The organism is Halomonas sp. EF61, assembly GCF_040147045.1.
Classification (GTDB): Bacteria; Pseudomonadota; Gammaproteobacteria; order Pseudomonadales; family Halomonadaceae; genus Halomonas; species Halomonas litopenaei.
In genome coordinates, this window is sequence record NZ_JAMSHM010000004.1 from 57,672 (window position 1) to 171,344 (window position 113,673).

Annotated in this window: 100 protein-coding genes, 6 tRNA genes, 2 pseudogenes and 1 riboswitch (2 of these 109 running past the window's edge); of the genes and pseudogenes, 33 read left to right on the forward strand and 75 right to left on the reverse strand. The window is 63.5% G+C overall.

Features of this window, described 5'->3' with window-relative positions; genetic code table 11:
• Positions 1-1,103, reverse strand: partial view of a sodium/proton antiporter NhaB gene (gene nhaB, locus NFI08_RS19815; RefSeq protein ID WP_349591328.1) — the 5' portion only. Its footprint begins 439 nt before the window's first position; 1,103 of the gene's 1,542 nt are visible here — the first part of the coding sequence; the start codon lies at positions 1,101-1,103; its stop codon lies off the left edge, out of view.
• A gap of 167 nt (positions 1,104-1,270) precedes the next feature.
• Between nhaB and NFI08_RS19820 the strand changes: the two genes are divergently transcribed.
• Positions 1,271-1,744 (forward strand): phosphate-starvation-inducible protein PsiE, encoded by a 474-nt coding sequence (locus NFI08_RS19820; protein ID WP_197037120.1) that lies wholly within the window; start codon positions 1,271-1,273, stop codon positions 1,742-1,744.
• A 242-nt stretch (positions 1,745-1,986) separates the two neighbouring features.
• Here NFI08_RS19820 and NFI08_RS19825 read toward each other — a convergent pair whose 3' ends face one another.
• From NFI08_RS19825 to hemA, 28 genes are all read right to left on the reverse strand, one after another.
• Positions 1,987-2,547, reverse strand: coding sequence for a glycine zipper 2TM domain-containing protein (locus tag NFI08_RS19825; protein ID WP_045995242.1), 561 nt, complete (start codon positions 2,545-2,547; stop codon positions 1,987-1,989).
• Between the two features lie 375 nt (positions 2,548-2,922).
• Entirely contained in the window at positions 2,923-4,245 is a 1,323-nt protein-coding gene (locus NFI08_RS19830; RefSeq protein ID WP_349591329.1) for an NAD(P)/FAD-dependent oxidoreductase, read from the reverse strand.
• Positions 4,246-4,539: 294 nt separating this feature from the next.
• Entirely contained in the window at positions 4,540-5,907 is a 1,368-nt protein-coding gene (locus tag NFI08_RS19835) for a glutamine synthetase family protein (protein WP_045995153.1), read from the reverse strand.
• A 111-nt stretch (positions 5,908-6,018) separates the two neighbouring features.
• Positions 6,019-7,086 carry an ABC transporter substrate-binding protein gene (locus NFI08_RS19840; RefSeq protein WP_349591330.1) on the reverse strand — a complete coding sequence of 356 codons (1,068 nt, stop codon included), beginning with the start codon at positions 7,084-7,086 and terminating at the stop codon, positions 6,019-6,021.
• A gap of 98 nt (positions 7,087-7,184) precedes the next feature.
• Complete coding sequence (locus tag NFI08_RS19845) at positions 7,185-7,979, reverse strand: ABC transporter permease (protein WP_108132908.1); 795 nt, start codon at positions 7,977-7,979, stop codon at positions 7,185-7,187.
• Positions 7,976-8,893, reverse strand: a complete 918-nt coding sequence (locus NFI08_RS19850) for an ABC transporter permease (protein ID WP_052704560.1) — start codon at positions 8,891-8,893, stop codon at positions 7,976-7,978. The genes NFI08_RS19845 and NFI08_RS19850 overlap by 4 nt, the downstream gene beginning before the upstream one ends.
• A gap of 11 nt (positions 8,894-8,904) precedes the next feature.
• The gene (locus tag NFI08_RS19855) at positions 8,905-10,062 is read right to left on the reverse strand and encodes an ABC transporter ATP-binding protein (protein WP_213229703.1); all 1,158 of its coding nucleotides are present in this window, start codon (positions 10,060-10,062) and stop codon (positions 8,905-8,907) included.
• Between the two features lie 28 nt (positions 10,063-10,090).
• Positions 10,091-11,380, reverse strand: a complete 1,290-nt coding sequence (locus NFI08_RS19860; RefSeq protein ID WP_349591331.1) for an NAD(P)/FAD-dependent oxidoreductase — start codon at positions 11,378-11,380, stop codon at positions 10,091-10,093.
• Positions 11,381-11,822: 442 nt separating this feature from the next.
• Positions 11,823-12,884 (reverse strand): ester cyclase, encoded by a 1,062-nt coding sequence (locus tag NFI08_RS19865; protein WP_349591332.1) that lies wholly within the window; start codon positions 12,882-12,884, stop codon positions 11,823-11,825.
• The gene (locus NFI08_RS19870) at positions 12,881-13,450 is read right to left on the reverse strand and encodes an ester cyclase (protein ID WP_108448957.1); all 570 of its coding nucleotides are present in this window, start codon (positions 13,448-13,450) and stop codon (positions 12,881-12,883) included. Before NFI08_RS19870 ends, NFI08_RS19865 begins: the two co-directional genes overlap by 4 nt.
• A gap of 13 nt (positions 13,451-13,463) precedes the next feature.
• Positions 13,464-14,480 (reverse strand): nuclear transport factor 2 family protein, encoded by a 1,017-nt coding sequence (locus NFI08_RS19875; RefSeq protein ID WP_108448956.1) that lies wholly within the window; start codon positions 14,478-14,480, stop codon positions 13,464-13,466.
• 141 nt (positions 14,481-14,621) lie between these two features.
• On the reverse strand, positions 14,622-16,139 hold the full coding sequence (locus NFI08_RS19880; RefSeq protein WP_108448955.1) for a sodium/pantothenate symporter: 1,518 nt from the start codon (positions 16,137-16,139) through the stop codon (positions 14,622-14,624).
• 48 nt (positions 16,140-16,187) lie between these two features.
• Complete coding sequence (locus tag NFI08_RS19885) at positions 16,188-16,451, reverse strand: DUF997 family protein (protein WP_108448954.1); 264 nt, start codon at positions 16,449-16,451, stop codon at positions 16,188-16,190.
• 167 nt (positions 16,452-16,618) lie between these two features.
• Entirely contained in the window at positions 16,619-17,599 is a 981-nt protein-coding gene (locus NFI08_RS19890) for a nuclear transport factor 2 family protein (RefSeq protein WP_349591333.1), read from the reverse strand.
• Between the two features lie 153 nt (positions 17,600-17,752).
• Positions 17,753-18,454, reverse strand: a complete 702-nt coding sequence (locus NFI08_RS19895; RefSeq protein WP_108448952.1) for an RraA family protein — start codon at positions 18,452-18,454, stop codon at positions 17,753-17,755.
• A 17-nt stretch (positions 18,455-18,471) separates the two neighbouring features.
• Positions 18,472-19,236: an alpha/beta fold hydrolase gene (locus NFI08_RS19900; RefSeq protein WP_108449023.1), complete on the reverse strand. Its 765-nt coding sequence runs from the start codon at positions 19,234-19,236 to the stop codon at positions 18,472-18,474.
• Between the two features lie 8 nt (positions 19,237-19,244).
• Positions 19,245-20,258: a cupin domain-containing protein gene (locus NFI08_RS19905; protein ID WP_108448951.1), complete on the reverse strand. Its 1,014-nt coding sequence runs from the start codon at positions 20,256-20,258 to the stop codon at positions 19,245-19,247.
• Between the two features lie 9 nt (positions 20,259-20,267).
• Positions 20,268-21,227: an ester cyclase gene (locus NFI08_RS19910; RefSeq protein WP_349591334.1), complete on the reverse strand. Its 960-nt coding sequence runs from the start codon at positions 21,225-21,227 to the stop codon at positions 20,268-20,270.
• Between the two features lie 65 nt (positions 21,228-21,292).
• Positions 21,293-22,054: an SDR family NAD(P)-dependent oxidoreductase gene (locus NFI08_RS19915; RefSeq protein WP_108448949.1), complete on the reverse strand. Its 762-nt coding sequence runs from the start codon at positions 22,052-22,054 to the stop codon at positions 21,293-21,295.
• Entirely contained in the window at positions 22,051-23,361 is a 1,311-nt protein-coding gene (hisD, locus tag NFI08_RS19920; protein ID WP_349591335.1) for a histidinol dehydrogenase, read from the reverse strand. The genes NFI08_RS19915 and hisD overlap by 4 nt, the downstream gene beginning before the upstream one ends.
• Positions 23,362-23,627: 266 nt before the next feature.
• Positions 23,628-25,229 (reverse strand): sodium:solute symporter family transporter, encoded by a 1,602-nt coding sequence (locus NFI08_RS19925; protein ID WP_349591336.1) that lies wholly within the window; start codon positions 25,227-25,229, stop codon positions 23,628-23,630.
• A 426-nt stretch (positions 25,230-25,655) separates the two neighbouring features.
• Positions 25,656-26,669, reverse strand: a complete 1,014-nt coding sequence (locus tag NFI08_RS19930; protein ID WP_349591337.1) for a LacI family DNA-binding transcriptional regulator — start codon at positions 26,667-26,669, stop codon at positions 25,656-25,658.
• A gap of 66 nt (positions 26,670-26,735) precedes the next feature.
• Positions 26,736-27,650, reverse strand: a complete 915-nt coding sequence (locus NFI08_RS19935; protein WP_222516634.1) for a LysR family transcriptional regulator — start codon at positions 27,648-27,650, stop codon at positions 26,736-26,738.
• Positions 27,647-28,420 carry a HesA/MoeB/ThiF family protein gene (locus NFI08_RS19940; protein ID WP_349591338.1) on the reverse strand — a complete coding sequence of 258 codons (774 nt, stop codon included), beginning with the start codon at positions 28,418-28,420 and terminating at the stop codon, positions 27,647-27,649. Before NFI08_RS19940 ends, NFI08_RS19935 begins: the two co-directional genes overlap by 4 nt.
• A gap of 6 nt (positions 28,421-28,426) precedes the next feature.
• Complete coding sequence (locus tag NFI08_RS19945) at positions 28,427-28,927, reverse strand: Lrp/AsnC ligand binding domain-containing protein (protein ID WP_045995158.1); 501 nt, start codon at positions 28,925-28,927, stop codon at positions 28,427-28,429.
• Positions 28,928-29,096: 169 nt separating this feature from the next.
• Positions 29,097-29,939, reverse strand: coding sequence for a peptide chain release factor N(5)-glutamine methyltransferase (prmC, locus tag NFI08_RS19950; protein ID WP_108448943.1), 843 nt, complete (start codon positions 29,937-29,939; stop codon positions 29,097-29,099).
• Entirely contained in the window at positions 29,939-31,030 is a 1,092-nt protein-coding gene (prfA, locus tag NFI08_RS19955) for a peptide chain release factor 1 (RefSeq protein ID WP_108448942.1), read from the reverse strand. Before prfA ends, prmC begins: the two co-directional genes overlap by 1 nt.
• A gap of 54 nt (positions 31,031-31,084) precedes the next feature.
• Positions 31,085-32,350 carry a glutamyl-tRNA reductase gene (hemA, locus tag NFI08_RS19960; RefSeq protein ID WP_108448941.1) on the reverse strand — a complete coding sequence of 422 codons (1,266 nt, stop codon included), beginning with the start codon at positions 32,348-32,350 and terminating at the stop codon, positions 31,085-31,087.
• Positions 32,351-32,518: 168 nt separating this feature from the next.
• Between hemA and NFI08_RS19965 the strand changes: the two genes are divergently transcribed.
• The 9 genes from NFI08_RS19965 (at position 32,519) to NFI08_RS20005 (ending at position 40,779) form a co-directional block, all read left to right on the forward strand.
• The gene (locus NFI08_RS19965) at positions 32,519-34,288 is read left to right on the forward strand and encodes a tetratricopeptide repeat protein (RefSeq protein ID WP_240184237.1); all 1,770 of its coding nucleotides are present in this window, start codon (positions 32,519-32,521) and stop codon (positions 34,286-34,288) included.
• Between the two features lie 40 nt (positions 34,289-34,328).
• Entirely contained in the window at positions 34,329-34,943 is a 615-nt protein-coding gene (gene lolB, locus NFI08_RS19970) for a lipoprotein insertase outer membrane protein LolB (protein WP_108448940.1), read from the forward strand.
• A 227-nt stretch (positions 34,944-35,170) separates the two neighbouring features.
• A complete protein-coding gene (ispE, locus tag NFI08_RS19975; protein WP_108448939.1) occupies positions 35,171-36,064 on the forward strand; it encodes a 4-(cytidine 5'-diphospho)-2-C-methyl-D-erythritol kinase in 894 nt (297 codons plus the stop codon).
• A 14-nt stretch (positions 36,065-36,078) separates the two neighbouring features.
• Positions 36,079-36,153 (forward strand) — tRNA-Gln (locus NFI08_RS19980).
• A gap of 72 nt (positions 36,154-36,225) precedes the next feature.
• Entirely contained in the window at positions 36,226-37,167 is a 942-nt protein-coding gene (locus tag NFI08_RS19985; RefSeq protein ID WP_181248623.1) for a ribose-phosphate pyrophosphokinase, read from the forward strand.
• Between the two features lie 106 nt (positions 37,168-37,273).
• Positions 37,274-37,975 (forward strand): 50S ribosomal protein L25/general stress protein Ctc, encoded by a 702-nt coding sequence (locus NFI08_RS19990; protein WP_045995166.1) that lies wholly within the window; start codon positions 37,274-37,276, stop codon positions 37,973-37,975.
• A 126-nt stretch (positions 37,976-38,101) separates the two neighbouring features.
• The gene (pth, locus tag NFI08_RS19995) at positions 38,102-38,686 is read left to right on the forward strand and encodes an aminoacyl-tRNA hydrolase (RefSeq protein ID WP_108132918.1); all 585 of its coding nucleotides are present in this window, start codon (positions 38,102-38,104) and stop codon (positions 38,684-38,686) included.
• Between the two features lie 116 nt (positions 38,687-38,802).
• Positions 38,803-39,894, forward strand: coding sequence for a redox-regulated ATPase YchF (ychF, locus tag NFI08_RS20000; protein WP_045995168.1), 1,092 nt, complete (start codon positions 38,803-38,805; stop codon positions 39,892-39,894).
• A 150-nt stretch (positions 39,895-40,044) separates the two neighbouring features.
• Positions 40,045-40,779, forward strand: coding sequence for a DUF4336 domain-containing protein (locus NFI08_RS20005; protein ID WP_205254672.1), 735 nt, complete (start codon positions 40,045-40,047; stop codon positions 40,777-40,779).
• Between the two features lie 70 nt (positions 40,780-40,849).
• On the opposite strand, the gene NFI08_RS20010 is transcribed toward NFI08_RS20005, so the two are convergent.
• From NFI08_RS20010 to imuA, 3 genes are read right to left on the reverse strand one after another with little or no spacing between them, the layout of a single operon-like run.
• On the reverse strand, positions 40,850-44,092 hold the full coding sequence (locus NFI08_RS20010; protein WP_108448936.1) for an error-prone DNA polymerase: 3,243 nt from the start codon (positions 44,090-44,092) through the stop codon (positions 40,850-40,852).
• Positions 44,076-45,506: a Y-family DNA polymerase gene (locus tag NFI08_RS20015; RefSeq protein WP_108448935.1), complete on the reverse strand. Its 1,431-nt coding sequence runs from the start codon at positions 45,504-45,506 to the stop codon at positions 44,076-44,078. The genes NFI08_RS20010 and NFI08_RS20015 overlap by 17 nt, the downstream gene beginning before the upstream one ends.
• Positions 45,503-46,306: a translesion DNA synthesis-associated protein ImuA gene (gene imuA / locus NFI08_RS20020; RefSeq protein WP_108448934.1), complete on the reverse strand. Its 804-nt coding sequence runs from the start codon at positions 46,304-46,306 to the stop codon at positions 45,503-45,505. Before imuA ends, NFI08_RS20015 begins: the two co-directional genes overlap by 4 nt.
• 482 nt (positions 46,307-46,788) lie before the next feature.
• Here imuA and hypF point away from each other — a divergent pair, with 482 nt between their 5' ends.
• From hypF to hypE, 4 genes are read left to right on the forward strand one after another with little or no spacing between them, the layout of a single operon-like run.
• Positions 46,789-49,515 (forward strand): carbamoyltransferase HypF, encoded by a 2,727-nt coding sequence (hypF, locus tag NFI08_RS20025; protein ID WP_349591339.1) that lies wholly within the window; start codon positions 46,789-46,791, stop codon positions 49,513-49,515.
• A complete protein-coding gene (locus tag NFI08_RS20030; protein ID WP_045994052.1) occupies positions 49,475-49,765 on the forward strand; it encodes a HypC/HybG/HupF family hydrogenase formation chaperone in 291 nt (96 codons plus the stop codon). Before hypF ends, NFI08_RS20030 begins: the two co-directional genes overlap by 41 nt.
• Complete coding sequence (hypD, locus tag NFI08_RS20035; RefSeq protein WP_349591340.1) at positions 49,762-50,913, forward strand: hydrogenase formation protein HypD; 1,152 nt, start codon at positions 49,762-49,764, stop codon at positions 50,911-50,913. The genes NFI08_RS20030 and hypD overlap by 4 nt, the downstream gene beginning before the upstream one ends.
• Positions 50,910-51,965, forward strand: a complete 1,056-nt coding sequence (hypE, locus tag NFI08_RS20040; RefSeq protein WP_349591341.1) for a hydrogenase expression/formation protein HypE — start codon at positions 50,910-50,912, stop codon at positions 51,963-51,965. Before hypD ends, hypE begins: the two co-directional genes overlap by 4 nt.
• A 53-nt stretch (positions 51,966-52,018) precedes the next feature.
• Here hypE and NFI08_RS20045 read toward each other — a convergent pair whose 3' ends face one another.
• From NFI08_RS20045 to NFI08_RS20085, 9 genes are all read right to left on the reverse strand, one after another.
• The gene (locus NFI08_RS20045) at positions 52,019-53,584 is read right to left on the reverse strand and encodes a sigma-54 interaction domain-containing protein (RefSeq protein ID WP_349591342.1); all 1,566 of its coding nucleotides are present in this window, start codon (positions 53,582-53,584) and stop codon (positions 52,019-52,021) included.
• Between the two features lie 8 nt (positions 53,585-53,592).
• The gene (gene hypB / locus NFI08_RS20050; protein ID WP_502881143.1) at positions 53,593-54,591 is read right to left on the reverse strand and encodes a hydrogenase nickel incorporation protein HypB; all 999 of its coding nucleotides are present in this window, start codon (positions 54,589-54,591) and stop codon (positions 53,593-53,595) included.
• The gene (hypA, locus tag NFI08_RS20055; protein ID WP_349591344.1) at positions 54,591-54,932 is read right to left on the reverse strand and encodes a hydrogenase maturation nickel metallochaperone HypA; all 342 of its coding nucleotides are present in this window, start codon (positions 54,930-54,932) and stop codon (positions 54,591-54,593) included. Before hypA ends, hypB begins: the two co-directional genes overlap by 1 nt.
• Positions 54,920-56,005 (reverse strand): hypothetical protein, encoded by a 1,086-nt coding sequence (locus NFI08_RS20060; RefSeq protein WP_349591345.1) that lies wholly within the window; start codon positions 56,003-56,005, stop codon positions 54,920-54,922. The genes hypA and NFI08_RS20060 overlap by 13 nt, the downstream gene beginning before the upstream one ends.
• Positions 56,002-56,988: a [NiFe]-hydrogenase assembly chaperone HybE gene (locus tag NFI08_RS20065; protein WP_349591346.1), complete on the reverse strand. Its 987-nt coding sequence runs from the start codon at positions 56,986-56,988 to the stop codon at positions 56,002-56,004. The genes NFI08_RS20060 and NFI08_RS20065 overlap by 4 nt, the downstream gene beginning before the upstream one ends.
• Entirely contained in the window at positions 56,985-57,857 is an 873-nt protein-coding gene (locus tag NFI08_RS20070) for a hydrogenase expression/formation protein (protein WP_349591347.1), read from the reverse strand. The genes NFI08_RS20065 and NFI08_RS20070 overlap by 4 nt, the downstream gene beginning before the upstream one ends.
• On the reverse strand, positions 57,854-58,264 hold the full coding sequence (locus NFI08_RS20075; RefSeq protein WP_045994046.1) for a thioredoxin domain-containing protein: 411 nt from the start codon (positions 58,262-58,264) through the stop codon (positions 57,854-57,856). The genes NFI08_RS20070 and NFI08_RS20075 overlap by 4 nt, the downstream gene beginning before the upstream one ends.
• 82 nt (positions 58,265-58,346) lie before the next feature.
• Entirely contained in the window at positions 58,347-58,676 is a 330-nt protein-coding gene (locus NFI08_RS20080) for a HypC/HybG/HupF family hydrogenase formation chaperone (protein WP_213229664.1), read from the reverse strand.
• Positions 58,677-58,683: 7 nt separating this feature from the next.
• Positions 58,684-59,442: a HyaD/HybD family hydrogenase maturation endopeptidase gene (locus NFI08_RS20085; RefSeq protein ID WP_349591348.1), complete on the reverse strand. Its 759-nt coding sequence runs from the start codon at positions 59,440-59,442 to the stop codon at positions 58,684-58,686.
• Between the two features lie 80 nt (positions 59,443-59,522).
• Here NFI08_RS20085 and NFI08_RS20090 point away from each other — a divergent pair, with 80 nt between their 5' ends.
• Positions 59,523-59,846, forward strand: coding sequence for a hypothetical protein (locus tag NFI08_RS20090; RefSeq protein WP_349591349.1), 324 nt, complete (start codon positions 59,523-59,525; stop codon positions 59,844-59,846).
• A gap of 349 nt (positions 59,847-60,195) precedes the next feature.
• On the opposite strand, the gene cybH is transcribed toward NFI08_RS20090, so the two are convergent.
• From cybH to NFI08_RS20105, 3 genes are read right to left on the reverse strand one after another with little or no spacing between them, the layout of a single operon-like run.
• Positions 60,196-60,972 (reverse strand): Ni/Fe-hydrogenase, b-type cytochrome subunit, encoded by a 777-nt coding sequence (cybH, locus tag NFI08_RS20095; RefSeq protein WP_349591350.1) that lies wholly within the window; start codon positions 60,970-60,972, stop codon positions 60,196-60,198.
• Positions 60,973-60,989: 17 nt separating this feature from the next.
• The gene (locus NFI08_RS20100; RefSeq protein ID WP_349591351.1) at positions 60,990-62,804 is read right to left on the reverse strand and encodes a nickel-dependent hydrogenase large subunit; all 1,815 of its coding nucleotides are present in this window, start codon (positions 62,802-62,804) and stop codon (positions 60,990-60,992) included.
• Positions 62,804-63,898: a hydrogenase small subunit gene (locus tag NFI08_RS20105; RefSeq protein WP_253029420.1), complete on the reverse strand. Its 1,095-nt coding sequence runs from the start codon at positions 63,896-63,898 to the stop codon at positions 62,804-62,806. The genes NFI08_RS20100 and NFI08_RS20105 overlap by 1 nt, the downstream gene beginning before the upstream one ends.
• Positions 63,899-64,353: 455 nt before the next feature.
• On the opposite strand from NFI08_RS20105, the gene NFI08_RS20110 reads away from it, so the two are divergent.
• A tRNA-Met gene (locus tag NFI08_RS20110) sits at positions 64,354-64,430 on the forward strand.
• Positions 64,431-64,594: 164 nt separating this feature from the next.
• On the opposite strand, the gene NFI08_RS20115 is transcribed toward NFI08_RS20110, so the two are convergent.
• Entirely contained in the window at positions 64,595-65,926 is a 1,332-nt protein-coding gene (locus NFI08_RS20115; RefSeq protein ID WP_108448921.1) for a M18 family aminopeptidase, read from the reverse strand.
• A 173-nt stretch (positions 65,927-66,099) separates the two neighbouring features.
• On the opposite strand from NFI08_RS20115, the gene NFI08_RS20120 reads away from it, so the two are divergent.
• Positions 66,100-68,175 carry a carboxy terminal-processing peptidase gene (locus NFI08_RS20120; RefSeq protein ID WP_108448920.1) on the forward strand — a complete coding sequence of 692 codons (2,076 nt, stop codon included), beginning with the start codon at positions 66,100-66,102 and terminating at the stop codon, positions 68,173-68,175.
• Positions 68,176-68,298: 123 nt separating this feature from the next.
• Here the strand turns inward: NFI08_RS20120 and NFI08_RS20125 are convergent, their stop codons facing one another.
• Positions 68,299-68,496 (reverse strand): hypothetical protein, encoded by a 198-nt coding sequence (locus NFI08_RS20125; RefSeq protein ID WP_349591352.1) that lies wholly within the window; start codon positions 68,494-68,496, stop codon positions 68,299-68,301.
• Between the two features lie 162 nt (positions 68,497-68,658).
• Between NFI08_RS20125 and NFI08_RS20130 the strand changes: the two genes are divergently transcribed.
• Positions 68,659-68,904: a type II toxin-antitoxin system CcdA family antitoxin gene (locus tag NFI08_RS20130; protein WP_349591353.1), complete on the forward strand. Its 246-nt coding sequence runs from the start codon at positions 68,659-68,661 to the stop codon at positions 68,902-68,904.
• A pseudogene (locus NFI08_RS22920) lies at positions 68,904-69,221 on the forward strand (CcdB family protein). The gene NFI08_RS20130 and the pseudogene NFI08_RS22920 overlap by 1 nt, the downstream one beginning before the upstream one ends.
• Before the next feature lie 56 nt (positions 69,222-69,277).
• Here NFI08_RS22920 and NFI08_RS20135 read toward each other — a convergent pair.
• The 6 genes from NFI08_RS20135 to NFI08_RS20160 form a co-directional block, all read right to left on the reverse strand.
• The gene (locus tag NFI08_RS20135; RefSeq protein ID WP_349591354.1) at positions 69,278-70,798 is read right to left on the reverse strand and encodes an SIR2 family protein; all 1,521 of its coding nucleotides are present in this window, start codon (positions 70,796-70,798) and stop codon (positions 69,278-69,280) included.
• 104 nt (positions 70,799-70,902) lie between these two features.
• Complete coding sequence (locus NFI08_RS20140; RefSeq protein ID WP_349591355.1) at positions 70,903-72,213, reverse strand: AAA family ATPase; 1,311 nt, start codon at positions 72,211-72,213, stop codon at positions 70,903-70,905.
• Positions 72,214-72,435: 222 nt separating this feature from the next.
• The gene (locus NFI08_RS20145) at positions 72,436-73,815 is read right to left on the reverse strand and encodes an IS1380 family transposase (protein ID WP_349587653.1); all 1,380 of its coding nucleotides are present in this window, start codon (positions 73,813-73,815) and stop codon (positions 72,436-72,438) included.
• A 78-nt stretch (positions 73,816-73,893) separates the two neighbouring features.
• A complete protein-coding gene (locus NFI08_RS20150; protein WP_349591356.1) occupies positions 73,894-74,916 on the reverse strand; it encodes an AAA family ATPase in 1,023 nt (340 codons plus the stop codon).
• Between the two features lie 75 nt (positions 74,917-74,991).
• Positions 74,992-75,234: a hypothetical protein gene (locus tag NFI08_RS20155; RefSeq protein WP_349591357.1), complete on the reverse strand. Its 243-nt coding sequence runs from the start codon at positions 75,232-75,234 to the stop codon at positions 74,992-74,994.
• Positions 75,235-75,339: 105 nt separating this feature from the next.
• A complete protein-coding gene (locus NFI08_RS20160) occupies positions 75,340-76,353 on the reverse strand; it encodes a restriction endonuclease (protein ID WP_349591358.1) in 1,014 nt (337 codons plus the stop codon).
• Between the two features lie 1,131 nt (positions 76,354-77,484).
• Between NFI08_RS20160 and NFI08_RS20165 the strand changes: the two genes are divergently transcribed.
• Both NFI08_RS20165 and NFI08_RS20170 read left to right on the forward strand, forming a co-directional pair.
• Positions 77,485-77,592, forward strand: a complete 108-nt coding sequence (locus tag NFI08_RS20165; protein ID WP_349591641.1) for a hypothetical protein — start codon at positions 77,485-77,487, stop codon at positions 77,590-77,592.
• 164 nt (positions 77,593-77,756) lie between these two features.
• Positions 77,757-78,014 carry a type II toxin-antitoxin system RelE/ParE family toxin gene (locus tag NFI08_RS20170; RefSeq protein ID WP_349591642.1) on the forward strand — a complete coding sequence of 86 codons (258 nt, stop codon included), beginning with the start codon at positions 77,757-77,759 and terminating at the stop codon, positions 78,012-78,014.
• Positions 78,015-78,211: 197 nt separating this feature from the next.
• On the opposite strand, the gene NFI08_RS20175 is transcribed toward NFI08_RS20170, so the two are convergent.
• Positions 78,212-78,925: a GntR family transcriptional regulator gene (locus tag NFI08_RS20175; RefSeq protein WP_349591359.1), complete on the reverse strand. Its 714-nt coding sequence runs from the start codon at positions 78,923-78,925 to the stop codon at positions 78,212-78,214.
• Between the two features lie 287 nt (positions 78,926-79,212).
• Between NFI08_RS20175 and NFI08_RS20180 the strand changes: the two genes are divergently transcribed.
• From NFI08_RS20180 to NFI08_RS20195, 4 genes are all read left to right on the forward strand, one after another.
• Positions 79,213-80,622 (forward strand): NAD(P)H-dependent oxidoreductase, encoded by a 1,410-nt coding sequence (locus tag NFI08_RS20180; protein WP_349591360.1) that lies wholly within the window; start codon positions 79,213-79,215, stop codon positions 80,620-80,622.
• Between the two features lie 76 nt (positions 80,623-80,698).
• Positions 80,699-81,667, forward strand: a complete 969-nt coding sequence (locus tag NFI08_RS20185; RefSeq protein ID WP_045994607.1) for a Bug family tripartite tricarboxylate transporter substrate binding protein — start codon at positions 80,699-80,701, stop codon at positions 81,665-81,667.
• A gap of 92 nt (positions 81,668-81,759) precedes the next feature.
• Complete coding sequence (locus NFI08_RS20190) at positions 81,760-82,329, forward strand: tripartite tricarboxylate transporter TctB family protein (protein WP_349591361.1); 570 nt, start codon at positions 81,760-81,762, stop codon at positions 82,327-82,329.
• A gap of 46 nt (positions 82,330-82,375) precedes the next feature.
• Positions 82,376-83,869 (forward strand): tripartite tricarboxylate transporter permease, encoded by a 1,494-nt coding sequence (locus NFI08_RS20195; protein WP_045994605.1) that lies wholly within the window; start codon positions 82,376-82,378, stop codon positions 83,867-83,869.
• Between the two features lie 206 nt (positions 83,870-84,075).
• Here NFI08_RS20195 and NFI08_RS20200 read toward each other — a convergent pair whose 3' ends face one another.
• The 6 genes from NFI08_RS20200 to NFI08_RS20225 form a co-directional block, all read right to left on the reverse strand.
• Positions 84,076-84,390, reverse strand: a complete 315-nt coding sequence (locus tag NFI08_RS20200) for a YrhK family protein (RefSeq protein WP_213229624.1) — start codon at positions 84,388-84,390, stop codon at positions 84,076-84,078.
• Between the two features lie 504 nt (positions 84,391-84,894).
• Positions 84,895-84,970 (reverse strand) — tRNA-Asn (locus tag NFI08_RS20205).
• A 58-nt stretch (positions 84,971-85,028) separates the two neighbouring features.
• A tRNA-Asn gene (locus NFI08_RS20210) sits at positions 85,029-85,104 on the reverse strand.
• A 46-nt stretch (positions 85,105-85,150) separates the two neighbouring features.
• A tRNA-Asn gene (locus NFI08_RS20215) sits at positions 85,151-85,226 on the reverse strand.
• Between the two features lie 326 nt (positions 85,227-85,552).
• A tRNA-Met gene (locus NFI08_RS20220) sits at positions 85,553-85,629 on the reverse strand.
• Positions 85,630-85,813: 184 nt separating this feature from the next.
• The gene (locus NFI08_RS20225; RefSeq protein ID WP_249742950.1) at positions 85,814-86,695 is read right to left on the reverse strand and encodes a choline ABC transporter substrate-binding protein; all 882 of its coding nucleotides are present in this window, start codon (positions 86,693-86,695) and stop codon (positions 85,814-85,816) included.
• A gap of 322 nt (positions 86,696-87,017) precedes the next feature.
• Here NFI08_RS20225 and betI point away from each other — a divergent pair, with 322 nt between their 5' ends.
• The 4 genes and pseudogenes from betI to NFI08_RS20245 all read left to right on the forward strand — a co-directional run bounded on the left by betI (position 87,018) and on the right by NFI08_RS20245 (position 93,803).
• Positions 87,018-87,638, forward strand: a complete 621-nt coding sequence (gene betI, locus NFI08_RS20230) for a transcriptional regulator BetI (RefSeq protein ID WP_349591362.1) — start codon at positions 87,018-87,020, stop codon at positions 87,636-87,638.
• A gap of 161 nt (positions 87,639-87,799) precedes the next feature.
• A complete protein-coding gene (gene betB / locus NFI08_RS20235; protein WP_349591363.1) occupies positions 87,800-89,269 on the forward strand; it encodes a betaine-aldehyde dehydrogenase in 1,470 nt (489 codons plus the stop codon).
• A 78-nt stretch (positions 89,270-89,347) separates the two neighbouring features.
• A pseudogene (gene betA, locus NFI08_RS20240) lies at positions 89,348-91,015 on the forward strand (choline dehydrogenase); the annotation flags it as partial.
• Positions 91,016-91,352: 337 nt separating this feature from the next.
• Positions 91,353-93,803 carry an acyl-CoA dehydrogenase gene (locus NFI08_RS20245; protein WP_349591365.1) on the forward strand — a complete coding sequence of 817 codons (2,451 nt, stop codon included), beginning with the start codon at positions 91,353-91,355 and terminating at the stop codon, positions 93,801-93,803.
• Between the two features lie 60 nt (positions 93,804-93,863).
• Here NFI08_RS20245 and NFI08_RS20250 read toward each other — a convergent pair whose 3' ends face one another.
• The 3 genes from NFI08_RS20250 to NFI08_RS20260 form a co-directional block, all read right to left on the reverse strand.
• A complete protein-coding gene (locus tag NFI08_RS20250) occupies positions 93,864-95,918 on the reverse strand; it encodes an SLC13 family permease (RefSeq protein ID WP_349591366.1) in 2,055 nt (684 codons plus the stop codon).
• 138 nt (positions 95,919-96,056) lie between these two features.
• Positions 96,057-96,623: a carboxymuconolactone decarboxylase family protein gene (locus NFI08_RS20255; protein WP_349591367.1), complete on the reverse strand. Its 567-nt coding sequence runs from the start codon at positions 96,621-96,623 to the stop codon at positions 96,057-96,059.
• Positions 96,624-96,721: 98 nt separating this feature from the next.
• On the reverse strand, positions 96,722-98,056 hold the full coding sequence (locus tag NFI08_RS20260) for an aspartate aminotransferase family protein (protein ID WP_349591368.1): 1,335 nt from the start codon (positions 98,054-98,056) through the stop codon (positions 96,722-96,724).
• A 155-nt stretch (positions 98,057-98,211) separates the two neighbouring features.
• Between NFI08_RS20260 and NFI08_RS20265 the strand changes: the two genes are divergently transcribed.
• Complete coding sequence (locus NFI08_RS20265; RefSeq protein ID WP_349591369.1) at positions 98,212-99,177, forward strand: MurR/RpiR family transcriptional regulator; 966 nt, start codon at positions 98,212-98,214, stop codon at positions 99,175-99,177.
• A 161-nt stretch (positions 99,178-99,338) separates the two neighbouring features.
• Here NFI08_RS20265 and NFI08_RS20270 read toward each other — a convergent pair whose 3' ends face one another.
• The gene (locus NFI08_RS20270; protein WP_213229605.1) at positions 99,339-100,316 is read right to left on the reverse strand and encodes an NADPH:quinone reductase; all 978 of its coding nucleotides are present in this window, start codon (positions 100,314-100,316) and stop codon (positions 99,339-99,341) included.
• 285 nt (positions 100,317-100,601) lie between these two features.
• Here NFI08_RS20270 and azu point away from each other — a divergent pair, with 285 nt between their 5' ends.
• Complete coding sequence (gene azu / locus NFI08_RS20275) at positions 100,602-101,096, forward strand: azurin (protein WP_213229603.1); 495 nt, start codon at positions 100,602-100,604, stop codon at positions 101,094-101,096.
• A 242-nt stretch (positions 101,097-101,338) separates the two neighbouring features.
• On the opposite strand, the gene NFI08_RS20280 is transcribed toward azu, so the two are convergent.
• On the reverse strand, positions 101,339-101,992 hold the full coding sequence (locus NFI08_RS20280) for a hypothetical protein (RefSeq protein ID WP_349591370.1): 654 nt from the start codon (positions 101,990-101,992) through the stop codon (positions 101,339-101,341).
• A gap of 246 nt (positions 101,993-102,238) precedes the next feature.
• On the opposite strand from NFI08_RS20280, the gene NFI08_RS20285 reads away from it, so the two are divergent.
• Positions 102,239-102,994, forward strand: a complete 756-nt coding sequence (locus NFI08_RS20285) for a glycerophosphodiester phosphodiesterase family protein (protein ID WP_349591371.1) — start codon at positions 102,239-102,241, stop codon at positions 102,992-102,994.
• 160 nt (positions 102,995-103,154) lie between these two features.
• Positions 103,155-103,979: an alpha/beta fold hydrolase gene (locus NFI08_RS20290; RefSeq protein ID WP_349591372.1), complete on the forward strand. Its 825-nt coding sequence runs from the start codon at positions 103,155-103,157 to the stop codon at positions 103,977-103,979.
• A gap of 63 nt (positions 103,980-104,042) precedes the next feature.
• On the opposite strand, the gene NFI08_RS20295 is transcribed toward NFI08_RS20290, so the two are convergent.
• The 11 genes from NFI08_RS20295 to NFI08_RS20345 all read right to left on the reverse strand — a co-directional run.
• The gene (locus tag NFI08_RS20295) at positions 104,043-104,282 is read right to left on the reverse strand and encodes a DUF2188 domain-containing protein (RefSeq protein ID WP_108133021.1); all 240 of its coding nucleotides are present in this window, start codon (positions 104,280-104,282) and stop codon (positions 104,043-104,045) included.
• 98 nt (positions 104,283-104,380) lie between these two features.
• The gene (locus NFI08_RS20300) at positions 104,381-105,844 is read right to left on the reverse strand and encodes a cobyric acid synthase (RefSeq protein WP_349591373.1); all 1,464 of its coding nucleotides are present in this window, start codon (positions 105,842-105,844) and stop codon (positions 104,381-104,383) included.
• Between the two features lie 12 nt (positions 105,845-105,856).
• Positions 105,857-106,507, reverse strand: coding sequence for a cob(I)yrinic acid a,c-diamide adenosyltransferase (cobO, locus tag NFI08_RS20305; RefSeq protein WP_253552278.1), 651 nt, complete (start codon positions 106,505-106,507; stop codon positions 105,857-105,859).
• Positions 106,449-107,354, reverse strand: coding sequence for an ABC transporter ATP-binding protein (locus tag NFI08_RS20310; RefSeq protein ID WP_349591374.1), 906 nt, complete (start codon positions 107,352-107,354; stop codon positions 106,449-106,451). Before NFI08_RS20310 ends, cobO begins: the two co-directional genes overlap by 59 nt.
• 9 nt (positions 107,355-107,363) lie before the next feature.
• Entirely contained in the window at positions 107,364-108,380 is a 1,017-nt protein-coding gene (locus NFI08_RS20315) for a FecCD family ABC transporter permease (RefSeq protein ID WP_502881150.1), read from the reverse strand.
• Positions 108,361-109,278 carry a cobalamin-binding protein gene (locus NFI08_RS20320; protein WP_349591375.1) on the reverse strand — a complete coding sequence of 306 codons (918 nt, stop codon included), beginning with the start codon at positions 109,276-109,278 and terminating at the stop codon, positions 108,361-108,363. Before NFI08_RS20320 ends, NFI08_RS20315 begins: the two co-directional genes overlap by 20 nt.
• Complete coding sequence (locus NFI08_RS20325; RefSeq protein ID WP_108448889.1) at positions 109,275-111,221, reverse strand: TonB-dependent receptor domain-containing protein; 1,947 nt, start codon at positions 111,219-111,221, stop codon at positions 109,275-109,277. The genes NFI08_RS20320 and NFI08_RS20325 overlap by 4 nt, the downstream gene beginning before the upstream one ends.
• Positions 111,222-111,391: 170 nt before the next feature.
• Positions 111,392-111,636, reverse strand: a riboswitch (cobalamin riboswitch).
• 129 nt (positions 111,637-111,765) lie between these two features.
• The gene (locus tag NFI08_RS20330) at positions 111,766-112,257 is read right to left on the reverse strand and encodes a bifunctional adenosylcobinamide kinase/adenosylcobinamide-phosphate guanylyltransferase (RefSeq protein WP_045994589.1); all 492 of its coding nucleotides are present in this window, start codon (positions 112,255-112,257) and stop codon (positions 111,766-111,768) included.
• On the reverse strand, positions 112,209-112,847 hold the full coding sequence (locus NFI08_RS20335; protein WP_045994588.1) for a histidine phosphatase family protein: 639 nt from the start codon (positions 112,845-112,847) through the stop codon (positions 112,209-112,211). The genes NFI08_RS20330 and NFI08_RS20335 overlap by 49 nt, the downstream gene beginning before the upstream one ends.
• Entirely contained in the window at positions 112,799-113,584 is a 786-nt protein-coding gene (gene cobS, locus NFI08_RS20340) for an adenosylcobinamide-GDP ribazoletransferase (protein WP_045994617.1), read from the reverse strand. The genes NFI08_RS20335 and cobS overlap by 49 nt, the downstream gene beginning before the upstream one ends.
• A gap of 13 nt (positions 113,585-113,597) precedes the next feature.
• Positions 113,598-113,673 carry the end of a bifunctional adenosylcobinamide kinase/adenosylcobinamide-phosphate guanylyltransferase gene (locus NFI08_RS20345; protein WP_108448888.1) on the reverse strand. Its footprint extends 545 nt past the window's final position, so the window shows 76 of its 621 coding nt (coding positions 546-621); its start codon lies beyond the right edge, outside the window — the gene reads right to left on this strand; its stop codon occupies positions 113,598-113,600.

A 113,673-nucleotide genomic window follows, 5' to 3' on the forward strand; every position in this document is an offset into this window, starting at 1 on the left:
GCCACCACCGCGAAGAACACCACCAGCAGGGCGGTGAAGGGCAAGGCTTCCTCGAAGGCCTTGCCAAGGGCGTGCTCCTCGGTGACGCCGAGAAAGGCGCTGGCCAGGACGATGACGGCAAGCCCGATCAGCCCCACCGACGCCTCGTGGCGAGCCAGTGCCACCACCAGCCAGACCAGCACCGCCGCCTGCACCCATAACCTGGCCACCTCGATCAGCGACTGGCCTGCCCGCTCCTTCCGGTCGTGCTCGACCAGGATGGCGCGTACCTTGACCGGCAGACGCTGGCCGTAGCCAAAACAGCGCAGGCTTTCCACCAGCAGGCAGGTGGCAAGGCCTGCGACCAGCACCGGCAGAGTGACAGGCGCCATACGCAGCACAAATTCGCCAAAGCCCCAGCCAGCCTGCTCGGCGATGATCAGGTTCTGGGGCTCACCGACCATGGTCGTGACACCGCCAAGCGCGGTCCCCATGGCGGCGTGGAGCAGCAGCGAGCGCAGAAAGCGACGGTAGTCGATCAGGTCCTGGTGGCTGACCTCGGGGAGACCGCTATCATCGCTGTGGTCATGATCGTCGTGCTGCCCCTTCATCGACGCCACCCGATGATAGATGGCGTAGAAACCCATCGTCACGCTGATCACCACCGCGATCACCGTCAAGGCGTCCAGAAAGGCGGAGAGCGCTGCCGTCGTCACACAGAAACACAGCGACAGCAGACGCTTGGACGTGACGCCGATCAGCAGGCGTGTGAACGCCTTGAGTAACAGCTGCTTCATGAAGGTGATGCCCGCCACCATGAACACCAGCAACAGCAGGACGTCCAGGTTGAGCGCCACCTCGTGCATCACACTGTCGGGGCCGGTCATGCCGATGGCCACGGCTTCCAGTGCCAGCAGCCCACCAGGCTGCAACGGATAGCACTTCAGCGCCATGGTCAGGGTGAAGATAAACTCGACCAGCAACAGCCATCCCGCGACGAATCCCCCAGACCAGGCATAGACCAGCGGATTGATCACAAGGCAGACCAGGATGGCGGTCTTGTACCAGTCCGGCGAGGGACCGATAAAGTTGCGAAAGAAGGCCTGGGGCAGCGTCGTCACCATCGACGGGCTCCTTGTCGATACGGCGGCGTTTCAGTATGCCGGCGAAAAGCGGCGCAATCCGCGTGACTGCGTCAACAAACCGCCCTGAACCAACGGAGTATCGGCTTGTCACGCCTACCACGCCGGGCTAGCGTGAAAAACGCCACAACACCGATGAGGAATCGCCTGTGAAATGGGCTCGCACCAGCCGTGACAAGATGCACCATCACGCCGATACCATCGGCAACCTTCTCGTGGAAGGCTTTCACTACCTGGGACTCTTTGTCATCGGCGGGATGATCGCCTGGGCCTCGGTGGTCGCCTTCCTCGACATGCTGACCAGTGGCCACGCCAGCGTCGACGACATCCTGCTGCTGTTCATCTATCTTGAGCTGGGCGCCATGGTGGGCATCTACTTCAAGACCAATCACCTGCCGATTCGCTTCCTGTTGTATGTCGCCATCACCGCCCTGACCCGCTACCTGATCGGTGACATTTCCCACCACCCCAAGCCCGACGCCGGTCTCTTGTACCTGTGCGGCGGCATCTTCCTGCTGGCCCTGTCCGTGCTGGCGGTGCGCTTCGCCTCCTACAAGTACCCCTCCAGCAAGCCCATCGACGCCCTCGGCAAGGTGGTCAACAAGACCAACAGCGATCTGTAGGACGCCCGGGACCAGCGCCCCTGCCCACGTTCAGGTTCACAACCACAGCGACGACAACAGCCCCCGCCAGCCAGCATCGAAAGATACCGGTTGACGGGGGCTGGGTGTTTACCCGAAGGCTGAAGACCGGAACCAGGTTCCCGTCAGGACTCTATCAGGGCTCTATCAGGGCTCTATCAGGGCTCTATCAGGGCTCTATCAGGGCTCTATCAGGGCTCTATCAGGGCTCTATCAGCGCTCTATCAGGACTTGTCGGGGGCACCCCGGACCACGTCCCACTGGGGCTGACCCTGCTCGATCAGCACACGCTCGCCGTCGGGGGCCTGCTCCAGACGCGCCACCTGACGCACGCCGTCATACTCCCAGGCCACGTCGTAGCCCAGGGTCTTTTCACGGGTGTCGTTGACGGTGTGGCACCGCTGTTCGGTGGTGGTATAGGTCTGGCCGGCCTCGACCCGACGCTGCACTTCGCGTCCGGCGAAGCCACCGCCGATGGCACCGGCCACGGTGGCGATCTTGCGGCCGCTGCCTCCACCGATCTGGTTGCCCACCAGGCCACCGACCACCGCACCGGCAGCGCTGCCCAGAATGCTGTGCGGGTCCCGGGTCGGCGCCTGGCGTGTCACCTGAACGTTCTCGCAGACCTCTCGCGGCGTGGAGACGGTCTCGGTAACCGGCGTGACGGCGGTAATATCGGCGAACTGCGGCCCCTGGGGCGCCTGCTGCACCTGCCAGGCGCCAAATGCCAGGCCACCAAGGCCAAAGACCGCGAGGGTGGAACCGACGATGATCGACTTGCTCATGCTGTTCTCCTTGCTCCGCCGGGGTGCTCGCTTAGCGCGCGAGAGGCGCCGCGGCAGATGTCTTGGCGATGTGATAACCCTATCCTAGCCGTTATCGAACAGCGTTCGAAGCATCATGGAGCCACTTGCAAGTTGTTTGTGAGGCTGTCGCAACCCACCGACAAAGGTGCCCCCGATCGGCGACGACGGGCGCTGCTGCCCTCGCCTCTCATGCCATTGCCCCCCCCCCTGCCCACACATCACAACGCCTCGCTGCCGGGGGCAGCGCGGCGTTGCGCGAGACGCGACAATGGGGCTCACAAGCCGGGAGCGCGGGTCACCGGGCGATCCCGCTCCCATTGTCTTGCCCGCACTATCAGTTGCAACGGCCTGCGGCTAGATGCCCAGCTTGTCCCGGGTCTGGTAATACCAGGCGCCGATGGCGGACAGCGGCACCCTGAGCATGCGGCCGCCAGGGAACGGCAGATGCGGCAGGCCGGCGAAGGCATCGAAGCGCTCGTCACGGCCGGTCATCACCTCGCTGATCAGGCGACCGGCCAGGTGGGTGCAGGTCACGCCATGACCGGAGTAGCCCTGGGCGTAGTAGACGTTGTCATTGATCACCCCGAACTGGGGCAGTCGGTTGAGGGTCATCAGGAAGGTCCCGCTCCAGGCGTAGTCCACCTTGACCGTCTTGAGCATCGGGAAGGTCTTTTCCATCTTGGGACGAATGACCGCCTCGATGTCCTGGGGGTCCTCGCCGCCGTAGTTGACTCCCCCGCCGTAGATCAGGCGGTTGTCGCGGGTCAGGCGGAAATAGTCGAGCAGATAGTTGCAGTCTTCCACCGCCATGTTGTTGGGCAGAAGCTCCCGGGCCAGGTCCTCGCCGAGCGGCTCGGTGGTGATGATCTGGGTGCCGCAGGGCATCGACTTGGCCTCGAGCTCCGGCATCACGCCGCTCATGTAGGCGTTACCCGCCATCACCACACGCTCGGCGCGAACGCTGCCGTTGCGGCTCTTCAGTACCACCGGCTGGCCGTGTACCAGCGACTCCACCGGGCTCTGCTCAAAGATCACACCGCCCAGGGATTCCAGCGCCGCCGCCTGGCCCAGCACCAGGTTGAGCGGATGCAGGTGTCCACCGGAGTGGTCCACCAGGGCGCCGGTATAGCGATCGCTGCCCACCTCGCGGCGACAGGCGTCGCCTTCCAACAGCTCCAGCCCGTCGTGGCCGTAGCGCTGCCACAGCGCCTGATGCTCGCGCAGCCCCTTGAGCTGGCGCTCGTTGCAGGCGGCGAACAGGTTGCCTTCGCGCAGGTCGCACTGGATGTCGTAGCGGGCGATGCGCTCACGGATGATGCGATTGCCCTCGAAGGCCATGTCGCCGAGGGCACGCGCGGTGTCGGAGCCGTACTTGTCCTCGATCACGTCCATGTCGCGGCTGTAGCTGTTGACGATCTGACCGCCGTTGCGGCCCGAGGCGCCGTAACCGACCCTGGCTGCCTCCAGTACCACCACCTTGAGCCCCTGCTCCGCCAGATGGAGCGCGGCGGAGATGCCGGTGAAGCCAGCCCCGACCACGCAGACATCACAGCTTACCTCTCCCTCGAGGGCCGGGCGCTGGGGTGAGGCATTGGCCGAGGCGGCATACCAGGACGCGGCATGCTGGACCTCGGCGGCCCCTCCACGGGGATCGGTAGCGGTGGAACGGCTGGACATGACGGACTCCCAAAGTGGTTATTTTATTCAACACCAGATCGCATTCTACGCGGCGAAAGGAGACATCTTCAAGATAAAGACATGGAATAATCACCACCACGCACCGACGCCATAGCCCCACAACGCAGCAAGCCAGGTACCTGGCCTGGCTCGCTGATGGTGCCTCATGCCACCGTCTCGGGCTTGCGCCACCTTCTCGGGATCGCGTCACCTTCTCAGGCCTACGCCACTCTCTGAGCTTCGCGCCACCTTCTCAGGCTTGCGCCACCCCGGGGCGTCCTCCAAGGCCGCGACTCACACCCGCAGCAGCAGGTGCTCACGCTCCCAGGACGAAATCACCTGAAAGTACTCACGGTGCTCGGCCCGCTTTACCGCCAGGTAGCTGTTGGTAAAGCGCTCGCCGAGGATACCTGCCAGGGCGTCACACTCGTGCAGCAGGTCCAGCGCCGGTCCGATATCGTCGGGCAGCTTGTTGCCGCCGGACCAGGCCGAGCCGACCATGGGCGGGCGGGGCTCCACCTGGCCGAGCATGCCGAGGTAACCACAGGCGAGTGACGCCGCCATGACCAGGTAGGGATTGGCGTCGGCACCGGCCAGTCGGTTCTCGACTCGGGTGGCCTCGGGCCCGGAGACCGGCACGCGCAGGCCCACGGTACGGTTGTCCATGCCCCACTCGACGTTGATCGGCGCCGAGCCCGAGGTCTCGGTACGCAGCAGCCGCCGGTAGGAGTTGACGTTGGGGGCCAGCAGCGGCATCGCCGAGGGCAGGTAGCGCTGCAGGCCGCCAATGAAGTGGTGGAACAGACGGCTGGGCTGGCCGTCCTCGCCGGCAAACAGATTTCGTCCGCTGGCCGGGTCGATCAGGCTCTGGTGAATGTGCATCGAGCTGCCCGGCTCATTGGCCATGGGCTTGGCCATGAAGGTGCCGTACATGCCGTGGCGCAATGCGGTCTCGCGCAGCACCCGCTTGAACAGCACCACCTGGTCGGCCAGAGCCAGCGGATCACCGTGCTGGAAGTTGACCTCCATCTGCCCGGCGCCCTCTTCGTGGATCAGGGTATCCAGATCCAGGTTCATCGCTTCGCAGTAGTCGTACATCTCCTCGAACAGCGGATCGAACTCGTTGACCGCATCGATGGAGAAACTCTGGCGGCTGCTTTCCTGGCGACCGGTGCGCCCCACCGGCGGTTCCAGCGGGTAGTCGGAGTCGGTGTTGGTCTTGACCAGGAAGAACTCCACCTCCGGTGCCACCACCGGGACCCAGCCACGTGCCTGGTACAGCTCCAGCACCCGCTTGAGCACATAGCGCGGCGCCAGCTCCACCGGCTCGCCGCTCAGATAGTGGCAGTCGTGGATGATCTGGGCGGTAGGATCGTCGGCCCAGGGCACCAGGAAGACGGCGTTGGGGTCAGGCACCAGCTCCATGTCCCGCTCGGCAGGATTCCAGAAGCGGATGTCGTCATCGTCGGGATACCCCCCGGTGACGGTCTGGATAAAGATGGAGTCCGGCAGGCGCGGTCGTCCGCCGTTGAGGTACTTGCCCGCGGGCATGATCTTGCCCTTGAGGATGCCGGTAAGGTCGGTGACCAGGCACTCGACCTCGGTGATGCCGTACTGCTTGAACCAGTCGCTGAGCGCTGGGCTTTCCTGGCGGTTACTCATGAGAGTGTTCCGTTACGTGAGTGTCTCACTCGGTGGCCGAGCCCCGACGTCGCCGGGGCTCTTTCCTTGCAGGGCGGCCCGGGGCGCATCAACGCCCCTGGGCCAATCCCTTCACCGAGCCTTTACCTCTGACCACAGTTGCTGAAAGGTCTGCAGTTGCTGACCGGACAGGCTGGGGGTGAAGACAAGCCGCGCCATGTCCTCGTCGCTGGGCTGGGTCGGCGGCTGGGTCAGCACCTCGTCGAGATGCGGGCGCGCCGCCTCGTTGGGGCTGGCGTAGTAGTTGTAGTTCGACAGCTGGGCACCGATCTCGGCGTCCAGGATGAAGTCGATGAACTTGTGCGCGAGCTCCGGGTTGGGTGCCTCGGAGGGGATGACCATGGAGTCGACCCACATCTCGGCGCCTTCGTCGGGAATCACGAAGTCCAGATGTTCGAAGGTCTCCGGGTCCTCATCCTTGAAGTACAGGTAGTCGCCGTTGAAGGACATGCCCACGTGGGTGACGCCCCGGGCCAGCTGCTGCAGGGTCGGTGTGCCGTCGGTGAAGCCCGAGAAGTTGTCGCGATTCTTGGTCTCGATCAGCAGTCTGGCGGCATTCTTAAGGTCATCCAGGCCGCTGCAGTCGAAGCTCGCGCCCAGGTAGGCGCAGGCGCTGCCAGTGGCGACCTGGCCGTCCTGGATCATCGAGAACGGATAGTCGCCGTTGACCTCGGGGTCGAACAGCAACGACCAGCTCTTGGGCGCATCGGGGAAGGTCTCGGTGTTGTAGACAAGGCCCGTGGTCCCCCACTGGTAGGCAGCGGAGTACTCGGCACCGGGATCGAAGCTCGGATCCTTGAACTGCGCCATCAGGTTGTCGAAGTTCGGAATCTGCGAGCGGTCGAGCTTCTGGATCAGGCCGGTCTCGATCATCCGCGGAATGTAGTAGTTCGACGGCACCACGATGTCGTACTGGGAGGTGCCACCGGCATTGAGCTTGGCGATCATCTCCGGGTTCGAGTTGAAGTAGTTGGTCACCACCTCGACGTCATACTTTTCCTCGAAGGCCTCGATGATCTCGGGGTCCATGTACTCGGTCCAGTTGAACAGGTACAGCTTGCCCTCTTCAGCCTGGGCGACGCCTGCGAGCATGGCGGCGGCCACGGCGAGGCCCAGGGCGCTGCGAGTCTTGTTGAGCATCGTTGCTTTCTCCTTGTATTGCTTGGTCTTGTCTGGATACGTCAGGTGTTGATCGATCTGTTCCGAGATCGCCTCTGTGTCCGCCGATGGCACAGGCGTCAGGCCTTGCGCCGATTGACGACGAGGCTTGCCAGGGCGGCCAGCGCCACCGCCGCGATCATCAGTGTGGCGATGGCGTTGATCTCCGGTGACACCCCCTTCTTGATCGCGCCCCAGATATAGATCGGCAGGGTCGCGCTCTCCGGGCCCGAGGTGAAGAAGCTGATGACGAAGTCATCCACCGACAGGGTAAAGGAGAGAAAGAAGGCCGATATCAACGCCGGCTTGATGGTCGGCAGCATGAAGTGCACCACTCGCTTAAAGGGCGAGGCATACAGGTCCTTGGCTGCCTCGAACAGGGACGGATCCAGACCGACGAAGCGCGAGTAGACGATCAGCGCGACGAACGGAATCTGGAAGGTGACGTGGGCGATGATCATGGTGCCCAGCCCCGGCCCCAGGAGCCCGGTCAGCTCATTCACCTTGACGAAGAAGGCCATCTCCGAGATACCGAAGACGATATCCGGCAGCACGATCGGCAGATAGATCAGCACGATCAGCCAGCCCAGCTTGCGGTGACGGTGGCGATACATGCCATAACCGATCAGACAACCGATCACCAGGGCGATCAGCGAGGACGTCAGTGCCAGCACCAGGGTGTTGCCGAAGGCGCTCATGATCTGGTCATTGGCGAACAGCTGGTGGTACCAGCGCAGCGACAGCCCGGTCATGCTGGCCGCGCTGTTGGCGGCGTTGAAGGAGAACAGCACCACCACCGCCAGCGGCAGGTAAAGAAACACCAGGGTCAGCCACCAGAAGGCGCTCAGACCTCGCTTGAGTGTGCGCTTTCTCATATCACCACCTCCTCACCGCCGCCGAGTCGCTTGCCGATCCGGCGCATGGCATAGAGTCCGGCGAAGGTCGCCAGCAGCATCAGGATGGCGCCGGCGGCGCCCAGCGGCCAGTTCGACCCACCGGAGAACTGGTTGGCCACCAGATTGCCGAGCATCAACGCCTTGCCGCCGCCCAGCAGTTCCGGAATCACGTACATGCCGAAGGCCGGAATCGCCACCAGCACGATCCCGGCGAGCAGCCCCGGCAAGGTCTGGGGAAAGACCGCGTGCCAGAACGCCTTCACCGGGGTGGCGTAGAGGTCCTGGGCGGCCTCCACCTGGGCGGTGTCGAGCTTCTCGAAGGCGGCGTACAGCGGCAGCACCATGAACGGCAGGAAGTTGTAGACCAGCCCCAGGGTCACCGCGAAGTTGGACGGGTAGAGCCCCATGTTGGGGGCGATCAGCCCCAGCGACTCGGCGACGCTGGAAAGCGGCGTACCCGGCGCCAGCAGATTCATCCAGCCGAAGGTACGGATGACCTGATTGGTCCAGGACGGCACCACCACCAGCAGCAGCATGATCGGCCGCCATTTCGCCCGGCAGGTGGTGATGTAGTAGGCGATCGGATAGGCCACGATAACGACCAGGCCGGTCGCCACCAGGGTCTGCCACAGCGACCTCAACAGGGTGTAGAGGTTGCCCGGGCTCCAGCCCAGAAAGCCAAAGCCGGCAAGCTGCTTGAACGAATCCAGCGACAGCGGCATCTGCGGCAGGCCGTAGGGCCCGTTGGTCATGAAGGCCACGCCCATCAGGTAGGCGCTGGGCAGCACCAGAAAGACGATGATCCAGGCCGCGCCGGGTGTCACGGTAAAGAGAAGATGGCGCGCTTCTCTGACCATGCCCTGGCTGCGTCCGAGGACAGCGGTATCGGTCATGACATGCCCCCTCAGTTGGCCACGGTGACGAGGTCTTCCGGGGCGACCACCAGGGTCACCTCGTCGCCGACCTCGGGCAGTCGGCGCCCGCGATTGTTGATGGTGGCCTGCAGGGTGGTGTCACCGACCGCGAGACGGAACTCGGCGTGGCTACCACGATAGAGCCGTTCGGTGATCCGCCCAACCAGGTGGTTCACCCCCTGATGACGTCCCAGACGCACGTCCAGCGTCTCGGGGCGAATCAGCAACAGCTCACCGCCTCCCTGCTGTGGCGTGTCGAGATCGGGCTCGAGCTCCAGCTCGCCAAGCTCGGTGGTCACGCGCTGGCCCTGTCGGGCGCTGATCGGATAGAGGTTGGCATGGCCCATGAAACGGGCGACAAAGGCATTGACCGGACGCTCGTAGACCTCCCGAGGTGGCCCCACCTGCTGGATGGTCCCGCCATTGAGCACGGCGATGCGGTCGGACATCACCATGGCCTCGTCCTGATCATGGGTCACGAAGACGAAGGTCATCCCCAGGCGCTTCTGCACCCTTAGCAATTCAACCTGCAGCTGACTGCGAAGGCCGGCGTCGAGCGCCGACAGCGGCTCGTCCAGCAGCAGCACGTCGGGCTCGCAGACCAGCGCCCGGGCCAGCGCGATGCGCTGACGCTGTCCGCCGGAGAGCTGATCGATGCGCCGATCGATCAGATCGCCCAACTGGATGAACTCGGCGATGCGCTCGACCCGTGCCTCGCGTTCGGCACGATCGACACCGCGCATCTTGAGGCCAAAGGCCAGGTTGTCGCGCACCGACAGGTGGGGAAACAGCGCGTAGGACTGAAACACGGTATTGACGCTGCGATGGTGCGGCGCCACCTCGGTGACGTCGCGCTCACCGATGGTCAGGCGTCCCTGGTCGGCGTCTTCCAGACCCGCCAGGATGCGCAGCAGCGTGGTCTTGCCACAGCCCGATGGGCCCAGCAGGGTAAAGAACTCGCCGGCCTCGATGGTCAGGTCGACGCCATCGAGTGCCACCGTACTGGCGCCGAAGCGCTTGTGCAGGCCCTGCATATGGATCGCGGAGGCGGTCCGCTCGGAGCCGGCGGCATCGACGCCCGGGCGTGCGCCATCATGGGGCTCATCCCGGCGCTGTGAGTGGCGCTCGGCGGTGGAGGTCTCGGTCATAGGGGCATTCCTCGTCGTTGTCGGCAGCTCACAGCCGATCGCGAAGCTTGTAGAAGTGGGTGGCCAGCAGCAACAGCGGTGTTCTCAACAGGCGACCGCCGGGGAAGCGACGATGGGGCATGGCGGCAAAGACGTCGAAGCGCTCGCTCTGCCCGGCGATGGTCTCGGCCAGCAACTTGCCGGCCAGTCCCGCCATGGCCATGCCATGACCGGAGTAGCCTTGCGCATAGTAGAGGTTGGCGGCCAGTCTGCCGAAGTCCGGGGCGCGATTGAGCGTGATGGCCACGTCACCGCCCCAACGGTAGGCGATCTCGACATCATCGAGCACCTTGAACAGGCGCCGGATCTTGCCGTCGATGCGCGCCTCGAGCCCCTTGGGCGGGCGCCCGTCGTAGCTGACTTCACCGCCATAGATCAGGCGTCGATCCGCCGACAGCCGATAGTAGTCGAGCACAAAATTGGCATCGGCCAGGGCGTCATTCTTCGGCAGCACCTGGGCCGCCTGCTGCTCGCTCATCGGCTCGGTGGCGATCATGTAGTTGGCACAGCGCATGATGCGCCCGCGCATCTCCGGCAACAGGTCGATGCCGTAGGCGTTGGTCGCCACCACCACACTATCGGCGGTGACCTCTCCGCCGGCGGTCTTCACCCGGGCAGGCTCGCCTTTGGTCACCGCGGTGACCGGGCTGTGCGAGTGGAAGATCGCCCCCGCCTGCTGGGCGGCCCTGGCCAGGCCGAGGGTATAGTTGAGCGGATGCAGATGCCCGCCCTCGGCCTCCCACAGGGCCGCCGGGTAGGCGTCGGTGACCACATGTTCGCGCAGCGACTGCCCTTCGCGCCATTCCAGCGCCTGGTAGTCGTACTTGTGCGCCATGGTCTCCTGGAAGGCGCGCAACTCGCGCACATGGCGCGGCTTGACCGCCGCATGCAGGTAGCCCCAGGCAAGGTCGCAGGGAATGGCGTGACGCTCGACCAGCTGTGCGGTCAGGCGCACCGCTTCGCGGCTCATTTCCCAGATATCGCGGGCCGCCGACAGGCCAAGCGCCTGTTCCACGGTGTCCATGTCGGTACCGAGCCCGGGCAGGATCTGGCCGCCGCTGCGACCGGAGGCGCCATGGCCGACGTCATGGGCTTCCAGCACCACCACCTTGTAGCCTTGCTCGGCCAGATGCAGCGCCGTCGAACAGCCCGTCACCCCGGCCCCGATCACGCAGACGTCAGCGCGAACATCGCCCTCGAGCCTGGGTGTCGGCAACAGCTCGACCCGGACGGAATCGCGGTACCAGGAGGCGGCCTCGGACGTGGAGGAATCTGTCATAGAGAGTCCGTATTGGTTGCGCAATGCGCTTGTTGTTATTGAATCTCGCACCTTCGCATGAAGGTGACACCGACAGTGTGCCACTTTCTCGCCACCAGGCGTCAAGTATCCAATAACACTAAATTCCTGACTTCAACGTCAGCGATTCGATACGCATCGCCTTTAACAGCAAGGCAAGCTGAACGTGCCCCTCTTGCGCTCGACGCACAGGCGCGCCAAGCCGCCGCCCGGCACCGACCAGATCAGGTCGGGTCAGAGGTGGGCCGGACAGGCTCCGGCAGGGACTGTCGAGTATATGCGAGACCGCTGGGGCAAGAAATGTCGGGCAGGAGCGGCGGACGCCCGTTCAAGGGCGTCCTCTCCTGCCACAAGGAAAGGATTTCAGGACAGTTGCCAGGCTCGGTCTAGAATACCGTCGAGCGCAGACATCTTTCTGGCAAGCCTAGAGTGAAGGTCGCTCACTCTGGAGCCCGCCCGTCATCTGACGCATCCGCGCCAGAACATCAACGCCAAGCTGCCGGTAGACATCCAGCAGGTCGACCAGCACCCAGTTCTCACGAATCAGGGCATCCTCGCAACGCCAGAAATCCAGACTCCGCAGACGCACCTGCTGACCGCCCGGAGCGATACCCAGCCAGCCATCGCCGCTGATGGTCGCCTCCAGCGCTGGCCAACCGCACAGCGCTACATAGTCCCCTTCACTGAACACCACATGATGGCCATCGTTGCGACGATCCGGCATTCCCGCCAGGAAGGGCCGCTGATGCCACTGGCGAAAGCCGGAGACGCGCCGACCTGAACCGATGCCAGCCGGGCCATACCACATCAACCGCGGATGCCAGTAGCGCTCGAGTTCCATGGCCGCCACGCCCCCTTCGGCGTAGCGACCAAGCCCCTCGAGCATGCGGTTGACCAGATCGAGACTGGCCGCCGCCCGGCGTGCCCGGCCTTCGGGTTCGATGCCGAGCCCGGGATGAATACCATCCTGGGTCGCAGGCCCCGGCACCAGCATCTCGCATCCCAGGCTCGGCACCATGGGCCAGGCGTCAGCGCCAAGCATCACCTCAGGGATATCCCACAGCGCCCGCATCTCGACGATGCGACCGGACTCGATGCGAAAGAACTCGGCGTAGCGCAGGGTCATGATATGGCCGGTGGCGGGAATATCCAGCCAGGGTGTCTCGAACACCCCGGTATAGAAGCCGGCGCAACCGACCCAGTGCGCTGTGCTCGGCGGGCCGCCGATGCCCTCGTACGCCGCGCCTGAAACCACGATATAGTCACGACGCTCGAGGTCCGGTACCGCCGCCAGCAGCGGGCGATAGATGCTCTCCAGCAGTTCCTCCGGCCCGACGCACTCGCCAAGGGGGTACGCCAGATGGCAGTGACATTCGTCGTGCATCAGCTCGGCAAGCGCGCACTCAAGCTCCCCGTCGTCAAAGCCATGCACCTTGTCGTACCACAGCGCGCGCCAGCGATCGATCACCTCTCGGCAACACATCATCGATCTCCCTCCTTGGCCAGTGGCTGCTCTCCCTCATCACGCTCACCGTTCCGCAGCGCTCGCCGGTGGCTGTCGTATCGTTCCCAGCCATGTCCATCGAACGGGTCCACACCCAGTTGCTGCATCACGTAGGGAAAGTCGACCATCACCCAGTTGTCGACGATCTTGCCGTCCACCACCTTCCAGAAGTCCATGTAACGGATCTCCACCCGTTTACCGGTGGCGGGAATGCCCATGAACTCCCCGCTATGAACCGCCTCCTGGCGACCGAAGGCTGCACACCACTGTCCTTGCACGACGCGAGCCTCATCGATGCAGACCTTATCGGAAAAGGCATGCTGAAACGGCATCTGCCAATGCCGCTGAAACTGGTCGAGGCCCATCTTGACGCCGCATCCCGCATTGCCAAGCCAGCGAAATTCCTCGTCGAAAAAGCGCCCCATACCCTCGATATCGTGATCATTGAGACCATCGACCATGGCATCGATCGCAGCCTCGGTCTCGGCGGTTCTCGACAGATCGTTGTCCCGCGTCAACTGGCCCTGCTCGGGTCTCGCTCCGGCCATGTCTGTCTCCTCGCTACGGTGTAGTCGGCTGTGCCCAGTCTCGGCAGCGAGCCAGCACGTCGACGCCCTGCTGGTCGAGCCAGTGGGGCAGATCGATCAGAACCCAGTTCTCGGCCAATCGCTCACCCTCACGCCGGTAGACATCGACCACCCGCATGTCGACCCTGCGTTCGCAGGCGGGCAAACCGAGAAAGCCGCCCACAGGCTGATGGGTAAGGTTGGGCCAGCCAAAGAAGGCGGCGTAGTCGCCTTCCGCGAAACGTGCCATATGGCCATTAAAGACCTTGTTCGTGAGGCCACGACGAAACGGCATCTGGTGCTGGGCTTGATAGCGCTCAATGGTCAGCGTGGAACCAATGCCTGCGGGACCGTACCAGGCCATGTCGTGATGCCAGAAACGCGCCAGTCGCTGTGGCGGGCAGTCATCCGAGCCACTGGCGTTGAGACGCGAAAGATCGTCGACCATGGCCTCGACCAGCGCCAGGGTCTGCGCGCCCTGTTGTGGCGGGCGGTCATCGAACAGCAGGCCATCGTGGTAGCGAGGCCCGGGGACTAGCCCTGCCGCTCCCCGTTGATGGGGCAAGGGGTCGAAGCCCGCCTGTCGCATCACGTCGATCAGATCGAAGAACAGTGACATGGCGGTAATTCGGCCAGCCTCCACACGGTAGAACTCGGCGTAACGCAGCGCACTCAACTTGCCGGTTGCCGGGATGCCGAGCCAGGGTGCGTCACGTAGCCCGACCAGATGCCCCATGCTGACCACCCATTCTTGACCATCGGCACCATGGCGCCCGCCAAAGAAGACGTCCTGGCGGCGCTGGACATGTCGCCAGGCGGTCTTGAAGGGTTGCCAGAATCGCCCAGCGACGTCCTCGATACCGGACAACTCACCGAAGGGGTGGACCCCGTACCAGCGCAGATTCGATGAACAGTACCGGGACAACACCTGGCCGACCGTGCTGGCATCGGCCGCATCCAGCGCTGCCTGGAAGGCCCGTACCGACTGTTTTGGGGAAGGATCGTTGACCATGCTGCCTCCTTGCGTGACAAGGGAATCAAATAGCAAAGAAGGCCAAGAGGGCTGCCGCCATGCCCGTGGCTCATCCTCGCAGCGAGGATTTCCACTGGCGCGGACGGCGGCCCCCTGGCCTGTCATCCTCCTGTTTATCGATCAGGCAGAAGCCTCCTGCAGCCTTTTCTTCGCACTACGTGAACGCGTACGGTCGCCGAAGTAGACCTCCAGTACTTCGGTGCTCTGCCTGGGCGCCAGGCGACTGCCGAGAATGCAGGCCAGCGCCGACAACACGAACGACCAGACGAAGGGATGAATACCGAACAGGCTGGTACTTCCCACGGTCACGTACTGCAGCACGAAGGACAGGAATCCCACCAGCATGCCGAGCAGACAGCCCATGCGGTTCATGCGTGGCCAGAAGATGGCGAAGATCGTCGGCCAGGCAAAGGTGGCGCCGAGGCCGGCCCCGGCGAAGACCACGATCAACTGCAGCAGCTTGGGGGGATTGAAGGCCAGGATCACCCCCACGATGGTGACGCTGAAGGTCATCAGATGGGTCAGCTTCCTGGCCTTCTCGCCGCTCATGTTGGGCTCGAAACTATGCTGATAGATGTCGCGCACCAGGGCACCGGCGGTCACCAGCAGGAAGGAGCTCAGCGACGACATGATGGCCGACACTGGCGCTGCGATGATGAAGCCGGCGATCGCGGCCGGAAGTGCCATCATGACGGTCGCGGTCAGGGCATGGTCCGGCGACTCCAGTTCGGGAATCAGCACCCGCCCTGTTACCCCTACCAGCATGATCAACGGGTACATGATGGCGACGTAGAGTCCAGTCATCAGCGCCGCGCGCTTGAGGACGGCAGAGTCGTTGAAGGTCAGAAAACGGCTGACCAGTGCTGGCTGGCCCAACTGCGACAGCGGCATCAGCACGAAGAACGACACGGCGGCCACCAGCGGCAGGAAGTCCTTGGGTCCCGGCCCGGACACCAGCTCAGGCGACTGTTCGACCAGTCCCGCCTGAATCGCCTCGAGTCCCCCCGCCATCTTGACCGCGAAGTACGCCGTCAGCATGACCCCGAACAGCATGACAATGGCCTGGAAGCTGTCGGTCCACGCCACCGCCCGAAAGCCACCGTAGGCGGTATAGAGCGCGACGGATACCGCAAAACCGATCACACCCCACTGATAGGGAATGCCGACCACCGCTTCCAGCACTCGGGCGCCTGCAGCGTACTGGGCCACCATGAAGGCCAGGTACAGAATCACGATCATGACTGCAGACAGCACGCCGATCATCGGGCTTTCAAACCTATCACGCAGCAGATCCGGGAAGGTCAGCGCGCCGGTCTTGCGCCCAATCTGACCAATTCGCTTGCCAAGAATGCCGAACCCTGTGGTGATGACTACCATGAAACCGGCGATCCACAGAAAGACGATCCAGCCATAGGTATGCAAGAGGCCAGGCACTCCGATAAAGGTGCCTCCACTGGCCATGGTGGCGATCCAAGTCAGGCCCAGAACCCAGGGGCCGGTCTGGCGGCCACCGACAAAATACTCCTCCATGAATTCGCCCTTGCTGGTCTTGCGACCGCTGACGAAGGCAAAGATAAAGGTGACTGCCAGATACAAGGCAATCACCAGCGCAACACTCGTTGAATTTTCTGAATACATGGATCAGCGCCTCGAAGCCATCTTGTTGATTGTCATGTTCGGCTCTTGCTACTCGGGATCATCCTGAAGATAGAAGAAGGCATAGATACTGTTCGTCAGCGCGGCGACGTAGAACGGCACAAGCACTCCCCAGAAGATCCAGGTGGGGATTCCCATGGTTGTCGAAAGGTCGTTGTTGCGGTATCCGAGGATGTAGGACACCCCCACGGTCCAGACCAGAAACACGATCCAGATAATGCCGGCGACCATGGCTTCCCGGCGCGTACGCATGTAGTAGGCACGGCCCATCTTGCTGTCGGATGACTCACTCATTGCACTCTCCTAGATTGTTTTTCTCAGATACAAGTGCCGTGAATTGAACGTAGGGAGAGCCATCTTTTGTCATTCTCTCCCGTCGATGCACTTCGCAAGGCTTTACCGGCGCTTCCCGAACCCTGAACCGCGATAGGTCTCCCTCCTCTCAAGATTTCTACTCAGAATCATTGCGCAAGCGTCGCGCTCACGATCTGCTTCCACACCGCGACTTCATCGACCATGACCCATTCCATGGTGACCCGGCCGCCTGTCAGATAGGCGTGAGTGATCCCCATCACGTACACCGGAGCCCCGGTCGGCTCACCGAAGGCGCCCCATCCCGAATGACTGCCGCGCAAGGACCAGCGCATGGCGATGCGAACGGGCTGTTCCGGCTCGCGATTGATCATCAGGTGTTCGACGCAAAATTCCGCGTCCGGGAAAGAGGCCAGGTAGCCGAGCAGGAAGCGATCGATATCGGCATGGCCATTGCGCGATTCCCCACCGGAAACGTGCAGGCAGGCGCCGGGGTGATAGAGACTCTGGAGTGCCGAGATCTCCTTGCCTCCCCAGATCCGAGTCCAGCCGTCTGCGTAGGCGCGTGCGGTGGAATCCTCGGCGATAAAGGGACGATAGGTGCCGGCAACGTCCTGCGCCGGGGTGAAGAAGCGAGGCTCGCCGAACTGGCGCATATCACTGTCGACCTGGCGCCGGGCAAGTTCCCGCGGCGAAAGGCCAAGACATCGGGCGAAGGCGGCCTGGTCACGTACCAGCCACTCCTCCTTGACCTGGTTTTCCCGCACTACGCAGTCGGCAATGATGCGCGAGCGAACCAAGCGACCACTGGCCTCGCCGTAGGCGCCGCCTCCGGTATGACGCATCACCGAGATCAATCGATGGGACGAGACATGTTCACTGTCGTCATCGCTACGCCAGATCACGTCCTCGCCCACCAATTGACGGTCCGGAAACTCGTTGAGGGTCGCCAGGGTGGCGGCGGTGACACCGGTATTGTCGGTAAGGATGCCGCTGGGCGCCCTGACCAGCACGTCATCGGCGTAGTAGCGCTTGAGCGCCGCACCTACGCCACGCTCCTCCCAGATTTCATGGGTGATTCCATGAATGAAATCCGGAAACGTCTCGTAGTCGTCATTGAAACCTTTCATCAGGGGTCCTTGTTGCTTTATCTGCTTTTTTATCAACGGGTATCGCTATCTGGCGCCTTGATGGCATAGCGCCTGCGTGCGCCACATCGCCAAACCTTTTGCTGCCATCGAGCCAGAGCGGTCGACTACCGCCCGACAGAGCTATCGGAGCCGCTAGACGCGGCGCTTCTCGAATGCTGCCCAGGCATCCATCAGTCCCTGAAGGTCGAAACCGGGACGACGTATGCGCTCCAGAAGTTCCTGCTCGGCGCCGACGATGCGATCGATGGCCTCGGGCAGTGCCCTGGCCTCATCCGGTGTCAGCCGTACCGCGCCATGGCGGTCGGCGTGGATCAGGTCCCCCGGTGCCACGTCCAGACCGAATACCCTCACCGGCGTGTCCACCGCGGTGACGCGTACATAGGCGTGGGACGGGCCGACGCGGCCGCCCAGTACCGTAAATCCCGGCTCAAGGTCATCGAGGTCACGAATCACCCCGTTGGTCAGCACACCGAGCAGACCGAAACGGTGGTGCAGGCAAGTGTTGACCTCACCCCAGAAGGCGCTGACGGCTTCATCTCCATCTTCATCCTCGATCACCATCAGGCTGTCGGCGGGACTTTCGGCGATGTAGCGGTAGTAGGCCATGCGCCGCTCGCGGATGGTCTCGGCAGGCTCATCGGGCGGCGTCAGCCCCCTGATTCGCGCGCACCGTGCGTATCCCACCAGTGGAGGGCGTGACGGATCGGCCGCCACCACCGGGGTGCGGGTAAACCCTTCGGCACTGCGGGTACCTCGCACCAGATCCAGCGCATTGGCGATGGTCGGCGTATCGAATCGACGAAGCTGTTCGAGCAGGTCAGGGGTCATGATCATGGGTCTCGTTGTTGTGGTCAGGAAGACGCCTTGGCCAGAGCGGCGTCCTCGCCTGCCGGACGTCTGAGCCACTGCATCAGGGCGTGGTTGACGGCTAGGGGAGCCTGCAGGGTACTGAGGTGCCCTACCCCCTCGAGCACAACCAGCTGGGCATCCGGAATGTGGTCCGCCAGCCAGGTATGCCGGGATACCGGGCATAGCCTGTCGCCATCACCACACAGCACCAGCGTCGGTTGACGAATCGCACCAAGCCACTGGCTGGCGTCGGCACGATCACGCAGCGCCAGGGACTGGCGGCGAAAGGTCTCGAGGCCTTGCCCCCTCGCCATCTTCACTACCAACTCGGTGTGTTCCGGCGATGGTTCTTGCCCCTGCGCCGGATACAGCGGTGCCAGGACTTCCCGAGCGTAGCGCTCGAGCCCCATCTCCTCGGCCTGGTGGATATCCGCTGCACGCTGAATGCGGCGCTCCTCCACCTCGGCGAAAGGGTTGGTATTAAAAAGCGCCAGGCGCTCGATACGCTCACTGGCCTGGCGCACCATCGACATGGCCAGAATGCCACCCATGGACAGGCCCGCCAGGTTGAAGCGAGGCCAGGGGGCCTGATCCAGCAGGTCCCGGGCCAGGGCGTCCATGTCATCGCTGGCGCCGAGGCGAGGCACGTAGGTGTCCACCTCGTGCCCCAGCGCCTCGATCTGAGGACTCCACAGACGTGCATCGCACAGGGTCCCGGGCACCAGCATCAGCGGCAGACGGTTACCGTCGCTGCCTTCTGCTGCCATCGAGCCATTCATGCCGCCACCACCGGTCCGCGCGGCGCCTCGGTGCCTCGGGCCACCACCACTTCGGCGTCCTGATCGGCCATCAGCCGATGGGTCCAGCCCTGGGGCGAGGTAAAGGTATCGCCGGGCCCAAGATCAATGGTTCCCTGGTCACTCTTCACCTTGACGCTGCCCCGCTGAACGAACAGCACCTCCGGCTCGTGGCAGTGATAGCCGGGCGTCGCTGCGCCTTTTTGCATACGTAGTACTCGCAGCTGGAAGCCGTGGGGCCACCAGCCCACGATAGGCCCGGGAGAGAAGCCGTCTCCACTGGCCTGAGGGACAATCACCGGGCACTCCTCCACCCCCGGCCCCGCCAGCGCCGCCTGAGGATTGGCGCGCAGTTCATTGCGGCGAACCACGCACTCGGCCAGGCGCTGCGGCGTCGGGGTAATCAAGCGTGCGAGTTCCTCGGCATCTGGCGCGGCTTCAAGCTCGGCGCCTTCCGGCACGGATTCTCCGGCGGCCACATCGACCAGACGCCCGCCCTTGAGCAGCACCAGGCCGTGCTCCTTGGCCAGATCGAACACGCTGGGTGCCCACTTGACGCGGCCAGGGTCGTCGCCACCCAGCAGGACGAACAGGAAGCCGATTCCTTCGTCGATCTTCTCGAACCCCCGGAACATATGAATCGGTACACTGGCGACATCGCCCGGGCCGACCTCGAGATCACCGTCCTGACCTTCAGGCCCGAAGATCAGGCGCCAGCGGCCACTGTGCACGACAAATACCTCGGCGCTTTCGTGGGAATGCTGTGAGTTCAGGCAGCCCCCCGGCTGTCGCGCCCCGCCCACGTTGAAACCGTGGGGTTCGCTGATGTGCACATGCTGATGGGGGTTCTCTGCGACCCCAGGGCCAATGATGGTGAAGTTTTCCTTGCGATCCGAGCCCGGCGAGCGGGTATCGACGAAGGCGTTGCGGCACGGAATCAGCTCGTCGTAGCGCACACGGCGTGCCTCGAGGGCGTCCAGGGTCCAGCTCATGATGTTTCCTCAGCGTTGTTGATGGGCGATCTGGGCATGAATGGCGATCTCGTCGAGCAAGTGCCATTCACGCAGGACCTGTCCTCGGACGATTTCGGCGTGGGTGATACCCAGCAGCACCACGTCGGCGCCGCTCGGCTGGCCGAAACGACCTGCTCCCAGATGGCGAGTTTGCAACGACCAGCGCAGCGCCACCCGCCGGGGCATCCCCTGTTCTTCTCGATCCAGATAGTGATGTATGCGATAGCACCCCGCGGGGAAGGCAGCCTTCATCTCGAACCAGAATGACTCAAGCTGGGTCAATCCACGCAGATGTCGCCCGCCCGGCACCTTGGCGTCGATCGCACGGGAATAGCCTTGCCTGAGCCGGTCGAGACAGGCGTCCTGCCACAGATCGCGGTAGCGCTGCGCCACTTCACCCAGGCTGTCAATATCAAGGTCGCCCTGGGCTCCCCGCCAGCGCTCCACCAGAGCCTCGGCATCGGGCCAATCGGCCGTTGTCGCCAGCGCCTGCCCCAGTGTCATCGGGGACGCCCCTAGCTGAAGCGCCAGGCCGGACTGGTCCCGGACCAGCCACTCATCCACGATACGGTTGTTCTGGCACAGACAGTCAGCGATAGTCATCACCTCGGCGCTGCGCCAGGTGGGCGAGCCGAACTGCCCTTCTCCCATATGTGTCATCTGAGACAGGATGCGATGGGAGGAGTAGTAGCAACCGGACACCGGCCCGCCCTCGATCACGTCTTCACCGAGCAGGGTCCGATCGGGAAACTCCTGAAGCGTGGCCAGGGTGCCCTGAACGACCTTTTCCACCCCGCGAAAGGCTCCGGCTGGCGTTTTCACCGGACAGTCCTCGCTGTAGTAGTGACGAATGAGATCGATACCCCGCCCTTCCCAGATTTCCTCGGTGATCGTCAGGATATAGTCGCGAAGGTCGCAGAAACGCTTGTCGAATCCCTGCAGTCCCATCGATGCGTCTCCTTGTTCCAGGCATTTCATTGATACCATCGCTGCGCGCGGGAAAGACCGTGCGCTCAATGGGCGGTCCAGCCGCCATCCACCATCAGCGCGCTGCCGGAGACCAGCGCCGAGGCCGCAGAGGCAAGAAAGACCAGCGGGCCCATGATGTCTTCCACCTGCCCCAGACGGCCCAGCGGGATCTTGGCCAGCACCTCATCACGAAATCCCGGACGCTCGAAGAAGGGACGCGTCATGGGGGTCTCGACAAAGGTGGGACAGAGGGTATTGGCACGAATCCCCACCGGCCCGAGCTCCACCGCCATGGCTTTGGTCATGCCCTCCATCGCCGCCTTGGAGGCGCAATAGAGGGTCCGGTTGGCCGCGCCCACATGCCCCATCTGCGACGACATATTGATGATCGAGCCGCCGGCCGGCATCCGCCGGGCCACCGTCTGAGCCAGAAAGTAGGCAGCGCGGACGTTGAGGTTCATGACGCTGTCGTAGTCGTCGACGCTGATCTCGTCGAGCGGCTTGGGACGATTGGTTCCGGCATTGTTGACCAGGATGTCGAACGCCTGGGTCGCCAGGGCACGCTGCACGGCGTCGAGGTCGGTAACGTCCAGCGCCAGGCAGTCGACCCGATAACCGGCGTCGGACAGTGCCGCGCGCACCCGCTCGAGCTCATCGGCCTGGCGGGCCACCAGGGTCACCGCGGCCCCCGCCTGGGCCAGGGCACAGGCGCAGGCCAGCCCAAGCCCCTTGCTGGCCCCGGTGACCAGGGCCCGCTTGCCTTCCAGACGAAAACTCGGCGTCGATGGCAGAGAAAGCTCGCTCACGGTGCCACCTGTCCGGCGTAGGGAACCTCTTGATGACCGTAGCGCCGGACTCGCTCGTTGGCCTGCTCGCCGTGTCCGGCAAAGCCCTCCAGGGCGCACAACCGTGAACAGTAGCTACCGATGCGTGCCGATGCCTCGTCGCTGACCACGCGCTGGTAGGTGCAGGTCTTCAAGAACTTGCCCACCCACAGGCCGCCGGTATAGCGCGCCGCCTTCTTGGTCGGCAGGGTGTGATTGGTGCCGATGACCTTGTCGCCATAGGCCACGTTGGTCCGCGGCCCCAGGAACAGCGCCCCGTAGTTGGTCATGTTGTCGAGGTACCAGTCGGCGTTCTCGGTCATCACCTGGACGTGCTCGTAGGCCATGTCATTGGCCACCTCGAGCATCTCCTCATGGCTGTCGCAGACGATGATCTCGCCGTAGCTGTCCCAGGCCTGACGGGCGATATCGGCGGTCGGCAGTTTCTCGAGCAGCGTCGCGATGGCCGCTTCGGTGTCGCGAGCCAGAGTCTCGGAGTTGGTCAGCAGCGCCGCCGGCGAGGTCGGGCCATGCTCCGCCTGACCCAGCAGATCGGTGGCGCACAACAGTCCGTCGACGCTGTCGTCGGCGATGACCAGGGTTTCGGTGGGACCGGCGAACAGATCGATGCCGACCCGGCCGAACAGTTGGCGCTTGGCCTCGGCCACGAAGGCGTTGCCCGGCCCGACCAGCATGTCGACGGGGTCGATGGTCTCCGTGCCGATCGCCATGGCCCCCACCGCCTGGACCCCGCCCAGTACCAGGATCTCGTCGGCGCCGGCCAGGTGCATGGCGGCAACGATGGCGGGATGCGGCTTGCCCTTGTGAGGCGGCGCCGCCGCTACCACTCGCTTGACCCCGGCGACCTTGGCGGTCAGCACACTCATGTGGGCAGACGCCACCATCGGATAGGCGCCGCCCGGCACATAGCAGCCGACGGCGTTGAGCGGCAGATGCTTGTGACCCAGGATCACGCCGGGACTGTTCTCGACCTCGACCGGCTGCATCGAGGCCAGCTGGGCCTCGGCAAAGTTCCTCACCTGGGCCTGGGCGAACCGGATGTCCTCGAGCGCCTGGGCCGAGACCTCGGCCATGGCATCCTGGATGTCGTCATCGCTCAGGCGAAAGCTTGTCGGCGACCAGTTGTCGAAGCGTTCGGACAACTCGCGCACGGCCGCGTCGCCATTGGCTTCGATCGATGCCAGGGTGGTTTCCACCACCTCCCTCACCTTGCGATCGGCTTCGGCACGGACTTCCTGGCTGGTGGCGTTCTTCAGATGTCGAATCATGGGGGCTCCGGTCAAGGCGTGTTGTGGATTGTTGTGGGTTGCTGTCGGGTGTAACGCGATACGCGGATCGGGATCGCCGATAAAGGGCGGCCAGGGGCAGAGTTGCTCGACCAGCGCGATCACTTGCAAGTCATTTGGTGCTTCTTAGCCTGGCTTTTATTGCATACGAATGCAAATCAGGCTACCCCCGACTTTGGTGGCATGTAACGGTGTGGCATACAGCAGCCAAACCCATAGCCGAACGCACCCTGCCGAGGGCGTGATCCTTAAGCTGACAGCACCGCCAGACATCCCATGGTGATGAAGAAGAAGACAATCAACAGCCACGCCAGCGAGTCCACCTTCCCGGGCAGCAGCGACCAGCCACCCTCCGTGATTGGCCACCCTTCCCGGACAAACAACGCCCGCTGACCTTTCACGGTGTAGGGGGAATATTCTGACTGGCGACCGTCGAGCAGGCGGCTGGCCCCCAGCGACACCACCACATTGAAAAAGGCGCCGATGGCGCAATACCAGGGCCAGCTGATGTCGGTCCAGACGGCGACCGCCCACACCGCGACGAAGCCGGCAGCAACGCCAACCAGTAGCCCGCGCTCGGTGGTGTCCCGCGAGAAGAAGCCAAGCGCGTACATGCTGAGCTTGGCGCCGACGAAGAAGGACCCCGCCTTGGTCAGAAGCTCCAGCACCGAACCCTGATTGCCGGCGAAGGCGATGGCCGGACCGACGATCAGCACCGCCCACAGCACCGTGAACCAGCGCGATGCCTTGAGATAGTGCTCGCCGCTGGCACCAGGACGCAGATACTTCTCGTAGAAGTCCACCGTGGTGACCGTGGCCAGTGAGTTGAGGGCGGAATCGAGACTCGACATCGACGCCGCCACCACCGCCGCAGCGACGATGCCAAGCAGCCCCGGCATGCCGTACTCGGCGGCGAACTCAAGCACGATGGTATTGCTGTTGTCGAACTCGCGACCGCCGTAGTAGCTGAAGAACAGCACCCCCATCATCAGGAACATGAAGTAGATAAAGAAGGCCCCGAACCCCATCAGCATGAACGACTTCTTGGCATCGCCAATATTTCTGGCCGCCAGCGCCCGCTGCACGACCATCTGGTTCGCGCCGTAGACAGTGGTGTGATAGAGCGTCATGGCGATCACCCCGGACCACACGGTGGCGGTGACCTTGGTGTCCAGCGACCAGTCGAGGATATTGAGCTTGTCCTGGTCGCGCAGCGCATCAAGCGTCAGCGACAGCGATTCGGGCATCCTGTCGATCAAGGCAAACAGGATGATGATGGCGCCGACCAGCAGGATCAGCGCCTGCAGCACGTCGGTCCAGATGACCGCGGTGATCCCCCCCATCATGGTGTAGACCAGAGCGATGAGGGAGATGGCGATGATGGCGTGCACCACGTCAAAGCCGGTCATGTAGCTCAGCACCAGTGCGGTGGCGTAGAGCACCGCGGCCGAGGACAGCGTCTGGGTCATCATGAAGATGATCGACATGACCGCCCTGGCCTTCTTGCCGAAGCGACGCTCCTGGTACTCGTAGATGGAGACCACGCCACTGTTGTAGAAGAACGGCAGGAAGAAGGTGATGACCAGAAACACCACGAGGGGATAGTTGATCTGGATCATCATCACCCCCAAACCGCTCTGGTACGACCAGGCCGGCCCGCCCAGAAAGGACATGGCGCTGACATAGGTGGCCATCACCGAGAGCCCGATGGCCCACCAGGGAGTGGTCTTCTGGCCGACATAGTAGTCTTCGGCGGTGTGGATCTTCTTGCTCAGCATGGACCCCATCACCAGGTTGACGACCAGGTACAGGATCACGATGGACCAGTTCAACGCTCCCAGATTTTCCATGGCGGTTACCGTCGTTGTTGTTGTGCTAGTTGCTGTGCTTGTCGTTGCCGGCAGCGTCGGGACAGTGATCGATCAGCCGCCGGTACCTACGTCTGAGGCTGGCATTATTTGCATACGCATGCAATGCGTCAAAGACAGCATCTTCTAGAGATATCTCTGAGCTGCAGTGCAACAGAAACGCAGGCAAGCCGGGGCTCACCATGATAAATGGCCGTCTATTCAGAGAACGGCAGTTCGGGGAAAGCCAATTCGGAGAAAGGGAACTCGGAGGAAGACAGCAAAGTGAATATCGCCAAACGACAGCACAGCCTGCAGGGGCTAGCGGTAAGGGCCCTATAGGCCTCGCCCGGCGATCAGGACAGAACGCAGCGACGCATCTCACACCACGGGGCTAGCCGGGCTCCTGCGCAAGGACTGGCATCGCAATCAGGCCGAGTCGGGCCGCCGGGCGGTCTCGCGCAGTACTGGAATAACCGGCAGTACACGGCTCTCGGCTCCTCCGCCCTCATGAATCTGACGCATGAGCAGCGAGGTCGCCACCTCGATCATCTGATCGATGGGCTGGCGAACGGTGGTCAGCGAATAGCTTGGCCAGGCAGAAACAGGGGTATCGTCGAAGCCGATCACCGACACGTCCTCCGGGACCCGCTTGCCGAGCTCATGGCGCAAGGTCTCGAGCACCGCCACCGCCATATGATCGCTGGCGGCAAAGATGGCGTCGGGCACGACGGTTTCAGCGAACAATCGACGGGTCTGCTGGCGTGCCATCTCGAAGTCGTAGTCGCCATGGACAACCGCGTGGGGCTTGAGCCCGTGGGCTGCGAGGCCGTCGACGAAGCCTTCGAAGCGACGCCGACTGGTCGAGGAACGCTCGACACCGGCGACAAAGGCGATATTCCGGTGCCCACCCATGGCCAGATAGCTGCCAGCCCAGTAACCACCGTGGTAGTTGTCGCTGTAGACCTGGCCAATTCCTTCGATATCGACGCCGCGGTTGAGCAGCACCAGCGGCACGCCGGCGTTCACGCACTCTCTGGCAAGGCTCGAGGTCAACAGCGCCGACAGCATAAGGATCCCGTCCACCTGGCTCTGCAGGATACGGTCCATGACTCCCGGGAAATCGTCGCTTTCCGGAACCACGAACAGCAGCAGATGGTAGCCCTCATCTTGGAACCGTCGAGACGCCATCTGGACCGCCATTGGGTAGAACATGTTGTCCAGCGAGGACAGTACCAGGGCGATCGTCCGTGTCGAACGCATGATCAACGAGCGCGCCACGGTATTGGGCCGATAGCCCAGCTCCTGCGCCGCGCGCAATACCTTTTCCCGAGTCTTCTCGGAAATACTTGCATTGGGGGAGAAACACCGACTTACGGCTGACTGAGAGACCCCCGCCAGCCTTGCCACTTCCTTCGAGGTTACCGCCGGCCTTTGTTTCATCGTTGACGACTCAATCGTTTCTGCATACGTACTCAGACTAACAGTATCGAGACCTCAAGGCGCGTCTCAATGCTCCCCCAGCGCCGCCAGAAAGGCTTCCAGCACCCGATGGGGGCGGCGGTCACGGCGGGTGATGGCGACGAAGGGCGTCTCGTAGGCGGCACTCTCGGAGCACAGCTCGCGCAGCCTACCCTGCGCGACCCAGAGATTGGCGTGGTGATCCGGCAGATAGCCGATGTAGGCCCCGGTCAGGATAAGAAAGGCCGCGCCTTCCCGGTCGGACGCGGTGGCGCTGGGCTTGAGCCCGACATGGCGCTCACGGCCGGCTTCCGACAGCGGATAGGACGGTACCACTGCGTCCCACTGCCCCAGCGCCTGCCACCCGCCCAGCGCCTCCAGCGCCGTCGATGGCTCGGCAAACAGCGGATGCCCCCGGCCACAGTAAAGCCCGGAGCGTTCGCTGTAGAGCGCCTGGCTATCGACGCTGGCAGGCAGGTTGACCGCCGGAACGACACCGACATGCAGGCGTCCGTCGAGCACCCCGCGGGCGATCTCGCCGGGAGGGTCCATGTGCATGTTGATGCGCACCTCTGGGCCCTGGGCCTTGAGGCTTGCCAGGGCATGGGTGATACGCATCTCGGGTGAGCTGACCAGGGTATCGGTGATGCCGATATTGAGTTCGCCGCGCAGGCTGTGGTGCAGCGCATTGACCTCGGTGCGAAAGGCTTCCAGTCCCGACAGCAGACGACGGGCCCCTTCCAGCACCTCCCGTCCTTCCTCGGTCAGGGCGAAGCCGCCCCGCCCCCGCCGACAAAGCTTGAGCCCCAGGCGCTTTTCCAGGTCGCCCATATGCAGGCTGATGGCCGAACGACTGATGCCAAGCTCGTTCTCGGCGGCGGAAAATCCACCACACTCGGCCACCGCCTTGAACACCCGCAATAGACGAATATCGAAGTCGGTGACCGGGCTCTGCCGGCTCACGCGCTTGCTCCGCCGGACCGCCCTCGGTCTGCGCAGGCAGGACAGCGTGGATCGCGCCCCAGCCGATAGTGACGCCATTCACCACTCAGGCCGTCGAAGGTGGCAAGCCCCCGGTGGGGCGTGCCGGCCCCGGACAACAGCTTGACCGCCTCCACCGCCTGGAAGCAGCCGATCAGCCCCACCAGCGGCGAGATGACGCCACTCTCGGCGCAGGACAGGGCCTCGTCACCCTGGTCATCCGGCGGATACAGGCAGGCGTAGCAGGGGCTCGCCTCGTCACGCGGGTCGAACACCGCCAACTGCCCGGAAAAGCGGATCGCAGCGCCGGAGACCAGCGGCACCCCGGCGGCGACGCTGGCGGCATTGATGGCGTAGCGGCTGGAAAAGCGATCGGTGCAGTCGAGGATGACGTCCGCCTCCCGCGCCGCCTGGACCAGCCCCTCGGCGTCCAGATGGCGCTCGATGGCGCTGACCCGGCAGCTTGCATTGAGGGCGATGGCAGACTCGGCGGCCGACAGGGCCTTGTTGCGTCCCAGGTCCTGCTCCTGGTGGGCGATCTGGCGCTGCAGGTTGGAGATCTCGACCATATCGGCGTCGGCGATGGTCAGCTGTCCGACTCCGGCGGCGGCCAGGTACAGCGCCACCGGCGAGCCCAGGCCACCGGCACCGACGATCAGTGCGCGCGACGCCAGCAAGCGCTCCTGGCCGTCGATGTCCACTTGGGGAAGCATGATCTGGCGGCTGTAACGCAGCAGGTCCTGGTCATTCATGAAAACTCACTTGTCCTCGAACTCTTCGATATCCGGCACGTGCAGGGCAAAATCTTCCTTCACTTCTTCCATCACCACGTAGCTCTTGGATTCCTTGACCCCGGGCAGGGTCAGCACCACGTCGCCAAGTAGCTGACGATAGGCGGACATCTCGGGAATTCTGCACTTGAGAATATAGTCGAACTGCCCGGACACCAGGTGGCACTCCTGGATCTGCGGCAGCTTCGACACGGCTCGACGGAACTCGTCGAACACCGCCGGGGACTGGGTCTCCAGACTGATCTCGACGAACACCAGCAGATTGGCCTTGAGCATGCGCGGGTTGAGGATCGCCTTGTAGCCACGGATCACCCCGGAGCGCTCGAGGCGCTTGACGCGTTCCAGGCACGGCGTGGTGGACAAGCCCACCTGGGCGGCGAGGTCCACGTAGGACACCCGGGCGTTTTCCTGCAGGCAACGCAGAATCTTCAGATCGATACGGTCGAGGGAGCGGTTCTTGGTTTTCATTGTGGTCCTGAACGCTGGTCTGACGGCGAGGGGCACGCAAGGAAAGAATCGACCAAAAAGGCCTGGTCGCAAAGCATTTCACGACAATCTCTCGCGCCCAATCGCTTGGTGGCAAAACATTTTACTGATAATCAGTATCACATGCCCCCAACAGACTCCAGTCCCGGCTTCAACGTTGCCTGCCCCACTGCCCAAGCGTCACCCGAGGGTGGCCCCCCAGGTCATGCACGCTGTCGCAGCGAACATAGCCCAGCGCTTCAAGATGCTCTCGCACCCGCTCGGCCTGCTCGTAGCCGTGTTCCATCAACAGCCAGCCGCCCGGCTGGAGGAAGCTCCGGGCGCGCTCGGCGATGGCAAATAGATCGGCCAGGCCATGGTCGGCGGCCACCAGCGCCGAGCTTGGCTCGAAGCGCACATCGCCCTGCCCCAGATGAGGATCCTGCGGGTCGATATAGGGCGGGTTGGCCACGATCAGGTCGAAGCGCTCGTCATCGAGCGCATCGAACCAGTCGCTCTGGCGAAATCGTACCGCCAGACCATGTCGCTCGGCGTTGCGCCGCGCCAGCGCCACCGCCTCAGGGGACAGATCGACGCCCTCGACCCGCCAGCCGGGGCGCTCGCTGGCAAACGCCAGGGCGATGGCACCGGTGCCGGTGCCCAGGTCGAGCAAGGCGCCGGGATTGGTATCGGCCCGGGCCAGCGCGGCCTCCACCAGGGTCTCGGTATCGGGCCGGGGAATCAGGGTGCTGGGCGAGGTCGCCAGGGCCAGCCCCCAGAATTCGCGTTCGCCGGTCAGGTAGGCCACCGGCATGCCCTGGGCACGCGCCGCCACCCAGGCCTCGAAGCGGGCCCGGGCCAGCGTCGACATGGGCTTGTCGCCCCAGGTGTAGAGCCAGGTGCGATCGACCTTCATCGCCGCCATGGCCAGCACCTCGGCGTCGAGTCGCGGCGTCGGGCTGCCGGCGGCCTCGAGGCGGCGGGTCGCCCGGGCGATCAGCACATCACAGCGCATCAGCCGTCCTGTTGCAGAGCGGCTAGCTGCTCCGCCTGGTACTCGTGGATCAGCGGGTCGATGACCTCGTCGAGGCCGTCGCCGGTGACCACCTCGTTGAGCTTGTACAGGGTCAGGTTGATGCGATGGTCGGTGATCCGCCCCTGGGGGAAGTTGTAGGTACGTATGCGCTCGCTGCGATCGCCGGAGCCCACCAGCGAGCGACGGGCGTCGGCCTGTTCCTGGCGCTGGCTGTCCTGGGCCGACTGCTTTAGCCGCGCCGCCAGCAGCGACATCGCCTTGGCCCGGTTCTTGTGCTGGCTGCGCTCTTCCTGACACTCCACCACCACACCGCTGGGCAGGTGGGTGATGCGGATTGCCGAGTCGGTGGTGTTGACGTGCTGACCGCCGGCGCCGCTGGAGCGAAAGGTGTCCACCCGCAGGTCGGCCGGGTTGATGTCGATGTCGCTGACCTCGTCGGCCTCGGGCATCACCGCCACGGTGCAGGCCGAGGTATGGATGCGGCCCTGGGATTCGGTGGCGGGAACCCGCTGAACGCGATGGGCACCGGACTCGAACTTGAGCCGGGCGTAGACGCCCTCGCCCTTCACCCGAGAGATGATCTCCTTGTAGCCGCCCTGCTCGCCGTGGCTGGCACTGACCACCTCGACCTTCCAGCCCTGGTTCTCGGCGTAGCGCGAGTACATGCGAAACAGGTCGCCGGCGAACAGCGCCGCTTCGTCACCGCCGGTTCCCGCGCGCACCTCGAGAAAGACGTTACGCCCATCATCGGGATCCTTGGGCACCAGCAGACGCTTGAGTTCGGCCTCCAGCTCCTCGAGCTTGGCCACGCCCTCCTCGCGCTCCATCTGAGCAAGCTCGCGCATGTCGGCGTCGGCGTCCTCGGCCATCTGCTCTGCGGTGGCCACGTCTTCCTCGACGCCACGATAGCGGCGCCAGGCGTCGACCAGCGACTCGAGCTCGGCGTATTCGCGGGAGTAGTCGCGAAAACGTGGCTGATCGCTGATCACGTCGGGCTCCGACAACAGGGCAGAGAGTTCCTCGAAGCGGTCGACGAAGGCATCGAGGCGCTCACGCAGAGAAGCTTTCATCGGCAAATCCTTGAAATCATGTAAGAAGGCGCATTGCGGTCAAGCCAGGCCCGGCTAGTTCCGGGACTCGGGCTCGCCCAGCAGCAGTTCGACGGCAGCCTCGAGCAGGTCCTGGCGCTCATCGGCGGCGGCACCCCGCAGGGCCAGGGTGGGCTGATGCATCAGGCGGTTGGTCAACTGGTGGGCCAGGCGACGCACCACGGCCTCGGGATCCTCACCCTTGGCCAGGCGCTCCAGCGCCTGGGTCTGGGCCTCGTCACGCAGCCGTTCACCCTTGGCACGCACGTCGCGGATCACCTCGCCGGCCCCGCGCACCCGGCGTTCCTTGTGCCAGTGGGCCACGCCGTGCTCGATCAGCGCCTCGGCCTGGTCCGCCGCCACCTGGCGGTGACGTCGGTTTTCCTCGATGACCTCATGCAGGTCATCGACGGTATAAAGGAAGATGTCGCTGAGCTCGCCGACCTCCGGCTCGATGTCGCGAGGTACGGCGATATCGACCATGAACACCGGACGGTGGCGGCGACGCTTGAGCGCCCGCTCGACCATGCCCTTGCCAAGAATCGGCAAGGGCGCCGCGGTGGACGAAATGACGATGTCGGCCTTTTCCAGGGCGACGGGGATCTCGTCGAGGCTGATGGCCTGACCGCCCAGGCTGCCGGCCAGGGCACTGGCCCGCTCGCGGGTGCGGTTGGCCACCGTCAACTGGTGCACCCCGGCTTCATGCAGGTGGCGCGCCACCAGCTCGATGGTCTCGCCGGCACCGATCAACAGCGCCCTGGCACGCGAGAAATCGTCGAAGATTCGACTGGCCAGACTGACCGCCGCATAGGCCACCGAAACGGGGTTCTCGCCGATGGCGGTCTCGGTGCGCACCTGCTTGGCCACCGCGAAGGTATGCTGGAAGAGCCGCTCCAGCTCCCCGCCGAGCCCGCTGGCGTCCCTGGCCGCCTGGTAAGCATCCTTGAGCTGGCCCAAGATCTGGGGTTCACCCAGCACCATGGAATCGAGACCCACGGCGACGCGCATCAGATGGCGCGCGGCGTCACCTTCCAGATAGTGGTAGGCGCAGTGCAGCAGGTCCTCGCGGGGCAATGCATGAAACCGGCTCAACCAGTCGAGCACCTCGTTCTCCCCGCTCGACTCGGTCACGCAGTAAAGCTCGGTACGATTGCAGGTCGACAGCACCGCAGCCTCATGCACACTCGGCAGCGCGCGCAGCTCGGAGAGCGCCCGGGTGAGTTGCGAGGGGCCAAAGGCCACCTTTTCGCGCACCTCGACGGCCGCGGTTCGATGGTTGATGCCAAGGGCAAGCAGGGTCATGCGTTCGACGTCTTCATCAGATGATGTCCGGAGCGGCCAACCAGGCCGCTCCTGCAAGGCGCATATCCTACCATAGGCAGCTCTGACCTCGCTCCCCCGGGCATTGACCTTTGCCAAGACTCTCCAAGCCGTTATGCTGAGAATTCTCATGGAGAAGATGACGCCTCAATGCCCCCGAACGCGCGCCACGGAAAGCTGACCTGCACTCTGGCCACCCTGTCACTGACGGCGTGGCTCGCCGGCTGTCAGAGCTTTTCCTACAGCCCAGGCAGCGCGTCACAGGCTGACCCCATGGCCGGTGCTCCACCGATCACCCGTGGACTCGATGCCGACGGCCTGTCGACGCTGCTGATTGCCGAAATAGCCGGTCAGCGGGGCGACTATCGACGCGCCACCGAAGGCTACCTCAAGGCAGCCGAGCGCTATCACTCCGCTGCCCTGGTCGAACGCGCCACCCTGGCTTCACGCTTCACCGATGACACCGCCCTGATCGAACGCGCCGCGCGACGCTGGCAGGAGCTGGCGCCCGAGGCGCCGGTGGCCGCCCAGATCCTGGGCAACCTCGCCGGTGGTCGCGGCAACTGGGACGAAGCCCTGAAACAGCGGCTGATCGCGGCCGATGACGACACCGACATCACCCGCTTCGTCGATACCGCCCTGTCCAGTGGCGGCGATCCGGTGGCGCTCGCCGCCACCCTCGAACAGGCGCTCGACGAACCCACACTCCCAGAGTCGAGGAAAGACGACCTGCGCCTGGCGCTGGCCCTGACCGACTCGGCCCAGGGGGATCATGAGGGCGCCCAGCGACGAATTGCCGCACTGGGAAACGACAGTCGCGATAACCCCCAGCGGATTCTCGCCGAATCACGCATCGCCCTGGACGCCGGCAAGTACCACCAGGCCCGCCTGGCGGCCAAACGCGGCCTCAACCTCTCTCCCGGCGACCCCCGCTTTCTGTTGCTGATGGCGCGGGCCGACATTCGCCTGGGCAACCTGGTGTCGGCCGAGAGCAGCACCGACACCCTGCTCGAGACCCGTGGCGACAACCCCCTCTTGCGGGTCGGCCTGGCCCAGCTCTATCTGGAAGAAGGCCACCACGACCCGGCGCGCCGGCTGCTGCTGCCGCTGGTCGATGATCCCCAGGCACCCAGCGCCCTCTATCTATTGCTTGGCAGCATCGCCGAGCAGGAAGACGAGGTCGACAACGCCCTGCTCTACTATCGCCGGGTACCGCCGGGCCCTGACTTCCTGCTGTCGCGTCAGCGCGCGGCCAGCATGCTGATCGAGGCCGACCGGCTGCTGGACGCCCGGGCCTTTCTGCGGGTAGAGCGGCTGCGTCACGACGACGCCTATACCGGCCTGGTCATCACCGAAGTGCAACTGCTCGACCAGCAAGGTCTCGAGCCCGAGGCCGAGGCGCTGCTCAACCGCGAGCTGGCACGTAGCCCCGAGGATGGCGACCTGCGCTACTTCCGCGCCATGCGTGCCTGGAGCGAAGGCGACCTGGACACCTCCGAACAGGATCTGCGCACCCTGGTCGAACAGCAGCCGGACAACGCCGTGGCGCTCAATGCGCTCGGCTACACCCTGGCCGATGCCGGCGACCCGGATGATCTTGACGAGGCCAGGCGACTGATCCAGCGGGCCTACGAGCTCTCGCCGGACAACCCCGCCATCCTCGACAGCCTGGGTTGGGTCGCCTACCGTGAGGGCAAACCGGAGGTTGCGCTACCCTGGATCGAGCGCGCCTGGCGCGAGATCGCCGATCAGGAGGTCGCCGCCCACCTGATCGAGGTGCTGTGGGACCTGGGCCAGAAGCAGCGCGCACGCGAGCTGTTGCAAGAAGCCCAGCAACGCTTCCCCGAGCGCCCGCTGATCGTCGACCTCCTCGATCGGCGCCCCGAAATCAGGCCTGAGCCAACGGCAACAGCGCCTTGACCGCCCCGACACCACGACCACTACCCGCAAGGACCCCGCGATGATGTCTTGTTTTCGCCTGACCGCCGCCGCCCTGGGGCTCGGCCTGCTGGCCGGCTGCGCCACCTCCCAGAGCGTCACCGAGCCGCGCCAGGAGCGCCAGGCCGGTGACTGGGAAGCCCAGACCGAACAGGTGGAAGCCTTCACCTCCTGGAACCTGACCGGAAAGGTGGGCCTGCGCACTCCCCAGGAATCCACCAGCGCCAACCTCGACTGGCGCCAGACCCCCTACCACTATCGCCTGCTGGTCACCGGCCCCATGGGCGCCGGCCGCAGTACCCTGGAAGGACGCGACGGTCGCGTCTCGCTGACCACCAGCGAGGGTCGCTTCGAGGCCGACAGCCCCGAAGCCCTGATGGAACAGCGCCTGGGCTGGTCGCTGCCGGTCTCGAGCCTCACCGACTGGGTGCGCGGCCTGCCCGCCGACGACAGTGACTTCGAGATGACCGACGACGAACTCGGCTTCCCCGCTTCACTGGAACAGGACGGCTGGGAGATCGACTATCGCGGCTGGAAGGATGTGAACGGCACCTGGCTACCCAACCGGCTGGTGATGACCTATGACGACCTGCGCGCCACCCTGGTGGTGAACCAGTGGCAGCCACTGGAACTGTAGTCGCGCCGGCTCCCGCCCCGGGTGGCGGGAGCCTGTCTCCCGGGTAAAATGAAGCACCATCGCCCTCTGCCTCCTGTCGACGTGCTCCTTGCAGCAAGCTCCCTATAGAGAGAAGCAACGAGAGCCATCATCGATCCCGATCGCCGATGGCAGGCGCCGCCCCCAGCCACCGATCGCCATCACTTCGCTCAGCCGATCCCTGGACAGCACCCTTTATAGACTCCCCCATGCCCGACACCTCTTTCTCTTCCGATGCCAGCGCGCAGCAGACCCTGACGTTGCCGGCGCCGGCCAAGCTCAATCGCATGCTGCATATCGTCGGCCGTCGCGACGACGGCTACCACGAGCTGCAGACGCTGTTCCAGTTCCTCGACCACGGTGACGATATCCACCTGCGCCTGCGCCTGGACGGTGAGATAACCCTGACAGACCGTCTCGAGGGCGTACCCCGCGAGGCCAACCTGCTATGGCGGGCCGCCGACCTGCTCAAGCGCGAGACCGGCTGCGCGCTCGGTGCCGATCTTGGCGTCACCAAGCGCCTGCCCATGGGTGGTGGCCTGGGCGGTGGCAGCAGCGACGCCGCCAGCGTGCTGGTCGGGCTGAATCATCTGTGGGGCCTGGAACTGACGACCCGGCGTCTGGCTGAACTGGGCCTGACGCTGGGCGCCGATGTGCCGGTATTCGTCCACGGCCAGGCCGCCTGGGCGGAAGGCGTCGGCGAGCGCCTTGTCGCGGTGGCACTCGACACCCCCTGGTTCGTGGTCGTGCACCCGGGTGTGGCGGTCTCCACCCCTGCCGTGTTCACTGCGCCGGAATTGACACGGGACACCCCCGCCATTACCATGGCGCGCGCACTCAAGGGGGGAGCGTCAAGCTGGCGCAACGATTGCGAGGACACCGTCAGGCAAGCCTATGCTGAGGTGGCTCGTGCCCTGGACTGGCTCAACGCCCGGGCGCCGTCAATGTTGACGGGTACCGGCGCGTGCGTTTTTGCCCGTCTGGAGTCGGAGGCCGAGGCCGTCCAGTTGCTGGACGATGTCCGATGCCAACAGCCGACCTGGCACGCCTTCAAGGCCCTGGGCCTGAATCGATCGCCTCTCCTCGACGCCCTGCCCGCGTGAGGCAGGACGTATGCTGGGGTATAGCCAAGCGGTAAGGCAGCGGTTTTTGGTATCGCCATGCGGAGGTTCGAATCCTCCTACCCCAGCCAACTTCCTTCTGAGTCCTGGACTCACTCCCCCAGGCTCACACTGAAGACCCAACACAGCAAAGGTGGCTGCGCGTGTCAAAATTGATGGTTTTCGCCGGGAATGCCAACCCCGAACTCGCCCGTAAGGTCGCCGAGAGCCTGGACAGCCGACTGGGTAATGCCACGGTCGGCCAGTTCAGCGATGGCGAGGTCGCGGTCGAGATCAACGAGAACGTGCGCGGCAAGGATGTCTTTATCCTGCAGTCCACCTGTGCACCGACCAACGACAACCTGATGGAACTGATCCTGATGGTTGACGCCCTGCGCCGGGCCTCGGCCACCCGTATCACTGCGGTGGTGCCCTACTTCGGCTACGCCCGCCAGGATCGCCGCGTGCGCTCCGCCCGGGTGCCGATCTCGGCCAAGATCGTGGCCGACATGATGGTCAAGGCCGGCGTCGACCGGGTCATGACCATGGACCTGCACGCCGACCAGATCCAGGGCTTCTTCGACGTGCCCGTGGACAACGTCTACGGCTCGCCGATCCTGCTCGACGACATCGAGCGTCAGAACTACGACGACCTGGTCGTGGTCTCCCCCGATGTCGGCGGCGTGGTCCGTGCCCGTGCCATCGCCAAGCAGCTCAACGCTGACCTGGCGATCATCGACAAGCGTCGCCCCCAGGCCAACCAGGCCCAGGTGATGCACATCATCGGTGATATCCAGGACCGCACCTGTGTGGTGGTGGACGACATGATCGACACCGCCGGCACCCTGTGCAAGGCGGGCGAAGCGCTCAAGGAACACGGCGCCAAGCGCGTGGTCGCCTACGCCACCCACCCGATCCTGTCGGGCCCTGCGGTGGACAACATCTCCGAGTCGGTGCTGGACGAAGTGGTGGTGGCCGACACCATCCCGCTGTCCGACACCGCGCGTCGCAGCGGACGTATCCGCCAGCTCAGCGTGGCCGGCCTGATCGCCGAAGCGATCCGCCGCGTCAGCAACGAGGAATCCGTCAGCGCGATGTTCCACTAAGCGACATATCGCGCGGGAAACGCGCCCCGACAACCGGGGCATCTGGAACCACCGAGGTCTGGTCGCGGGCTCGGTGGCTTCCTTACTTTAGCCAAGAGGCAATTTCATGTCTGACTACAAACTTACCGCCAATGTTCGTAACGACCTGGGGAAAGGTGCGAGCCGCCGCCTGCGTCGTGCGAACCAGCAAGTCCCCGCCATCATCTACGGTGGTGAAAAGACGCCGCAGCCGATCGCCGTCGACAAGACTGCGTTCTACAAGGCGCTGGAAGACGAAGCCTTCTTCTCTTCCGTCATCAACCTTGAGGTTGACGGCAAGTCCCAGCAAGTCGTGGTGCGTGACCTTCAGCGCCACCCGTACAAGCCGCTGGTGACCCACGCCGACTTCCTGCGCGTCGATGCGACTCACGAGATCACCATGCGCGTTCCGCTGCACGTGGTCGGTCAGGACGAGTCCAAGGCCATCAAGGAGCAGGACGGTGAACTGCACCAGCTGGCCAACGAAGTCGAGATCAGCTGCCTGCCGAAGGACCTGCCCGACTACCTCGAGGTCAACATCGCTGACCTCGAGATCGGCAGCACCCTGCACCTGTCCGACCTCAAGGTCCCGGCTGGTGTGACCATCGTCGAGCTGAGCCACGGTGAAGAGCACGACCAGGCCATCGTCAACGTGACCAAGGCCAAGGTCATGCAGTCCGAGGAAGAAATCGCCGAGGAAGAAGCCGCCGCCGCCGAGGCCAGCGAAGAAGCTGCCGAGGAAGCGAAGGACGAAGCCAAGGACGAAGACGAAGAAGGCGACAAGGAGTAATCCTTTTCTGCCGGATTCAGGGGCCACTGCGGTGGCCCTTTTCGTTTCCGAGGGCTTTGCCCATGGCCTCGTCGCCAAGGCCCTGAGCAAAGCGCTTGCCCCGCACCGCTGACCGGAGAGACCACCATGACAAGGATCAAGGCGCTGATCGGCCTTGCCAACCCTGGCACCCAGTACGAGGCGACGCGTCACAACGCCGGCGCCTGGCTGGTGGAGGAAGTCGCGCGTCAGTCCAGCGCCGAGCTGCGCCCGGAGAAGAAGTTTCTCGGCCTCTACGCCAAGGCCTTTGTCGAAGGCAGCGACCTGCACCTGCTGGTGCCGACCACCTACATGAACCGCTCCGGTGCCTCGGTGGCGGCGCTGGCCAACTTCTTCAAGCTGGCCCCCGACGAGATGCTCATCGCCCACGACGAGCTCGACCTGCCCCCCGGCAGCGCGCGCTACAAGCAGGGCGGCGGCCACGGCGGCCACAATGGCCTGCGCGACATCATCAGCGCCCTGGGCAACGACAAGTCCTTCCATCGTGCGCGCATCGGCATCGGTCATCCCGGCAGCGCCAAGCTGGTCACCAACTACGTGCTGGGCCGTCCCGGCAAGACCGAGCGCGAGGCCATCGACGGCGCCCTGATCGAGTGCCTGGCGACATTGCCCCAGGCGCTATCCGGCGACTGGGCCAAGGCCATGAACCGCCTGCACAGCCACTCTGCCTGACCCGGCAGGCGCCAACAGGGGCAGCAGGTGGTTGCACCGCCCGGGCTGTCCCCGCCTGGCCCGACGTCATACACTGTGCGCCGACTTCTTTCACTTCACGCCTTCAGGAACCACCCATGGGATTCAACTGCGGCATCGTTGGTCTGCCCAACGTCGGCAAGTCCACCCTCTTCAACGCCCTGACCAAGTCCGGCATCGATGCAGAGAACTTCCCGTTCTGCACCATCGAGCCCAATGTCGGCATCGTCCCCATGCCGGACCCGCGCCTCGACAAGCTCGCCGAGATCGTCAAGCCGGAGAAGGTGGTGCCCACCACCATGGAATTCGTCGATATCGCCGGCCTGGTCGCCGGCGCCTCCAAGGGTGAAGGTCTCGGCAACCAGTTCCTCGCCAATATCCGCGAGACCCAGGCCATCGCCCACGTGGTGCGCTGCTTCGACAACGACAACGTCATCCACGTGGCCAACCAGGTCGACCCGGCGGCGGATATCGAGACCATCAACCTGGAGTTGGCCCTGGCCGACCTCGACACCGTGGAGAAGGCCATCCAGCGCCTGGTTCGCGTGGTCAAGGGCGGCGACAAGGACGCCATTGCCACCAAGGCGGTGCTCGACAAGATCCAGCCGCACCTGGCCGAAGGCCAGCCGCTGCGCAGCTTCGATCTGAGCGATGACGAGAAGAAGCAGATCAAGAGCTTCGGCTTTTTGACCCTGAAGCCGACCATGTACATCGCCAACGTCAACGAGGACGGCTTCGACAACAACCCCTACCTCGACGTGGTCAAGGGCATCGCCGAGGCCGAGGGCGCCGTGGTGGTTCCCGTGTGCAACCAGCTGGAAGCCGAGATCGCCGAACTCGATGACGAGGAACGCGAGATGTTCCTGGCCGAGATGGGCATGGAAGAGCCCGGTCTCGACCGGGTGATCCGCGCCGGCTACGCCCTGCTGGGTCTGCAGACCTACTTCACCGCAGGGGTCAAGGAAGTGCGTGCCTGGACCGTCAAGGTCGGCGCCACCGCCCCGGAAGGCGCCGGTGTCATCCACACCGACTTCCAGAAGGGCTTCATCCGCGCCGAAGTGGTGGCCTATGACGACTTCGTCAGCCTGAACGGCGAGCAGGGCGCCAAGGACGCCGGCAAGTGGCGCCTGGAAGGCAAGGACTACGTGCTCAAGGACGGCGACGTGGTGCACTTCCGCTTCAACGTCTGAGGCTCACCGCAGCGTCCGACGTAACATCACGTTTCCTGTGTCAACACCGAGGCATGCCTCGGTGTTGTCGTTTACATGCCAGTCACATGCAGCAACTCTATCGCAAAGAGGTTATATTCGAGAGATGTCATCAAGCGCAGGAACAAGAGCGTGACACTCTCGAATGATTCTCCACCGCTCAAGGCAACGGCGCCTGAGCTATGGATAGCGGATGGGCCCGTCATCAGAGGCAAGCTGCTGCCCTATCCGACACGCATGGTGGTGGTACGCCTGAGCGGCGACCGGCTGTGGGTGCACAGCCCCGTCCCACTGACCGAGCCACTGCGTGACGCCCTCGACGAGCTGGGCCAGGTACACTTCCTGATCGCTCCCAACCATTGTCACCACCTGTTCATGCGCGAATGGCAGATGGCCTACCCGATGGCTCGCAGTTTCGGCACCCGGGAAGTCATCGCCAAGCGCGGCGACCTGGTGTTCGAAAGCACCCTGGATGGCACTCCCAACCGCTTCTGGGGTGACGATATCGACCAGTGCCTGTTCACCGGCTCATCGCGCATGCAGGAAGCGGTGTTCCTGCACCGTTCCAGCCGCAGCCTGATCGTGGCCGATCTGATCGGCAATCTACCCCCTGCTTCCCTGACGCCCTTGCAGCGTCGACTGGCCAGGCTCTCGGGCATCCTGGCGCCGGATGGCAGGATGCCGCTGGAGTGGCGACTGAGCTTCCTCGGCCGACGCTACCTGGCGAGCGAGCATCTACGCACCCTGCTCTCCTGGCGGCCCGCTCGAATCATCATGGCCCACGGCGAGATCATTGAGGATGACGTGGAAGGCTTTCTCAAGCGCTCCTTTCGCTGGTTGACAGCAAGCGCGCCGAGTTTGCCGTGAACACGCCCTAGTCGACGACTGCTTATTCTGGCCGAACAAGGTGGACGAGCGGAGAGACGACGACAGCGTGCTAGCGGAAATCCCGCGAGGGCACGCCGAGTTCGGCCCACAAGCCGCTCAAGTCCTCGAGCCGTCCGGCGATCACATGGATCACGCTGCCCTCGCGCTCCAGATGGCCGGTGACCTTCAACAGCCGGGCGTTCAACAGCGCCTGGCGCTGGGCCTTGGCGGTGTCCTTCCACACCACCACGTTGACGTTGCCGGTCTCGTCTTCCAGGGTCACGAAGGTGACCCCGGAGGCGGTGCCCGGCCGCTGGCGGGTGGTCACCAGCCCCGCTACCTGGACCAGATGGCCGTGGTCCAGCTCGGCAAGCTCAGTGGCCTTGAGGCAACGCGCCAGTCCTTGCCGCGCCATCGAGGTCTGCTCGCGCAGCAACGCCATGGGATGGCGGGCAAGGCTCAGCCCCAGATGGCGAAAGTCCTCCTCGAGGTCGGCCTGCTCGCTGGGGGGCGCCAGCTCTGGGGTGGTGTCGTCGAGGATATCGGTCTCGCCCAGCGCCAGCGCCGGATCCGGCGCCAGCAGATTCCAGCGTGCCTGGTAGCGATGGCCGCCGAGGCTCGACAGCGCCCCGGCCGCCGCCAGCGCTTCCCACTCGCGGGCCGACATCGGCGCGCGACGCCTGGCCTCGGCGACGCTGGCATAGCCGTTGGCCGGACGCCTCGCCAGCAGGCAGTCGATGGCACCACGCCCCAGCCCCTTGACCAGGCGAAAGCCCAGTCGCAGGGCACCATCTGGCTCCAGGGTGGCGTCCCAGTGGCTGGCATTGATATCCACCGGACGCACCTCGACACCGTGACGGCGGGCATCCTGCACCAGTTGTGACGGGCTATAGAAGCCCATCGGCTGGCTATTGAGCAGGCCACAGCAGTAGGCCGCGGGGTGGTGGCACTTGAGCCAGGCCGAGACGTACACCAGGTGGGCGAAGCTGGCCGCGTGGGACTCGGGGAAGCCGTACTGGCCAAAGCCCTCGATCTGGCGACAGATGGCGTTGGCAAACTCGTCGCTGTAGCCCCTGGCACGCAGCCCGGCGGTCAGCCGCTGCTGGTGCTCGGCGATGGTGCCGGCCCGTCGCCAGGCCGCCATGGCCCGCCGCAACTGGTCGGCCTCGCCACCGGAATAGCCCGCCGCCACCATGGCCAGCTTGATCACCTGCTCCTGGAAGATCGGCACCCCCAGGGTCCGCTCGAGCACGCCCCTGACCTCGTCGCTGGGATAGCTGACCTCCTCGATGCCGTCGCGACGCCGCAGGTAGGGATGCACCATGTCGCCCTGGATCGGCCCGGGACGAACGATGGCGATCTCGATCACCAGGTCGTAGTAGTTGCGGGGCTTCAAGCGCGGCAGCATGTTCATCTGGGCACGGCTCTCCACCTGGAAGACGCCGACGCTGTCCCCGCGACTGAGCATGGCGTACACCTCAGGATCATCCCGGGGCACCCGGGACATGGCCATGGCCTGATGCTCGCCATCGCCCTCGCCATCGTCGTCGCCCTCGCCCGTGCTCTCGAAGCAGCGCCTGTCGTCGTCCCGGTGTTCGCCTCCGTCTGACAGCAGCGCCAGGGTCTTGCGAATGGCGGTCAGCATACCCAGCGCCAGCACGTCGACCTTGAGCAGCCCCAGACTCTCCAGGTCGTCCTTGTTCCACTGGATCAGGGTGCGCCCTTCCATCGCGGCGTTCTCCACCGGCACCAGCTCGTGCAGCGGCCCGCGCGAGATCACGAAGCCCCCCACGTGCTGTGACAGGTGTCGCGGAAAGCCCAATAGCTGCTCCACCAGTTCGACCAGATGACGCAGCAGTTCCGGGACGGCGGTGGAGGCGGCCTCTTCACCTCCCGCGCCTACCGTCTCCCCCACCGTCTGCTTGAGCGCCTCGAGCCAGGCGCCCTCGCCCTCGCGGCGATCCAGCCGACTGGCGAGCCAGGCCAGATAGCCCGGTTGCAGCCCCAGCGCCCGCCCCACGTCCTTGAGTACACTTCTGGGGCGGTAGCTGATCACGGTGGCGGCAAGCCCGGCCCGCTCGCGGCCGTAGCGCCGATAGATGTACTGGATCACCTCCTCGCGGCGCTCGTGCTCGAAGTCCACGTCGATATCCGGCGGCTCGTCGCGCTCCTCGGAAATAAAGCGTTCGAACAGCAGCTGCACCTGACGCGGGTCCACCTCGGTGATAAACAGGCAGTAACAGACCACCGAATTGGCCGCCGAGCCCCGCCCCTGACACAGGATGCCCTGGCGGCGGGCGAAGGCGACGATGTCCTCGATGGTCAGAAAGAACGGCTCGTAGGCCATCCTGGCGATCAGCTCAAGCTCGCGGGCGATCTGCTCGGCGATATCCGAAGGCGTACCCTCCGGGAAGCGTAGCCGCTCGCCCTGGCGCACCTTGTGCGCCAGCCAGGACGACGGCGTATGGCCGTCGGGGACCAGTTCCTCGGGGTACTCGTAGCGCAGCTCGCCGGGGTCGAAGCGACAACGCTCGGCGATACGCAGGCTTTGTTCGAGCAGCGCAGGCGCAAAACACTGCGCCAGCCGTGACAGGGGGCGCAGGCAGCGCTCGGCGTTGGGCTCGAGCAGAAAACCGGCGCGTTGCACGCTGGTGCGATGCCGAAGGGCGGTCAGTACATCCTGCAATCGCTTGCGGCTCGGCTGGTGCATCAGGACGCCACCGCTGGCGACCAGCGGCAGGCCGGCGGCACTCGCCAGCCTCATCCGCCTCGCCAATCGGTCCTCCTCGCTTGCCTGGAAGTGGCGCTGGACCATCACCCAGCAGCGCCCGTCGAAGTGTTGCTTCAACCCGTCCATTCTCTCCCGAGTCCGGGCGTCGTCGTTGCCCGGCAGGTACAGCAGCAGACAGTCCTCGAGCGCCTCCAGATCCTCCCAGTCGAGACGATAGCTGCCCTTGGGCGCACGGCGACGGCCCAGGGTGATCAGCCGGCACAGGCTGGCGTAGCCGCTGCGGTTCTCGGCCAGCACGACCACGACCTCGTCGGCCAGGCGAAACTCGGCACCGATGATCAGCGCGATCCGGTGGTCTCGGGCAGCCTCCCAGGCGCGCACGATGCCGGCCACCGAGCACTCATCGGTGATCGCCAGGGCGTGATAGCCAAGCTCGGCGGCGCGGGCGACCAGCTCATGGGGGTGAGACGCGCCCTTGAGAAAGGTGAAGTTGGACAGGCAATGTAGCTCAGCGTAGCCAGGGCCCGGGGCGACTTCTGCAGCGTCAGGTGGCTCGCCGACACGCTCAACCGAACCAGCCATGCAACCACCATTGCGACTCGGCGTCGCGAAAGACCCAGCCATGGCGACCGTCCGGCCAGCAGGCCACGTGATAGTCACGCCGCGCCGGGGCCTGGTCCCACCAGCCGCTGGCCAGGCGCTCGGGCCCGGCGACCCAGACCAGACGCTCGAGGGTCGCCGGCGTCAGCGGCTCGGGGTGTTCCAGCAGCCAGGCCGGATGGTTGGCAGTCTGGATTTCAGCCGGGGGCCTGCGAGCGGTCCCCGGCTGCGCTACCAAGCGGGAGGCCCGTTCGGGGCGATGATCCTCCAGCGCCATGGGCTGCAACACGGCGCCATCACCGAGACGAGAACGCAACCGGCTGAACAGTGCCTCGGGGGTGTCTCTGGGCGGCGCCGCCTGAAACAGGTCCGTTGCCACCTCTTGCAGGCTAGCAACCTCGCTGACCTCCAGGCGCAGGCGCAACACCGGTGCTTCGAGTACCACTGATTCCAGGCGCAACCGGCACAGCTCGAGCCAGGCCTCCGCCGCCTGCTCGCCCCCGGCGTGCCCCACGCTCAGGTGCTGAGCCCCTTCCCGGTGATACAGGGTCAAGGTCAGCGACAATGCCTTGACGCAACGCACCTTGAGAAAGCCCTCGAGCTCCGCCAGCAGGCGCCGCAGGGGAAACACGATGCCGGCGGCCAGCTCGATCTCATGGACCAGCTCCCGCTCACGATCGAAGCGCGGTGGTGGCGCGAATACCGGCGGGGGATCGGCGACCTCGCCGGTCAAGCGCTGAAGGTAGCGCCGCAGGTCTGTCCCCAGGCGCGAGGCCAGCGAGGCCGGCGGCAGCACAAGCAGGTCATTGAGGTGCGTAAACCCAAGCCCCTTGAGGCGCGACTGCTGGCGTGCGGACAGCCCCAGCCGGTCGAGGCGAAGCCTGCCGAGCCTGGCCATATGCTCAGCCTCGCCCTGGCCACAATAGCCCCCCGTCCGGGCCAGCAGGCAGGCGGCCAGCGGGGTGTGCCCGGTGGCGCTGGACACCTCAAGCTCCAGGGTCGCCAATTCTTCGTGCAGGCGTCGCCACAGTCCCTCGAGTCCGCCGAAGTAGTCGAGCATCGAGACGATCTCCATCACCACGCCCCAGGACGCGGCGTTCTCCGCCGTCGGCTCGAGACTGACCCGGGCGCTGAAGCGGGCACACCATAGCGCCAGCCCTTCGAGACGACGTCGGCTCACCTCAGGATTCGGCGTCAATAGCCGGAGTCCTGGCTCCAGACACAGTGCCGCATTGATCGTCATGCCCGGCCGCACACCGGCCTGCCAGGCCCTGGCCGAGACCAGGGCGATACGCTCCCCGTCCTCGCACAGCAACGCGAGGGGTCCGTCATCGCCGGCGCTCAGCACCTCCAGCCCAAGCTGCGGACAGTGAAGGCATAGCCACAGCCCCTTCATGATCGCCCCGCACCCTTGCGCTCGGAGACGAGCAACACGGGGCGGGATCGACGTTCCCCACTGGGTGCGCACGGTAGCGAAGTCGGCCGCGGGCACGGGGGCGACAGCCTAGAGTCGGCCAGGGTGATATCGATGGCCCTGGCTGGCATGGCCCCCTTGCGCTTGAAGGCATGGACCTTGATGCGCCTCGACAAGGGCGCCGTCTCGTCACCGCTGCTCTGGTCAGGAGCCGACAGCCGCAGTCGCCAGGGGGCCACTGACCCTTGCTTGGCGAAGTCGGCCGGTCGAATCAGCGCGCCATGGCCGCCCCCTGACGCCACGGCGAGCTGCAGCCGCCGCAGCCATTGCCCCTGCACCGCGGCGAACCAGCCCAGCACCAGATCGCAGCAGCCGCTCTTCAATGCCTGCTCCATGGCCCACAGCCGCTGCCTGGGATGGCGGGTACGCACGATGACCAGATGCGACAGATCCAGGCCCGCCGCCGCCAGGGCCGCCGCATGAGGCTGCCAGGGTGGGTCGAACCACACCACCCGCTCGCAGCGGTGCATCAGCGGAAGCAATAGACGAATCTCGCCGCAACCCGCTCGATCCAGCAGCAGTTCCAGCAGCTCTCCCCGGGGCCAGCCACCGCCGAGCACCTCGTCCAGGGCCTCCACCCCGGTGGAGATCCCGCGCCTCGTGTCGCCCTGCGGCTGATCACGGTGCCACTGTCGCCGCGCCCGCCAGACGCTGCCTCGCTGCATCAAGCGCGAGAGGTCATCACTTGCGTTGTCACGGGCCTGGTTGTCTGCTGCCTTCATCGCTCCTCTCCCGCTCCTATCCCGCTCCGCTCTTGGCCTGCTCAACTGGCCTGCTCAACCGGCCTGCTCAACTGGCCTGCTCTGATGGCGTTCGCTGCTGGCGTTCTCTGCTGGCGTTCTCTGCCGAGCTGCGCTGCTGGCCCGCTAGATACTCCAGCCCGGCTCAGATTTCTAACCCAGATTTCTGGTCCAGGTTTCAGGTCCATGTTTCTAGACCACGCCCTGGCCTTACCGGGCGGACGCCAACATACCGAATACTGTTATTTTATACAGTACTCGTCCAATGCCAAGTCGGCAATGCAGCGCCAGGCCAATCTGACGATGGGTCAGGAAAGCGGCACATCCGCTCACACCAGCACAGAAGCGCCACGGAGGCTCCCCCGGGGAGGGGTATGGTGGTCGTAGAAGGTTGTCACAGCTCAAGTTTGGCCTGCGTTAGCTGTGAAATAGTCAGGCAGGTCTTTTCTTCACCGCTGGACGTCATGACCATTCACCCCCCCACGACACCGCCATGCACCCCAGAAACCACGGTAGAAATCCGGGTCCGCGGCTGCGTGCAGGGTGTGGGGTTTCGTCCGACGGTATGGCAACTGGCCAACCGGCTAGCGCTGGTCGGTGAGGTGCTCAACGACGGTGAAGGCGTGCTGATCCGGGCAGCCGGCCCCAGTGAACGCCTCGAGAGCCTGATCGAACAACTCAAGCGCGACCCGCCCCCACTGGCACAGATCACCGACATCGAGGTTCGCTCGGGCCTGGCACCGCTGCACCGAGTCGGCTTCACCATCGTCGATAGTCTCGAGGGCGCAACGCGCACCGATATCGCCGTGGACGCCGCCATCTGCGCAGCCTGCACAGAAGAAATACTGAGCCAGCACCAGCGACGCTCCGGTTACGCCCTGACCAACTGCACCCACTGTGGCCCACGCCTGTCGATCATTCGTGACATGCCCTACGACCGGGCGGCCACCACCATGGCTGACTTTGCGCTATGCGAGTGCTGTCGCGCCGAATATCTGGATCCCGGCGACCGTCGCTTCCATGCCGAACCCATCGCCTGTCCGGCCTGCGGGCCCCAGGTGCGTCTGGTGGCGCTGGACGACGGGCCCTGTCTGGCGGGCGAAGACGCCATCGACGCTCACACCACCCCCGCCATTGAGGCTCCCATCGACCAGGCCGCCGCGCTGATCCGCCAGGGCCAGATCCTCGCCATCAAGGGGCTCGGCGGTTACCAGCTTGCCTGCGACGCCACCAGCACCGAGGCCCTCGAGCGCCTGCGACGGCTCAAGCATCGCCCCACACGCCCGCTGGCGTTGATGGCAAAAGACCTGGAGATGGTCAGGCGTTATTGCCGGCTCGATGAGCTCGAACAACAGGCACTCTGCTCAGCCGCCGCACCCATCGTGCTGCTCGAGCGGCGCCGTGACGAGGCCACAGGTCGACCACTCGCCGAGGCCCTGGCCCCGGGACTCGACCGGCTCGGCGTGATGCTGCCATCGACCCCCTTGCACGTGCTGCTGTGCCAGCGGCTGCCCTTTCCCATCGTGATGACCAGCGGCAACGTCTCCGGGGAGCCCCAGCTGATCGACGATGGAGGACTCGGCGACAGCCTGTCGACGATCGCCAGCCACGCCCTCACCCACGACCGCGCCATCGCCCGGCGTATCGACGATAGCCTGGTACAGCTGGCCGCCGGCAAGGTGCGCATGCTGCGTCGTGCCAGGGGCTACGCCCCGGCATCACTGCCGCTGCCGCCTGGCTTCGAGGACATCTCGCCGGGGCTTGCCCTGGGTCCGCAACAGAAGGCCACCTTCTGCCTGGTGGATGGCCAGCGCGCGATCCTGTCCCCGCATCAGGGTGACCTGGACGACGCCGCCACCCTCGACGACTACGAACGCAATCTTGACGACTTCCTGACGCTTTACGACCACCGTCCCGCCTGGCTGGCCTGCGACACTCACCCGGACTACCGTACCAGCGACATGGCTCGTCATATGGCTCAGAACATGGCTCGTCACATGGCCGACGACGCCGGCCTGCCACTCGATGCCATCGGCCATCACCACGCCCATATCGCCGCCTGTCTGGCCGACAACGGCTATCCTCGCGACGCCGCTCCGGTACTGGGGATCGCCCTGGACGGCCTGGGCCTTGGCGAGAATGGCGGCCTGTGGGGCGGTGAGTTCCTGCTGGCGGATTATCGCCATTGCCAGCGGTTGGGTTCGCTCAAGTCCGTGGCCATGCCGGGAGCCGGCACCGCCTCCCGCGAGCCCTGGCGCAACCTGCTGGCGCAGCTCATCGCCGGTCCCGGCCTTGCCGCCCTCAAGCGCCGCCACCCAAACCTTGGCGTACTCAAGCGACTGCAGCAGAAGCCGATCGATACCCTCAGCGGGATGATCGAGGCCGGGCTCAACAGCCCCCTCGCCTCCTCCTGCGGGCGCCTGTTCGACGCCGTCGCCGCCGCCCTGGAGCTGTGCTTCGATCACCAGCACCACGAAGGCGAAGCGGCCATGGCCGTGGAAGCCCTAGCCGCCCGCGCGCTGAAGTCGCCCCAGTCACGCACGTCTGGCGCCATTGCGCCCTATCCCTTCGCCCTTCACAGGGAGCAAGGCGGTCACCGGATCCTCGATCCGGCACCGATGTGGACGGCGCTGTTTGACGACCTGGCCGCCGGCAAGGACACCACGCTGATCGCGGCGCGCTTTCATCTGGGACTGGCCAAGGGGCTTGGCGAGGTCGTTGGCGAGGTCGTTGGCGAGATGCTGGACGACGTCGTAGGCGACATGCAGGACGACGCACTCGACGAAGTCTCTAACGACCATGCCCGGCGCCTCTCCAGCACGCGCAACGTCGAGGCCGTCGCGCTGAGCGGCGGCTGCTTTCACAACCGCACCCTGCTGGAACTGACGCTTAAGTGCCTCGCCCCCCTGCCTGTTCGAGTGCTGACCCACCGCCAGGTGCCGGCCAACGACGGCGGCATCGCCCTGGGCCAGGCGCTGATCGCGGCGGCGCGGCGGCATCCGCAGGCCTCCGACCAGGCGTCGGATAGTCTGACCTCGGCAACCTCAACGATCTCAACGATCTCAACGATCTCGACAACAACAACCGCTCCCTCCATTGCCACTGTCACTACCGCCACCACGGCATCCAATAACGCACAGGAGACCGCCCATGTGTCTGGGAATTCCAGGACAGATCATTTCCCTCGATGACGCCGACGCGCGGCTCGCCACGGTGGACGTGAGCGGGGTCCGACGCCAGATCAACATCGCCTGCATCGTCGATGACGACCACCCGCCCGAACGCTGCGTGGGCGACTGGGTGCTGGTCCATGTGGGCTTCGCCCTGAACCGTATCGACGCCGAGGCTGCGGCGCGCACCCTCGAACTGCTGGACGAACTGGGCGACACACACGAGTTCGACGCTCTGACCTTGACCGGCGACCAGGAGGTCTCTTCATGAAATTCATCGACGAATTCCGCGATCACGCCCGCGCCCGGCAGATCCTCGAACACATCACCACCCTGGTCGCCCGCCTGGCCGAGCAGCGCGGCGGCCCGGTGCGCATCATGGAGGTCTGTGGCGGCCATACCCACGCGATCTTCCACTATGGGCTGGAGGCCATGCTGCCGCCGGAACTGGAGCTGATCCACGGCCCCGGCTGCCCGGTGTGCGTGCTGCCGATGGGTCGCGTCGATGACTGCGTCGCCATCGCCGAGCGTCCCGAGGTGATCCTCACCACCTTCGGCGACGCCATCCGGGTTCCCGGCTCACGCAAGAGCCTGATGCAGGCCAAGGCCGACGGCGCCGACGTGCGCATCGTCTACTCCCCCACCGACGCCCTGGCACTGGCGCGCAAGCATCCGGATCGGGAAGTGGTGTTCTTTGGTCTGGGCTTCGAGACCACCATTCCCTCCACCGCCCTGACCATCGCCCAGGCCGAGCGCGAAGGGGTCGGCAACTTCTCGGTGTTCTGCAACCACATCACCATCATCCCGACGTTACAGGCGATCCTCGACAATCCTGACCATCGCCTGGATGGCTTCCTCGGGCCGGGACACGTGTCGATGATCATCGGCACCGACCCCTACCGCTTCATCGCCGAGCGCTACGGCTGCCCGGTGGTGGTCTCCGGCTTCGAGCCTCTGGATATCCTGCAGTCGCTGCTGATGGTTGTTCGCCAGCTTCACGATGGCCGCGCCGAGGTCGAGAACCAGTACCAGCGTCTGGTGACCAGCGACGGCAACCTCACCGCGCTGGAGGCCTTCCATCGGGTCTACGAGCCCCGCGAGAGCTGCGAGTGGCGCGGGCTCGGCTCGATCGCCGAGTCAGGTGTCCAGATCAAGGACGCCTATGGTGCCTACGATGCCGAACGCAAGTTCGCCGTGCCCAATCAGCAGGTGGCCGACCCGGACAACTGCCGCTGTGGTGACGTGCTCACCGGTAACCTCAAGCCCTGGCAGTGCGAGCTGTTCGGCAAGCGTTGCACACCGGATCAACCCCGGGGCGCGCTGATGGTCTCCAGCGAAGGTGCCTGCGCCGCCTACTATCAATACGGCGGTGGCAACGTCGATAGCCCGAACCACAGCACAAGCCAGGCCGAATCATGAGCGATACGACACGACGACAGCTTCCCACCCTTGCCGCCCGCGCGGTGACCCAGGCCCACGGAGGCGGCGGCAAGGCTATGAAGGACCTGATCGATGACGTCTTCGTCAGGGAATTCACCGCGCTTCCCGAGGTGCTCGAGGACCAGGCGAGGCTGGAACTGGCCGAGCTGGCATGCCTGGGCGACCGACTGGCCATGACCACCGACGGCTTCGTGGTCGACCCGCTGTTCTTTCCCGGTGGTGACATCGGCAAGCTGGCGGTGTGCGGCACCGTCAACGACCTGGCCGTGGGGGGCGCCCATCCCCGCTACCTGTCCTGCGCGGTGATCCTGGAAGAAGGCCTGCCGATCGATGACCTGAGGCGCATCGCCCACTCCATGGCCACAGCCGCCCGCGAGGCCGGCGTCGAGATCGTCACAGGTGACACCAAGGTGGTCGAGCGCGGGGCCTGCGACGGCGTCTTCATCACCACCACCGGCATCGGCGTCATTCCTGCCGAGCGTAAGCTCGGTATCGAGCGCATCCAGGCCGACGACGTGATCATCGTCAACGGCTGGCTCGGCGATCACGGTGCCGCCATCCTGGCGGCCCGTGGCGACCTGTCGCTGGACACCGACCTGGAGAGCGACTGTGCCGCCCTCAATGGCCTGATCGAGGCACTGCTGGCCGCCGCCCCCGAGACCCGCTGCCTGCGTGACGCCACCCGGGGCGGCGTCGCCACGGTGCTCAACGAGATGGCCGAGGCCTCCAGGCTTGCCATCGAACTCGACGACCTGGCCCTGCCGCTGCGCAAGGAGGTCCGGGGGATGTGCGAGATACTGGGACTGGACCCTCTGTACCTGGCCAACGAAGGCAAGCTGGTGGCGGTGGTGCCCGCGGCTCAGGCCGAGGCGGCCCTGGCCGCCCTGCGCGGGCATCCGCAGGGAAAGGAAGCCGCGATCATCGGTCAGGCGCTGGACGGCAAGCCGGGACGGGTGACGCTGCGTACCGGCTTTGGCGGCCAGCGCATCGTCGACATGCTGGTGGGAGAGCAGCTACCGCGCATCTGCTGATGCGATGCTGACACGCTGATGGCGGTCTGCTCAGGGCCGATTCGAATCTCGGCCTATTCGGGGTCGCCGGCCGCCTCACCGATCCCGTAGCGTTGCAGCTTGGCCCTCAGGCCGATGCGCGATAGCCCCAGTTCACTGGCGGTACGCGACTTGTTGCCGCCATGACGCTCGAGCGCCCGGGCCAGGCAGCTCGCCTCCAGGCGCTCGACCCGCTCGCGCAGGGTGCCGGCGTCCTCGTCGTCCTCGACCGGATCGGCTGTCGTATTCGCTTTCGGCGGCTCAGGCAGGTCCTGGCGCCGCTCGACTGGCGCCTGACGCCATTCATCGGTTCGCAGGTGCGGTGCCAGCAGTTCGACGCCAAGCTTCTCGCCGGTCGCCAGCATCACCATGCGGGTGATCTGGTTTTCCAGCTCGCGCACATTGCCAGGCCAGGTGTAGGCGCACAGACACGCGATCGCCTCCTCGGTGAAGCCGCCGACCCGGACCCCATGGCGGGAAGCGATCCGCGCCAGCAGGACTTCGGCCAGGGCCGCGATATCACAGGCGCGCTCGCGCAGCGGCGGCAGCTCCACCGGGGCCACCGTCAGGCGATGGTAGAGGTCCTCACGAAAGCGTCCCGCCGCCACCTCGGCCATCAGATCCCGGTTGGTCGCGGCGATGACCCGGACGTCCAACTGGCGCACCTCGTTGGAACCCACCGGGCGCACCTCCCCCTCCTGCAGAAAGCGCAACAGGCGCAGCTGAAAGGCACTGGAGGTATCACCGATCTCGTCCAGCAGCAGGGTGCCCTCGTGGGCCCGCTCCAGCAGTCCTACGCGGCTTGAACTCGCCCCGGTGAAGGCCCCCTTGCAGTGGCCGAACAGCTCGCTCTCCAGCAGTTCATCGGTTACCGCGCCGCAGTCCAGGGCGTAGAAAGGCATCTCCGAGCGCAGGCTGCTGGCGTGGATCGCCCGGGCCATCAACTCCTTGCCGGTGCCGCTCTCTCCTGTCACCAGTACCGGCACGTCGAAGCCGGCGATGCGCGCCGCCATGTCGCACAGCGGCTCCAGCGGTGACCCCGGCGCCCGGATGATCGTCTCGAAGCCCCCCGCCTCGCGCATCCGCCGGCGGTGGGCCGCCAGCCGCGCCTGAACGGTCGGCTGGTACAGGGCACGCTCCGCGCGCAGCCGCCGACACTCCCGCTCGAGCTGGTACTGACGCAGGGCGACGTCGATGGTTCGCGCCACCACCTCAACCGGACTGCGGCGACAAAGCAGGTGAAACGCCTCGGGCCAGTCACCGACCGAAGTGGGCCCATGATCGGCGATCACCAGACACTGCACCTCGGGCCAGCGATGGGCCAGTTCCCTGGCCCAGCCACCGTCAGGGGACAGCCCCGTGCCCCTGGCGGCGTCGCCCTCAGGTGCAAGCTCGACAATCACCAGCCCGACCCACTCGGACACCAGCAGCGCCCGAGCCTCTTCCCAGTGCGTCGCCCTCAGGCGCTCCAGGCGCCCTTGCATGACGCCCTCGAGCGAGCCGATTCGCTCGCTGGCGACACCGACCACCAGCACACTGGGCAGCGACTCGGAGGCAACACCCCTTCCATCGAACAGCGGACCCTCGACCAAGGTGGACATGGCGACCCCTAGCGCTGCTCGAGCATGGCGAGGTGCTGACGCGCCCGGTTCAAGGCGCGCTGCCTGAGCGCCTCACGGCGGGCGTCGATCCAGTCGAGCCAGGCGTCCATGCCCTCACCGCTGGTGGCCGACAGCCGCAGGATCTCGAGTTCGGGATTGATCCGACGGGCGTAGGCTTCGCAGGCGTCCATGTCGAAGTCGACATGGGGTGCCAGATCGACCTTGCTCAGCAGCATCAGCGAGGCGGCGGCGAACATGTGTGGATACTTGAGCGGCTTGTCCTCGCCTTCGGTCACCGACAGGATCACCACCTTGGCGTCCTCGCCCAGATCGAAGCCCGCCGGACACACCAGATTGCCCACATTCTCGATAAACAACAGGCCAAGCCCGGGCGGGCTTACCTGAGGCAGCGCCCGTTCGACCATGGAGGCGTCGAGATGGCAGCCCTTGCCGGTATTGACCTGCAGCGCCGGCACCCCTGTCTCGCGAATGCGTCGGGCGTCATTGGCGGTCTGCTGGTCGCCCTCGATCACCGCCACCCCCTCGGCGCCGAGCCGACGAATGGTATCCACCAGCAGCGTGGTCTTGCCGGAACCCGGGCTCGACACCAGATTCAGCGCCAGCACGCCGTCGGCCTCGAGGCGCCGCCGATTGCCCTCGGCGATGGCGTCATTGCGGGCCAGGATGTTGGTCTCGATCTCCACCAGACGGCGCTGCGACATTCCCGCCACCTCAACACCGGCCGGTCCTGCGCCACAGTCCAGATGCGGCGAGGCGTCCGGCTCGGCAGCGCCAGGGAGGTCCCCGTGGTCATGGGAATGAACATGGGCGTGCACATGCTCATGAGAGTGGGCGTGGTCGTGCTCGTGCGAATGAGGGTGAGCATGGGAGTGAGTGTGGGGGTGAGCATGGGAGTGAGCGTGCTCGTGGGGATGAGCATGCTCGTGCTCGTGATGATGGGCGTGACTCTGGTCACCGCTTTCGGCGCATCCGCAGACGGTACACATCAGACAACCTCCAGTTCCTTGACGCGAAGTTCCTCTCCGCCGGTCACGTGCAGACGGGCGCTGGAACACAGGGGGCAATCGTCGCCACGCTGGGCAATATCCACCGTGCGATTGCAACCGAAACACCAGGCCGTGGCCGGTATGTTGACGATGTCCAGCGTCGCCCCTTCGGCGACGGAGCCACGGGTGGATAGATCGAAACCGAACGCCAGGGCCTCGGGCTCGACGCAGGACAAGGCCCCTATCTCGAGACACACCCGGGTCACCTTCTCGAACACCTGGACACTGGCCTGCTCCTCGATCAGTTCGACGATGCTCTGACACAGGCTCAATTCGTGCATGATGACCTCCCCTTGGGCGGCCCTGCCTTCCGGCATGGTGCCTGCGAAGGCTCCTGGCACAGCGCTTCACTCGACTCCTGCCACACCACCGGCAGACAGGGATCGGCACAGCTCAGCGCCATCGCCACCCGCTGCCGGGCCTGGTTGTCGCCATCACTGAGGCCATGACTGTAGCCATGGCACTCGCCCTGGCCGTGGGCGGATTCCAGCAGGCGAGAAAGAAAACCCCGTTGCCGCTCGCCATCGGGGCCGACAGCATCGTCGAGCATGGCGTCGGTCGGGGTGATGATGTGGTAGTCGACGACCCGGTCGTCCCGGCACGCCACCCGATGCACCAGGCGTCCCCTGGCGGCCTCGGCCCAGCCACTGCCATCGGCGGCGCGCCCGCAGCGTGGCTTGCCGGCATCGCAGCTTTCCCCAGCAGGGCAGTTGCCAGCGCCGGCGCGCAGCGCAACTATCAACTGCGCCACCTCCACCAGCCGCGCCAGCATCCGCGCATACAGACTCCAACCATCCCTCGCGATGACGCCGCCTAGCGACGCATGCCCGCCCACGCGCCCCACAAAGGTAGGGTCGTCCGCCACCGCGATTCGCCCGAACTCCCGCGGCCAGTGGGCGACCTGGCGCAGCACCTCGGCGGGCCGACTCGCCGCTCGCTCAAGCCACGCCTCGATATCCTCCAGTGCGCGCTCGGCCGGCCCGGCGAACACCCGCGCCTCCAGCACCTCCAGCGTGCTCAGCGAAAGCCCCGCCAGCCCCTTCAGGGAGTCGGCGTCCATCGCCATGCCCAGCACCCCCGGCCAGTCCCGCAGCATGACCAGGCCATGCTCGCGCAGGGTCTCGAGCTGGATATGACGGTGGCAGTCAGGGGCAAGCGGCAGGTCCATGGCCTTGGCCGCCGCGGCGCTCTGGGCGGCGGCGCACAGGTTGTACAGACACCCCACCATGGTCATCGCCTCGTGACGATTTCGATCGATCAGCCACTGGGTCGGCATCCGTCCTCGCTGACTCACGCGAAACCCGGGCTCGCCCCCGGGGTTGTGGCCGTGACTGATGATCAGCGTCGGCATCATGACGACTCGTCCTCGTCCCCTGACGCAGAATCCAAGGACGCTCCGCTGCTGGAGACGGCTTTGGTGCCGGCAGCGGTGCTCGACGTGCGCCCGGTCAGGAAGTCTCGCCGAGACTCGAGCCCAGGCGCCGGGGGCGACCACTGGCTTACGCCAGCTTCGCCATCGCTGCCCAGGAGTTCGGGGGCGGCCGAGGGCGCCGCGGTGCTTTTAGCCACAGCGTCAGCGTCAGCATCTGCCCCGGCGATACCCTCCTCCCCGGCCACGCTCAGCGCGGCGATATCGGCGTGGCGATCCGTCTCGGCACGGTGGGCCGGATCGAACAGCGCCTCCATGGCGGCGCGCGCCACCTCGGTGGCGTAGGCCTGGCTTGCAAACTCGCTCATATCGGAAAACAGCGAACAGGCCAGGAAGGCTCCCACCGGCACCCGGGTATTGAAGATGAATTCGTAGTCGCCGGAGGCAAAGGAGTAGACCCGCTTGTCGCCGGGACGCAGGCGCTGGGCGTCGTCATCGGGACCTGGGATCACCACCAGATTCATCAGCCAGGGCGCGACAAGGATGCCCAGCAGCCCGCCCTCCCAGGGGATAAACCCCACCGCCTCGACGTGCAGCGACAGATTGTTGAAGGGGGAATCCTTCATGCCGGTGGTCTGGATCTCGCGAAAGGTCTCGACCAGTCGCTTGACGGCGCCCATATCGGCCGTCGAAGCCTCGGCGGGTGTGGCGAGTGCGGCGGGCGCGGCGGCCGCTCCCCCAACGCCCTGCCGATCATCCAGCACCATAAACTGGTTGCGCTCACCGTCGCACTGGGGGCAGCGCCAGTCCTGGGGCAGCGCCGAGAACGGCGTCCCCGGCTCAACCTGACGAACGGCGTCACCGACGGCCGGGTCATAGCAGTACCAGCAGATCTTGCACTCGAGACGGGCGGCGTCGTCCAGGCGCGCCAGGTCTCCGAGAAACGAACCTTCGAATCGTGCCGTCACGCCATCGCCTCCACTACCTGCTTGAGTCGAATCACCGAATCGGCGATGTCTTCGGCCGCCGCGCAGGCCACCTCGGGCACATCGGAGACTTCGATGACGTCCAGAATCAGCGAGTCCTGGGAATTGAAGTAGCGCACCCGCCAGACATGATCGAGGGCAGTGCTGTCGATACGACAGTTGCCGTAGCCCCGCGACAGGATGGTGACCTCGCCCCGACCCAGCGCCTCGTCCAGATAGGCCAGATCCTCCGGGGTATGGGGCAACAGCGACAGGTTGATGGCATAAGGCTCATTGTTGGAACAGAGCTCGCCACCCGGGACACGCTCCTCGCAGCGCTCGATCAGCTCCGAGACGATAAAGGGCCCGTTGACCACACCCTGGCCGGCCTCCGGCGGGCAGAAGATGCGCTGCTGGCGGCATTGCCCCACCGCCAGGGGCACCACGCCGATCTCGATATGTTCCTGCACACTGCCCGAGGCGTGATCCACATCACGGGACGTCACCCGCCACAGACCGGCGAAGACCGACTCCTGAATCTCGACGGCGCCAGCACCGGTACCAGTGCCACCCACCTTGATCGCGACCTCACCCTCGCCGAGTGCATCGGCCAGCGCCTTGCGATTCTCGGCATCGAGCGACGGCAGCTCGACCACCAGATTGCCGCCCTCCGGCGTCCACTGGGCGGCCCTGTCGGCCAGAGCGCTGAGGGCATCCAGCGCCGGCCGGATGCGCTCGGGGTCTTCCACCTCGGGAAAGCTCGGCTGAAAGGTGCTCATTCCCGATGGCATCGGCAGGTAATCGAGCACCGCCTCCTCGGGCTGGCTGCCAGGCCCGATACCCGGCGATGACGGCATGAATCCCTGGGTCATGTTCGAACACTCCCGTCGCGAGCGATGATATTGGCGCTGGCAGACGTCCCTTGCAGAATGGCGTGGATCTCGCCCAGGTAGTCGTCCCAGTCGCGCACCTTCGAGATCACACCGGTCATCCGCCCGTCCTGGAAAAACAGCAGTGAAGGCACCGGCCACACCTGAAAGCGTTCGCGGGTGGCGTCTTCTTCCGCGCGATCTACCACCGCGGGCTTGAAGCGCCCCGGGAAGGCCTTGACCAGCTCCGGCAGAATGGCAGCCACATCGTTGGTCTCGAGGTTGGTGGCCGGATCGCCACTGAGAAACAGCACCCGGGCGCCTGGCCCCGTCACGAAGGCCGCCAGTTCCTCCCCGGCGAGGCAGGGATAGTCCAGTTCATTGATCAGCCGGTGCAATGGCCCCGTCATTGGCGTGACTCCCTTGTCGCTCACTTGTCGCTCACTCACTTGTGTTGTCGATCACCCGCTTGCGTTGTCACCCGTGGCGTACTCAGCCAGTGGAGGCACCCGCCTTGCGCGCCGCCTCCAGATGCGGCGGCAGGCGGGGTTCGCCCTGCTCCAGGTCTGCAAACAGTCCCGTCTCGACCGTCCCTCCCTCGGCCGCCATGGCCATGGCCCTTAACGCATCGCTGATGCGCAGCGCCTCATCGGCCTCCAGCACCCGGCGCGCCGCTCCCAGAAATACCAGCAGCCAATCGCCGGGGCTCACCGCCTCGACCAGGGAAATATCGACCTCTTGTCGATCCTCTGCCCCGTCGCTGACACAGATGGCGAGCGTCCCGCTGGCCTCAAGCACTCGCATGGGAATGCCAATGCACATATCGCGGCTACTCCTTCGCAACGCTGTCGGCTACACCATCCCGCTCGCTTCCCGCCTCGCGAGACGGGTCGCCGTGCGCCCCGTCAGGATGGCCAAGGTCCCTCGCCAGAAAGCGCGGATCACCCACACGGCAGGCATCACGTGGTGAAGGACGCATGTTTTCGTAGTGGTGAAGGGCGAGCGCCGAAGGCGCCAGTTCGGTGGCAGGAGTCTGGTGATCGGGGCTGTGTTGAGAGCCGTGTCCGGGGCTCTGTTGAGAGCGAAGCTCAGGCCTGGCGCCCCAGGACGCCAGCTCATCGACCACCAGGCGGATCACCTCGTCGATTCGCGCGGCGATCTCCGGTCGCAGCGAGCCGCCATAATCGTCCAGCACCGAGGGCTGAACACCGACCAGCATCACCCGCTGTGGCTGCCAGCCGAGCAGCTGCGCCGCCGCCAGCACCTCCTGAAAGCCGGTCTGGTGCAGCGACATCTTCTTGGCACCCATGAAGCTCGGCACCGCGTCATCGCGCACCACATGCACACTGCCCGGGGCAAGGCCGTAGTCGATGGCATCGATGACCAGCAGACACTCACAGGACTGCACGTAGGGCAGCAGGTAGAGTCCCTGGGTGCCGCCGTCCATCACGGTCACCGTCTCGGCAAACGTATAGCGCTGGTGGAGCGCCTCCACCGCACGGACTCCGAAACCCTCGTCGGCCCACAGCACATTGCCGATACCCAGCACCAGAATCGATGGCGTCGCCTCGTGATCATCCGTCTTCATGCCGGCTCCTTCGCTGCGCCGAATATCTGCCTGCGCTACTTTAGTTGGCTTTATCCTGCGTCTCGTTCTTCGTTCTTTCCTTGTTCTTTCTTCGCCTGATTCCTGGATGCATTCGCTATAAAAACATCAAGATCCAGCATCAAAGCCAAAGGCTAGCGACGAAGCGCCTTGCTCACCGAAAAAAAGACGCCGAAAAACAAGACAACGACAAACAAGGCACCGAAAAACAAGACGCTGAAAAACAGGCCGCCAAAAAAACTGCCGAAAACGCTTCCACCTTCGCCACCCATGGCATATGCGAAAGCGATTTTTCACACTACAGCAGCCACTTACATGCACATATCCACGATGACCCGAAAAAATCTCGACCATTTGCGCAGAATAACGCCGCCACCTTTCAATAAAAAACATGCCCATCGTTTCGGCACACACACATGGTATATAACCCTACAAAAGTCCAATAACCGCCGATTCAAAGAAAATCTTTCTCATAAAACACCGGGCAACAACGTTTCAAAAAATGACTCATAATTACCTGATTAATGCTCGACCATGACACCTCTCCCACCGACCTATGCACACGCCTTGCCACCCTCCCTGAACGCAAACTAAAAGCGCCGGAGACCTCACCCGACATTCTCGGTGAAGCCTCCGGCGCCAACGGTCAGCGCTTACGCCCTTCAACGGCAGGGCTAACGAGCAACTGCGAACAACTGCGAGCTATGCCAAGTCACGGCGAGCAACGACAACTCACTACAAAGGGTCGTCGTCCTTGAAGGTGCGCTCCCCTGAGATCATTGTCGAGACGATGCTCTGGCGGGACATGATGTCCTCGCGTATCGCCACGTACACATGGATGATGATGAAGGTGATCATCACCCACATGCCGAGACGATGCAGGGTATGCACGTCCAGGCTCTGGCCCACCAGCGGGATGACCCAGCCGAACAGCGTGTCCTGCCAACTGCCGCGCAGGGCACCTTCGGCGTAGAGCGCCATTCCGGTCACGATCATGAACAGGGTGCCGAGGGTGATGAAGATGAACATCGCCAACTGTGCCAGGGGGTTGTGGCCCACGTACTTGCGCGGGCGCTTCTCCAGAAACAGGTACCAGCGAAGCTCGAACCACACCTCACGCCACCAGTCACGACGGTGCAACGGCAAGCGAAACAACTGCTTAGCGTGGTGATTGCCGACCAGCGACCAGTAGAAGCGAAACAGAAAACCGATCGCCAGGATGTAGCCCGCAGTAAAGTGGGCAAAGCGGATATAGCCCATCACGAAGTGATCGCTGGCCTCACCTGACACCGTCGGCAGCGGCTTGCCGATAAAGTAGCCGGTGACGATCAGTACCAGGATGGCCGCCGCGTTGGTCCAGTGCCACAGCCGCAGTGGCGCCTCGTAGACGTAGACAGACGTCTGCTTGACCGAGGAAGGCAGCACCCGTTCCTCCCCGGGGCCGAGCTTGCCAGCCTGAGGGTCCTCCGGGCTGGCCGTTGCAGCAGGTGACGCTTTCGAGTCATGGGACATGGGACACCCTCCCCCGGCTATCTGACGGTGACGCGAGACAGCTCTTCACCGTCTTCGCTCATCACGTGGGTGGAACAGGCCAGGCACGGATCGAAGGAATGCAGCGTGCGCAGGATCTCCACCGGCTCGTCCGGCCGCTCCATGGGCGTATTCAGCAGTGACGCCTCGAAGGCACCGATGTTGCCCTCCGGGTCCCGTGGGCTGCCGTTCCAGGTGGTCGGCACGATGCACTGGTAGTTCTCGATCTTGCCGTCCTTGATGCGGATCCAGTGGCCGTTCATGCCCCGTGGTGCGGCGACCATGCCGACACCGCGTGCCTCCTGAGGCCAGGACGCCGGGTCCCACTTCTCGATATTGGCGGTGGCCAGGTCGCCGGCGCGGATGTTGGCGATCAGCTCATGCCAGTCATCGAGCATCATGGACGCGCAGTAGTGAGCTTCCAGGGCGCGGGCCAGGGTACGGCCGATGGTGGTCGGCAGCGCCTGCTTCGGTGTCAGGCGGGTGCCGGCGAGCTGATTGAGGGCGGCCAGCGACGAGTCCACCTGGTCGATCACGAAGTCATTGCCCTGGGCGTAGTTGAGGATGTAGCGCGACAGCGGCCCCACCTCCATGGCGTGGCCACGCCAGCGTGGCGACTTGATCCAGGAGTACTTGGCGGCCTCGTCGATCTCCTCGATCCGGGTGCGGGTGCCGACGGTGCCCTGGCCCAGTTCGTAGTGGTGTTCGGTCTCGCCGTCCCAGGGGTGCAGGCCACGGGACTCGTCGGCGTAGCGGTACCAGGAGTGGGCCACGAACTCCTGGATCTGTTCGGGGTCGGTGGGGTCCACCTCGTGGATCTCGTTCCAGTTGCCGCCGAGGATGGCGCCGCCCTTGAGCTGGTCGGTGGACTTGTCGTAGTTGACCTTGGAGTAGTCGCCGTAGTCCATCACGTTGGTGGCGGACAGTCCCCCGCCGTACAACCAGCCCTCGTAGAAGCTGGCGATGGCGATGACGTCGGGAATATAGACGTTCCTGGAGAAGGCGAAGGCTTCCTCCATGCGCGCGCGCACGAAGTTGAGCCGCTCCATGTTGAGCGGCGCCCCGGCCGCCAGGTCGCCGTCGATATTGATGGCACAGGGCACCCCGCCGACCATGTAGTTGGGGTGGGGGTTCTTGCCGCCGAACACGGTGTGGACCTTGACGATCTCCTTCTGCAGGTCCAGCGCCTCGAGATAGTGAGCGGTCGCCATCAGGTCCGCCTCCGGCGACAGCCGATAGGCGGGATTGTCCCAGTAGCCGTTCTTGAAAAGCCCAAGCTGCCCCGACTCGATAAAGGTCTTCAGGCGATTCTGGACGTCGCGAAAATAGCCCGGCGACGACAGCGGATGGTTGGGGCCGGTCAACTGCTGCAGTTGCGAGGTCGCCCGCGGGTCGGCCCTCAGCGCATTGACCGGGTTGACCCAGTCCAGCGCGTGCAGGTGGTAGAAGTGCACCACGTGGTCATGCCACTGCAGCACCTTGGCCATCATCTCGCGGATCAGGTGGGCGTTGCGCGGGATGCGGATGTCGAGAGCGTCCTCCACCGCGCGCACCGACGCCAGCGCATGACAGCCGGTGCAGACGCCGCAGATGCGCTCGACAAAGGCCCAGGCGTCGCGCGGGTCACGGCCCTTGAGGATGACCTCGAGCCCGCGCCACATGGTGCCGGTGGACACCGCGTTGCGGATGATGTTGTTGTCATCCACGTTGACCTCGCAGCGCATATGCCCCTCGATGCGGGTCACCGGGTCGACGACGATACGCCGTCCGCTTCTGTCCAGATTGAACCCGTTAGGGGTGTTGATCTGCGTCATCAGGCTTCCTCCCTGTTGGCTGACGACTGGCGCTTGACCTGCGCCCGTTTCAAGGCGCTGACGGCGGCGTGGACCGCCACCGCACCGCCCACCCCGGTGGCCACAACGCCGCCGATCTGGTCGGCGTTGGCCTCGATGCCGAACTGGTGCACGTCCTGCAGCCGGGCGTACCAGGACCCCTTGTCCCAGAAGCCGTCTTCGGAGCAGCCGATACAGCCGTGGCCGGCCTGGATCGGGAAGCTCACCCCCTCGTTCCAGCGGATGGTCGAACAGGCGTTGTAGGTGGTCGGGCCCTTGCAGCCCACCTTGTACAGGCAGTAGCCGCGACGGGCGCCCTCGTCATCGAAGGACTCGACGAACTGGCCGGCGTCGAAGTGCGGCCGGCGGTAGCACTTGTCGTGGATGCGCTGGGAATAGAACATCTTGGGCCGGCCGGTACGGTCGAGCTCCGGCAGCCGGTCGAAGGTCAGCATATAGGTGATGACCCCGGTCATGACCTCGGCGATGGGCGGGCAGCCCGGTACCTTGATGATCGGCTTGTCGGTGATGACCTTGTGCACCGGAGTCGCCCGGGTGGGGTTGGGGCGCGCCGCCTGGACACAGCCGTGGCTCGCGCAAGAGCCCCAGGAGATCACCGCCTTGGCGTGCTCGGCGGTCTCGCGCAGCTGGTCGACGAAGGGCCGCCCGCCGACGATGCAGAACATGCCGTCCTCATTGAGCGGCGGGTTGCCCTCCACCGCCAGGATGTAGTTGCCCTTGTAGCGCTCGATGGTGTCGGCCAGGGCGGCCTCGGCCTGATGCCCCGCCGCCGCCATCAGGGTGTCGTCGTAGTCCAGCGAGATCATCGACAGCACCACGTCCTTGACCAGCGGGTGGGCCGAACGGATGAACGACTCCGAACAGCAGGTGCACTCGAGCCCGTGCACCCAGATCACCGGCGTGCGCGGCTTGGTCTCCATGGCGTGGGCGATCTTGGCGGTGTAGGCAGGCCCCAGTCCCAGCGCCGCCGCCGTGAGTGAACAGAACTTCAGAAATGAGCGACGCGTGACCCCCTGTCGCCGCATCACGTCGTAGAAGGTTTCGATGGGCTCCATCGGCAACGACTCCCCTGTCGTGGTCCTGGATCTCGCCACCGGCGTGATCCCCTGATCTGGAGGCGACCTGCCCTCGTTACGGCCAAGGCCAGAAGCCGACTAGAGGCTTGTACGCCAGGCCATCCAGATCGCCTGTTGTTGTTTCCCTTATATACGGGGCAAGGCCCGTGCCAGATTGCGGGGAGGACGTCTTTTCAAACACTTGGCGCGCTTGACCACCACATGGCGGTAGCGCCCTTTCCAGCGGTCTCCGTCACGCCAGCACAGAACTCGCGCTACACGGCACACAGGTGGTAGCCGACTTTCCAGCGCGCTGCGCTGGCGTCGCCCTGGCCGCCCCGGGCCACTAGCAGAGCCGTCATCGGGGCCATCACCAAGGCCGTCACCGGCGCCATTGCCATAACCCAAGTGCTTGACAACAAGCAGCGAATCCGTAGAATACGGCGCCATCCAAAGGCTACGTAGCTCAGTTGGTTAGAGCACATCACTCATAATGATGGGGTCCCCTGTTCGAGTCAGGGCGTAGCCACCAGATACCGAAAGGCCCGTCGATCATCGATCGACGGGCCTTTTCGTTGCGCCTTCCAATGTAACGATTCAACACCGACGCAGAAAAAACAGAGCGCCTGGCGGTTGCCCGCCAGGCGCTCTGTTATCGTCGTTTCAGTCTTTCAGCAAGCGCTGCGAGCGCTGGACCTACACCAGTTCGGCGCTGTTGAAGAAGGCCGTCAGTGCCCGAGTCAGGTGTTCCACGTCCTGGCTGCCGGCGGTCTCGCGGATCGAGTGCATCGCCCACTGGGGCACCCCCACGTCCAGCGTCGGCACGCCAAGCTCCGTTGCGGTGATGGGGCCGATGGTGCTGCCGCAGCCCATGTCCGCCCGGGTAATAAAGGTCTGCACCGGCACCTCTACCTTCTCGCACAGATCACGGAACATCGCCGCCGTGGCGCTGTTGGTGGCGTAGCGCTGGTTGGCGTTGGTCTTGATCACCGGGCCTGCGTTGAGGCTCGGGCCGTGCTGGGCGTCGTGCTTGTCCTTGAAGTTCGGGTGCAGCGCGTGGGCGTTGTCGCAGGAGATCATCCGCGAGGACTGGATCAGGCGGATATAGCCTTCCTCAGTGCCCTCGCCCACCTGGCCATTCACCCGCTTGAGCACGTCGGCGAGGAACGGACCCTGGGCGCCACAGGCGCTGGCGCTACCCACCTCTTCGTGGTCATTGGCGACCAGCACCATGCCCTGTTCGCCGTCGGCGTCGAGCATCGCTTCCAGGCCAATAAAGCAGGACAGCAGGTTGTCCAGGCGGGCGCTGGCGATCAGTTCCTTGCCCACGCCCACCAGCGACGGCGGCTGCAGGTCATAGAAGCCCAGCTCGAAGTCCAGCACCTTCACCCCGGTCAGACCGTGCTCCTGCTCCAGCCAGGCCAGCAGCAGGCGATCGAGGTCGTCGTCCTTGCCGCCCTGCAGCACCACCGGCGCCATCTGAGTCTGGGCATTCATCGCCTTGCCGTCGTTGGCTTCTCGATCCAGGTGGATGGCCAGGCTCGGGATGATGGCGATGGCCTCGGCGACGTTGAGCAGCACGCCCTCGACGCGACCATCGGCGTGACGGACATGCAGACGCCCGGCCAGGCCCAGGTCACGGTCGAACCAGGGCGCGAGCAGTGCCCCGCCGTAGACCTGCACGCCAAGCTGCAGCCAGCCCGCCGAGGTCTGGCCGGCGTGGGTCTTCAGCCTGAGATTGGGGCTGTCGGTATGGGCGCCGACCATGCGCAGACTGGTGACCGGCTGGCCCTTCGGCAGGTTGACAGCGATAATCGAAGAATCGTTGCGGGTCACGTAGAAGCGGTCACCGGGAACCAAATCCCAGCTATCGGTCTCCAACAGACGACGGTAGCCGGCGTCCTCGAGCCGCTGAGCCATGTTCGCGGTGGCGTGCCAAGGGCTGGGGGACCGGTGAAGAAACTCAAGCAGCCGACTGAGCCTTTTGGCGCATCCGGCATCATCCTTTGGCAAGCACTCCTGTGACATGGGCGTCCTCTGTTGCATGATAGTGTGGTTCAAGGATTGACCCTAAATGTCGCACAACGGCAAGGGTCAAGGATTGACATCAAGCTGCTACAATGCGAATCCGGTCCAAGGGACCCGCCGACCGAGTCGGTGTCAGACCGACGAGTGTACACGAATCCTGGAGTGCTTCATTGATGAGCCTGATTGAGTCTGCGGGTCGCGCCCTGGCGCTGTCCCTGCTGATCGCGGCCCCTACGGCGCTGGCTACTCCCACGCCCGGCGACGACCAGCGTCAGGCGGCCATGGAGGTGGCCGAATCACTACGCTACGGCCACTACGCGGACGTGAGGCTGGACGACCAATGGTCCAACCGCGCCTTCCAGCGTTATCTGGACGTGCTGGACGGCCAGCGTGCCTACTTCGTGCAGGACGACGTGGATGAGTTCGCTGATCTGCGTACCGGCATGGACGAGGCAATGCTCGAAGGCTCCCTGGAGCGGGCCTACGACCTCTACGAGCGCTACCACGATCGTGCCGAGGCGCGCCTTACGTGGATGCTCGACGAGATCGACCACCTCGACATGAGCTTCAACGGCGAAGGCCGCCTCGAACTCGACCGCGAGGACGCCGCCTGGGCCGCCTCCCAGGCGAGCCTCGACGACTTGTGGCGCAAGCGCCTGGCCAACGCCGCCCTGACGCTGTCGATCAGCGGCCAGGAAGACGACGAGGTCATCGACACCCTGCGCGAGCGCTACGAGACCCAGAAGCATCGCCTCGAGCAGACCAACGCCGAGGACGTGTTCGGGCTGATCATGGCCGCCGCCACCGGCACCGTGGACCCCCACACCGAATACCTGTCGCCGCGCCAGGGTGAGTCCTTCGACATCCAGATGCGCCTCTCGCTCGAGGGCATCGGTGCCCTGCTCCAGGCCGACGGCGAGTACGTCAAGGTCGCGAGTCTGGTGCCCGGTGGCCCGGCCGAGAAGGACGGCGCGCTCAAGCCCGCCGACCGCATCATCGGCGTCGGCCAGGAAGGCGAAGACATCGTCAACGTGGTCGGCATGCGCCTGGACGACGTGGTCGAACTGATTCGTGGGCCCAAGGGCTCAGAGGTACGCCTCGAGGTAGTGCCCGGTGAAGCCGTGGACATGACCCGCTCCACCGTGGTCGACATTACCCGTGACACCGTCAAGCTCGAGGATCAAGCGGCCAGCAGCGAGGTCATCGAGATCCAGCGCGAAGACGGCGTGCACAAGGTCGGCGTGATCGAGGTGCCCGCCTTCTACGTCGACTTCGACGCCTGGCAGGCCGGCGAGGAAAACTACCGCTCCACCACCCGTGACGTCGCCGCCGAGGTCGAGAAGCTCAAGGCCGAAGGCGTCGAGGGCATCGTGCTGGACCTGCGCAACAACGGCGGCGGCGCGCTGCAGGAAGCCAACTCGATGATCGGCCTGTTCATCGACCGTGGCCCCACCGTGCAGGTACGTGACGCCCGTGGCCGCATCAGCCTCTACGGCGACACCGACAGCGGCACCCTGTATGACGGCCCGCTGGTGGTGCTGGTCAACCGCCTGTCCGCCTCGGCCTCGGAGATCTTCGCCGGTGCCATCCAGGACTACGGTCGCGGCCTGATCGTCGGCTCCAACACCTTCGGCAAGGGCACGGTGCAGACCCTCAACGACCTGAGCTACGGCCAGATCAAGCTGACCCGCGCCAAGTTCTACCGCATCTCTGGCGAGAGCACTCAGAACCGCGGCGTGAAGCCGGACATCATGTACCCGAGCCTGCTCGACCCCGAGATCATCGGCGAGAGCGCGCTGGACAACGCCCTGCCCTGGGACACCGTGCGCGACGTCCAGTACCGCAGCTACGGCACCCCGCGCCAGTACCTGAAGGACCTGCGCGCCCGCCACCAGCAGCGTGCCGACGAGCACCCCAACTTCCACTACCTGGAACAGCGGGCAGAGCTGGCGAGCCGCCTGCGCGAGCAGCACACCAGCGTCAGCCTGAATCGCGAGCAGCGTCAGCGTGAAGCCGACGCCCAGGACGCCGAAATGCTGGCACTGGAAAACGAGCGCCGCGAAGCCCTCGGCCTCGACATCCTCGAGGAATGGGGCGACGCCCGCGAAAGCGGCGACGACACCGACCTCGCCGACGAAGAGACCGAAGAGGAACAGCCCGTCGACCGCGCCGAGGTCGAGGAGTCAGCGGAAATCCTGCTCGACTTCGCCGAACTCGGCCCGAGCTGGCAGTACGCGGTAAAAGGCTAAGCGGCAAAAAACGTATCGCCGCAAGCAAAATGAAAAAGCCGGGGCATCGAGCCCCGGCTTTTTTATGGACGTGGTCTGAACTCAGTCATCGCCAGCCTAACGGCGAACAGCCCTTCTCACTCATCACTCCCTCCAAAGCCACATCGCGACCAGGAGTTCCAGCAAGGCGAAGCCCACAAACGCCGCCCCATAGACCCAGCGAACCTGACGCTGCTGCTCCTCGGTCGGAAACAGCTCCAGCGAGCCATGCAAGAACCCAGCACCGCTCAGCAGCATCAACACGAGCAAGAGCACCGCAATACACCAGAGTAGGGTTCTCACCTTCGTCCCGCCTTGTTTGTCAGAGCACAATCAAGAGAATGGGCAGATGCGGTTTCTGAGCGCAACTGAAGTGCCCCTCTCCAAGCCAACCTCACTACAGACGTTGCCAACGCCCATGCGGCTAACCATATTGATGGTGGTACCGAAAAAGGAGGCAGGACGATGCGAAGGCGATCTGATCAGAGAGCTCTTAAAAAAGCCAAAAACCTCAGCACCAACAGTGATTTGAGTAAAGAGACTAGGCGCCTGAACGTCAATCTCTCGGCTATGTCAGAGAAAGCTCTGGAGAAAAAGCTCGCCGAGAGCAAAGCCGAACAATGGCAGAGGGAAAACAGCAACGCTATCAAAGCCTACAACGATGCTATTGCTGAGCATGGGTGCTTCGCCGAAGAGTACAGGACATTCTAATGCCCCAGTTCGACGTGTACGCTAACCCCAGCGCGTCGACGAAAAGGATGTACCCCTACCTTCTAGACATACAGAGCGATACCCTCTCGGCGTTGGCCACCCGAATTGTGGTGCCCCTTGGACGAGTATCATTCCACTAAGGAGAAAAACTGACCCGCCTAACTCCAACAGTGACTCTCGACCGCGAAGAACTGTTGATCCTTATCCCACAAATCGCATCATTGCCTGCCAGCGTTTTAAAAACGCCCATCGGGACTCTAGAGAACACGCGAGATGAAATGGTCGCCGCACTCGACTTCGCAATAGTCGGGTTATAGTGTTGGATATAGGTATCTAACGCCGCATTCAGCTGCTTGCCTGCTGCAATGCCTTGTTAGTTTTCGTGTTTAGTTACAGCTCGAATTATTTCCGGGATATCGTCATACGTTTCATACCATATAACTGTAACTCCCAGCTCCTTCATAAGCTCCTCGTTAAGCGTATGATGGCGCTCTAAAAATTTATCAGAAGCGTCCGTATTTTGTATGACTTTTAATTTCCCCCCATTTTTATCCTCATAACAAAAATCACTGGAAGAAAGTCTTTTCATAAACGCAAAATGTTTACTTCGTTCAATATTTTTCGAAGATATATCGAGCAACCGCCTCAAATTCGGATCGGTCATTGATAAGCCAACCATAAGGCAATTGCTTTCCCTAAAAGAGTTAAGTTGTACTAGATTTGACCAATGGTATGAATCTGAATAAATTTGATGATATCCCTCTTCCGAAAAAACCAAGGTTGAGTTATCCAATCCATCATAAGCTTTCCTATCTTCCGGCAAGAAACCATGGACATGGTAGACAGGAAGCTCATCAGGGTCATAACTTTCATTATCTGTATAAATGCACCTATGTAAGATTGCATTGTTACTTAACTGCCTTTCGAGGAGGTCATCGAAATTGTAAGTAACAACTGATTTCACCTTCGCTCCTGTACGTCTCGGCAAACACATAGAGGCAATTGACTTAATTAACTCCGAATCTATTGCAAGATTATTATTTCTGAGCTTGTAGAGATTTTTTGTTACTGCTTCTATAAATTCTTTTGCTTCACCATCCCCCTTCGACAGCCCTTTTCGGAGGTATCTAGCCGCCATTAAAGATGAAGGCTCATCAATACTATTCAGTCTCCTAACGAGATCATCAATATCCTTATCTCCCATTGCAACATCATCATCAAACTCTTGTGTAAGATAAGTAACAAACAATGAATTCAGCAATGTATTCCAATCAGGCATCCCGGCACTACTTGACACACCTGCACCTAGAAACAATGAGAACTGACCTTTTTTATAACAGATTTTAAGGTTTTCAACTATTTCTTCTCTCTCATGCTTCCAATCTCTAATAGGCTTGGATATAGCTGAAGACAATCTCAAGGAAAAAAGGTTACTTGATATTTTGTTAACTACCCTCCTATTCTTAAAGGCGACCTTATTTAGATCTGCAGGCCCCCAAAAAGTTACTTCAAAAGGCAGGTTATTTCGACTTAATTCATCTTCCACACGAATTAAAAATTTTTCTGATATTGGCTTGGCAGAGACGATGAGAACGTTCTTAAAATTATTCTCGGTATATTCATTCAGAAGCCTGTATATCGACCTCTCTATAAAACTCTTTACAGGCAGTCTAGCTAGATTAAATTTTACTTCTATTAAAGTTGGGCCAACAAACTGATCAAATCCATCAGGGGCAAACGCATCTCCATACTTCATCGAGTCAGTTGCAATCAACAGTTCCTTTTCTTGACTCTCAATATGATGCTTTAACAAATGCTGGACGAAAGTTTCAAAGGAGTAGTAGCTTTTTGGTCCTCCTTCGTCAATACTAGCAATAATATCATCAATTATCATGTAATTCGCGTCCTTCCTAGAAAACTAACGCCGCGCTCTGGGGCAATTTGGGAGCGCAGCGGAAAAATTGTCCGATAGCAGCGCCTTGTTATAAGCATTCTTACTCATGACACGACATCCATCATTTCTTGATAGTGCTTTTCGTCCAGTTCATTTATCCAGTCAAAAATATCTGAAATTACTGAAACGCCTTCACCAATCAGATTTTCAACAAAGTCATCATTGGTTTCAATAAGGTCGTTATGTGAATATTCATTGATAAACTTTCTAATCTTTTCCTTCCTTTCGTCTTCCGGATTCTTACTTTCTGATATAGCTGCATTAAACAAGTTGGCGAAGTTTCCCCGGTTCTTTGGAAATTTGAAGGACAAGAAGGATTCAAGTAGTTTTCGGGATAAATTGGCTGCAAGAAAATGATCGTCCGTTTCAAGCGTCTGTTGATTTCTTAACGAATGCAGCCGTGAAAAAATGTAATGATACTCTGAGTTATATAAGGTTAATGCTGGTTCGGCGTCTGTATAAGTTGAAGCCCGTGGCACTTCGTTGTTTGTCTTAACAACATAGAAGTTTGCAGTATTCTGATTGCTACGTTTATTCTTCCGTGAAATCCAATCACGAACCAACTTGAAGAAGGTGAAGTTGTGGGTAAGAACAAAAAGTTGCTTCGCTTTTTCACAGTTTACCTTCATAAAAGAATAAGCATGAAAAAGGTGATTGGAGTCGAAACTTGAAATTGGGTCATCTACAACAACAATTGTATCTTCAACATTGTTGTCATTTTCTCTCAACTTGGTTATGAAGTAGACGAAAGCAATAGCGGTCTTTTCGCCTTCACTTAAATTTCCGTCAACTTTTTCCAAATCGTTCCGAAGTATTTCATATCCTTTTTTAACCGGATTGAATCGAAGGGTTAATTCACTGCGCCCAAGAAACCTATGAAGTGATTCATTAAATTGGTCAGCGCCCACGCCTTCATTTGATAGTGAATCTTCAAGTGTTCGGATTTCTGTGTTTCTAGCGTTAATTGTTGTTTTTAGCGTTCCATTTGCGGCTGTTCGATCAGCGACTTCTTTTTTCTTATCGTGATACCCGAATGATTTCACTTCAGTAGTTGCGTAGTGAAGTTCAAGTTTCTTTTTGGCTTTGTCAGTTTCTTCTTTGAAATTTCCTGACTTATGATTGTGCTTATCAACAGCCGCACCAATAGCGGTCATAGCATCGTTAAACGCTTTCACGGATGATTCACTGATAACCTCAACTGTTAAACCAGTTTCAAGCGGATTGGCTATCTTTTCCTTCAGTACAGTGTGCCACACTGTTATTTCTTCGTTTAAGGCTGTGATAGCTTTTTCTAATGCTGTAAAGGCTTCACTGTACCAGCTTTTGAATTCGTCGTAAAAATCACCCCGCCTCATTCATCTGAGTGCTGAATGAGCCTGCTGCGCCGGAAAATCTCGGCATCGGCCCTCTTTACCGTTGAGCGGCCGCATGGTCGCCGGTTTTCTTATAACTAAATCGACCTTCTGTTGGCGTCCTTATCGCAGTTTTGTATCATCATCTGGCTTCGGCGTAGCCGTGCCTGACAGCTTCGGATACGGCTGCTCTGTCGACGAATGAGAGTGTGATGATGACCAGTCTCAGACCAGTGCGGATAGCCGTGGCAACCCCCTTAGCAATGTCGGCCACCATTTGTCGGCGGCGGCGCCAAGGTGCACTGTGACGCGTCGGGCATGCAGCGAGAGTGTCGCCGCCACCTTGAGGATCTGCTCACGCATCTGCGCCAGGCTCCACCCCTGATGTGTTTGGCTTTCCAGCAGCCGTCGCAGCCCATGCAGGACTTGATAGGCGTAGAGGCTCAGCAAGAGATTCACCGTGTTGCGGGCCATCACCTGTTGAACCGTCGAGGCGCCGCGATCGGTCGAGGACAGATGCACGTCCAGTGTCGACTTCAACTCGCCCATGTGCGCCTCAGCGCTGCCACGCTTGCGATAGAGTGCCAGCACCCTCTTGGCCGGCCACTCGACCTTGCCGAGGTTGGTGACCAGGAAGAAGGCGTGCAGTAACAGATCATCGGGACGTTCCTGCACCACCAGCACCACGCGTCGTGGCGCAGGCCATGAGCCGGCTTGATAGGACAGGTCATAACACCACTCCCGAGGTTGTTCAGGCGGGCGGCCACGCGGGCGTTTCAAATACGGTTCTGCTAGCGTCTGCAGTCCCGTGTGGCTACGCAGCCGGCCCAGGTACTCGATATCCCGATCTTCCAGGGCTTCCAGTGTTGCGTTGTCGGTGAAGCCTGCGTCGATGCGAACCCGCACCTGGGCTCCGGTGCTCGCGCTAAGCCGCTTGACCAGGTGTGGTATCCAGGTATCAGCATCCTCGGCTGGGCCGGCGTTACCTTCGCGCAGTAGGCCGCCGACCATGTCGCCAGTCTCGGCCAGTGAAGCGATCAGCGGTGAGTAGATCCGTGCCTGATAATGCCCGTGAAACGCTGAGCCCCCTTGGTGGCCGTGGACCTCAATCGGCAAGCCATCGACATCCAGGGTCAACTGCTTCGGGATGTCGCCCTTGGTCAGCGAGACCAGACGCCAAACCACCAATCGCATCAGTCCTTCGTGCAGGGTATCGATGTTGTCGCTGTGACCGAGGCAGTTCAGCAAGCGCGACAGCGTGGCTTGAGATGGCCGATCTTGCTCCAACGGGGCCAGCCCGCGAGCATCACTGCAGGCAAGTTGCCAGAGCGGGTCATGACGGAGCGTGTCGGTATCACTAAGGTCGATCCACCCCATCGCACGCTGCAAGATCACGGTTCGCAGTTGGCTTGCCAGCGAGTGACGAACACGTAGCGGATTGCGCGGGTCAACCAGATTGTCTTCCAGCGCATCGATAACGCCACTGCGATCGAGGGCTTCGCGGAGCAACAGCGCGCCGCTATCACTCGTGGTTCGTTGGCCGCTCAGCTCGACACGGACCGAGCGGTTGCAAGAGGGAATCCAGGTGGATAGTCTTTCACCCATAGCGGATGGCTCTCTTTGATCAGGTTCTTGGCGGAACTCACTGATTTTTTAAGAGAATACCATCCGCTATCTTCGTTTTCAGGCCTGCCCCATGAATGAGGCGGGATCACTTGTGGCCGGTAGTGTTGGGGACTGAATATATTGGCCAGCAAGCCAGCCATCAGCACCTTTAAGCCTCGTTTGAAAGGCTTTGTAATCGTTATTAAAGTGAGCTTCAAGCTGTTTGGTGCGTTCTTCCGTGATGGTGTTTCCACAGTATTCACACTGGTTTGTATCGTGACGCTTATGAAGATCAAGACCAGTTTCAACCCAAGACTTTATATCACCATGCTCAACAAGCCGTTGAATAGTTTGACTAACCACGCTGGTTTTTAAAAGATCATCAAGACGTTCTTTTGCTTTGGTGAAGATATATTGATTAATGGACTGTTGATTGAAAGTGATCGGGGACTTTTGATCAGGCTTTGCGGCATTGGTTAACTCAACAATTTGTTGATCATCAAGAAGCGAGTCTTCCGACTTGCTTTCTTCAAAGTGGTCTTCTATGAATTTTCCAAATTTACGCTTATCGTAGTTAAGGTAGTAACTGTCTGTAGTGTCAATGGACTGAAGACTTGTCTTCATATGTCGCGCACTATCTGTCCCAAATTTTGAAACAGCGCTATCAAGCTTCATTATTACTTCAGCTTCTATTCCGTATGCTTTGCTATCAACTTCCTGTTCCTTTTTTAGCTTTTCTAGTTTCTCACGCTCTTCAATCTTTTTTTTATCAACAAGCAATATACTTTTTACAATGCTATTCCATGAAATATTTTCATCAATAAAATCTTGGTTAAAGGTATATATATTTAGATCAGAATTCGCTACGCTCGCTTGTGTGATAGGCGTACCGGTGTCTACGCTTATCGAGAATTCTGAAGAAGGAAATTTACTTGAAGTGGATTTATTTTCGACGCACCGAAACAAGCCCGAAAGCGTAGATTTTCCGCTTCCATTCCACCCATAGAACAAATTGTATTTTCCAAAATCTTTAGCATTGCTGTTCGTATGATCTTGGAAGATACCGAATCGCTTTAATCTTTGTATGTTTTTTATTGACATGGCTTCCCTGACCTAAAATTCTCTTCGGACTAGATTCGCGTATAAAATCTTTATTATGTATATTTGGTATCCAGTTTACTCAGGCTTCCCAATCAAGACATCGATATCCTCTTCTCGTATCGCCGCCTTCAATTCTCCCAAAGCATCGGCATCGGTCGCGAAAAGCCCATTCCAGACGGTATAAGTAGCTTCTTCATCCACTACCTCGAGAATCCCCCCATTCTCCTCTCCGCGATATATCTCGACCTGCACTGTCTTCCCGGTGTCGGTGAGCTCCTGGCACAGAGGACTCATCTCGAGTTCTACGTCGTCGTCCATCTATCGTCCTCCAGAGAAGCTAGACACATAACGCCCGCAACACCGGACAATTTGAAGCGCAGCGGAAAATTGTTCCGTGTGCTTGCGATTGTTATATCTTTTGCACTACACACGCACTATACCCGTACCCGGCGTTCTGAGCTCTCGGAGCCACTTGGCAATGCTGTCTCGATTCACCTCTTCTATGGGGTAGCTTCGAGCTTCAATTGTGGAACGAGCCCCGATGCTAAATTCAGAAGATGTCACCAGCACCCCGAGTTTACATCCTTCATGCAATACATCCGCATACAGTCCCTTAATCGTCACCTTATCAATTTTTGATTTAATTCTCTTGCATTGAATAATAAACTCCGGCGCTCCATCTTCCGCATTATTCCACACTCTCAAATCCACACCATCATCATTACTTCCGGGGCCTAAATCGACAATGTAACCAAATCTTTGGAAGCATTCAGCAGTCAGCTCTTCAAATTTTCTCCAATGAATATCACCTAGCTTGTGAAGATTGTTTGAAAGAAAGTCCATAAAACGCTGATCAAGGAATACCCCCTTCTCTGCAACTGGATTGTATTGCTCGAATAAATCCGACAGATTTACAATGTCAGTGTACTGGTGAAATTTCATTGCAGTATGTGGGCTGTGTTTCAGCAAATCATCATACCCTTGGATCAACAACACAATTGCATCTAGGCCTGCCTTACCGTGAACCTGAGCGGCTTCTCTCATCATTCCTTCTTGGCGTAATGATTTTCTTCCCTCTTGGATTGCCTTCTTTGTTTCGATTTCAATGTTTCTATGATAAATGTCTTGAATAGAGTGGGCGAAATCGGCACTATATCTGCGCTCTATTTCCCTCGAGATTTTGAATATTTCAAATATTCCATCTAAGGGTCTGTCTGTAACCCCAACTTTATGTAAAAGGGTGTAATAGAGGGTGTCATAATCTTCGGACCTAATTCGAATCCCGTGCTCTTCAGAAGAAACTATTTCGTCATCAAATCCTGTGCCTATGAGCATATCGCACATATGCTCAATTGAAGCAGCGACGCCAGATTTATAGCCAACAACCTCATGAAGGTGGTCGGCAAAATCATGCTTGTCGAACCATATTGCTCCCATGCTTAGTCCTTAGATATAATATTTTTATTCAACGGAATGCTTATTTTTCTTCCGCACGAACCTGCCCAGGTTGCAGCCTATACCTTTGAACTCATGCGTCCATCCTTCACTTTACGGCGGAGTAACCTGGGATAAAACGTGCATTCTCATCTTCAAAGCGCGCATACTCAAAATCGCTCTTTTGAGCTTTCAAACCCATTCATTTTCCGCAACTTTATAGCGCCTATGACCCATAGACACGCTCTCTGATGCATCACTTCGAGCATGCCTGTAAATCCTATGTCTGATTTCATATACACGCATGTATTCTGCACGCAGAGAAACTGCGAAGGCATATCGCGAAGAGAAAGGCACACCTCCCCGTCACCTACAAACTACCGACCAGCCACGCTACCGCCACGACGGCCACACGACATGACCACCCAGGCGACGAAGGTCGCTGTGCGATCACGAGTACGGAAGGAATTGAGGGCGGGTAACCAAAAACGGCAGTACGCTGCCATCCAGGCGGTAAGGCGCCTGCATTGAACGTCAGATTAGCGTTGGCTGGTCATCCCTTGGCCATAGTCGGCTTTCCTATCCCTGCGCATGATCGTTGTATTCGTGCTCGTAGCGGCACTGTTTATTGCTTGGCATTGGCTAATAGCAGCAGAATAGACAAAAGATGTGAGGAATGGGAACGAATTTACGCGTTTTTTGGCTTAAGTCTTACAAACTGTCGAATTTCGGAAACCACTTTTTGGAAGCACTTGCTTGCGTCTGAATCGGGTATAGGGATTTGATACTGGTACGACAGCCATGCCCAGCGCGAGCAAGCGATCACTCGCATATGGCGGATGGGTGGTATAGCTTGTTCAGCTCGGCGCCAGGTAACCGCGATGCGTTTCTGATCCACCACCGAACCTTGCCGCCATTGACGGGACCGACTCCGCGCGCCTGTGAGGCAACGCTTCCAGGTATCGTTACCAGGAGGCGCCTTCACGCCCAGCGCGGCAAGCGGGCCTGGGTTACCATACTGAGCACCAAAACGAGCCAATATACGTGAACACGTCAGAATGAGCTGCGAGGCTTCAGATGGATACCCGTATACAGTTTCGTATCGATGAAGAGACAAAGCGCCTAGCCCAGCAGATGGCAGAGAGCCAGGGGCGTACGCTCAGTGGCGCCTGCAGGGAATTGGCAGAACAACTCGCCGAGCAACAGCGCCAAGCAACAGCGCCAAGCAACGTCACACCATGACGGGTTATCGCTTCAGGTCAAGCGAGCGTTTGACAGACTCGAAGCCGGTGCAGCGACCTTTGTCGATCATGAAACCGCAAAATCCCGGATGGCAGAACGAAAGTCACGGATCCGCGCCCGTGACCTTGCCCCGGTAATCGGCGATTCCATGGGAAGAAGAGGGTCTGACAAGGCGTGAAGCCATTTTCGACTTCCTCTACCAGTTCAATCCTGTGGTCGCCGAACGGACTGATGACCTGATCGAGGAAAGGGCAGAACTGCTGATGCTGCAACCGCTACTCGGCGTAGAGCGCCAAGGTATACCTGATCGCTTGCTAATCCTAACGGAAGTATCGCTTCTGATCTCCTATCAGTTGGCAGGCTTAGATATCCGGATCGTGCGGGTCCTTCACCAAAAGCAGCAATTCCCGCCCGCCGATTGACGGCTAATCACTCTCTGACCGCAAAGGCTCGAAGCGGACGTAGCTTCTTGGCTCGGCTGATGGACGGAGTCAGCCGGCCCCTCCCCTTCGCTCGATATCCGTTAAGCGTCATTACCTCACCTGCTCTGCATCCTGCCCATCAGTGTCTCGCTATCACGCCCTTGGCTGGCCGGCGTAGCCTGCCGCACCTGGCTCACCTACTCGCCGCTCTCGGTGTCAACATCGGCGAGAGGCTGGTCCTTGGGTGCGGGGTTGGCGTACTTCATCCAGGTCTTGCCGAGGTGGTTGCGCAGTTCGTTGCCCACCTGCTTGCCGTCGCGGGCTTCCAGGGCGGCCATGATGGCTTCGTGCTCGTCCATCGCCACGGACCACTTCTCGTTTTTCAGGTTGGAAAGGTAGCGCACGCGGTAGAGCTGTCGGCTCAGGGTGGCGTGGATCTCGATCAGGGAGTTGTTGCCGGAGAGCGAGACGATACGGTTGTGGATCGCCTGGTTCAGGCGAAAGTAGTTCTGTCGGTCGCGACGCAGGAAGGCGGCCTTCATCTCGAAGTGCAACGCCTGCAGTTCGGCGATGTCCTCGTCGCTGGCATTGGCGCAGCAGAGCTCCGCGGCTGACTGCTCCAGCACGCTCAGCACGTAGGCCTTTTCCTGCACGTCCTGGGGGCTGACGTCGGCGACCACCGCTCCCCGTCGCGGGGAGATGACCACCAACCCTTCTGCTGCGAGGATCTTGAACGCCTCGCGCATGGGGGTGCGCGAGACGTCCAGTTCTTCGGCCAGCTTGCGCTCGGGCAGCCGCTGTCCCGGCTGGAAGTGATCCATCACGATATGTTCACGCAGGTAGTTGGCGACCTTCTCCACCAGTCCTTCGCGTGCGTCCACTGCCGCTTCGTCCATCGTTATTGCCGTCATGGTCTTCGATGCCTAAAGAATGGCATACCGTTTTTTGGTGGGCAAACATTTACGCGCTTTACCTCACTGTATTTATTCGTTGTTATTCAACGATATAACGCACATCTTTTGCTTTATGCGACCAAGGTCTATGCCCCAATCGTTTGACCATCAAAATGGTATACCACTACATTTCTCTGCATCTTGATCCCGCCCGATCCTTCCAGACCGAGGCCTTCAACCCGCTCAGGCAGCCCCCGGCAACGCGCCAGCGGTTGGCCAGGCCAGCACGGAGACGCTCTACGACCATGAACTACCTTCACCACTTTGATACCGCCACCACCGTCGAGGCATGCGTCGCGGGCGCTGGCGATTTCGGTCGCGGCATCCTCCGTCAGGCCCAGCAGATGCCCGGCATGAACGCGCGCATCGCGGTGGACATCAGCGCCGAGACGGCCGCCCAGGCGTTCGAGAAGGCCGGCATTCCGGCCTCGCAGATTGCGGTATGCCAAACGTCGGACGAGGCAAGCGACGCCTGGCAGGCGGGTAAATTTGTCGCCTGTGGCGATCTCGAAGTGGTCAAGCACCTGGATTTCGACATCCTGGTGGAAAGCACTGGTATACCAAACGCCGGTGCCACCCACGCGGCCAGTGCACTCAAGGCCGGCAAGCACGTGGGTATCGCCACCAAGGAAACCGAATCGGTGGTCGGCCCCTACCTGACCCGCCTGGGCAACCGCCACGGTCGCCTGTTCACTCCGCTGGACGGTGATCAACCGAGTCTGTTGATCGGCCTGGTGACCTGGGCCCAGACGCTGGGCTTCGAGATCATCGCCGCCGGCAAGAGCAGCGAATACGACTTTGTCTGGGACGAGGCGGATCAGGCGATCTGGTGCAACGGCACCCGCTTCGACGCCCCGGACATGGCCGACCTGTGGACACTAACTGAGGGCGACGAGCGCAGCGTGGTGCGCGCCCGTGGTGAACACCTGAGCGCCATTCCGCAGATTTCCGCACCGGACCTGTGCGAGATGACCAATGTGGCCAACGCCACTGGCCTTACCCCTGACCACCCTGCCTTCCACGCCCTGGTGCTGCGTACCCATGAGGTGCCGACCCTGCTGGATCTGGAAGGCAACGGCGGCGTGCTCTCCGGCACGGGGCGTCTGGAGGTGTTCAACTGCCTGCGCCGCCCGGATGAGCTGAGCTTCGCCGGTGGCGTCTTCGTGGTGGTGCGCTGCGAGGACGCCCACGCCTGGGAGGTGCTGGACGGCAAGGGCCATATCCTGAGCCGCAGCAAGAAAAGCGCCATGGTCTACCTGCCGCGCCACCTGCTGGGCCTGGAAGCGCCGATCTCGCTGCTCGACGCCGTGCTCAAGGGCCTGCCCTCCGGCGGCGGCCAGGCCACCCGCCCGGCGGTTGACCTGGTCGCCCGCGCCACGGTGTCACTCAGCAAGGGGCAGGAGCTCGAGATGAAGGGCCACCATCGCCACATCGCAGGCCTTCAGCCCGAGGTGCATCCCGCCGCTGCGCTACTCGATGCCACCCCGGTGCCCTTCTATCTGCTGCCCGGCGCTGTCCTCAAGCGCGATGTGGCTGCAGGACAGTTGATCAGCGTGGCCGACGTGCAGCTGCCGGACTCCACCTTGCTCCACCTTCGCCGCGAGCAGGACGCGATGTTCTTCTCCACCGCCGAATCTTCCTCCGAACCGGCCTGACGTCATGTCGGGCCACCTGGCAACCAATGGGCATCTGCCCATGCTCAACCACAACAACCACCCCCAGGAGAACGCCATGATCACCCGAAACGCGATCATCACCGCCAGCGCCCTCGGCCTGTCGCTCGTCGTTGCGAGCCCCGCCGCGCTGTCCGCCGACGAGGCGGCCGACTTCCCCTCCAAGCCGCTGCAGTTCCTGGTCGCCGCCGGCGCCGGTGGCGGCACCGACAACTTCGCGCGCACCATCAAGCCGCTGCTTGAAGAGGCCATGGATACCCGCGTGACGGTGGTCAACCTGCCGTCCGCCTCCGGCGCCCTGGCCCACCAGCGTACCGCCAACGGCGACGCCGACGGCCACACCCTGGACTTCGCCTCCTCGACCCTGGTCACCTCGCTTGCCGCCGGCCAGAACCCCACCGGCCTCGACCAGCTCACCCCGGTGGCGCGTATGCAGTCCGACGTGATGACGCTGATCGTCGATCCGGACAAGTACGCCGACTTCGACGCCTTCATGGAGCACGCCAAGGCCAACCCGGGTCAGGTCATCATCGGCGGCACCCACGCGGCCAGCCCCGACCGCATGGCCTTCCTGTCCTTCCGTGACGCCACCGGCCTGGACATCAGCTTCATCCCCTATGACGAGGAAGGCAGCGTGGCCGCCAACGTCATGGGCGGCAACATCGATGGCCTGTTCGGCGAGATCAGCTCGGTGCTGAGCTACATGGAATCCGGCGAGATGATGCCGATCCTGGTGTTCGCCGAAGAGCGTCTGGAGAACTTCCCGGACATCCCCACCACCGTCGAGAACGGCTGGGACCTGACCGACGGCAACGAGCGCGGCATCTTCGTCCACGCCGACACCCCGGACGCCATCGTCGAGAAGCTCGAGTCCACGCTGAAGAGCGTCTACGACTCCGAGACCTACCAGGAGTACGAAGAGCGGGTGAACCTGCACTACCGCGAGGGCTGGCTGGGTAGCGACGACTACCGCGAGAAGCTCGAGCAGAACCTGGAACTCTACACGCGGCTTCTGGAAAACACCTGATCCCGTGGACTGGCGGGCCGGGTTCTACCCGGCCCCTCACCTTGCGCTGACGGGACTCGCTCCCGCTGGCCCGCCGTGAACCGAGCCTCACCATGCATACCAAGTTCACCGTCTTTGCCGTCCTGTTGCTGGTACTGGCCGCCGTCACCCTGGTGCCGACGCTTGATTTCCCGAGCTCCGAGGACGTCTCGACCTTTATCGGCCCGCGCCTGTGGCCACTGTCGCTGTTGCTCCTGCTGATCGTGCTGTCGGCGACCCTGCTGGTCTCCACCCGCATGAGCCAGGCCAAGGAGCGTGCCAGCGACGCCGAGGCCAAGGCCGCGATGGCGAAAAACCCCGCGACCGATCCCGGCCAACAGGCTGACGCCGGCCAGGACAGCGCCACCGACAACGTCACCGACAGCACCACCGAAGCCGCTGGCGTTGCTCTTGACCCTGGGTTTCTTGCCGCCAACCGCCACTGGTGGCTGATGGGTACCACCGTTGCCTACACCCTGCTGATGCCGGCCATCGGTTTTCTGCTGGCCACCGTGATCTTCACCCTGGCCTGCACCTTGCTGCTTGGCGCGCGCCACTGGGCGGCCCTGCTTGCCACCGTGGTCATCGCCGTTGCGCTGATCCAGGGCGTGTTCTCCACCCTGCTGGGCATCCCCTTGCCATGACACCCAGCCGGTACGATTTTCCACCAGTATTTCGCGGGAGCTGACGATGCTGGAGAGTTTTCTCAGTGGGCTAGGCGTGGTCTTCCAGCCCATGAACCTGTTGATCCTGACCTCGGCCGTGTTTATCGGCTTTATCGGTGGCGCGCTGCCGGGCATCAGCGGTGTGATCCTGGTGGTCATCCTGCTGCCGGTCACCTACGGCATGGAGCCCACCCAGGCGTTCATGCTGCTGACCGCCATCTACGGCTCCACCGTCTTCTCGGGGCTGATCACCGCCATCCTCTATCGCGCCCCGGGCACCCCGGAAGCGGTGATGACGGCCTTCGACGGCTACCCCATGACCCAGCAGGGCGAGGCCGGCAAGGCGCTGGGTATCGGCGTGCTGAGCTCCGCGGTGGGCGGGCTGGTCGGCACCATCGCGCTGATCATCTTCACCCCGATGCTGGCCTCGGTGGCGCTGAAGTTCTCCTCCCCCGAGTACTTCGCACTCGCCATCCTCGGCCTGACCGTGGTGGCCTCCCTCGGTGGCCGGCTGATCCTCGGCTTGATCGGCGCCACCCTGGGCCTGTTGATCGCCACCATCGGCATCGACCCGCTCACCGGCACCAGCCGCTATACCTTTGACAACCTCAACCTGGCCGAGGGGGTCGGGCTGATTCCGGTCATCGTCGGTCTGTTTGCGGTGTCCGAGGTGATGAAGCGCTCCCTGAGCCGTGACGCCGAACAGCCGCTGACCAAGGTCAAGATCAAGATCTTCGACGCCCCCATCCTGAAGAAGATCGGTGTGACCCTGTCGCGCTCATCGATACTTGGCGTCATCATCGGCATCCTGCCGGGCATCGGCGCCAGCACCGCCGCCATGGTCAGCTACAGCGAGACCGTGCGCTGGTCCAAGCACCCGGAGAAGTTCGGCAAGGGCGCACCGGAGGGTATCGCTGCACCGGAGGCCGCCAACAACGCCGCCGCCATGGGCGCCCTGGTGCCGCTGTTCGCGCTCGGTATTCCGGGAAGCGGTACCACCGCGATCATCCTCGGCGCCTTTATCATGCATGGCCTGCAGCCAGGGCCGATGTTCATGCTGACCTCGAGCGACCTGATCTACGCGGTGTTCGCTGGGCTGTTCGTGGTGAACTTCATGATCCTGGCGTTCTCCAAGCCGTTCATCAAACTGTTCACCCGACTGCTCAACGTGCCCTACTCGGCGCTGGGCCCGATCATCCTGATGTGCTGCATCGTTGGTACCTACTCGGTGCGCAACTCGATGTTCGACGTCTGGCTGATGCTTGGCTTCGGGGTACTCGGCTTCCTGCTGGAGAAGATCAAGTTCCCGCTGGTCTCGATCATTCTTGGCCTGGTGCTCGGCCCTATCGCCGAGAGCGAGCTGCGTCGCTCGCTGGCCATGTCCCAGGGTGACCTCGGCATCTTCTTCTCGCGCCCGATCAGCGCAAGCCTGATCGCCATCGCCGTGCTGCTTCTGGGCACCACCATCGTCATTGCCCTGCGCAAGCGGGCGAGGAACCGGGCCGCTGCGATGGGCTGAGGTGATAAAGCCACACACCGGCTGACCACCAGCATCCTCCCCACGCAGAAACGACATCGCCCTCGCTGCCGACCAGGCAACGAGGGCGATGTCTTTCTACTTATAGGCACTGGCGGCTAACGACTCACTCGCAAGTAAGTCTCCTCCTGCCCCCGCCAACCAAGCCCACCATCAACAACCGGAAAAGGCAGCGATCCGAGGATGGATCAATAGTCATGCCCCGCATCCACCGCGGCAGGCGCCTCCGGATGCAGCCGCTTGATATGGACCCGCCGGGCGAGGCGAATCAGCGGCCGTATCATCATCTCGATACTGCCAATCAGAAACAGCCAGGTCCCTATATAGGCAAGCGACTCGTAGAAAAACAGGATGCTGCCGATGATAAACCAGGTGCCGATCAAGAGGTCGTTGACGATACTGAGCACCTCGTAGCGCTGGCGAATGACCAGCTCTTCATGACCGATGTGCAGAGTCAGGGCGGGAGATTTCGACGGCTCCCGAGAGGTTGATTTATCGCTCATGCTGCATCTCCTTTCGCCGTAATTCCCAAGCCATGCCTGGCTGCGTGAGGCGTCACCGCGTCGTCTAACGTCGATCCTGTCCAGCCGAAACGTCCAACGTCGGCAGCGACCGCCTACCATCAATCATTTAGCCAAGGATGACGCCTGAAAAGGCCATTTGCCAGCGGGGAGGCTTCCCAACAAGATGCCATGACAAGAGTGCGTGAGCTGGTTCTGCGGGCCCTTCTGGCGTGCTGCAGCCCAGGGACGAACTGGGTCGAAGCTATCGACACACGAAAAAGCAGCGTCGAGATAAGACTGATGCCGCCATTGGGCAAGCGCGAGAGCGAGGATGGAGCGAATCGAGCCACGTGTCGCCGCCAGTTGGCGAGAAACAGCGAGCAGGAGAAATTAGGTAACAACGGAGAAAATAGCTAAGAAGGGATTCGCTACGAAGAGAGTAACAAGAAGGAGGGTTGCACCGAGGGAACTAGCGATAAGCGCTATGAGTGCCAGATGCCGCACTGGCTCCCCGAACAGGACTCGAACCTGTGACCCAATGATTAACAGTCATTTGCTCTACCAACTGAGCTATCGGGGAACAACGATGTGCAGTACTTCAAGCTTGGCGACAATGTCAGCAATGCTGCAAGGCAAGATGGCTCCCCGAACAGGACTCGAACCTGTGACCCAATGATTAACAGTCATTTGCTCTACCAACTGAGCTATCGGGGAATTACCTTGAATTGTCGGTGCGTGACGCGGGATCAACCGTTGCGGTTGGCTCCCCGAGCAGGACTCGAACCTGCGACCCAATGATTAACAGTCATTTGCTCTACCAACTGAGCTATCGGGGAATCGCCTCAAGCACGGGGCGTAGTATACGGATCGCTCCGAGATCGTCAAGCCCGGTTGCGCTTTTGTTGACCCAAGGGCTGGCTTAACCCGCTGATCCGCCTCGTAACCTGGGTTCGGGGAGGCTCTGGCTGCCGTCACGGTGCACTGCACGTCCTGAAGCCCTATCCTAAAGCCCTGCCCTGAACGCTGGTCCCTCGCCCACCGGGCAGGTGCGGGCGGGTCACAAACGCTGAAAGGCAGTGCCAGACGATGGCTGACGGGAGGCAAAAAACCGACGCATACGAAAGCACCCGCTGACCTCGGTCAGCGGGTGCTTTCTAAATCCTGGTGGCTACGCCCTGACTCGAACAGGGGACCCCATCATTATGAGTGATGTGCTCTAACCAACTGAGCTACGTAGCCTTTTGGGTCGTCATGCGGCAAAAGCGCCGTGTCGACGGGGGAGAATTATGCACACCGTTCATGAACTTGGCAAGCCCGCCTGCGAAATTTTCGATGACGGGCCTGCCCTACTCTCTCCCCAGTCTGGAACGCTCTGGGCTTGCTAGACAGTCAGCTCAGGCTTGTTCAGCGCCCCAGTGCTGGCTTATTCAACACCCAACTCCGCCTTGACCACCTCGAGGGCTGGCTCGCCATCGGCGGTCTCCACGCCTTCGAGCCAGGAGGCGAGCAGCTCCGGGTTGGCCTTGAGGTAGTCGCGGGCGGCCTCATCCGGGGCGGTGCCGTCATCCATGATGGTGCCCATCAGCTGGTTTTCCATCTCCAGGGTGAAGCTCAGGTTGTTGAGCAGCGCACCGACATTGGGGCAGGCGTCGGTGTAGCCGGCGCGGGTGTTGGTGTAAACGGTGGCGCCGCCCAGGTCGGGACCGAAGTAATCGTCGGCGCCTTCCAGGTAAGCCATGTCGAAATTGGTGTTCATGGGATGCGGCTCCCAGCCGAGGAACACCATCCAGGTCTCGTCGGGGACGCGGGCACGCAGCTCCGCCAGCATGCCGGCCTCGCTTGAGTCGATCAGCGACCAGTCGCCAAGCCCAAAGGCGTCATCATCGATCATCTGCTGGATCAGCTCGTTGCCGTCATTTCCGGCCTCGATGCCGTGGAGTTCGCTATTGAACTTGTCGGCGTGCTCGTCGAGATCCGCCACCGAGGTGACACCGGCGTCGTAGACATACTGCGGCACCGCCAGGGTGTACTTGGCCCCTTCCAGGTTGGCCCCCAGGCGATCCACATCACCCTGCTCGACGTAGGGGTCGCTGATGGACGCCATGGACGGCATCCAGTTGCCGAGAAAGACATCGAAGTCGTCGTTCTTCATGCCCGAGTAGGCGATCGGCACCGAGACGGTGTCGATACGCGTCTCGTAGCCCATGGCCTTCAGCACTTCGGTGGTCAGCGCGGTGGTGGCGGTGATGTCGGTCCAGCCGACTTCGGCGAAACGCACCGGCTGGCAGCTGTCATCGGCGGCCATCGCCTGGGGGGCGGCAAGGCCGGCGATGGCAGCCGCCAGCACGGACAGAGCGGGAATCGTCGGGGTCGTCATGATGCACTCCTTGTTGAGGTTATCGGTTGCAGTATGGTGGCCTGATCACGACTGTGCCGTTGAATCGACCAGATTTTGATTGAACGTCCAATCAATAAAAGGCATACTCTCTACATCCTAACCTCGGGGGTGCCTCGAGGAGCAAGTCACTAGATTCAACTCTTGAGCACGATATCGCTCGAGACGCGCATCAACAGATTCACCTCTCGGGCACCTCAATGTTCGAGGGCGAACGGCACGGAGGTCTGTCATGCCCAAGGTAGGAATGGAGCCGATCCGCCGCCAGCAGCTGATCCAGGCGACCATGGCGGCGATCCACGAGGTGGGGCTTGCCGATGCCACCATCATGCGTATCGCCCGCCACGCCGGGGTCTCCGCCGGCATCATCAGCCACTACTTCGGTGGCAAGGATGGCCTCTTGGAGGCGACCATGCGCCAGATCCAGCATGACCTGGGCCAGGCCGTGGCGGCGCGGCGCAAGTCGCTGAGCGACACAAGCCCCCGTGCCCATCTGGAGGCGATCATCGACGGCAACTTCGACGCCTCCCAGACCAACGCCCGCGCTGCCGGCACCTGGCTCGCCTTCTGGGCCAACTCGATGCACAAGGCCGACCTGCAGCGGCTGCAGAAGATCAACGACCGGCGGCTGTACGCCAATCTGTGCTACCAGTTTCGCCGGCTGATGCCCCGACACGAGGCCCAGCGCGCCGCCAATGGCCTGGCCGCGATGATCGACGGTCTGTGGCTGCGCGGCACCCTGTCGCCGGAAGGCCTGGACGCGGTCCAGGCCCGCCAGCTGGCGCGGGAGTACCTGAATCGACTGCTCGACAGCCACGCGCCCGCTGCGGCTCGCGAACCCGAACCGGCCTGAGTCTCTTCCGGCCAAGGCCCCGAGCCTCGAGCCGGATCTCAGGCAGACCGAGTGGGCAGGCTCAACACCTGCGCCACTCACGCGCACATTCTTGCTCTTCACTTATCGCCCCGACATCGCTGTCAGCTTGCTGACACATGCCCTTTCGACAGGAGGATGCCATGGCAACTCTCGAACTCCAGAAGCTCTACATCGACGGCCGTCTGACCGACGCCACCTCCAACGAGACCTTCAGCGTCACCAACCCCTACGATGGCAGCCACCTGGCCGACGTGCAGGTGGCAAGCCAGGCCGACGTGGACGCCGCTGTCGCCGCGGCCCAGCGCGGCCAGAAGGTGTGGGGCGCGATGTCCGGCATGGAACGCGGACGCATCCTCAACCGCGCCGTGGCGCTGCTGCGCGAGCGTAACGACGAGATCGCCGAGCTCGAGACCCGCAACACCGGCAAGCCGTTCAGCGAGACGTCCACCGTCGATATCGTTACCGGCGCCGACGTGCTCGAATACTACGCCGGCCTCGCCGCCGCCATCGAAGGCAGCCAGATTCCGCTGCGCGAAGACAGCTTCGTCTATACCCGCCGTGAGCCGCTGGGCGTCATCGGTTCCATCGGCGCCTGGAACTACCCGATCCAGATCGCCTGCTGGAAGTCCGCCCCGGCGCTGGCCGCCGGCAACGCCGTGGTGTTCAAGCCCAGCGAGGTCACCCCGCTGACCACCATGATCCTGGCCGAGGTGTTCACCGAAGCCGGTCTGCCCGATGGCGTGTTCAACGTCGTCCACGGCGAGGCCGAGGTGGGCCAGGCGATCACCGGCCACCCGAATATCGCCAAGGTCTCCTTCACCGGCGAGGTGGGCACCGGCAAGAAGGTAATGTCGGCCTCCGCCGCCTCCAGCCTCAAGGACGTCACCATGGAGCTTGGCGGCAAGTCGCCGCTGATCGTCTGCCGTGACGCCGACCTGGTCCGTGCCGCCGACGCGGCGATGATGGCCAACTTCTACTCCAGCGGCCAGATCTGCACCAACGGCACCCGGGTGTTCGTCGACAACGCCGTCAAGGACGACTTCGAGGCACTGCTCGAGGAGCGCGTGGCGCGCATCAAGGCCGGCGACCCGATGGACCCCTCGGTCAACTTCGGTCCGCTGGTCAGCTTCGAACACCAGGAGAAGGTGCTGTCCTACATCGAGCTGGGCAAGCAGCAAGGCGCCCGGGTACTGGCCGGCGGCGACGCATGGGACCAGGGCGACTGGGCCAAGGGTGCCTGGGCGGCCCCCACGGTGTTCACCGACTGCACCGATGACATGCGCATCGTGCGTGAAGAGATCTTCGGCCCGGTGATGTCGGTGCTCGGCTTCGACTCCGACGAGGAGGCGCTCGAGCGCGCCAACGCCACCACCTATGGCCTGGCCGCCGGCGTCTTCACCGAGAGCCTCAACCGTGCGCATCGCCTGATCCATCGCCTGGAAGCCGGCATCTGCTGGATCAACACCTGGGGCGAGTCCCCGGCCGAAATGCCGGTGGGTGGCTACAAGCAGTCCGGCGTCGGCCGCGAGAACGGCATCGAGACCCTGGCCCACTACACCCAGACCAAGTCGGTCCAGGTCGAAATGGGCCCCTTCGAGTCGGTCTTCTAAGGCCGGCCTGTCGCGACAGCACTCGAACACCGCGTCACGCCTGACCCGGTCACCCCATTGCCTTCAGGGAGGCGTCACATGTCACAGCTCCGTGAATTCGACTACGTCATCATCGGCGCCGGCTCCGCCGGCAACGTCCTCGCCACTCGTCTGACCGAGGACCCGGACGTCCAGGTCCTGCTGCTGGAAGCCGGCGGCAAGGACCACCGCTTCGACTTCCGCACCCAGATGCCGGCAGCGCTGGCCTATCCGTTGCAGGGCAAGCGCTACAACTGGGCCTTCGAGACGGACCCCGAGCCGCACATGGACAATCGCCGCATGGAGTGCGGTCGCGGCAAGGGCCTTGGCGGCTCTTCGCTGATCAACGGCATGTGCTACATCCGTGGCAACGCCCTGGACTATGACGGCTGGGCCAAGCGCGACGGGCTCGAGGATTGGCACTACGCCAACTGCCTGCCCTACTTCAGGAAGGCCGAGACCCGCGATATCGGTCCCAATGACTACCATGGCGGCGATGGCCCGGTGTGCGTGGCCACCCCGAAGCCCGGCAACAACCCGCTCTACCACGCCTTTATCGAGGCGGGACAGCAGGCGGGCTACCCGGCCACCGAGGACGTCAACGGCTACCAGCAGGAAGGCTTCGGCCCCATGGACCGCTTCGTCACGCCCCAGGGACGCCGCGCCTCCACCGCGCGTGGCTATCTGGACGAGGCCAGGAAGCGCCCCAACCTGACCATCGAGACCCGAGCCACCACCGACGTCATCCTGTTCGAGGGCAAGCGTGCGGTGGGCGTGCGCTATCAGCGCAAGGGCCAGACCCAGGAGGTACGCACCCGTCGCGAGGTACTGCTGTGCGCCGGCGCCATCGCCTCGCCGCAGATCCTGCAGCGCTCGGGCATCGGCCCGGCGGACCTGCTGGCGGAGCTCGGCATCGAGGCGGTCCACGTCAACGACAACGTCGGAGCCCATCTGCAGGACCACCTGGAGATGTACATCCAGTACGAGTGCAAGAAGCCGATCTCGCTGTACCCGGCGCTGAAGTGGTACAACCAGCCGGCGATCGGCGCCGAGTGGCTGTTCAAGGGCAGCGGCGTGGGCGCCAGCAACCAGTTCGAGGCCGCCGGTTTCATCCGCACCAGCGAAGAGGAAGCCTGGCCGAACCTGCAGTACCACTTCCTGCCAATCGCCATCAGCTACAACGGCAAGAGCGCGGTGCAGGCCCATGGCTTCCAGGCCCACGTCGGCTCGATGCGCTCCCAGAGCGAAGGCCGCGTGCGGCTGACCTCGGTCGATCCCAAGGCCGCGCCCTCGATCCTGTTCAACTACATGTCCACCGAAAAGGACTGGGAAGAGTTCCGCGACGCCATTCGCCTGACCCGCGAGATCATCGCCCAGCCAGCCATGGACGAGTTCCGCGGCCGCGAGATCTCGCCGGGGCCGGACGTGCAGAGCGACGATGAGCTCGACGCCTTCGTGCGCCGCCACGCCGAGACCGCCTATCATCCCTGTGGCACCTGCCGCATGGGAGACGGCGACGACTGCGTGGTCGACGGCGCCGGACGCGTGCACGGGGTAGAAAGCCTGCGGGTGGTCGACGCCTCGCTGTTCCCGGTGATTCCCACCGGCAACCTCAACGCGCCGACGATCATGCTGGCCGAGCGCATGGCCGACAAGATCCGTGGCCGCGAGCCGCTGCCGCCGAGCCAGGCGCCCTACTACGTGGCCAACGGCGCCCCGGCCCAGAAGCCGCCGCAGCGCCGGCTCGAGGAGGCCCATCCGACCCAGAGCGAGCGGCGCCTCTCCGCGCGTGCTGGTGCTGGTGCAAGTTCTGATAGCACAGCGCAGCCTGGCTGACGCCGGAAAAGCTGCCGCTGGCGGCGACACGATTTAGACGACATCGACCTGGCCCCGTGACTTTCACGGGGCCTTTTTTGTGCAGCTAAGAGACCTCTAGTTCGACCATGGTGCAAGAGGCAAGGTTTTCGATGGCCGGTTGTCAGGCGATGGGCTAATCTGCAAGAATTCAAACAGGCGTTTTATTACAACCACACTTCCTCTCATCGCTCTCCAAGGAGAACCGCCCATGCTCAGCCTGCTCCTGCTCATCTTTGCGGTCGTTGGCCTGATCGCCATCGCCCGCCGCGAGGCCGGGGCCGCGCCTGCCGCCGCCCTGCCCGCCATTCTCGGGGTCGCGGGCCTGGTCCTCGACGCCGAATTCGTCGGCGTACTGCTGCTGATCACCGCCGCCGTCATCGCCGTCTGCGGCCTGCCGGCGCTGCGCCAAGGTTGGCTGTCGCCGCGTCTGTTCGCCATGTTCAAGAAGGTCGCCCCCCGCGTATCGGATACCGAGCGTACTGCGCTTGAGGCCGGCAGCGTGGCCTGGGACGGTGAGCTGTTCTCCGGCCGTCCTGACTGGCAGCGCCTGCTCGACTTCAAGGATGACGGCCTCAGCGACGAGGAACGCGCCTTCATCGACCATCAGTGCACCGTGGCCGCCGGCATGTGCAACGCCTGGGACATCGCCCGCGAGCGCGCTGACCTGCCGCCGGAGCTGTGGGACTACCTGAAGAAGGAACGCTTCTTCGGCATGATCATTCCCAAGGAGTACAGCGGTCTCGGCTTCTCGGCCAAGGCCCAGTCGGCGGTGCTGCAGAAGCTCGCGGTCAACGAGACCCTGATGTCCACCGTGGGTGTCCCCAACTCACTGGGTCCGGGTGAGCTGCTGCTCAAGTACGGCACCCAGGAGCAGAAGGACCACTATTTGCCGCGCCTGGCCGACGGCCGCGAGATCCCCTGCTTCGGCCTGACCGGCCCCCGCGCCGGCTCCGACGCCACTTCGCTGCCGGACGTCGGCATCGTGTGCAAGCAGGAAGTCGACGGCAAGGAAGTGCTGGGCCTGCGCCTGACCTTCAACAAGCGCTGGATCACCCTGGCGCCCATCGCCACCGTGGTTGGCCTGGCCTTCCGCATGTTCGACCCGGACCACCTGCTGGGCGACACCGAGGACCTCGGCATCACCTGCGCGCTGGTACCGCGTGACACCGACGGCATGGAGATCGGCCGCCGCCACCACCCCATCGGCAGCCCCTTCATGAACGGTCCGATTCGTGGCAAGGACGTGTTCGTGCCGCTGGACACCATCATCGGTGGCCCCGAGATGGCCGGCGAAGGCTGGCGCATGCTGATCGAGTGCCTGTCGGTCGGCCGCTGCATCACCCTGCCCTCCGGCGCTACCGGCACCGGCCGCTACGCCATCGGCTGGGCCGGCGGCTTCGCCCGCATCCGTCGCCAGTTCAATGTGCCGGTGGCCGAGATGGAGGGCATTCAGGAGCCGCTGGCACGTCTTACCGCCAAGGCCTATATCGCCCAGGCGGCGGTCTACCAGACCGCCAACACCATCGACCACGGCCAGGCGCCGGCGGTGCCCTCGACCATCCTCAAGAGCCAGCTGACCGAGTTCCAGCGTGACATCCTGGCCGACGCCATGGACATCCACGGCGGCAAGGCGGTGACTCTGGGCCCGCGCAACTACCTGGGCATCGGCTACAGCGCCAACCCGGTGGCGATCACCGTGGAAGGCGCCAATATCATGACCCGCAACCTGATGGTGTTCGGTCAGGGCGCGATCCGCTGCCATCCCTACGTGCTGGAGGAACTGGCGGCCAAGGATGCCGATGACGCCAAGGCCTTCGACCGGGCGTTCTTCCGCCATGCCGGGCTGATCTTCGGCAACGCCGCCCGCGCCCTCACCATGGGCCTGGGCATCGGCAAGCCGTCCTGCCCCTTCGACGAGGTCGCCCGCCCCTACGCCCAGGACGTGGCCCGTCTGTCCGCCGGCTTCAGCCTGTGCGCCGACGCCGCCATGGCGAGCCTGGGCGCCGAACTCAAGCAGCGCGAGATGCTCTCGGCGCGTCTGGGTGACGTGCTCTCCAACCTCTATCTGGTGAGCATGGTGATCAAGCAGTGGCACGAGGGTGACAAGGTCGAGGGCGAGGCGGAACTGATGCACTACGCCTGCCGCTTCCTGCTCAACCGCGCCGAGACAGCCTTCGTCGAGGTCTTCGACAACTTGCCCAACCGGGCGCTGGGCAAGACCCTGAAGGTGCTGGTGATGCCGCTGGGCCGCCGCTGGGCACGCCCCCACGACGACCTGGCCCGGTCCATCGCCCGTGCGGTGTCCACCGACAGCGCCCTGCGCAAGAAGCTCTTGGTCGGCGCCTGGGACAGCAACGACCAGGTCCAGGACAACCCGGTGGCGCGCTACAACGCCCTGCTGGAAACCCAGGACCGCGCCGAGGTGCTCTATCGCCAGATCAACAAGGCGTACTCCAAGGGCAAGCTGCCGGTGCAGGCGCTGCACCCGGAAGAACGCCTGGAAGCCGCGCTCGAGGAGGGTCTGATCAGCGAGGAGGATGCCGACTTCATGCGCAAGCGCGAGGCCGAGGTGCTCGACATGCTGAGCGTGGACGACTTCGCCTTCGACGCCTTCGTCACCGACAAGGAAAAGATGAACCACCACAACGTCACCGCGTAACGCCGACGTTGCTCGCACCACCACGACGCCCGGGCCCAGCCCGGGCGTTTTTATTGGCCGTTATTGCAGCGGCCAGACCAGCATGATCAGCGGGATGGCGACCACCATCACCACCAGGGTCAGCGGCAGGCCAAGGCGCCAATAGTCGCTGAAGTGATAGCCCGCGGGGCCCATCACCAGGGTGTTGGACTGGTGGCCGATGGGCGTCAGAAAGGCGCAGGAAGCGCTGATCGCCACCACCATCAGGAAGGGGTCCAGCGACAGCTCGAAACCGCTGGCGAGACTCGCCGCGATGGGCGCCATCAACAGCGCCGCCGCCGCATTGTTGATGACGTTGGACAGCAAGGTGCTGACCATGAAGAGCCCCGCCAACACCAGGATGGGCGGCCACTGGCTGCCAAGCCCGAGCATGGCATCGGCGATCAGACCTGCCCCGCCGCTGGACTCCAGCGACTGCCCCACCGGAATCATCGCCCCCAGCAACACCACCACCGGGCCGTCGATGGCACGGTAGCCTTCACGCAGCGGCAGCACCCCCACCAGCAGGGTGACCAGCGCGGCCAGCGACAGGGCCACCGCCGCCGGCAGCAGATCGAACAGCATGGCCGTGATGGCGACGGCAAAGATGCCCACCGACAGCGCAAGCTGGCGCGGCTGGCCGAGGGTCAGGCGCCGGTCTGCCAGCGGCAGGCAGCCAAGCACCGTCAGGCTCTCCCCCAGCCCTTCGGGATCGCCCTGCAGCAGCAGCACGTCGCCGGGCCGAAAACGAATATCGCGCAGACGCTGCTTGAGGCGCCCACCGTCACGGGCCACCGCCACCAGGTGCAGGCCGTACTGATGGTGCAGGCGCAGCTCGGCGGCGGTGCGGCCGCTGATGGCGGCGTCGTTGCGCACCACCGCCTCGATCAGGTGCAGGTCCTCGGGGGCCTTGTCGTCCTGGCGCTCGTCACCGTCCTCGGTGCCCCGCGCCGCCTCACGGGTCTCGTCCAGGGTGATGCGGCGCTCTCGCGCCTGCTCGTCCTCGTCGACCAGTTGGCGGGTACGCTGGGCCAGCGAAGCGGACCCGGCATTGCCGTCTGCGTTCAACGGCTGGGCCGACGTCGACGTGGCCGCTGCGTTGTCCGAGGACCGCACCTGATCATCGCTGCCGGTCTGCTCGGTGTTGGCTGGCTCGGTGTCGGTCGGCTCGGCGTCGCTCTGCTCGGCATCAGAATCCGGCGCCTCCTCGGGTGCCAGACCGACCCGCAGTCCGGCCCGATCCTCCAGCGCCTTGAGCTCTTCGGGACCGGCCTCCAGCAGCAGGATGTCGCCCTCCTTGAGCACCCCATAGAAAGAGTGACCGGCGTAGCGATGACCGCCCCGCACCAGCGCCAGCACGGGCACGTTGTCGTCGAGCTTGCGCCTCAGCTTGTGCAGCGACCAGCCCAGGGCCTGGGCATCGGCGTCGACCCGCACCTCCACCAGATAGTGGGCGGTATCGAACATGGCGTCGCGGCTGGCCTGGCCGGTGCGCCTTGGCACTAGGCGCCAGCCCAGCAGCACGATAAAGGCAACCCCGGCGACTGCCACGGCGCCGCCTACCGGGAAGAAGTCGAACATGCTGAAGCGCTCGCCGGCGACGCTGGCGCGGTAGCTCGAGATGATGATGTTGGGCGGGGTCCCGATCAGGGTGGTGAGGCCACCCAGCAGCGAGCCGAAGGCCAGCGGCATCAGCAGGATCGACGGCGAGGTATCGTGTTCGCGCGACATCCGCAGGGCCACCGGCAGCAGCAACGCCAGCGCCCCCACGTTGTTCATGAAGCCCGACAGCACGGTGACAAGGCCGGTTAGCGCCAATAGCTGATACAGGAGCCTGTCGCCGACCTTGAGCACCTGGGCGGCGATCACGTCTACCACCCCGGCCCGCTCGAAGCCACGGGAAAGCACCAGCACCGCCACCACGGTAATCACCGCCGGATGGCCAAAACCGGAAAAGGCCTGGTCGGCCGGCACCAGCCCCAGCACCACCGAGGCCAGCAAGGAGGCCAGCGCCACCAGATCGAAACGAAACCGCCCCCAGACGAACGCCGCCAGCGTCAGCCCGAGCACGATAAATACCAGAAGACTGTCGTCCATGCCGGCCCCTCCCTGGGCGGCGCCCTGACGGGCGATTGCAGAGTGCTGGAGGTCGCGAAAGCGTCACCGAGAAAGCGCCAGGGTACCGCTGATTCAGCGTAGCCTAAAACACCTTGTCGGCGCGCCCAGGAGGGTTCGTCAAAGGGAGGGTTCGACGAAGGGCAGCGGTTCATCGCCTCGGCGAACCTCGAACACGTTCAGCGTCATCGCCACAAGGGCGTAGTAGCCAAGCACCCCGACCAGTTCCACCACGGCCTCCTCGCCGAAGGCCTCCACAGCCCTGTCGTAGGTGGCCTGATCGACGCGCCGGTGCTGATACAGCACGCTGGCCAGGCGATGGACGATGACTTCATCGCTGCGCTCGAAGGTCGGTTGGCGGCCTTCTCGCAAGGCCTCGACCACCGACTCGGACAGGCCGGCCTTGAGGGCGATGGGGGCGTGGATCTGCCACTCTGCCTGGGACTTCCACCAGGCCGCGGTGGTCAGGATGGCAAGCTCGGTGAGGCGCAGCGGAAGCGAGGTATGGTAGCGACAGAAGGCGCCCAGGCGCTGGGCATGGTCGGCAAGCTGCGGGCTGTGCACCCAGGCCAGGAAGGGACCATCGAGGTTGCCGCGGGGGCCGCTGAGGATATCGTCGAGCACCCGGCGCTGCTCCGCGCTCATGGTGGCGTCGTCAAGCTCGGGCAAGCGGGAACGAAGGGTCATGCTGTCATCCTGTACGTGGGAAAAAAGGTCGCAAGCCCGCCCCTTGGCGGGCCTGGTGTGTCAGTGGTGTTGTGCGGGCCGAAGCGCCAGGCACGGACTCAATGGCCCACCTGGCCAAGCGCCTGCTGCAAGGCGGCGTCGAGCTTGTCGACGATCTCGTCGAGATGATATTCCTCGACGATATAGGGCGGCGCCAGCAGCACATGGTCTCCACGGCGTCCGTCCAGGGTACCGCCGGCGGGATAACACATCAGCCCCTGGTCCATGGCGGCGGCCTTGACCGCGGCGTTGAGGCGCTGGTCGGGATCGAAGGGCTCCTTGCTGGCCCGGTCCGCCACCAGCTCGAGTCCCAGAAACAGCCCGCGTCCGCGAATATCGCCGACGTGCGGGTGGTCGCCGAAGCGCTGCTCGAGGCGAGCACGCAGCGCCTCGCCCCCGGCCCGCACCTGCTCAAGCAGGCCGCGTTTCTCTACCGCGCGCTGCACCGCCAGCGCCGCGGCGCAGGCGGTGGCGTGGCCGATATAGGTGTGGCCATGCTGGAAGAAGCCGGTGCCCTCGGCGATGGTGTCGCGGATACGCGCACTGGCCAGGGTGGCGCCGATGGGCTGGTAGCCCCCGCCCAGGCCCTTGGCCACGGTCAGAAGGTCGGGGCTGACGCCTTCCTGCTCGCAGGCAAACAGGCTACCGGTGCGCCCCATGCCGCACATCACTTCATCGAGAATCAGCAGGATGCCGTGACGATCACAGATCTCGCGCACCCGCCGAAAGTATCCGGGCACCGCCGGCACCGCGCCAAGGGTCGCCCCCACCACCGGCTCGGCGACAAAGGCCATGACCCGGCGTGATCCCAGCCGCTCGATGGTGTCCTCGAGTTCCACCGCGAGTCGCTCGCCGTAGGCTTCGGCGCTCTCGTCGGCGCGCTGGCCGCGATAGGCGTAACAGGGGCTGACGTGGGTGGTGTCGGCCAACAGCGGTTCGAAGGGACGCCGACGCCAGGCGTTTCCGCCGGTGGCCAGCGCCCCAAGAGTATTGCCGTGGTAGCTCTGGCGCCGGGCGATGACCTGGGTGCGCTCTGGCTGGCCGATCTCGAGAAAGTACTGGCGCGCCATCTTCAGCGCCGCTTCCACCGCTTCGGAACCACCGGAGACGAAGTAGACGCTGCCGATGCCCTGGGGCGCGCGATCGACCAGGAAGTCGGCCAGCGCCTCCATCGGCTCCGAGGTAAAGAAGCTTGAATGGGCGTAGGCCATACGCTTGACCTGTTCGCTGATCGCGGCCTGCACCTCGGGATCGCTATGCCCCAGGCAGGACACCGCCGCGCCGCCACACGCATCGAGGTAGCGCTTGCCTGCGGCATCGATCAGATAGGGCCCATCGCCTGCCACCGCGGTGGGATAGGACGCCTTGAGGTGGCGGTGAAAGACGCGGCTCATGGAACCTCCAGCAGGTAGATACGACATCGCACAAATGCAAATATTAAATGCGTTCTATTTTTACACAATGCATATTTGCAAATTGTGTCTACGCCTCACCGGACAGACGCCCGCCAAGCTGGCACACTGGCCCGCTCGTCATTCAAGGAGACGCCATGCCCTCTCGCGACTCGAAGCCCTCCACCAAGCCACCGACCGAGCGGAGCATTCGGCCCCGCCCTGTTCGCCTCGGCGAATCGAGCACCCTCGGCGACCTGAAGGAGCTGGCAGCGCAGATCCAGGCCGGTGACGGCGAGGTTCGCCTGGGCAAACGATCGTTGCGGGTGCTGATGGCGCTGCTGGAGTCGCCGCAGGCGAGTGCGGTGGCCTCGATCAGCGAGCTGGCCGGGCGGCTCGAGGTGAACCCCTCGACCTTGACCCGGCTGGCCCAGCGCCTGGGCTTCGACGGCTTCGGCGAATTGCAGGCGGTGTTTCGGCGGGATCTGGCCGATGGCGGCGAGCACTTCTACAGCGACCTGGCCTCGAGGCTTTCGACCGATCGCGACCAGGGCCAGGGGGTCGCCCGGCTGGCCCGGCTCGGACGCCAGGAGAGCGCCAACTTCGCTGGCCTGCTCGAGCGACTCGACGCCGATGACTACGACCGGGTGGTCGAGCTGCTGGCCCTCGCCCGTCGGGTCAGGGTCCACGGGCAACGCCAGTTTGCGTCGCTGGCGCAGTTCATGGCCTATGGGCTTGGCATGCTGCGTGCCGATACCGGGGAGCTGGATGCGGGACACCAGGGGGTGGCCGACGCCCTGGCGCAACTGGATGAAGGGGACCTGCTGGTGGTGATCAGCTGCTTTCCCTACACCACCAGCGTGCTGGAAACCGCTCGGGTGGCGGCGCGGGCGGGGATTCGGGTGGTCGCCCTGACCGACAGCGAGTCGTCTCCGCTTGCCCGGGTCGCCGAATACCGTTTCCTGGTGCCTACCGACAGCCTGTTCTTCTCCAACGCCATGGGCGCCTTCTTCCTGCTGACCCAGGGCCTGCTGACCGAGGTGGCCGATCGCCTGGGCGACGAGGGACTGGCCGCCCTCAAGCGGCGCGAGAGGATGATTCGCGAGCTGGGGGCGTCGCTGTAGCGCCAAGGCAGAACAGACGGCGACCAGGGCCGCCGGTACGCAAGCCACTCCGCCGTCAGGCCGACGCCTCCCTGAAATGCAAGCGGGCCCGCCAACTTGGCGGGCCCGCTCTGTCCGGAGGACAGGTTCGATCAGGAAGACAGGGATCGGCGATCGATCGCTCAGGGCAGCAGCACGGTAGACCCGGTGGTCTTGCGTGACGCCAGGGCGTCCTGCGCCTTGCCGGCCTCCGCCAGGGCGAAGCGCTGGGCCACGTCGATCTTCACCTTGCCGCTCTCGATCATGTCGAACAGCTCGTCGGCCATGTCCTGCAGCCGCTCCGGGCTGTCGGCGTAACCGTTGAGGCTCGGCCGAGTGACGTAGAGCGCGCCCTTCTGGTTGAGGATGCCGATGTTGACCCCCTCGACCGGTCCAGAGGCGTTGCCGAAGCTGACCATCAGGCCGCGCGGCTTCAGGCAGTCCAGCGAGGTCTCCCAGGTGTCCTTGCCGACGCTGTCGTAGACCACGTCGACCATCTCGCCGCCGGTCAGCTCGCGCACCCTTTCGACCACGTCTTCCTTGGTGTAGTCGATGGTCGCCCAGGCGCCGTTGCGCTTGGCAAGCTCTGCCTTCTCGACAGAGCTGACCGTGCCGATCAGCTTGACGCCCAGGGCCTTGGCCCACTGACAGGCAATCGACCCCACCCCACCGGCAGCGGCGTGGAACAGGATGGTCTCGCCACCCTGCAGCGGGTAGGTCTGACGCAGCAGGTACTGCACCGTCAGCCCCTTGAGCATGGCCCCCGCTGCGGTCTCGCAACTGATCCCCTCGGGCAGCGCCACCACCTTGTCCGCCGGCAGGGTGTGCAGTTCGGCGTAGGCACCCAGGGGCCCCTGAGCGTAGGCCACGCGGTCGCCTACCTGCAGATGCTCGACCCCCTCGCCCACGGCGTCGACCACGCCAGCGCCTTCGGTTCCCAGGCCCGACGGCAGGGACGGCGCCGGATACAGACCGGTGCGGAAGTAGATATCGATGAAGTTGAGGCCCACCGCCTCATTGGCGACGCGTACCTCGCCGGGGCCCGGCTCGGCCGCCGGTGTATCGACGAGTTCCAGCACCTCGGAATCGCCGGTGCGTGCGAATTGAATCCGCTTGGCCATGAAAGGCTTCCTTACGCTGCTAACGGGTATGTACGCCCAGTCAAGCGCTCTGCTCGACCTCGGTCAAGTCCAAACTGGATTTGCCGTCGGCACAGCCGTGGCCACGGGATCACTGTCGGCGCTTGACAGCTCCATTGATGTCTACGAGACTCATAAACTGTATACAGTTCACATATAAACATGGATACATCTTGTGTGGTGCACCGCGCTTCCCCTTGCTGAACGCCGTGAACGGTCGTGGCAAACCCTGCACCCACCCTATCCAGCAACGAAAAGGACGCTGTCATGAAACATGCCCTGCTTTCCTCCGCCTCCATCCTCGCGATCACCGCCGTGCCGCTGTTCTCTGCCGTGGCGATGGCGGATGACGGCGCCGCGGACAACGTCGCCGAAGAGTGCCGGCTGACCATCGATTCCACTGACCAGATGCAGTACGACAAGAGCGAGCTGAGCGTACCCGCCAACTGCGAGACCGTCAGTCTGACGTTGACCCACTCGGGCTCCATGGCGAAGAACGTGATGGGACACAACTGGGTGCTGGCCCCTACCGACGCCTATCAGGAGATTGCCTCCGCCGGCATGCAGGCGGGACTCGACAGCAACTACCTGCCGGAGGATGACCGCATCCTGGCCGCTACCGATATCATCGGCGGCGGCGAATCCACCAGCATCACCTTCGACACCGAAGGGCTCGCCGACCAGGATCTGACCTTCTTCTGCTCCTTCCCCGGCCACTCCTCGATGATGAAGGGATCGTTCAGCCTCACCAGCGAAGGCTAGACCACTGCACGGATCGACGGGCATCGATCCCTGACGGCGTGACCCGGGCCACCTCCGTTCTTGCTGCCCGCGAGCGGATCAACAACCACCTCGGCCCGGCAAGCGCCGACCCTTTGCCCAACGACGAAGCCCCGGCCCTCGCCTCCAAAAAGAGGCAGGGGCCGGGGCTTCGTTGTTGCTACCACTTCTACTAGTTCATAGCGTCCGCGGGAAGGACTCAACAGGTGCCCTTCCGTCGCTGATCACAACGTCCGCGGGAAGGACTCCAGGCCTCTGACGAAGCGGTTCTTGTAATCTTCGAACAACGCCTTGTCCTGCTTGAAGTTGGCCACCACGGAGGCTTCGTCCACGGTCAGGGTACGCGGCAGATTGTCGAGGCTGGTGGCCGTATGCTTTGGCCCCAGACCGATCTGCAGCTCGCCCGGGCCCTTGATCCAGCGCTGGATACCGGCGGCGCTAAACTCGGCCTTCTGGGCATCGCTGACCACGTCCACCCGCAGCGGCGCCCGCAGCGCCAGTTCGGCCACCAGACGAAGGGCGGGATTCAGCTTGCCCTTGCCGGCCGGCTTTTGTGCCTCGCCCTGGCTCTCGCTTTCCGCGCCGGTCTTGTTACCGCCGTCGACCGCACTTTCGGCGTCAGGATCCAGCGACGTCAACTGGGCCACATTCATGCTGGTACCGGCTTCGTCGCTGACCAGCAGGGCCAGCGCGATGGGACGGGACTGATCGTCCACCAGAGCGAGAAGCCGGGCGGCTTCCTGCTTGAACAGCACCCCGATGACGCCGGCGAAGGTAACCAGGGGGGCGATACCCGCCTGATGACCGTAGGCTTCCGCACACAGGCGTGCCAGGCAGGCTTCCCGCTGCTGGGGCTCGTTGATTTTGACGACCTTCATCACTGACCTCTAATTGCTGGCGCCGACCGGCGCTGACCCACTTGTCGAAACCGGCGAGACTAGCATATTCCAGGCAGCGACACCGCCCTCGGCGTACCGCTGCGACAGACGGGGTGTTCATGTCGTCGCCGTTCGGTCATCTTTGTGGCCCAACATGGAGGCGTGCAGCCTCTGGCTAGCAGGACGGTCATGTCCGATGATGACGAAAGCCGGTGCCATGTTGTGACGCCAAGCCAAGGAGAGCCCATGACGACATCTCGCACGCCCCTTATCGACCTGCCCCGCCTGATGGCGCATCGCGGCCTGTCGGCCCACGCACCGGAAAATACCCTGAGCGCCGTCCAGCTTGCCTGGGAAGCCGGTATCACCTGGGTCGAGCTCGATGTGCAATTGCTGGGTGATGGCACCCCGGTGATCTGGCACGACCCCGGCATGCGGCGCTGCTCCAACGGGAGCGGCAAGTTGAGCAAGCTGCGTCTGGAACAGGCCAGGGAATACGACGTCGGCGCCTGGTACGCCGAGCGCTTTCGCGGTGAGCGCATGGCGACACTCGACGACATGCTCAATCTGATCGATCGACGCGGTATGGCGGTCAACCTGGAACTCAAGGTGACGCGGGGACGCGACCCGGAAGCGTTGGCCGAATCGGTGATCCCGCGTCTGCTGGAAGCGCTGCCGTTCGAACGTCGACTGGTGTCTTCCTTCAGCCCGGCGGCCCTCGATCACGCGCGCAGCATCGCCACGCCCGACCAGCTCGCCCTTGGGGTGCTGGTCGACAAGATCGGCAAGAACTGGCGGCACGACATGGAAGCGGTGCAGGCCTACAGTCTGCACTGCGACTGGAAGAAGCTGAAGGAAGAGCGGGCTCGGGAGGTTACCCAGAGCGGCACACCGCTGCTGTGCTATACCGCCAATGATCCGGTGGCCTTCGCCAAGTACTGGAAATGGGGCGTGACCACCGTCATTTCCGATGACCCCGAACGCTTTGCCGACAAGACGTAACTTGCCAAGGCGTATCCTTGAAGCGGCTCTGACACTGGCATGGCCCTGTATTACAAGCGACCTGTCCTGAAAGCGACCTGTCCAAACCTAGCGCTTGCTTGGCAGGCCGGCGGCCACTCGCTAGAGTGGGCTTGATACGTTGCTGCCAGCGAGCCACTTCATGCCCCAGGTATCTGACCTTCAGGTGTCACTGCACGACACAGACCGGCAATCGCTGTTTGTTCGTCGATGGCGTCCCGAGCCTGATACCAAGGGCGCGCCCATCGTGTTGCTGCATGACTCGCTGGGCTGCGTTGAGCTGTGGCGCGACTTCCCCGAAGCCCTGTGCCAGACCACCGGCCGCGAAGTGATCGCCTACGATCGACTGGGCTTCGGCCAATCCACGCGCCACCCGGACCGACTGACCCACACCTTTATCGCCGACGAAGCGCACCAGGCCTTTGCCGCGCTTCATCGCGCGTTAAAGCTCGAGGGTTTCGTTGTTCTGGGCCATAGCGTCGGCGGCTGCATGGCTGCCGGTATCGCTGCCCACTACGACGATTGCCAGGCGCTGATTACCCTGGCGGCCCAGGCCTTTGTGGAAGAACGCACGCTTTCGGGCATACGCCAGGCCCGCGATACGTTCGCCCTGCCCGGCCAGATCGAGCGCCTGGAGAAGTACCATGGCGACAAGGCCCGCTGGGTACTCGACGCCTGGGTAGAGACCTGGCTGGCCCCCGACTTTCGGGGCTGGACGCTGGATGACACCCTCAGACGGGTCCGGTGTCCTGTACTGGCGCTGCACGGCGACCAGGACGAATACGGCTCGCCACAGCAGCCCGAACGCTACGCGCAACTACCTCAAGGGCCGTCACGGATGGTATTGCTGGAGGGGTGTGGCCATGTGCCCCATCGCGAGCAGCCTGACAGAGTCCTTGACTACATCACGAGCCTGCTGAGTGAGCAAATCAACGTAGATGATGGTGAAGAGCAAGGGACGCAATAGCGGATAGTACGCCTCATCGAACGGGCAATTGACAAAGACATTGCGCTCAAATGGCATACGCCGTCACTTCTTCGAGCGCAGAGACTTGGTTGCCTCAGATGCGCGCCGATAACTCTTGCGCTCCTGGATAGTGCCATCGAGCCCATGCACGTATAGCTCACCGTGCTCCTTCCTGGCCACGCGGCGCGCGTATTCCACGGCTTCAGCCTTGCTCTCGAAAACCTTGCCGGCACGAGACGTGCCGCTGGTCTTTACTGCCCATCCCTTGTCTCTGCTGACCACATGTTTGGATGTCACCTTCATGACCAAGCCCTCGACGCAGTTGCCATGGTGCCATCTGTACAGGGAAAGCAGTGGCACCCCCACAGTTTACGCCGGGCGCCGATATCGGACCATCTTCCTCAACTGATCAGGCGCAGAACCATCTCCATATCCAGATGCTGCTCGATGGTGTCGGCCAGGCGGTCGAGCTGTCGCTCGCGGTGGGCGTCGAGGTCTACCCGGCGGGTATCCTCGGGCGGAAGCCCGAGGCGGGCGAGCAATGCTTCGCAGGCGTCGGGGCCGTCGAACAGCCCGTGCAGATAGGTACCCATGATCTGGCCATCCTGGCTGACGGCACCCTCGTCTCGTCCTTCGAGACGCATCAATGGCCGTGAAAGCGCCTCGCCCCGGCTGACGCCCTGATGAATCTCGTAGCCGTGGATGCTGCAGCAGCCGTCGGCGGTGTCGATGCGCCCGCTGACCCGCGTCAGGCGCTTGTCGGGGCGCATGGTGGTGGACATGGCAAGCCACCCGAGCCCTTCGACGCCGCCGGGCTCGCCCTCGATGCCGTCAGGATCGTCGATCCATTCCCCCAGCATCTGAAAACCGCCGCAGACACCCAGCACCCGCCCGCCGTAACGCAGATGGCGCCGGATACGCTCATCCCACCCTTGACTGCGCAGCCAGGCCAGGTCCGCCCGGGTGTTCTTGCTGCCCGGCAACAGGATGACGTCGGCATCGGGCATCGGCTGGTCGGGGCCGACCAGGCTCAGGCTGACGCGAGGATGCAGGCGTAGCGGATCGAGGTCGGTGTGGTTGCTGATGCGCGGCAGAGCCGGCACCACCACCTTGAGCATGTCGCCCCCTGCGTGATCAAGCCGCTGCTCTAGCGACAGGCTGTCCTCGGCGTCGAGCCACAGCCCCTGCAGGTAGGGAAGCACGCCGAGCACCGGTCTTCCCTCGCGCTCGGCCAGCCACTCAAGCCCCGGTTCCAGCAGCCCGATATCGCCGCGAAAGCGGTTGATCACGAAGCCCTTGATCCGCGCGTTTTCGGACGCGCTGACCAGCGCCAGGGTACCGCATAGCTGGGCAAAGACGCCGCCTCTGTCGATATCTCCGACCAGCAGTACCGGGCAGTCCACCGCCTCGGCGAAGCCCATGTTGGCGATGTCTCCTTCGCGTAGATTGACCTCCGCAGGGCAGCCCGCCCCTTCGGCGATGATCACGTCGAAGCGCTCAGACAGCCGGCGATGGCAGTCCATCACCGTCTGTCGGGCGGTGGTCTTGTAGGCGTGGTAGTCCAACGCGGCCATGCTGCCGTGGACGCGACCGGCCAGGATGACCTGGGCGCCCTTGTCGCTTTCGGGCTTCAACAGCACAGGGTTCATGTCGCTGTGCGGCGCTACGCGGGCAGCCTGGGCCTGCAGCGCGGTGGAGCGACCGATCTCGCCGCCATCCACGGTGACGGCACTGTTCAGCGCCATGTTCTGGGGCTTGAACGGGGCCACGCTGAACCCACGCCGTGCCAGCATCCGGCACAGACCGGCGACCACCGTGGACTTGCCGGCATCAGAGGTGGTGCCCTGGATCATCAGCGTTGCCATGCTAGCGCTCCCTTACAGCTCGATACCCTTCTGGGCCTTGATGCCTTGGTCCTTGAAGGCGTGCTTGACCACCTTCATCTCGGTGACCGTATCGGCCAGTTCGATCAGAGCCTGGGGCGCGTGGCGCCCGGTCACCACCACATGCTGCATCGCCGGTCTGGCCTGCAGGTCGTCCAGCACCCGGTCGAGATCCAGGTAACCGTAGCGCAGGGCGATGTTCAGCTCATCGAGCAGTACCAGCGCGATATCGGGATCCTGAAGCAACTTGCGGGCCTTGTCCCAGGCGGCTTCGGCGGCGGCGACATCGCGCTCCCGGTCCTGGGTGTCCCAGGTGTAGCCCTCGCCCATGACGTGGAAGGCCACTCCGGGCTGGCGGCGATAGAAGGCCTCCTCCCCGGTAGAAAATGCGCCCTTGATGAACTGCACCACGCCCACCTTCATGTCGTGGCCCAGCGCCCGGGCCAGCATGCCGAAGCCGGATGAACTCTTGCCCTTGCCGGGGCCTGTCAGCACCAGCAGCACGCCCTGTTCCTTGTCGGCACTGGCGATGCGCTCGGCCATGATCCGCTGCTTGGCGGCCATGCGCCGGGCGTGGCGCTCGGGATCAACATTCTTCGGAGTCTGTGTCGTGGGGGATGGCGTCGTAGGGGACGTGTGCGTCATGGGAAACTTCCTTGGTGGGGCGCGGCGGATTAAGCGACGAGGCCACCCGCGGCATGAAGACGGCGGCGCCATCGACCTCGGCGACGCTCAACGGCTGGTCGTAGAGCCGCTCGAGGGCCGACGTCACCAGCATATCGTCGCGTGGCCCCCAGCAGGCCGCGCCGTCGGGATACAAAAGCAGCAGGTGGTCGCACCAGCGCGCCGCCAGATTGAGATCGTGCAGGCACATCACCACGGCGGCACCCTGGCTTGCCTGTTCGTCGAGCAGCGCCATGGCGGCCACCTGATGATGCAGGTCGAGGTGGTTGGTGGGTTCATCCACCAGCCAGATCTGCGGCGCCTGGGTCAGCACCGTGGCCAGGCTGACCCGCTGGCGTTCGCCGCCGGACAGGGTCGCCAGCGGCCTGTGGGCCAGGTGAGCGATATCGAGGCGTTCAAGCGCGCCCAGGGCGCGCTGGACGTCGTCCTCGCTTTCGTTCTGCCAGGCCCGGAGGAAGGGATGTCGGCCGATCAGCGCGGTCTCCAGCACGCTGGCCGGAAACTCGTCATGGCGCTCCTGGAACACCACGCCCAGACGCTGGGCAACGGCGCGCCGGCGCCAGTCGGTCAGCGGCCGGCCGTCCAGCCTCAAGCGCCCATGGCGTGGCGCCCTGAGCCCGGCAAGGGTATGCAAAAGCGTGCTCTTGCCGGCGCCGTTGGGCCCGAGGATGCCCCAGCGACTGCCGGGCTCGATGGAAAACGACAGCGGCTGACCGTCCGCCCTGCCGGGCACGTCGATCACCAGCGCTTCGCAGGACAGCGAACAAACTGGCAGCGCCAGGTCGGTGGATGCGGGTCTGACAGCCATGAGCGCCCCCTATCCCTTGCCGTGGCTGCGATGCAGCAGGTAGAGAAAGCTCGGCACCCCGATCAACGCGGTGATCACCCCTACCGGCAACTGCTGGGGGGCGATCAGGGTTCGCGCCAGGGTATCGGCCAGGGTCAGCAGGCAGCCGCCGGCCAGCAGCGAGGCCGGCAGGATCAGACGCTGGTCGGCACCCAGTCGAAGGCGCAGCATATGCGGCACCATCAGGCCGACGAACCCCACCGATCCGGCGGTGGTCACCGCGGTGGCGGTGGCCAGGCTCGCCGCCAGATACAGTCCCCATTCCAGCGGGCGCACCGCCACGCCCAGCGCCAGCGCCTGCTGGCCGCCGCGGGCAAGCACGTTGAGGGTCCGCCCCAGTGGCACCAGCACCAGCGCCGACAGCGCGGCGATCACCAGTACCGGCCAGGGGCTGCGGGCGTAGGCCATGTCGCCCATCAGCCAGTAGAGCATGCCCGGCAGCTCTTCCACCGGGCTTACCGCCAGCAGGAAGGTGATGATCGCGCCCCAGCCGGAGGCCATGACGACCCCTGTGAGCAGCAGGCGCGCCGGCGACCAGCTGCCGCTGCCATGGGCCAGGCCAAATACCACCAGGATCGACACCAGCGCACCGGCAAAGGCCGAGGCCGAGACCAGCGCCGCGCCAAGGCCAGCCAGCATGGCACACAGCGCCGCCACCGAGGCCCCGCCGGAGAGCCCGAGCACATAGGGGTCGGCCAATGGATTGCGCAGCAGTACCTGCATCAAGGCGCCGGCCAGGGCCAGCAAGGCCCCGGTACCGAAGGCGGCCAGCGCACGGGGCAGGCGCAGCTCCCACACCAGGGTCTGGTGGAGGGGGCTGCCCTGCCCGGTCAGCGTCAGCCACAGCTCCATCGGTGACAGCGCGACGCTGCCCACCGACACGGCCAGCACCACCGACACCACACCGAGCAGCGCCAGCAGGCCCAGCGGACGACCTCGCCGGGTGGGCCGAAAGGTAGCGCTGGAGTCAGCGGCGTTCACGGGCAGAGTCCAGATGTTGGCACAGGGTTCGGGTGCCCTCGACCAGGCGCGGCGTCGCCCGCTGCACCAGGTCAGGGTTGATGAAATAGAGGTTGTCGCGGACCACCGCGGTCATCTGCGGCCACTGGCGCCAGGCGTCGAGCCAGGTGGAGTCCGCCTTGCCCATGCCGCCGGTGATGATGACTTCCGGGTCCGCGGCCAGCACCGCCTCCCGCGACAGTCGAGGCACCAGCGGCGCCTCGTCGGCGAATAGATTGACGCCGCCACAAAGTGACAGCGCTCGACTGATCCAGTGCTCACCGTTGACGGTCATCAGCGGCTGCTCCCATACCTGATAGAAGACCTCGACCGGTGCTGCGTCAACGTAGCGTTCGCCGAGGGCCGCTACCGATTCTCGCAGCTCTCGGGCCGCGGTGTCGCCGGTATCCGCCGAACCGGCCAGGCGACCGAACCGCTCAAGCGTCGTGGCGATCTGCTCGAAGTTGGCGGCGTCCGAGCGGAACACCGGCAGCCCGAGTTCATCCAGGCGTTCGACCTGCTGTCCGGGATTACCCCCGGCCCAGGCCACCACCAGGTCGGGGTCAAGCGCCAGTAACGACTCGAGGTCGAGTCGATCGTAGCTGCCCACCTGGGGCAGCGAGCGCGCGGCCTCGGGATAGTCGCTGAAGCTGACTACCCCCACCACCCGCTCGCCGGCCCCCGCCGCGAACAGCATCTCGGTGACGCTGGGCGACAGCGCCACGATGCGCTCTGCCGGCGCCGCCAGGCATAGCTCCCGCTCGGTGTCATCGACCACGCAGATGTCCTCGTCCCCGTCGGGCGAAGAGGACGCCATGGCGGCACCGGTCAGCGCCGACAGCACCAGGCCGATGCTGGCCGAGACAAGCGAGCGGCGGATGATCACAGGTTGAAGCCGACGCTCAGGTAGGCAGCACGTCCCGGGTTTTCGTAGTCCCAGCCACCTTGAAAGGCAGACGCACGCGAGGTGGCGTACTCGCGATCGAAGACGTTCTCGAGCGTCAGGTTGGCCTTCCAGTCCGGCGCAAAGGCCCAGCCGGCGCGCAGGTCCAGGGTGCCGTAGCCGGCCAGACGCTCGTCGTTGTCGACGTCATTGTAGCGGTGGTCCTGGGCGATGAAGGAGGCCCCCAGATTCCAGTCACCCAGCTGGCGATCGGCGTCCAGGCGCAGGGTCTGGCTGGCGCGGCGAATCAGCTGCTTGCCGGTGTCACGGTCTTCCGGGTCGGTATAGGCGACGCTGGCCGCCAGGGTCCACTGGTCGAGCTCGAGCCCGGTGGCAAGTTCGATCCCACGAATACGCGCCTCGTCGACATTGAAGGGGGCAAAGCGGCCATCCCTCGACTCATTGGCGATCAGGTCGTCGACGTTGGTCTGGTAGAGCGCCAGATCCCAGTAAAGCCGCTGGTACTGACCACGCAGACCAAGCTCCCAGGTCTCGGACTCCTCGGGCTCAAGATCGCTGTTGCCAAAGCCGGGGAAGTACAGCTCATTGAAGGTCGGGGCGCGGAAGGCGGTACCGTAGCTGGCACGCAGGGTGTGCTGATCATCGAGGGCGTAGCCCAGCGCCAGGTGGCCGGTGACCTCTTCATCGTAGGCCTCGTTGTCGTCGTGGCGCAGACCCGCCTGCAACGAGAACGGATGGAAGTCCATCAGTGCCTGGGCAAACACCGCCACGTTGTCGCGGCTGGTCTCTTCGTAATCGGTGGTGCTGTCGACCTTGTCCTCCAGATACTCGGCGCCGGCGATCAGCTCGTGGGCACCGAGCTGCAGGGTATTGTCCCAGCGAACGGTATGGGTCTCGGTGTCGAACTCGGTGGTGCTTCCAGGCCCAAAGTCGTTGGGCTCGGAGTGGTCCTCCAGCTCATCGCGGGCCTCGCTCAGGGTAAGACGCGACGACCAGATATCGGTCACCGGCACCTCGGCGTAGACACCGGCCACCTGCTGCACATAGTCGGAGTCGCCACCTTCGTATTCGTTGTTGCCGCGGGCACGCAGTCCCAGCAGCCCGAGGTTGGCGCCGTTGTCGAAGGTGTGGGACAGACTCACCAGACCCGAGGTGTTGTCGTAGGCCTTGTCCTCGCCACCGTCGCGAATCTCGGTGCCGTCGCTGTCCAGGCGGGTGGCGCTGAACTGGTAGGAGGTACCGCCCTCGCGGCCCGACAGACTGGCTGAGGCCCGCTGGGTATTGAAGGAGCCGGTACCGAGCTGCACGCTGGGCGTCGGCCCTTGTTCATCGGGCTTGTCGGTGAACAGCTGAACCACCCCGCCCACCGCGTCGGCGCCGTAGAGCGCACCGCGGGGACCGCGTACCACCTCGATACGCTCGAACATGCGCGGCTCCAGGTACTGCCAGGCAGGCCCGCCATTGGTGGCCGAGCGCAGGCGGATACCGTCGATCATCATCACCGAGGCGGTGCTGCCGGTACCACGGATATAGACGCTCGCCTGCTTGCCGAAGCCACCATTGGTGGAAATATCCACACCGGGCTGGCCACGCAGGGCGTCGGTAATGCTGACCGGATCGCGGCGCCTTAGCGCCTCTTCATCGATGACGCTGACGGAGGACAGCGACTGACTGGCGGTACGCGGCGAAAGCGTCGCCGACACCACCAGCGGGTCGAGTTCGGTGGCGGGCTCGGTGGTGGGCTCGATAGAGACCTGTTCGACGGAGGACGGCTCGGCGGTCGTCACGTCGGAGGAAGCGGACTGCTGGGCACTGGCCTGGCTCACCAGTAGCCAGGGGGCGGCGGCAAGGCCGACGCACAGACGCAGGCCACGGGAGCGGCAGGCAACAGAAAGACGAGCAGGGGCGAAGAAAGCAGACGACATGGTGTATCCCTTGGCACCGTGCGCACCCGCACGGCGTAGACCCTCGAAGGCCGAGGAGCGAACAGGGGACACAGAACGCTGGACAGGACACCCGGGAGCGTCAAGAACACCAAACTGACAGGCAAGCGCTGCGCGTCGGGACCCCACCGCCCCTTGGCATGGCTCTTCAGGCCGGTCTCCGGGCTGACGAGATGAACCATCGAAGCGTTTCGACGGTTCGGCGCGTTCGCCTTCCCGTGACTGGCTGAGCGGGACACAGGGTCCGGTCGCATCAGGGGTCAAGGACCCTGTCACAGTGGCGTGGTGAGCGCGCTTGACTCGATCACCGTTGCGGGGGCAGCGTCGGATTGGCACCGACTTCCCGTTTCACCCCTCGTGTCTACTTCTGGCCACGGCGTCTTGCGTCAGAAAGGACTGACGCCGTGGTCATGCTGGCACGTTTCGGGGCACCTGAGAGTGCGCGTAAGCTAGCAATCGGCACAGCGGGCGTCAACGAAAAGCGCCGTTCGGCTTGTTCGACTGGTTCGATGCCGGGTCTGTTCGCTCAGTCCGCTCGGCCCGCTGCGGTAGCCTCCTTCCCATCGAGCCGCATGGTCAGGCCATGGCGTACGTAGTGTACCTGGCTTGCCAGGCGCACCGCGTCCTGGGACAGCCAGCCCATCAGATCACGCAGGCGGCGCTGGGCCGGGTCCACCGGGACGATGCCGCGCCCCACCTCGTCAAGCACCAGCACGCGCCGTCCCGGCGAACTGGCCCAGCCAGTCAAGGCCTCGCGCCAGCGCCGGCCCAGCCGGTCATCGTCGGCGCTTGCTGACTCGTTTTCACGTTGGTTCTCAAGTTCGTTCTCTAGTTCGGCCTCGAGCCAGGCAAGCCAGCCGCTGATGACGAGGGTGTCGCCATCGTCGATGGCGGGACCAGCGCCCGCACCGGGCACCCGTCTCATCATCTCGTCGGCGTCGCGCCAGCGTGCCTCGGGGTAGCGCTCGGCTACCCGCTGACGCTTGCCTGACGCGGTACCGCCGATGAAGACGTGCATGTGATGCCCTCTGCCTGTCGAATGAGTGTCCAGCGCCGACCGGCGGCCTGACCGACGACGCCCTCCCAGAACGGCACGCCCTCGAACTCTCGGCGCAGCTCGCGGATCACCCCGCCGTGGGTGACCACCAGCACGCGCCGATGGCCGGCCTCGACGGCGGCATCGAAGATGGCGCCGAGGGCCAACGCCAGCCGGTCACGCAGGTCCTGGGCGGATTCACCACCGGGAGGCGCCAGCTCACCGGCGCTGTCGATCCACTCCCGGTAGACCGGATCGTCCTTGAGCTCTTCCCAGTTGCGCCCCTCGAACTCGCCGAAGTCGTTCTCGCGCAGGCGTTGGTCCAGGCGAGGCTCCGGCCAGCCACGGCCCTCGGCGATATGGGCCAGGGTCTGGCGGCAGCGGGTCAGGTCGCTCGACACCACAGCGTCGAAGCGCTCGCCTTCCAGTTCCAGGCGCAACCGATCCATATCGGCCAGGGCGTCGGGCATCAACAGCTCGATATCGCGCTGGCCCTGGTAGCGCTTGTCCAGGTTCCACTGGGTCAGCCCGTGGCGAACCACCACCAGCTCGAGACACACATCAGAAGCCATAGTTCTCCTCCCTCGATGGCACTGCCCAGCATATCGCCGTTGATGCCGTGAAAGGCTCGGATCATCCCCCGGGCGAAGACCCAGGTAAAGCCCCCGCTGGCGAGCAGAACCCCCACCAGCCCGGCTACGTTCGTCCCGCCCGGCTCCAGCAGCAGTCCCGCGGAAACCACCACCAGAAGAGGAACCAGGGCAAGCACCAGGTCGCGCCAGCCAAGGCCCTGCTGCCAGCTATGGGCGAGTCCCTCGGGCCGAGCAGCGGGTACGCCGATCAGCAGCGCCACCGCGCTGGCTCTGGCCAGGGCGGGTACCACGACCAGCCACAGCAGAGCCCCGTCGGTCGTGAGCCACCACCACAACAGGACCGCCTTCCAGGCCAGCAGGAACACCAGCGCCAGCACGCCAAAACTGCCGACCTGCGGGTCCTTCATGATCTTCCAGCGGCGCTCGAGCGGCGCATTGCTGCCCAGCGCATCGGCCAGGTCCATCACACCGTCCAGGTGCAGCCCACCGGACAGCGCCACCCACAGCGTCAGCAGCACCAGTGCCTGGATCGGCGTGGGCAGCGCTGAGGTCAGCGCGGCGGCCACGGCCAGCAGCACGCCGATCAAGAGCCCCACCAGCGGGTAGCAACGCGCCGCCCAGCGGCGGTTGGCGCCGTTCCAGTCGATCATCACCGGCAATGGAATCCGGGTCAGAAACTGGATCGCCAGCCCCAGCCCGGCCAGTGCCGGCAGCACTCGCGGCCTTAGATCACTCACTCGACTCTCCTCTACCCAGCCTGTTGCCCGCTCCTGCCCTCACGTCAGCGGGACGTTCCCCCGCCGGC

What these genes read in the sequence shown, in the direction of transcription:
- NFI08_RS19845 (WP_108132908.1), bottom strand. Translation starts at nt 7,979, where the DNA reads ATGAGAAAGCGCACACTCAAGCGAGGTCTGAGCGCCTTCTGGTGGCTG.
- hypE (WP_349591341.1), top strand. Translation starts at nt 50,910, where the DNA reads ATGAGCGATACGACACGACGACAGCTTCCCACCCTTGCCGCCCGCGCG.
- hypD (WP_349591340.1), top strand. Translation starts at nt 49,762, where the DNA reads ATGAAATTCATCGACGAATTCCGCGATCACGCCCGCGCCCGGCAGATC.
- azu (WP_213229603.1), top strand. Translation starts at nt 100,602, where the DNA reads ATGAAACATGCCCTGCTTTCCTCCGCCTCCATCCTCGCGATCACCGCC.
- NFI08_RS20115 (WP_108448921.1), bottom strand. Translation starts at nt 65,926, where the DNA reads ATGTCACAGGAGTGCTTGCCAAAGGATGATGCCGGATGCGCCAAAAGG.
- cybH (WP_349591350.1), bottom strand. Translation starts at nt 60,972, where the DNA reads ATGTCCCATGACTCGAAAGCGTCACCTGCTGCAACGGCCAGCCCGGAG.
- NFI08_RS20250 (WP_349591366.1), bottom strand. Translation starts at nt 95,918, where the DNA reads ATGGACGACAGTCTTCTGGTATTTATCGTGCTCGGGCTGACGCTGGCG.
- NFI08_RS20135 (WP_349591354.1), bottom strand. Translation starts at nt 70,798, where the DNA reads ATGATAATTGATGATATTATTGCTAGTATTGACGAAGGAGGACCAAAA.
- NFI08_RS20185 (WP_045994607.1), top strand. Translation starts at nt 80,699, where the DNA reads ATGATCACCCGAAACGCGATCATCACCGCCAGCGCCCTCGGCCTGTCG.
- NFI08_RS20190 (WP_349591361.1), top strand. Translation starts at nt 81,760, where the DNA reads ATGCATACCAAGTTCACCGTCTTTGCCGTCCTGTTGCTGGTACTGGCC.
- NFI08_RS20295 (WP_108133021.1), bottom strand. Translation starts at nt 104,282, where the DNA reads ATGAAGGTGACATCCAAACATGTGGTCAGCAGAGACAAGGGATGGGCA.
- NFI08_RS20310 (WP_349591374.1), bottom strand. Translation starts at nt 107,354, where the DNA reads ATGGCTGTCAGACCCGCATCCACCGACCTGGCGCTGCCAGTTTGTTCG.
- NFI08_RS19930 (WP_349591337.1), bottom strand. Translation starts at nt 26,669, where the DNA reads ATGAAACAAAGGCCGGCGGTAACCTCGAAGGAAGTGGCAAGGCTGGCG.
- NFI08_RS20225 (WP_249742950.1), bottom strand. Translation starts at nt 86,695, where the DNA reads ATGGCCGCCGATGACAGCTGCCAGCCGGTGCGTTTCGCCGAAGTCGGC.
- NFI08_RS19965 (WP_240184237.1), top strand. Translation starts at nt 32,519, where the DNA reads ATGCCCCCGAACGCGCGCCACGGAAAGCTGACCTGCACTCTGGCCACC.
- NFI08_RS20175 (WP_349591359.1), bottom strand. Translation starts at nt 78,925, where the DNA reads ATGACGGCAATAACGATGGACGAAGCGGCAGTGGACGCACGCGAAGGA.
- NFI08_RS20130 (WP_349591353.1), top strand. Translation starts at nt 68,659, where the DNA reads ATGCGAAGGCGATCTGATCAGAGAGCTCTTAAAAAAGCCAAAAACCTC.
- NFI08_RS20285 (WP_349591371.1), top strand. Translation starts at nt 102,239, where the DNA reads ATGACGACATCTCGCACGCCCCTTATCGACCTGCCCCGCCTGATGGCG.
- NFI08_RS20155 (WP_349591357.1), bottom strand. Translation starts at nt 75,234, where the DNA reads ATGGACGACGACGTAGAACTCGAGATGAGTCCTCTGTGCCAGGAGCTC.
- NFI08_RS20015 (WP_108448935.1), bottom strand. Translation starts at nt 45,506, where the DNA reads ATGAAGGGGCTGTGGCTATGCCTTCACTGTCCGCAGCTTGGGCTGGAG.
- NFI08_RS20100 (WP_349591351.1), bottom strand. Translation starts at nt 62,804, where the DNA reads ATGACGCAGATCAACACCCCTAACGGGTTCAATCTGGACAGAAGCGGA.
- NFI08_RS20330 (WP_045994589.1), bottom strand. Translation starts at nt 112,257, where the DNA reads ATGCACGTCTTCATCGGCGGTACCGCGTCAGGCAAGCGTCAGCGGGTA.
- NFI08_RS20270 (WP_213229605.1), bottom strand. Translation starts at nt 100,316, where the DNA reads ATGGCCAAGCGGATTCAATTCGCACGCACCGGCGATTCCGAGGTGCTG.
- hemA (WP_108448941.1), bottom strand. Translation starts at nt 32,350, where the DNA reads ATGACCCTGCTTGCCCTTGGCATCAACCATCGAACCGCGGCCGTCGAG.
- NFI08_RS19905 (WP_108448951.1), bottom strand. Translation starts at nt 20,258, where the DNA reads ATGAGCTGGACCCTGGACGCCCTCGAGGCACGCCGTGTGCGCTACGAC.
- NFI08_RS20245 (WP_349591365.1), top strand. Translation starts at nt 91,353, where the DNA reads ATGCTCAGCCTGCTCCTGCTCATCTTTGCGGTCGTTGGCCTGATCGCC.
- NFI08_RS19990 (WP_045995166.1), top strand. Translation starts at nt 37,274, where the DNA reads ATGTCTGACTACAAACTTACCGCCAATGTTCGTAACGACCTGGGGAAA.
- hypB (WP_502881143.1), bottom strand. Translation starts at nt 54,591, where the DNA reads ATGTGTACCGTCTGCGGATGCGCCGAAAGCGGTGACCAGAGTCACGCC.
- NFI08_RS20160 (WP_349591358.1), bottom strand. Translation starts at nt 76,353, where the DNA reads ATGGGAGCAATATGGTTCGACAAGCATGATTTTGCCGACCACCTTCAT.
- NFI08_RS19830 (WP_349591329.1), bottom strand. Translation starts at nt 4,245, where the DNA reads ATGTCCAGCCGTTCCACCGCTACCGATCCCCGTGGAGGGGCCGCCGAG.
- NFI08_RS19825 (WP_045995242.1), bottom strand. Translation starts at nt 2,547, where the DNA reads ATGAGCAAGTCGATCATCGTCGGTTCCACCCTCGCGGTCTTTGGCCTT.
- NFI08_RS19850 (WP_052704560.1), bottom strand. Translation starts at nt 8,893, where the DNA reads ATGACCGATACCGCTGTCCTCGGACGCAGCCAGGGCATGGTCAGAGAA.
- NFI08_RS20085 (WP_349591348.1), bottom strand. Translation starts at nt 59,442, where the DNA reads ATGAAGACGGATGATCACGAGGCGACGCCATCGATTCTGGTGCTGGGT.
- NFI08_RS19910 (WP_349591334.1), bottom strand. Translation starts at nt 21,227, where the DNA reads ATGGGACTGCAGGGATTCGACAAGCGTTTCTGCGACCTTCGCGACTAT.
- prfA (WP_108448942.1), bottom strand. Translation starts at nt 31,030, where the DNA reads ATGAAAGCTTCTCTGCGTGAGCGCCTCGATGCCTTCGTCGACCGCTTC.
- NFI08_RS19900 (WP_108449023.1), bottom strand. Translation starts at nt 19,236, where the DNA reads ATGGCAGCAGAAGGCAGCGACGGTAACCGTCTGCCGCTGATGCTGGTG.
- hisD (WP_349591335.1), bottom strand. Translation starts at nt 23,361, where the DNA reads ATGATTCGACATCTGAAGAACGCCACCAGCCAGGAAGTCCGTGCCGAA.
- NFI08_RS20075 (WP_045994046.1), bottom strand. Translation starts at nt 58,264, where the DNA reads ATGACGGGGCCATTGCACCGGCTGATCAATGAACTGGACTATCCCTGC.
- NFI08_RS20030 (WP_045994052.1), top strand. Translation starts at nt 49,475, where the DNA reads ATGTGTCTGGGAATTCCAGGACAGATCATTTCCCTCGATGACGCCGAC.
- NFI08_RS20120 (WP_108448920.1), top strand. Translation starts at nt 66,100, where the DNA reads ATGAGCCTGATTGAGTCTGCGGGTCGCGCCCTGGCGCTGTCCCTGCTG.
- NFI08_RS20195 (WP_045994605.1), top strand. Translation starts at nt 82,376, where the DNA reads ATGCTGGAGAGTTTTCTCAGTGGGCTAGGCGTGGTCTTCCAGCCCATG.
- NFI08_RS20265 (WP_349591369.1), top strand. Translation starts at nt 98,212, where the DNA reads ATGCCCTCTCGCGACTCGAAGCCCTCCACCAAGCCACCGACCGAGCGG.
- NFI08_RS19925 (WP_349591336.1), bottom strand. Translation starts at nt 25,229, where the DNA reads ATGGAAAATCTGGGAGCGTTGAACTGGTCCATCGTGATCCTGTACCTG.
- NFI08_RS19895 (WP_108448952.1), bottom strand. Translation starts at nt 18,454, where the DNA reads ATGATCATGACCCCTGACCTGCTCGAACAGCTTCGTCGATTCGATACG.
- NFI08_RS19855 (WP_213229703.1), bottom strand. Translation starts at nt 10,062, where the DNA reads ATGACCGAGACCTCCACCGCCGAGCGCCACTCACAGCGCCGGGATGAG.
- NFI08_RS19890 (WP_349591333.1), bottom strand. Translation starts at nt 17,599, where the DNA reads ATGAAAGGTTTCAATGACGACTACGAGACGTTTCCGGATTTCATTCAT.
- NFI08_RS20010 (WP_108448936.1), bottom strand. Translation starts at nt 44,092, where the DNA reads ATGGCTGGTTCGGTTGAGCGTGTCGGCGAGCCACCTGACGCTGCAGAA.
- NFI08_RS20150 (WP_349591356.1), bottom strand. Translation starts at nt 74,916, where the DNA reads ATGTCAATAAAAAACATACAAAGATTAAAGCGATTCGGTATCTTCCAA.
- NFI08_RS19860 (WP_349591331.1), bottom strand. Translation starts at nt 11,380, where the DNA reads ATGACAGATTCCTCCACGTCCGAGGCCGCCTCCTGGTACCGCGATTCC.
- NFI08_RS20280 (WP_349591370.1), bottom strand. Translation starts at nt 101,992, where the DNA reads ATGAAGGTCGTCAAAATCAACGAGCCCCAGCAGCGGGAAGCCTGCCTG.
- prmC (WP_108448943.1), bottom strand. Translation starts at nt 29,939, where the DNA reads ATGCGCTGTGATGTGCTGATCGCCCGGGCGACCCGCCGCCTCGAGGCC.
- NFI08_RS20105 (WP_253029420.1), bottom strand. Translation starts at nt 63,898, where the DNA reads ATGGAGCCCATCGAAACCTTCTACGACGTGATGCGGCGACAGGGGGTC.
- NFI08_RS19870 (WP_108448957.1), bottom strand. Translation starts at nt 13,450, where the DNA reads ATGGCCGGAGCGAGACCCGAGCAGGGCCAGTTGACGCGGGACAACGAT.
- NFI08_RS19940 (WP_349591338.1), bottom strand. Translation starts at nt 28,420, where the DNA reads ATGAATGACCAGGACCTGCTGCGTTACAGCCGCCAGATCATGCTTCCC.
- betI (WP_349591362.1), top strand. Translation starts at nt 87,018, where the DNA reads ATGCCCAAGGTAGGAATGGAGCCGATCCGCCGCCAGCAGCTGATCCAG.
- NFI08_RS20260 (WP_349591368.1), bottom strand. Translation starts at nt 98,056, where the DNA reads ATGAGCCGCGTCTTTCACCGCCACCTCAAGGCGTCCTATCCCACCGCG.
- NFI08_RS20200 (WP_213229624.1), bottom strand. Translation starts at nt 84,390, where the DNA reads ATGAGCGATAAATCAACCTCTCGGGAGCCGTCGAAATCTCCCGCCCTG.
- NFI08_RS20290 (WP_349591372.1), top strand. Translation starts at nt 103,155, where the DNA reads ATGCCCCAGGTATCTGACCTTCAGGTGTCACTGCACGACACAGACCGG.
- hypA (WP_349591344.1), bottom strand. Translation starts at nt 54,932, where the DNA reads ATGCACGAATTGAGCCTGTGTCAGAGCATCGTCGAACTGATCGAGGAG.
- NFI08_RS20145 (WP_349587653.1), bottom strand. Translation starts at nt 73,815, where the DNA reads ATGGGTGAAAGACTATCCACCTGGATTCCCTCTTGCAACCGCTCGGTC.
- NFI08_RS20165 (WP_349591641.1), top strand. Translation starts at nt 77,485, where the DNA reads ATGGCAGAGAGCCAGGGGCGTACGCTCAGTGGCGCCTGCAGGGAATTG.
- NFI08_RS20335 (WP_045994588.1), bottom strand. Translation starts at nt 112,847, where the DNA reads ATGGCTTCTGATGTGTGTCTCGAGCTGGTGGTGGTTCGCCACGGGCTG.
- NFI08_RS19945 (WP_045995158.1), bottom strand. Translation starts at nt 28,927, where the DNA reads ATGAAAACCAAGAACCGCTCCCTCGACCGTATCGATCTGAAGATTCTG.
- NFI08_RS19885 (WP_108448954.1), bottom strand. Translation starts at nt 16,451, where the DNA reads ATGAGTGAGTCATCCGACAGCAAGATGGGCCGTGCCTACTACATGCGT.
- NFI08_RS19875 (WP_108448956.1), bottom strand. Translation starts at nt 14,480, where the DNA reads ATGGTCAACGATCCTTCCCCAAAACAGTCGGTACGGGCCTTCCAGGCA.
- NFI08_RS20070 (WP_349591347.1), bottom strand. Translation starts at nt 57,857, where the DNA reads ATGACCCAGGGATTCATGCCGTCATCGCCGGGTATCGGGCCTGGCAGC.
- NFI08_RS19835 (WP_045995153.1), bottom strand. Translation starts at nt 5,907, where the DNA reads ATGAGTAACCGCCAGGAAAGCCCAGCGCTCAGCGACTGGTTCAAGCAG.
- NFI08_RS20140 (WP_349591355.1), bottom strand. Translation starts at nt 72,213, where the DNA reads ATGAGGCGGGGTGATTTTTACGACGAATTCAAAAGCTGGTACAGTGAA.
- hypF (WP_349591339.1), top strand. Translation starts at nt 46,789, where the DNA reads ATGACCATTCACCCCCCCACGACACCGCCATGCACCCCAGAAACCACG.
- betB (WP_349591363.1), top strand. Translation starts at nt 87,800, where the DNA reads ATGGCAACTCTCGAACTCCAGAAGCTCTACATCGACGGCCGTCTGACC.
- NFI08_RS20060 (WP_349591345.1), bottom strand. Translation starts at nt 56,005, where the DNA reads ATGATGCCGACGCTGATCATCAGTCACGGCCACAACCCCGGGGGCGAG.
- imuA (WP_108448934.1), bottom strand. Translation starts at nt 46,306, where the DNA reads ATGAAGGCAGCAGACAACCAGGCCCGTGACAACGCAAGTGATGACCTC.
- NFI08_RS19880 (WP_108448955.1), bottom strand. Translation starts at nt 16,139, where the DNA reads ATGTATTCAGAAAATTCAACGAGTGTTGCGCTGGTGATTGCCTTGTAT.
- pth (WP_108132918.1), top strand. Translation starts at nt 38,102, where the DNA reads ATGACAAGGATCAAGGCGCTGATCGGCCTTGCCAACCCTGGCACCCAG.
- NFI08_RS20045 (WP_349591342.1), bottom strand. Translation starts at nt 53,584, where the DNA reads ATGTCCACCTTGGTCGAGGGTCCGCTGTTCGATGGAAGGGGTGTTGCC.
- NFI08_RS20325 (WP_108448889.1), bottom strand. Translation starts at nt 111,221, where the DNA reads ATGTCGTCTGCTTTCTTCGCCCCTGCTCGTCTTTCTGTTGCCTGCCGC.
- cobO (WP_253552278.1), bottom strand. Translation starts at nt 106,507, where the DNA reads ATGACGCACACGTCCCCTACGACGCCATCCCCCACGACACAGACTCCG.
- NFI08_RS20300 (WP_349591373.1), bottom strand. Translation starts at nt 105,844, where the DNA reads ATGGCAACGCTGATGATCCAGGGCACCACCTCTGATGCCGGCAAGTCC.
- NFI08_RS20255 (WP_349591367.1), bottom strand. Translation starts at nt 96,623, where the DNA reads ATGACCCTTCGTTCCCGCTTGCCCGAGCTTGACGACGCCACCATGAGC.
- NFI08_RS19865 (WP_349591332.1), bottom strand. Translation starts at nt 12,884, where the DNA reads ATGATGTGTTGCCGAGAGGTGATCGATCGCTGGCGCGCGCTGTGGTAC.
- ychF (WP_045995168.1), top strand. Translation starts at nt 38,803, where the DNA reads ATGGGATTCAACTGCGGCATCGTTGGTCTGCCCAACGTCGGCAAGTCC.
- lolB (WP_108448940.1), top strand. Translation starts at nt 34,329, where the DNA reads ATGATGTCTTGTTTTCGCCTGACCGCCGCCGCCCTGGGGCTCGGCCTG.
- NFI08_RS20080 (WP_213229664.1), bottom strand. Translation starts at nt 58,676, where the DNA reads ATGTGCATTGGCATTCCCATGCGAGTGCTTGAGGCCAGCGGGACGCTC.
- NFI08_RS20180 (WP_349591360.1), top strand. Translation starts at nt 79,213, where the DNA reads ATGAACTACCTTCACCACTTTGATACCGCCACCACCGTCGAGGCATGC.
- ispE (WP_108448939.1), top strand. Translation starts at nt 35,171, where the DNA reads ATGCCCGACACCTCTTTCTCTTCCGATGCCAGCGCGCAGCAGACCCTG.
- NFI08_RS19840 (WP_349591330.1), bottom strand. Translation starts at nt 7,086, where the DNA reads ATGCTCAACAAGACTCGCAGCGCCCTGGGCCTCGCCGTGGCCGCCGCC.